Here is a 115,343-nt window from a genome sequence, read left to right on the forward strand (position 1 = left end):
TGCCGTTGGCGTCGAAGCGGCCGTCCGGCCCGATCACCTTCAGCGCCCCGCCGACGTCGATGCTGACCGGGTCGACGAAGCACTGGGGGGCATCGACGTTCAGCTCACCAGGCGCGCGTCGCTGATCCCGGGCCTGGTGCAGACCGTGCAGAGCTTCGCCGCCCACGAGAAGGCGATCCTGGACCACGTCGCCGACGCACAGACCGCGCTGGCCGCTGCAACCACGGGAAAGTCTGTGGCGCAACGGAGTTCGGCCGAGAAGGAATTCGACAGCGCGGTCGGTCAGGTCCTGGCGCTGGGCCAGACCTACCCGCAACTGAACTCCTCGAACAACTTCCTCAACCTGCAGCAGAACCTCGCCGACACCGAGGACAAGCTGGCGTTCGCCCGGCAGTACTACAACGACGCCGTGGCCACCTCGAACCGGCTGATCACCACGATTCCGACGATGTTCGTGGCGGGGATGGCCGGGGTGTCGCAGCGCGAGTTCTACCAGGTGCCAAAGTAGAGGCATGCGAATCGTTTTCGCCGGGACACCGGAACCGGCCCTGCCGTCGCTGCAGCGGCTGATCGACTCACCGCGCCACGACGTGATCGCCGTGCTCACCCGTCCGGACGCGGCCGCCGGACGCCGCGGCAAACCCGCGCCGTCACCGGTCGCGCGCCTCGCGGACGAGGCAGGGATCCCGGTGCTGCGCCCGGCGCGGCCCAACTCGCCGGAGTTCGTCGCCGAACTGGCCGCGCTGGCGCCGGAGTGCTGCGCGGTGGTGGCCTACGGCGCGCTGCTGTCCGAGGCATTGCTCGCGGTTCCCCCGCACGGCTGGATCAACCTGCACTTCTCGCTGCTGCCGGCCTGGCGCGGCGCGGCGCCCGTGCAGGCGGCTGTTGCAGCCGGCGACTCCGTCACCGGCGCAACGACTTTCCTGATCGAACCGAGCCTGGACTCCGGACCGGTCTATGGCGTGGTCACCGAGACGGTGCAGCCCACCGACACCTCCGGTGACCTGCTGGACCGGCTCGCCGTGTCCGGCGCCGGCCTGTTGGAAGCCACGCTGGACGGGATCGGCGACGGGTCCCTGACTCCGGTGCCGCAGCCCGCCGACGGCGTCAGTGTGGCGCCGAAGATCACCGTCGAGCAGGCCCGGATCTCCTGGGACCTGCCTGCTCACGTCGTCGACCGCCGGATCCGCGCGGTCACCCCCAATCCCGGTGCGTGGACGATGATCGGCGACCTTCGGGTCAAGGTCGGCCCGGTCACCGTCGACGAGGCGGCGCCGCCGCTGCCGCCGGGAGAAATGACTGTGGATCGCTCCGGGGTTCGGGTGGGTACCGGGTCGCAGCCGGTACTGCTCGGCCAGGTGCAGCCGCCAGGCAAGAAGCTCATGAACGCGGCGGACTGGGCACGCGGTGCCCGGCTCGACGAGACGGTGCGGGCGTCATGAGTGAGCGACCGGAGCGAGCGGGACGCGGTAAACCGCAGGGCGGCAAAGGGATTCACAAGCGTGGCAACACCGGGGCGCCTCCTGGACGGGACCGTGGCCAGCAGCGTCCACCGCGCAGGCCGCGGCGCACCCCGCTGGACCCGGCCCGTCAGGCGGCCTTCGACGTGTTGCGTGCGGTATCGGAGCGGGACGCCTACGCGAACCTGGTGTTGCCGTCGATGCTGGCCGAGCGCGGCATCCACGGCCGCGACGCGGCATTCGCCACCGAACTCGCCTACGGCAGCTGCCGCACCCTGGGTCTGCTGGACGCCGTGATCGCCGCGGCGGCCGGGCGTCCCATCGAGCAGATCGATCCGGTGCTGCTGAACCTGCTGCGCCTGGGCACCTACCAGTTGCTGCGCACCAACGTCGCCGGGCATGCCGCGGTGTCCACCACCGTCGAGCAGGCCGGCATTGAATTCGACAGTGTGCGAGCAGGTTTCGTCAACGGTGTGTTGCGCACCATCTCCGGCCGCGACGAGGCAGGCTGGGTGGCCGAACTGGCCCCGCCCAAGGAGACCGACCCGGTCGGTCACCTGGCGTTCGTCAACGCCCACCCGCGCTGGATCGCCCAGTCCTTCGCCGATGCGCTCGGCGCCCATGCAGGCGAGCTGGCCGCCGCCCTGGCCGCCGACAACACCCGCCCCGGTGTGCACCTGGCGGCGCGCCCCGGCGTGCTGACCGCCGACGAGCTGGCCACCGAGGTCGAGGGCACAGTCGGCCGCTATTCGCCGTACGCGGTGTACCTCGGTGGCGGTGACCCGGGCCGGCTGGCCGCGGTACGCGAGGACAAGGCGCTGGTGCAGGACGAGGGCAGCCAGCTGGTCGCCCGGGCGCTGACGCTGGCCCCGCTGGTCGGAGACGACGGTGGCCGCTGGCTGGACCTGTGCTCGGGCCCGGGCGGCAAGACCGCGCTGATCGCCGCGATCGCCGCGCAGCAGGGTGGCACCGTCACCGCGATCGAGCCGGCGCCGCGCCGGGCCGAACTGGTCGAGCAGAACACCCGAGGCCTTCCCGTCGAGGTGCTGCGCGTCGACGGCCGCGAGTCGTCGCTGCAGCCCGGCAGTTTCGACCGGGTACTGGTCGACGCGCCCTGCACCGGACTGGGCGCGCTGCGCCGCCGCCCGGAGGCCCGCTGGCGCCGCACCCCGGCCGACGTACCGGTGCTGGCCAAGCTGCAGCGCGAACTGCTGGCCGCCGCGATCGCGCTGGTCCGGCCTGGCGGGGTGGTGCTCTATGCCACCTGTTCCCCGCACCTGGCCGAGACCGTCGGCGTGGTCTCCGATGCGCTGCGCCGCCATCCGGTCACCGCGCTGGACACCCGGCCGCTGTTCGCCCCGGCCGACCAACTCGGTGACGGCCCGCACGTGCAACTGTGGCCGCACCGGCACGGCACCGACGCCATGTTCGCGGCCGCTCTGCAGAAGAATGCCTAAGGTGACTGACATGGCGACACCTTCTCGTCCGATGATCGCCCCGTCGATCCTGTCCGCCGACTTCGCCCGCCTGGCCGAGGAGGCCGCCGCGGTCGAGGGCGCCGACTGGCTGCACGTGGACGTGATGGACGGCCACTTCGTGCCCAACCTCACGTTGGGCCTGCCGGTGGTGGAGAGCCTGCTCAAGGCCACCGACATCCCGATGGACTGCCATCTGATGATCGACGACCCGGACCGGTGGGCGCCCGGCTACGCCGAGGCCGGCGCCTACAACGTGACGTTCCACGCCGAGGCGACCGACAACCCGGTCGCGGTGGCCCGTGACATCCGCGCCGCAGGCGCCAAGGCCGGCCTGTCGGTCAAGCCGGGCACCCCGCTGGAGCCGTACCTGGAGATCCTGCGCGACTTCGACACGCTGCTGGTGATGTCCGTCGAGCCTGGCTTCGGCGGCCAGAGCTTCATCGCCGAGGTGCTGTCCAAGGTCGCGACCGCCCGCCGTCTGGTCGACTCCGGTGAGCTGACGATCCTGGTGGAGATCGACGGCGGCATCAACGCGGACACGATCGAGCAGGCCGCCGAGGCCGGCGTCGACTGCTTCGTCGCCGGCTCGGCGGTGTACGGCGCCGGTGACCCGGCCGCTGCGGTCGAGGCGTTGCGCAAGCAGGCCGCGACCGCGTCGCAGCATCTGCGCATATGACCGCACCCACGCCGGCGGAGGTCGACGCCGCGATGCGGCTGGCCCTCGATCAGGCGCAGCGGGTCAAAGGGGCGACATACCCGAATCCGCCTGTGGGAGCAGTCATTCTGAGTGCGGAGGGCGAGGTCCTCGGCGTCGGAGGAACAGCGCCGACGGGCGGCCCGCACGCCGAGGTGGTCGCGCTTGGCGAAGCGGGGGAGCGGGCGGTCGGCGGCACTGCCGTCGTCACGCTCGAACCGTGCAATCACCACGGGCGCACCCCGCCGTGCGTCGATGCGCTGATCCAGGCCCGGGTGGCCACCGTGGTGTACGCCGTCGCCGATCCGAACCCGGTGGCCGCCGGAGGAGCTGATCGCCTGCGCGGCGCAGGAATCGACGTCGTCGCCGGGGTGTGCGCCGAGGAGGTGGCCGCCGGCCCACTGCGGGAGTGGCTGCACAAGCAGCGGGCCGGACGCCCGCACGTCACCTGGAAATTCGCCACCAGTGTGGACGGGCGCAGCGCGGCCGCGGACGGATCCTCGCAGTGGATCACCAGTGAGGCGGCCCGCGCCGACCTGCATGTGCGGCGCGCGGCGTGCGACGCAATCGTCGTCGGCACCGGCACGGTGGACATCGACGATCCGACGCTGACCGCCCGCCTGCCGGGCGGCGGCCTCGCCGAACGGCAGCCGCTACGTGTGGTGGTCGGTATGCGGGAGATCTCGCCGGAAGCCAATGTGCTGAACGAGGATTCGCACACGATGGTGATCCGCACCCACGATCCGCATGAGGTGATCCAGGCGCTCTCCGACCGCACCGACGTGCTTCTCGAAGGCGGGCCGACCCTGGCCGGTGCTTTCCTGCGGGCCGGAGTCATCGACCGGATCCTGGCCTATGTCGGCCCGATCCTGCTCGGTGGTCCGGTCACCGCCGTCGACGACGTCGGCGTCCCCAGCATTGCGCGGGCGCTGCGCTGGCGCTACGACGGCGTCGACCGGATCGGACCGGACCTGCTGCTGAGCCTGGTGCCCGGCTAGCCGGCGAACGTGTCGACCAGTTGTGCGCAGAACGCAGGCAGATCGTCGGGCTTGCGGCTGGAGATCAGGGTGTTCGGGCCGCCGGTGCACACCACGACCTCCTGATCGACCCACTCGGCCCCGGCGTTGCGCAGATCGGTCTGCACGCTGGGCCACGAGGTGATCTGACGGCCCTCGACCACGTCGGCCTCGATCAGGGTCCACGGCCCGTGGCAGATCACTCCCACCGGCTTGCCTGCGTCGAAGAAACTCTTGACGAAATCGACCGCCGAGGAGTTGGTCCGCAGCTGATCGGGGTTGGCCACCCCGCCGGGCAACACCAGACCGTCGTAGTCGGACGCCGTGACGGCGTCGGCCGCCTTGTCCGCCTCGAAGGTGTCGGCGGGCGTGAGGTGGTTGAACCCCTGCACCTTGCCGACCTCGGTCGAGACCAGTTCCGGGGTGCCGCCGGCTTGCTCGACGGCCTCCCACGGCTTGGTCAGCTCGACCTGCTCAGTGCCCTCGAGGGCGACCAGGAATGCGATCTTCTTACCGGAAAGTTCGTTGCTCATGATCAGTCGGGTACCCGCCGACCGCGCGGTCAATACCCCGGGTTGGTCAACGGCGCCACCGACCAGTTCGACAGCTCCGTCGGACCGAGAATGCGGTGACGGGTCTGGCCGGCGGTGTAGAACGTGAATTTCGTAGCGCGGTAGCACTGTTCGAAGCAGTCGAAGGCCCGTCCGTCGGCGTCGAAGCTGACCCCCCGCACCCGCACGATCGGGTCACCCTCCGGCATCTCGAGATGTTCGGCCTCCCAGCTGCTGGGGGTGTCGACCTCGAATGCCTGCTCGGTGTATTCATCGGTGAGTTGGTAGCGCTCCTCGATGAAGCGATACAGCGACCCTCCGTCGGCCAACAGATCGTGGTCGATCGCCGGTACCCGGTCCAGCGGTAGGACGGCACGTTCGAGGATCTTGTCTGTGCCGCCGATGACGCGTTTGCGCCAGATCTCCCACACCGGTTGGCCCGGGTCGACGCCGAGTGCGGTTGCGATCGTCATGCTGGGCAGGCCGACCCCTATCGAGATCAGAGCCGTTCTGACAGTGGGTAACCCGAGTTCGTTGTCCAGCAGAGTGTGGAGCAGCTCGCCCGGACGGGTCGGGTCGCTGGCGATGCGTGGCTCGGCGACGAAGGTACCCAGCCCTTGTCGGCGGGTGATCTTGCCGGCGCGCTCGAGCTCGTCGAGAGCGCGCCGGACGCTGATCCCACTGACGTTGGCGATCTCGGCAAGCTCGGTGGTGGACGGCAGCCGGTCACCGGGTTGCAGCCCACGCTCGGCCATGATTCCGAGCACCAGGTCGTAGACGTGCTGGTAGCGGAGTTTGCGTTCGGCGGACGCCCCGGTGGTGTCGGCTCGCTTCGTCGTCGGCATCCTCAGGTCCTCCCGTCCTGAACCCACGGGGTTCATGCACTCAGTATGCAGTTACCCGGTCCCTCGATAATCATGCGGCAGGAGCTGCGATTGTTCCCCGGGCATCGGAAAAGTTTCCGAAACATTTGCGCAATTATCCGGCAATGATCTTCACTCATACTACTCTGTATACAGAGTGGGATGCGAAGGGATTGTCATGGCTTCAACGATGGATCGTCGGAACTTCCTCCGGACGTCGGCGGTGGTGGCGGCCGCACTGGGCGGCGCGGCTGCACTCGCGTCGTGTGCACCGCAGACGGCCAGCAGCACCGTGCTGCGGGTCGGTTCCACCACCGACATCGACTCGCTGAACCCGTTCACCGCCGACTCGACCCAGTCCGACGACGTCCTTCAACTGGTCTACGACCGGTTGATGGGGTACGACGCGCAGCTCAACGTCCAACCGTCGCTGGCCACCGACATGCAGACGGCCGACGGTGGTAAGACCTTCACCTACACCCTGCGGTCCGGGGTGAAGTGGCACGACGGCAAGGATTTCAGCGCCGACGACGTCGTCTTCACCTTCCTGATGGTGCGCGACAACGACTATGGCACGTATGGGGCCTACCTCAAGGACCTCACCGATGTGGTCAAGGTCGGCGACAATCAGGTTCGGCTGACCTATTCGCAGCCGCAAACATTGCAGCCCGGCGTCATCATGCCGATCGCCCCCAAGCACCTGTGGGAAGGCGTGGCCAAGGACGATCTGCCCAAGTATGCCAACGACAAACCGGTAGGAACCGGACCGTTCAGCTTCGTATCGTGGGACAAGGGAAGCGTTGCCACCGTCATCCGAAACGAATCGTGGTGGGGCACCAAACCGGCGGCACAGAAAGTCACCTGGACCAAATTCGGCTCCGACGACGTGGTGACGCAGGCGCTGCGTACCGGAGATATCGACATCGTCCCCGAGGTCCCGCCGACAATCTACACCGGACTGCAGAACGCCGCGAACGTCAAAACCACCGCCATGGAATCGTTCTCGTTCCACATGATCGGTTTCAACTGTTCGACCGCCCCGGGGTCGAAGGGCAATCCCATCCTGAAGGATCAGGTGGTCCGTCAGGCGCTGGCCTGTGCTGTCAACCGGCAACAACTGGTGGAACTCGCGCTGGCCGGTTACGGAGAACCCGGCACCGATCTGCTGCCACCTGCCTTCGGCGATTTCCACTTCGTCCCCGCGCCCGACGCGGTCCTGGACAACAATCCCGCCAAGGCCAAAGAGCTGCTCGACAAGGCCGGCTACACCGACCGCAACGGCGACGGCATTCGCGAGTCCAAAGATGGCGCACCGCTTGAGTTCCGGCTGTTGGTGATCGCCGACACCACGGTCGACATGAAAGCCGCCGACCTGTTCATCACGGCCGCCAAGGCCGTCGGTGTGAACCTCAAGCTGTCCAGCACCGACGCAGACAGCATGGGCGCGACGGTGTACAACGCCGATTCGCCGGATTGGGATGTCATGATCTGGGGCTGGGATTCGTCGTTCTATGACCCGTCCTACCTGCTGGGCATCGCCACCACCGATCAGGTCGGCGGCAACAACGACACGTTCTGGACCGACCCCCGGTATGACGAGCTCTACCAACAACAGTCGACGACCATCGATCGCGGCGCCCGGGTCGCACTCGTGCAGGAGATGCAGGCGATTCACTATGCCGCCTGCCCGTACATCGTGATGTGGTACCAGAAGAAGCTGACCGGAACCCGGACCAACACCTGGACGGGCTGGCAGCCGATGAACGGCGGCATGATCCTCAACTTCCCGCGGGTGAACTACCTCGACGTGAAGCCGGCCTGAGCATCGATGCTTCGGTATCTGAGCCAAAAGATCTCGTACCTGGTGCTCACGCTCGTAGCGGTGGTCGCGACGAATTTCGTTCTCTTCCATCTGATGCCGGGAGACCCGGTGACCCACATCGCGCGTGGTCAACATCTGGACGCCGACGCGATCGCCCGGTTGCGCACGTACTACGGGCTGGACCAGCCGATGGCCTCGCAGTTCGTCACCTATCTGCAGAACCTGCTCAAGGGTGACCTCGGCTTCTCCTACACCTACCAGGCGTCGGTCGGCCCGATCGTGGTGAAAGCCCTTGCCAACACCCTGATCCTGGTCACCGTCTCGACGCTGCTGGTGATCCTCCTGGGGGTTCTGATCGGGGTGTTCGCCGCCTCCCGGCGCGGCTCGCGCACCGATTCCTGCCTGGTCATCGGTTCGCTGGTGTTCTGGAGTCTGCCCACGTTCTGGGTGGGCATGTTGCTGATCTTCGTCTTCGCCGTGTCGCTCGGCTGGTTTCCGATCGCGGGCATGTACACCGCCGACGCGCTGTATCCCACGGTGTTCACCCGAATCGCGGACCTGGCACGGCATCTCGTGCTTCCGACCGTCGCCATGGTGTTGGTCGACATCGCCCAGTTCGTCCTGATCACCCGCAGCTCACTGCTGGCGACACTGTCCGAGGATTACATGACCACTGCCCGCGCCAAGGGCCTGACCCCGCGGCGGGTGCTCTGGCGGCACGGCGTGCGTAATGCCCTGCTGCCCGTGGTGACCGCCACCACGCTCTACGCCAGCGCCACCGTCGGCGGCACCATCCAGGTGGAGACGGTGTTCTCCTGGCCCGGCATGGGGCAGCTGATCTACCTGTCGGTGATCCGGCGCGACTACCCCGTGATGGAAGCGTGCTTCCTGATCTTCGCGGTAGTGGTCGTGCTGGCCAACTTCGCCAGTGACCTGGTCTACCGGATGCTCGACCCACGGGTGCGGCTGACATGACCGGACCGCTGATGGACCCCACCCTTGACCCCGAGGAACCTGCCGCGGCGCACGTGCCGGGCGGCTGGCGCGGCGTGCTGCGCCAGCTTCTCGCCGACCGGATGGGACGTACCGGACTGCTGACCGTTCTCGCGGTTGTGGTCGTCGCGATCGCCGGTCCGCTGCTGGCGCCCTACGACCGCACCGACGTCGCCGACACCCGCGCCGGAATCCTGTTGCGGCCCAGCGCCGCCCACTGGCTGGGCACCGACGAACTCGGCCGCGACGTGCTGCGGCAGGTATTGGCCGGAACATCGGTGTCCCTTGAGATCGGGCTGATCGCCACTGTCATCACAGTGCTCATCGGAACCCTGGTCGGGGTGCTGGCGGGCTGGTTCACCGGATTCATAGACGCCCTGCTGATGCGGATCACCGACTTCTTCCTGGTGTTGCCCAACTTGCCGTTGATGATCGCGCTCGGTGCGATCATCGGGCAGAGCCTGCCGATGATCGTTCTGGTCATCGCGATCACCAGCTGGCCGAGTACGGCGCGCATCGTCCGCTCTCAGGCGCTGGCGTTGCGTGAACGCGAAGTGGTGGCCCGCGCCAGAACCGTCGGCCTGTCCTCGGCAGGCATCCTGTGGCGACTGATACTGCCCGGGGTGCTGGCGTTGGTGATCGCCAACGCCGTGCTGGTCATCGCCGGGTCGATCCTTGCCGAGGCCACGCTGTCCTTCCTCGGCCTTGGCGATCCGACCCGAACCTCGTGGGGCCAGATCCTGCACAACGCGTTCGCGGCCGGTGCTGTGGGCAACGGCTTCTGGTGGTACTTCCTGCCGCCCGGCGTCGGCATCGTGCTGGTGGTGCTGGCGTTCTCCCTCGTCGGGCAGAGTCTGGAACGCATCCTCAACCCTCGGCTGGCGGCGGCCGAATGAGCCTGTTGAGCGTTCGCAACCTCACTGTCACCTACCGCGGTGGCGTGCGCGCGGTGGACGGTGTCGATCTGGACGTGTCCGCCGGTGAGGTGGTCGGGTTGGCCGGTGAATCCGGCTGCGGGAAAAGCACACTGGCGCTCGCCGTAGCCCGCCTGCTGCCACCAGGTGCTGTTGCCGCCGCCGACGAGATGACCTTCGCCGGCACGGATCTGGGCGCCGTCGACGAGGCCGGGCTCCGGGCGCTGCGCTGGCGAAGGCTGTCGCTGGTGTTCCAGGGCGCGATGAACGGCTTCAACCCGGTGATGACGATCGGCGATCAGGTGCGCGAGGCGATCCGGGCGCACGAACCCGAGGCCGACCGCAAAGAGGTGCGGCGTCGTGTCGCCGAGCTGCTGACCCAGGTGGGGATCGCCTCGGGTCGGGCGGCCGATTATCCCCACCAGTTGTCCGGCGGCATGAAGCAGCGGGCGATGATCGCCATGGCGCTGGCCTGCCGCCCCGACCTGGTGATCGCCGATGAACCCACGACCGCACTCGACGTCATGACCCAGGCCCAGATCCTGGAGTTGATCCGCGGTCTGGCCGACGAACTGGGCTTGGCGATGCTGATCATCTCCCACGACCTGACCGTGTTGTCCGAACTGTGCGACCGGGTCGCGGTGATGTACGCCGGGCGCATCGTCGAACGTGGGCGTGCCGAGGAGATCCTGAGTTCGGACTCGAGGCCGGCGCATCCGTACACCCGCCGGTTGCTGGACTGCTATCCGCGGCTGGACTCCGGGCAGGCATCGATCAATGGAATCCCGGGCAGCCCACCCGATCTCGCGCACCCACCGCAGGGCTGCCGGTTCAATGACCGGTGTGTCGAGAAGCTGGCACGGTGCGCGACCGACGACCCGACGCTGCACCAGGTGCCCGGCGCTGCCGCTCACCTCGCGGCATGCCATCTGGTCGGAGCCCGCGCATGACCAAGCCGGTGGTCGCCGAGGTACGCGACCTGCATGTGCATTTCCCGGTCCGGCATGGTCGGCAACGCCTGACCGCACGTGCCGTCGACGGCGTCGATCTGTCCGTTCACGAAGGTGAGATCGTGGCGCTGGTCGGTGAATCCGGCTGCGGGAAAACCACTGTCGCGCGTACCCTCATGCGTCTGGTCGACCCGAGTTCGGGAACGGTGTCGGTCGGCGGTACCGACATCACCCACGCCCGTGGCGCGGCGTTGCGCAGACAGCGCCGCGAGTTCCAGATGATCTTCCAGGACCCGTTCGAAAGCCTGCCGGTCAATGCGACCGCGGTCGACGTCGTCAGCGAGGGACTGGCGATCCACCGCCGTGACCTGGATGCGGCGGCGCGGCGCGGGGTGGCGCTTGCGGCACTGGAGATGTGCGGGCTGACGCCGGCCGCAGCGGTCGCGCAGCGCCGTATCTTCCAGTTATCCGGTGGGCAGCGGCAGCGGGTCGCGATAGCCGCCGCACTCGCGCTGCAGCCCCGGCTTCTGGTGGCCGACGAGCCGGTGTCCATGCTCGATGTCTCGCTGCGCGCCGGGGTCATCCGAGTGCTCCTGGACATGCGCGAACGGCTGGATGTGGCAATCCTTTTCATCACCCACGATCTCGCGCTGGCCGGCGTTTTCGCGGATCGCGTTGCCGTCCTCTACCTGGGCCGGGTGGTCGAGCAGGGCCGCGCCGCCGATGTGATCGGCACACCCCGGCATCCGTACACCCGTGCGTTGGTGGACGTCATGCCCAAGGCAGGCGGCGGGAGGCGGGCGGCCCGCGCGCTGTTGACCGGTGAGCCGCCGAACGCCACCGCCACCGCGCCGGGTTGCCGATTCGCGCCGCGCTGTCCGCTCTACCGGCAGCTCGGCGAACCCGAACGCTGCCGTATCGACCAACCGCTGCTCACCGCCACCACACCGGAACATGCAGTGGCGTGCCATTTTTCAGACGTCGCAGAATCACCAACACCGAAGGAGAACACCACATGACCGTCACTCGTGAGGAAGCGATCGAGCTACTCGAGGCGATGGTTCGAATCGACTCCGTGACGCCCTGGCTGATCCCGGGAGGGGCCGGCGAGGGCGACGTCGCCCGCTTCATGTGCGATTGGCTGGCAGACCTCGGGTTGGAGGCGACGCTGGAGGAGGTGGAACCCGGCCGCCCCAACGTGCTGGCCTGGTTACGGGGCAGTGCACCGGGCCCGACGATCTGCCTGTCCGCACACAGCGACACCGTCGGCTACGCGAACTGGGCCGACAGTGCCCTGCACCCGGTGCTCGACGGTGACCGGATGATCGGACTCGGCGTGGCCGACGACAAGGGCGGCTGCGCCGCCGCAATGCTCGCGGTGCGCGAATTGGTGCGCTCGGGAACAGAATTGGCGGGCAACGTGCTGGTCGCCCTGGTGATCGACGAGGAGGGCATCAGCATCGGCACCGAACACCTGGTTGCCCATCATGCCGCCGAGATCGACCTGGCCATCAACCTCGAACCCGACGGTTCCCACACCATCTACGGCGAACACCAGGGGTTCGGCTGGGTCGACATCGTGGTGCACGGCGAGCCCGCGCACGGCTCGGCGCCCGACAAGGGCGTCGACGCCATCGTGCACATGGCCGAGGTGGTCACCCGCCTGCACCGGCTCGACGAGACACGCTGGAAGCCCAACCCCGATCCCAAGAACGGCCGCACCGTGTTCCACACCGGGACGATCCGCGGCGGCACCGACTACGCCACCTACCCGAACGAGGCCGTGCTGGGCATCGAGATCGGCACCCAGCCGGGCGAGACGCTGGCCGACCGAGTCGCCGAGATCGAGGCGATCTTCGCCGAGGTCACCGAATCCGAGCCGCGCTTTCGCGGTGAGGTCGTCGTCCGCCTGGACCGCGATCCTTTCACCGGTGCGGGCAACGAGGCGCTGCTGAGCGCACTCGGCGACGCGACGGAAGCCGTCAACGGGGTCCGCTCACCAGTGACCGGTCTCAACGCGTGGACCGACGCCGCGTTGTTCCAGAGTGCCGGCATCCCCACGGTCTTGTTCGGCCCGGAGGGCGGCAACTATCACGCCGCCGAGGAGTGGGTGTCCATTCCGGACATGATCGCGACGGCGGAGATCCTGCGCCAGACCCTGGTGACGCTGATAGGTCGCAAGGAGGGTGATTCCTGATGGCCCAGGACACCGCTGACCCGGCGGGGGGATTGCGGTCGGGTGCACTGCGCGCAGTGGACGTGGTGGTGATGGCGCTGGCGAGTTCGGGCCCCATTCAGAGCGTGGCTGTCTCGTTGGCCGCGATCCTGGCGACCGTCGCGTACGCCGGTTTCGTGCCGATCCTCATCTGCTTCGTCCCGATGCTGGGTATTGCGCTCGGTTACCAACGCCTGCACGCATGGCAACCGAGCGCGGGGGCGACGTATACCTGGGTGGGCCGGGTGCTCAACCCGCATGCCGGGTTCTTCGCCGGCTGGATCATGTTGCTGTACTACACAGTCGGTACCACGAGCCTGACCATCCCGCTCGGAAGCTACCTGCTCAGCTTCTTCTCCGATCATGCTGCCGACAGCCCGGTCGCGGTGGCTGCCGTGGGGACCGTGTTCGACCTGATCGTCACCGCAGTGGCCGCACTAGGCGTGGCCCTGTCAGCCCGGTTCCAATTGGGCTGGGCCATATTCGAATACGCGTTGCTCATCGGGTTCGCCGTATTGGCCGTGGTGTTCATCGCGCGCGGCAACGGTGACGTGGTCAAGCCCAGCATGTCGTGGTTCACGGTCGAGGGGGCGGGCGGCTTCAAGTCATTGATATCGGGCGTGCTGCTGGCGATCTTCCTGTATTCAGGCTGGGACACCGCTGCCTACGTCGGTGAGGAAGCCGCCGGCCGCACCGCCGGACGCGCCGCCGTGACCAGCGTTGTGCTGCTGTTCGTCATCTACTCGGTGTCGGTGCTGGCGTTCCAGGGCATCGCGCCGATGCAGGACATGCAAGATCACGCAGCCAACATCCTTGCGTTCGTAGGTGAACGGATCGGTGGCGGCTTCTGGGCGAACGTGATGATCGTCGCGGTACTCGGCGGCACCCTCGCGTCGTTGCTTGCGGCGATCGTCAGCGCTTCCCGCATCGGGTTCGCCATGGGACGGGACCGGGTCGTGCCGTCCTGGCTTGCGCAAGTGAGCGGCAAGTACGGCACACCGTTGAACGCGACGATCCTGTTCGGTCTGCTCAACATCGCATTCCTCTGGGGCTCAACGCTTATCGGCGCGGTGGGCGAGGCGCTGGCCAACATCGTGAGCACGCTCGGGTTGATGGCTGCGATCTTCTATCTGCTGACCGCGGTCACCGCGATCTGGTGTTACCGGCGCCAGATCGCCTCCTCGGCCAAGGATTTCGTCATCGGGGGATTGATGCCGGGCCTGGGTGCGGCGTTCATGGCGTTCGTCGTCGTCTACTCGATCACCTCGGGGTCGCTGAACGGAATCGAACTCGGCTTCGGCGTCGGCCTTGCGTTGGCCGGAATCGTGTTGTCCGTCATCTCGGCCAAAGTCGGCAAGGCGCCGTTCTACACCGCGCCGCGAACTCCGCACTGACCTGCCGGCATGAGCCGGCCACTGTACGTACCACGACATTCAATGATGAAAGAGATTTTCTGATGCACTTCACCGATGCTTACGCAGCCCGGACCCCTGTCACCAAGGCGCTGTACGAACGGGCCAAGCGAACGATCCCCGGCGGTGCGGGCTCGACGGCCCGGCTGCCCCGCAACGGGTGGAAGCCCTATCCGATCGTGATGGCGCACGGTAAGGGATCGCGCCTGACCGATGTGGACGGCAACACCTACATCGACTATCTGCTGGGGCTGGGTCCGATGATCCTCGGGCATCGCCATCCGGTGGTGACCAGCGCTGTCACCGACGCGGTCCGCGATCTCGGTACGTGTTTCGGGCTGCCGTATGAGCTGGAGATCGAAGCCGCCGAAAAGGTGGTGGCCGCCGTTCCGGGTATCGAACAGGTCCGATTCACCAATTCGGGATCCGAGGCGGTCGGCACGGCCGTGCGGCTGGCCAGGGCGACCACCGGGCGGCGAATCGTGGTCCGATTCGAGGGGCACTATCACGGCTGGCAGGACACCGTGTACTGGTCCAACCACGTCGACCCGGTGCTGGCCGGACCGGCCGACCATCCACGACCGGTTGCAATGGGACCCGGGGTCCCGGCCGAACTGGAAGACACCCTCGTGGTGCTGACGTGGAACGACGCCGACAGCTTCGTGGAGCTGATGAACCGGCGCGGCGACGAGATCGCCGCGGTGCTCACCGAACCCGCGGTCTTCAACACCGGGTGCATCCTGCCCGAACCGGGTTACCTGGAACTGCTACGCAGCGAAACCCGCAAGCACGGCGCGCTGTTGATCTTCGACGAGGTGATCACCGGCTTCCGGTTCGCCCGCGGCGGGGCCCAGGAATGGTTCGGTGTCACACCGGATCTCACCACCCTGGCCAAGGGTCTCGGCGGCGGTTTCCCGGTCGCCGCAGTCGGCGGCTCGACGGAGGCCATGCGCCTGGTGGCCGAAGGGATCTACTCCCACTCGGGTACCTACAACGCCAACGTCGTGCAATGCGCCGCGGTGGCGGCGACGATGGACCTGCTCGCCGAACCGGGGCTGTATGAGCGACAGCGGGCGCTCGGGCACCGCCTGGCCGCGGGTCTTGGCGAGCTGGCCGCCGAGCGCGGCCTGGACGCCTACTGTGAAGGACTGGGCACCGTGTTCCAGTTGTGGTTCGCCGACGGTCCGATCCACAATTGGCGCGACGCGGTGACGCGGGCCGACGAAGCTCTGTTCACCCGGTGGTACGAGGAGATGGTGATTCGCGGGGTGCTGTTCCATCCGCTGCAGTTCGAGAATCTGTTCGTGTCGCTGGTCCACGACGACCGCGACATCGACGAGACGCTCCAGGCCGCCGCCGACGCGCTGACCGTCGTGGCCCGCACCCGAACGCCCGCGTCCCGGTCGTGACCGCACCGGTAGTCATCGGCATCGACCTCGGTACCTCGGCGGTCAAGGTCGTCGCGGTCGATCACGACGGGGCGGTCGTCGCATCGGCGCGGTCGGAGTATCCGACCCGACGGCCGGAACATGAAGCGGCCGAGCAAGATCCGCACCATTGGTGGGAGGCGCTGGGAGCGGCCGGCGACACCGTGGCCGGTGTGGTGGAGCCGCGGCGATGGCGTGCGATCGGGCTGAGCGCGATGCTGCCTACGCTGGTCGAGCTGGACGCGTCGCTCCAATCGGTGGGGCCGGCAATCACCTGGGAGGACGGCCGGGCCGAGCGGCAGGCCGACCGGTTGCGTGCCACGGTCGGAGACGCGGTGCTCTATCGCATCACCGGACAACGGGTCGACGGGCGGTACCTGGCGCCGATGCACGCCCGGCTGCAGGGGCTCGGCCGCGTAGGGACAATCGTGGCGGGTGCGAAGGACGTGTTGTTCCACCAGCTGACCGGGGCGTTGCTCACCGACCCCAGCACCGCGGCAGGCAGCGCGGTCTTCGATCTCGAACGAGGCTGTTGGAGTGCAGAGTTGGTCGCCGCGTCGGGTCTGCCGGGCTTGCCCGAGGTGGCCTGTGCGGCAACGGCATTGCCGCTGACGCAACGATGGCGGCAGCGCTGGGGAGTGCCGGGCGAGCTGCCTGTGGTGCTGGGTGCGGCGGACTCGGTGCTCGGTGTGCTGGGAGTGGGGGCGCGGGCGCACGGGGAAGTGGGGGTGATCGCCGGTACCAGCGCCGTCGTGCTGGGTGTCTCCGATCGGCCGACCCGCGATCCCGACATGCGCTACCTGGTCACCCCGCTCGCCGGGCCCGGCTGGGGACTCGAAATGGACCTGCTGGCAATGGGTTCGGCGTTCGACGCCGTCGCCGCTCTCTTCGGGTTGGCCGGACCGGCCGATCTCCTCGAGGCGGCGGCCGCCGTGGCGCTCGCCGATGCGCCGTTGTTCCTGCCGTACCTGTCGCCAGGGGAGCAGGGCGCCTTATGGGATCCCAACCTGACCGGCATCCTGCAGGGGCTCCGGCTGGGGATGGGCATCGGGCACATCGGCCGGGCACTGCTGACCGGGATCGTGGTCGAACTGCGCCGGTGCATCGACGTGCTGGCCGCGGCGACGGGTGAGTCGGGTCCGGTTCGCCTCGGCGGCGGTAGCGCAGTGAGCCCGCTGATGTGGCAGGACATCGCGGATGCGACGGGACGAGAGGTGTGGGTGGACCCGGCGGTGACCGATCACTCTGCGATCGGTGCGGCTCTGTTCGCCGCCGGTGCGACCGGGAGTCCGATCGTCCGGGACGATGCCCCGCGGATTGTCGTGCCCCGACCCGAGCGGCACGGCTGGTGGACCGACTGCCTGGCCCGCCACGACGACGCCCGGCTGCGGGCGGGCGCGACGGTGAACCGATGAAAGTGACCGTCGTCGACGACGACATCTTCGCCACCACCGCAGCCACCGCCCTGCTGGCGGGGCTGCCGTCCGGCGCACCCACGCTCGGGGTGGCCACCGGCGGCACCCCGATGCGGGTCTACGCCGAGTTGGCATCGCGCAGCCGTCGCGGCGAGGTCGACCTCTCCGCTGCCACGGTGCTCGCACTCGACGAGTACGTCGGTCTCGACGACGCTGACCCCCGCAGCTACACGGCGTACGTGCGTTCGCGTGTCGCCGACCCACTCGGCATTCCTGTCGCCAATGTTCATGTGCCGCAGGGAGACAGCGCTGATCCAGCGGCCGCGGCGGTGGCGTTCGAGCAGCGGATCGCCGACGCGGGCGGTGTCGATGTCCAGATCGCCGGGATCGGCTCCAACGGGCACCTGGCGTTCAACGAGCCCGGCTCGGCGCTCGATTCGACCACGCGGGTGGTGGAGCTGTCCGAACAGACCCGGCACGACAACGCCCGGTTCTTCGGCGGCCGGGTCGAGGACGTGCCGCGGCGGGCGATCACCCAGGGGCTGGCGACGATCGGTCGGGCCCGCTCCATCCTGCTGCTGGCGGCCGGCCCGACCAAGGCCGACGCACTGGCGGCCGCACTCTGCGGACCCGTCGACGCGGCCGTCCCGGCGTCGGTGTTGCAGCGGCACGGCGATGTCACGGTGATCGCAGACCGCGCGGCGTGGAGCAGGATGGCGTGATGAACGATTTCGATGTGCTCGGTTTGTTCCCGCCCGGCTCCCGCGTGGCTGACGGCGTGCTGACCGTCGGGGGCTGCCGGGTCGATGCGCTGGCGGCCGAATTCGGCACCCCGGTCATGGTGGTCGCCGAGGACGCCGTGCGGCAGCGGGCCAGGGACTACCTCGAGGCGTTCCGTAGCAGGTGGGCCTCGGCGGACGTGGCGTTCGCGTCGAAAGCGTTCCCCTGCACCGCAATTCAGCGTCTGGCCAGCGAGGAGGGGCTGCTGCTCGACGTGGCCGGCGGGGGAGAGATCGTCACCGCAATGGCCGCAGGGGCCGACCCGGCGCGAATGCTGTTGCACGGCAACGCCAAGACCGACGAGGAAATCGGAATGGCCGTCAGCAACGGCGTCGGCCTGATCGTCGTCGACAACTTCGACGACATCGACCGGCTGGAGCGCATCGTCGAGCCGGGCCGGAGGCAAGCCTGTCTGGTGCGGGTCGTGCCGGGTATCGAGGCCGACACCCACGCCGCGGTGGCGACCGGGCACGCCGGCTCGAAATTCGGTCTGCTGCCCGCGGATGCCCGGGTGGCGATCGAGAGGATCCGCCGCAGCCGGGTATTGCGCTGCGACGGGGTGCACACCCACGTCGGCTCGCAGCTGCTCGACGCCGAACAGCTCGCCGCCGCCGTGGCTCCGGTCGCCGAGCTCGGCAGCTTCGATGTCTACGACTTCGGTGGCGGGCTGGGGGTGCGCTACACCTACGACGATCACCCGCCGACCGTGGACGCCTACGCGCAGGCCATGATCGAGAAGGCCCGCGGCCTGGTTCCCGCCGACGCCCGCATCATCGTCGAGCCGGGCCGGTCGATGACCGCGGCCGCGGCCTGCACGGTCTACCGGGTGACCACCGTCAAACACGGGGTGGTGACCCACGTCGCGGTCGACGGCGGGATGGGGGACAACCTGGAGGTGTCGCTGTACGGACAACGGTTCGAGGCGACCATCGTGGACCGGGTCGGCGGGGGAACGGACGTCACCGTCGTCGGCAGGCACTGCGAGTCCGGCGACCAGCTGATCGACGGTGTCCCCCTTGACAATCCGGTGGTCGGCGATCTGCTGGCCGTTCCGGTCACCGGGGCCTACTGCTACACGATGTCCAACCAGTACAACGGCGCGCGCCGCATCCCGGTGGTGTTCGCCGCCAACGCGGACGCCCGGCTCGTGGTGCGCCGCGACACCTGGGCCGACCTGCTGGCCCGCGACGTCTAGCTACGCGGCCACCGTCTCCTCGACCGCCTCGTCTGCGTGTGCCTGCCTACCGCCGACGAACAGTGCCAGCACAGCACCGACCAGGCACACGATCACGGTGACGAAGAAAATCGAGCCGTACTGCATGGCGAAGGCGGTGCGGTAGCGCTCAGCCTCGCCCGCGATCTTGGCGGCCAGGCTGTTGCCGCCCGGGCTCGGCAGGGTGGCCAGGATCTGGTTGAACCGGTACAGGCCCCACGCACTGAGTGCCGCGACGCCGATCAGCATGCCGGTCATCCGGGCCACCACGACGAGCGAGCAGGCGATGCCGTGCTGAGCCGCCGGCACCACCCGCAGCGCGGCCGAGGTCAGCGGGCCGATCACCAGACCCAGCCCGAAGCCGGCCAGCGCCAGGTCGGTGTCGATCACCGGCAGCGACACGAACCCGAGATCATGGCGGGCGCCGGCCACGTTCGTACCCCAGTGCGACACCAGCAGGTATGCGCCCGAGGCGATCAGCATGCCGACCACGGCGACGATCCGGTCGCCGATCCGGGTGGCGACCCAGCCGCCGATGAGCGCTCCGACCGGCAGCGCGATCAGGAAGTGCAGCAGCAGGAACGCGGCCTGCGTCTGGTCCTTGCCCAGCACGCCCTGGCCGAACAGTTCGACGTTGACCAGCGTGACCATCAGCGCCGCACCCGCGCACAGCGAGGTGCCCAGCGAGGCCAGGAACGGCACGAACCGGACCCCGGCAGGTTCGATCAACCGGGTGCGGGCGAACCGCTCCCAGACGAAGAATGCGATGGCGGCGACGACCGCGCCGATGACCAGGACCATGCCGTGCGGCGGTAGCAGCGTCTTGCCGTCGGGATTGGGGTTGTACAACCCGATCACGGCCAGGCCCAACGCGATCGCGAGCAGGATGCCGCCGACCAGGTCGACCTTCTCGGGGTTCTCGCTGCGGTCGTGGGAGGGCAGGCTGAAGTGGATCGCCAGCATCGCGATCAGCGTCAGCGGCACGTTGATCCAGAACACGTCCTGCCATTTGCCCAGCAGCAGCACCACACCGATGCCGTACAACGGGCCGAGCACGCTGCCCAGTTCCTGAGCGGCGCCGATACCGCCCAGCACCGCCGCCCGGCTGCGGGCAGCCCACAGGTCGGCCGCCAGCGCGAGCGTCACGGGCAGCAAGGCGCCTGCGGCGATGCCCTGGACGAGCCGACCGATCACCAGCATCGTCAGGTCGGTGGACAGCGCGGTGACCACCGAGCCGACCGCGAACGTGACCAGGGACAGCTGCAGCATCAGCTTGCGTCCGAACCGGTCGGACAGCCGGCCGAGCAGCGGCATGGCCGCGATGTAGCCCAGCATGTACCAGGTGATGATCGGCGTGACCTGCTGCAGCTTGTTCACCGGGATGCCGACCGTCGACATGATGTCGACCATGATCGTGACCACGACGTAGGTGTCGAGCGCCCCGAGCAGAACGGCGAGGCTGCCCGCGCTGATCACGATCCGGCGGCTGCGGCCGGAGGTCCCCGCCCGGTGGGCGGCGGTGTCCAGAGACTCAGCCATCACCGGGCCCGTCAGACGGCGGGCTTGGTGACGGTGACCGGCTTGTCCCATTCCGACAGGGTGATCTGGATGCTGCTCCCGTTACCCGTGTCGGCCTTGGCCTGGACCAGCTGATGCGGGTCGGCCTTCTGGATCCACACGGTGGCCGGCAGCGGGCTCGACGCCTTCAGCGGGATCAGCTTGTTCATCGCGTCGGCGCTGACCTTGCCGGTGATGCGGATGGTGTCCACACCGTTGATGGTCTCGCTGGCCTCCGACTTGGCATCACTGATGCTGGCGAGCCAGTTGGCCAGCCCGTTGTCCGGGTTGAGGACAACCGAGGGGTCGTAGATGTCCTTGGCCGGGCCCATGTCGAGCCAGTTGTTGGGGGTCAGTGCGGCGTAGAGGGTGCCGTCGAGCACGACCAGCTGAATGTCGACGTCCGAGCCGCCCATCGAGATGGTCGAGTTCCCGGACACCGCGGTGGCGGGCACGTTGGTCAGGTCACCGGACAGCTTCTTGACGGGCAGACCCTCGATCTTGCCGCCGACCGTGATCTCGAGATGGGCGCTCTTGAGGGCCTTGGTGACCTGAATGGACTGTTGCAGCAGTCCGGCGGCCTCCGGTAGTGGCTCGGAGGGCTTCGAGGAGGAGGAGCAGCCCGCGACGAACAGGGTTGCTGTTGCGAGAAGGGCGGTGAGGACGGCGAACATTCGGCGGCGCGTCGGCATAGGTGCATCGTAGAGGGTCGGGGTGACCGGACCTGCGCCGCCAGGTTGGACCGAGTCCGTGTTATGCGCTCTGAACTGCAGATTTAGTGCACCTAAGCGAGTGTCGTCACAGCCGGGCTAGATTGGGCGCGTGTTCACCGGAATCGTCGAAGAACTGGGTGAGATCGTCGGCAAGGATGAGCTGGCCGACTCGGCTCGGTTCGTGATCCGCGGCCCGGTCGTCACCGCCGATGCCCGCCATGGCGACTCGATCGCCGTCAACGGTGTCTGTCTGACAGTTGTCGAGGTGCTGCCCGGCGGGCAGTTCAGTGCCGACGTGATGGCCGAGACGCTCAACCGGTCCAGCCTGGCCGCGGTCGACGTCGGAAGTGCGGTGAACCTGGAACGCGCTGCGGCGGTCAACAGCCGGCTCGGCGGCCACATCGTTCAGGGCCACGTCGACGGGACCGGCCGCGTCATCTCCCGATCACCGTCCGAGCATTGGGAGATCGTGCGGATCGCGTTGCCGCCGGAGCTGTCGCGGTACGTGGTGGAGAAGGGCTCGATCACCGTCGACGGCATCTCCCTGACGGTGTCCGGCTTGGGTGACGACTGGTTCGAGGTGTCGCTGATTCCCACGACGCTGGCGCTCACCACGCTGGGTCGGGCAGCGGTCGACACGCCGGTGAATCTGGAAGTCGATGTCATCGCAAAATACGTGGAACGTTTGCTCACCGACCGCGAGCGCTGACGCCGTGGCGCGACTAATCAATTGATCAGTACGGAGCTTTGCTGCGTAATTAGACACAACTGAGGAAAAACCGCCTCTGATCTATCGAATTCGCTGATCAGAACCCATCTGATTGCGGCGCTGAAATTGTCCTTGGCGAAAATGCCGGGCGATGTTAGGTTGCGGACAGCGAATATCGCTGCGTCTCTCCCAAGCAAAGTGTGTGAGCCGCCTCACGCAAGTGTCGGCACGCCACGATCAGTCGGAGGATCGGTGAGTTCTCATAAGCGCGTCGGTCGCCACCGGAAGCGGGCGGCCCGCCACCGGAAACAGGTGGCTCGCAATCGGCAGCGCGCGGCTCGCAACGGAATCCTCGCAGCAGCGGTAGGCGTCGGGCTGGCGGTCGCGACGGGGCAGGGAGTGGCGTCGGCTGCCCCTGCTGGCGGTTCGCCGGACTCCGGATCCAAGGCCAGTTCAGCGAGTGACGCCGGAACTTCCTCGAAATCGACGCGCACAACCACTACTGCCGGGTCGGCGCGGAAGCGTCCGTCGGTCAAACAACCGTCAGCGGTTCCCAAGCCGTCGTCTGCCGCAAGCGGCGCGACCACCACAGCGACGACGACAGTTGCAACGAGCACCCCTGCGACCGGCGACCAAACAACCACCGACAGTTCGTCCACTTCGACCACCCCGACAGCGGGCGTGGTGAAAACCCCTGCGGCCGTCGAAACCGCTGCCGTCCCAGCGCGACTGGAGAAGTCCACAACGGCAGCCGTCAAACCGGCAGTCGCCGCCGCATCACCGTCAGACGCCGTCACGTCTTTCATGGCCGTTCTGAGCAGGGCAGTCAACCGGCTCGCCGGCTGGCCCGGGTTGCCGCACAACTTCGTGACGGTGACCAACTATCTGACCGACCAGACCCTCGACGCCATCGACAATCAGCTCGACGCCTTGGTCGCCACCGCGGTCCCAGGCAGTCCGGCGCGGTGGGTTCCCGATCTGGGCAGCATCTTGGGACTTTTCGTGAGGTCGGCCATCCCGAGTTACACCTTCAGCGACACCCTGAACGCCTGGGGCGACTTCCTGAACCGGATCGTGCCGCCGTTCAACATCAGCCCAGGTGCAGGCACCTTCGGCATCATCACGCAGTACAAGATCATGGGTGCCGCCGTGGTCGGCACAGCAACGGTCTTGACGGACATGCTCAACGGTGTCTACGACCCGGCACAGTGGGAAATCGATGTCATCAAGTCGACCACCGGCGCCACCGTCACCAGGGCTGACCTCACGAACTCGACCAGTCTCCAAACGAAAATCGCTGCGGCGCAGGCCGCGGCCATCGCGACGTTCGGCCTCAGCGACGGCGGCGCGTACTACGACCCAACCCGGGCCTGGAACATCACGCTGCCGACGTGGACTGCGGCCCAAGTCAATCCGTTCACCGTCGTCGCCTACGTGGCGTTGGTCGCCATGTACAAGCGGTTCCAGGAAATAGCGGCTCTGACACCGTTCACGACGAGCACGACGTACGACAGTTGGCTCTACACACTGAGTTTGGGCGGCGACAGCTCGCGCTCCGAATACGCGGCCGGCACGTTCCATGCGGTGGATCCCGACGGCAGATCGGTGGACTTCGGTACATCGCTCCTTGGCACGTTCACCTCGGCAGGTGGCGGGCTGGTCACCATCAACACCAGCGACGGTGGATTCACCTACACGAACACGCTTCCCGGTAAGGCGTTCTTCCACCGGGCAACGTCGGACAACTTGGCCGACAGATACGACACCGTGGACATCCCCGTGACGTCCGCGGACGGCGTCAAGTACACGCTGAGCTTCAAGATCCAGATCATCGACGGATCGAACAGCCCGCCGACATCGTCTCCGACGACGGGTGCCGCCGACGGCCTCGGCGTGGTGCGTGGCAGCGTCGGCGGTAGTGACTCTGACGGCGACACCTTGACGTACTCCCTGGTCGGCTCGTCGGTCAACGGGCTGAGCAACAATTCCGGCTACACCAAGAACGGCTCAGGGAACGGCGGCATCGTCACGCTGAACTCCACCACCGGCGCCTTCACTTACGTTTCTTCGGCGAATGCCGGTGCGACGCAAAGCTTCCAGGTGCAGATGACCGATGGCCACGGTGGCACCACCGTCTCTACGGTCACGGTGGCCAACACCACGACGATCACCCCGGGCAACCTCAACACCTCGACGCCGTACGTCGTGACGGGTTCGGTGCCCGTCCCGAGTGGTGATGCCGGCATCTTCACCAGCTACGCCCTTGGTGCCAGCCCGGCGAAGGGCACGGTGACGTCCTTCAATCCCACCACCGGCGCCTTCACCTACACCTCTGGCGCGGGCCGTACGACGGCGAACAGCGATGTGGTCACCGTGATCGCCACCGACGCCAGCGGCCGTACCGTCACCCTGAGTATGGCTGTCAAGCCGACGGTGACCAACACGGCCCCGACGCCCGGTGCGACCACGGTCGGGACCTCTAACCTGCAGGACAACCGCATCCTCGGTATCGGCACACTGAAGCAAACCACCACTGGCACACTGCATGCCAGCGACGCCGAGGGCGACCCTCTCACCTACACCGCGGGCACGTATACGACCGCCAATGGCGGCACGGTGGTCATCAGCGCCAACGGAACGTTCAGTTACAGCATCGACAAGGGGTATTCGTACTACCACGATGCAGCCAAGGTCGGGTCCACGGGCAACGCGGTCAATGACACCTTCACCGCGACGGTCAGCGATCCCTTCGGTGGCTCGACGACCTATACGGCGACCGTGCCGATCTACGCGGTCAACGCCGCGCCGGGTACCACCTCGGGCGGCACCCGGTGGGGCAATTACTGGACCGGGGTGGCTAATGCGAGCGACAGCGACAGCGACAGCCTGACGTACGTCGTCACCTCCACGCAGGGCACCGCGACCTACGATTCGTTCTGGCTGACCCTGGACACCAGCGGCGCCAATAGCGGCACGGTCGTCACGATCACGGTCTATGACGGCTACTACGTGGTGGCCGGTGGCGTCGTGACAGGCGTGCTGTCGAGTAACTCGAGGACCTACACGGTCGCCTGAGCGCTTCGTCGCCGACCCGCGGTGGCCAGCAGACCGCGTAGCCCCATTACCAAATCAGCACTTGCGTGTGTGCAAATTTGCTGAATTTCCTTTGCTGGGCGAACGCTCAGCGCGACACGCGAACACAACCTGAGAATATCCAGCCTAAAATCGCAGGTGAGCGGGTTCTGACCAAATTTGACTGAGACAACCTTTGGCAGAAGCCTGTAAGCAATGTTACGTTGCGGGCCAGTCAAAGTGGCGTACGTTGTCCACGCAGCAATGTGCGAGCGTCGTCACGTAGGACACGCGTCGGGAGATTTTTTGAGTTCCAAGAAGCACGCGGCTCGCCACCGGAAGCTGGCAGGGCGCCATCGCAAGCGTGCCGTCGGCAGCGGCAAGCGTGCGGCTCGCAATGGAATTCTGGCCGCCGCGGTAGGCCTGGGTCTGGCTGTGAGCGTCGGAAACGGTCTGGCCGCGGCGTCGACCGACGGCAGCTCAAATTCCGGATCCTCATCGGCGAGCAACTCCGGCAGCAACTCCGGTCACTCGTCGAACTCGACCCGTGGACCCAAGAACGCCGGCCCCGCGCGCACCCGTTCGACGGCCAAGCAGCCGACGTCGTCGGACTCCAACAGTGGCTCGTCGGTAGCCGTCCGGTCGTCGACCATGGGTCGCACCGCGTCCGCGGACAGCACCGTCGTGGCGACCACCACCACGATCACTGAGCCCGAATCGTCAACCACGACAACGACTGTCACCGACACCGTCGCCACGCCGGTGACGCCCACCGCCGCCACCGTCGACACCGCGACCGCCGCGCCGGCGCAAGACACCCCGGCCGCCGCCCCCGGGACGCCGACGCCGGGCCTCGTGCGCAAGTCGACCACCGCGAGGTCCGCCATCGCACCGTCGGCCGCCGCCTACTCCATGAACGGCGACCTGACCGCCGTCCAGGACGGCGCGGGCCCGATCACCACGCCGGCGCAGTATGACATCCAGACCACGCTCGATGCCTGGGCGGCGCAACTCGACGCGCTGATGGCGGCTCCGCTCACGTCCAACAACGGCTGGCTGAAGTTCCCCGTCACGTTCTTGAACCAGTTCTTCAAGCCGTCGATCGTGGTCGACCGGCTGTCCTACGGGCTCAACGGCCTGGCCACTCTGATGGACCAATTCGTGCCGCCGTTCAAGATGGTCGACGGCGCACCGTCCACCATTACGCAAGCATCGGTGACGGCTGCGGTCCTCGCGGGCGCCATCGTTCTGTTCAACACCTCGCAAACGGTCGACATCCAGCACTGGATAGAAGAAGCGGTGAGCCTGGCCGGTGCGTTGCAGGATATCGCTGCGAACCCGGTCATCAACGGGCTCACCGCGAACGACATGGATGGGGTCGTCGGGGCGGCGAGGGCGGCGTTCCTTGCGCCAAAAACCGTGTTGGACATGACAATCGACCTCGGGAAAGCCCCCAACCCGGTGTCGCTGGCCATGTACGTCGTCGTCGTCGCGATCTTCCGTCGCTTCGCCGACGTGGCGACCGACCACCAGCCCGTGGTGACGGACATGCAGCAGACCAGCCAGCATCTCCCCGGTGCCAGCGGAACCACGGTCTCGGGTTATGTCCAGTTCTACGACGCCGACGGCGACCCGATCACCTCGTACGGCTTCACCGAACCCAACGACAGCCGCTTCACCGTCACCGTTGTCGACGGCACCAATGGCCGGATGAACTGGACGGTGTGGGACTGGAATCCGCTGGGCCCCTCGACCCCCAAGACTCTGACGTTCACTCTGACCGTCCTCGCGCAGGGCGACGGTCAGATCAGCGTCTCGAAGCCGTACATGCCGAACGGCAACGAGACCCAGAAGACGGTCACCGTGACCGTCTACTACAACCAGGCCATCGGGACGATGACCAATACGGTCAACAGCACCTCGGGGCTCGGCGTCGTCCGCGGCGTGGTCTCATCACCGACCAACCCGGACAACCCGACCACCTACTCGCTCAACGGCGCCAGCGGGGGATCGGCGTACACCGCCAACGGCGGCATCGTCAAACTCAACTCGGCGACCGGTGCGTACGTCTACACCCCGAACCGGGCATCGAGCGCGACGACGGATTCCTTCCAGCTGACGAGCACCGACAGCTTCGGCCACACCTACACGACGAGCGTGACGGTGCCGGTGAGCTCCGCATCGCCGGTGACGACCTTCAACACCCGGACCGGCACCGTGACCGGCAGCCTGGCCATTCCCACGGGCGGCGCCGATGTCGGGCTGATGAACTACAGCCTGGGCACCGGCCCCGACCCTGCCAGGGGCGCGGTGACGGTGAATGCCGACGGCACGTTCGTCTACACCCGGTCGTCGACGGCCGGATCGCAGCCGACGACCGACTCGTTCACGATCCTGGGTACCGACAGCAGCGGGAAGACGGTGACCGTCGCTATGGTCAACGTCAACGCGACCCTGGGTAACAGCGCACCGGTAGGCACGGGTCTGACCACGGACTCTCCCGTCGGCGCGCCGACGTATAACGCGCTGGGTGGTCCTCGGGACGAGCAGCACACGACAGGCACGCTGCACGCGACGGACGCCGATGGCGATCCGGTGACGTTCGCCGCCGGCACGTACACCACTGCCCAGGGCGGGTCGGTCGCCGTCACCGCCAACGGCACGTTCACCTACGACAAGAACGTGTTCGCCCCCCTCGGTATTCACAACAGTTACTGGCATACCCATGCCGTCGATGGGGATCCTGGCGACACGTTCACCATCAATGTCACAGACAGCTACGGCGCCACCACGGCGGTGACGTACTCGGTCCCGATCGCGAAGCTCAACGCGCCGCCCACGGTGGACAGCGGAACGATCAACAACAAGACCACCTCGGGCATGGGTGTGGTCCGCGGCAACATCGCGGGTTCCGATGGCGACGGCGATGGCCTCACGTACAGCATGATCGGTGCGACGGGTGGGTCCGTCTACTCGGCCAACGGCGGCATCGTCAAGATCAATTCGAACGGTACGTTCACCTACACCCCGAAGGTCGGCGTGACGTCGGATTCCTTCCAGGTGCTGGTGAACGACGGCCATGGGGGCACCACGCAGGCGACCGTCAATCTCACTGGACTCACGACTCCGTCGCCGACGACGAATGTGAATACCGGCACCCCGGGCAAGGTCACCGGACAGCTTGGTGTCCCGGCCAGCGAAAGTGGCTTGTACACATACAGTTTGGGCACCGGACCGTCGAAGGGCGCCGTGACGGTCAATGCCGACGGCACCTACAGCTACACCCGGACGGCGGGTCTGGGTCACACGACCACGCCGAAAGATTCGTTCACCATCGTCGCGACGGAGATCGGTACCGGCAAGACGGTGACGATCGCGACGATCGCGGTTACACCGACAGTGTCCAATGTAGCGCCGGTGGGTAACGGTGTGACGACAGACTCTCCCGTTGGTGCGCCGACCTACAACGTATGGGGCGGTCCTTCCGACGAACAGCACACCACCGGCACGCTCCATGCGACGGATGCTGATGGCGATGCGGTGACGTTCACAGCTGGTACCTACGGGACCACCCAGGGCGGTTCGATCACGGTCAACGCGGACGGCACGTTCACCTACGACAACAGCAAGAGTGCGCTAGCCGGAATCCACCAAAGTTACTGGCACACCCATGCGGCCGACGGCGATCCTGGTGACACATTCACGATCAATGTCAGCGACGGCTTCGGCGGCACCACCGCAGTGACCTATGGGGTCCCGATCGCAAAGCTCAACGCGGCGCCGACGTTGAGCACGACGGTGGGTGGCAAGACCACATCGACGCTGGGTGTGGTGCGCGGCACCGTTTCCGGCGATGACGGTGACAATGACAGCCTGACCTACAGCCTGGTCGGTGCCACCGGTGGTTCGGTGTATTCGGCCAACGGCGGCATCGTCACCATGAGCGGTAACTCGTTCACCTACGTCCCGAAGGTCGGGGTGACCTCGGATACGTTCCAGGTCCAGGTCAACGACGGCCATGGCGGCACCGCGACGCAGACCATCAGCCTCGCCGGTCTGAGCACCCCGTCACCGACGACGAACATCGATACATCGGTCCTCGGTGTCGTGACCGGCAGGCTGAACGTTCCGTCGAGTGCCCCGACCAATGACGCCGGCCTCGGGCTGACGTACGGCGGCGGCGGCACCACCTCCAAGGGCAGCGTGGTGGTGAACTCTGACGGCACCTTCACCTACACACGCAACTCCGCTCTGGGGCACAGCCAGGCGCTAGCCGACACGTTCACCGTCACGGCGACCCTGGGTGGCAAGACGGTCACGATCGCGACGATCACCGTGACACCGACAATCGACAACGCCGTGCCGGTCGCCGGCACAGCGACGGTGACATCGTCGGCGCTGACGTCCTCGGGAAGCAACCGAACTCAGACCACGTCGGGCACCCTCACGGCAACCGACGCCAATGGCGACACGGTGACCTTCTCACCGGTGACAAACCAGGCCACCGCCGACGGCGGCACGATCACGATCAGCGCCAACGGCACCTACACGTACACGATCACCAAGCCTGTCTCGTACTTCCATGACGCCGCCGTCATCGGTGCCAGCGGGAGTGCGATAACGGATACGTTCACCGTGGTGGCCAACGATGGATTCAAGGGCACACCGACCCTGACGTACTCGATTTTGACCGAGAAGCAGAACGTGGTGCCGACGACAAGCAGTTCGATCAGCGGCGCCGACACTCTGGGTGTGGTGCGCGGCAGCGTCACGGGCATCGACGGCGACAGCGGCGAGACCTTCACCTACACCCTCGTCGGTGGCAGCCCCGCGAGCGGCAGCGCCGTCTCGTACATCACCACCAACGGCGGCCTCGTCATCATGACCGGCGCCAACACCTTCGCCTACGTCCCCAAGGTAGGTGTCACCTCTGATTCGTTCCAGATAAAGGTCGACGACGGCCACGGCGGCTCCGCGACCCAGACTGTCAGCCTGACCGGCCTGACCACCCCATCACCGACGACGGGCGTGGCCAAGCCGTCCAAGGGCATCCAGACCGGCACGATCAGCATCCCGGCCACCACCGACACTACCGACCTCGGACTGACCTACAGCATCGCCGGCAACGGGTCCATGGGCACCGCAACCCTGACCAACACCGGCGGTGTCTACACCTACACATACACGCGCACCGACAACGGCACCGATACGCTGTCGACAGTCACCACGGACTCGTTCACCATCCGGGCCACCGATGCCAGCGGCAAGACCGTCACTGTCGCCACGATCAACGTCGCCCCGACGAGCTACGCGAACAGCGCACCCGTTCTCGTCGTCAACGGTGTGACGGGCACCGGTACCACCGCGTCGACGACAATGTCTGCGCCAGGCTCCTATAACACGAGTACGTACACGCAGACCCTGACCGGCATCACGATCACCGCCTCCGACGCCGACGGTGACGCGCTCAAGGTCAACAACAAGTACGACGGCACCGGAACGGCGGTCGCCTTGACGGCCGGTGCCACCATCAGCACGCGCAACGGTGGCACTGTTACCGTCAACGCGAATGGCACGCTGTCGTATTCGATTACCAAGACCAGCGCTGAGGTTAAGACGTACTACCACGGCGCCGCCAAGTACGGTGCGTCCGGCGACGCGGTCGCGGACTGGTTCAACGTGATCGTCACCGACGGTAATGGCGGCACCAGCACCGTGAAGGTGACAGTGCCGATCTGGGCGATCAACAGTGCGCCAGTCATCACCTATGAGCGATACGATATCGCCACCGTTTACGGGGTCAGGGCCACCGATGCCGATACCGATAGCATCCCCAACACGGCTAATCCCGCGACTGGTAATGCAGGTTACGTCATCACCACCTCTACCGGTAGCACGCGTGACTTCACCGTCGGTAGTTTGTCCTCGGGAGGTAACATCACGCAGCTGTCGTCGGGCCCATGGCCGCACACCATCAAGGTCTACGATGGCTACTATTTCGTGGTCAATGGCGTCGTCACCGGCCAGTTGGCGTATGGCGGGATGAGATGGAACAAGAACTCGGCAGGCGTGGCGCTTGTGGTGGATCCCTTGACCGGATCGAGTTGACCTCGAACGCCACCAGGGTTTGGGTGCACGTGCACGCCGCGGCGTGCACGGCCGACGCGGGTTGATCTTATTTCCCAACGGTTTTCGCAACGCTGTCGTCGGCGTCGTTGACTCGGCCAGGCTATGCATTTCGCGTCTGGCGCAACCCCGTCCCCCTCTTGTGCAACTGGGCCGTCTGGCCCCGCGCCACCGAACAACATCCGCGGTCGCTGGAAGCCGCTCAAGATGCGCGTAAGTTACTGTCCCGCAATGATTTAGGTATACCGCTGAGCCGGGCCCGATGCCATCCCCGGGCTGCTCCGCTGCGGTCGGAACATATCTGTCGTAGGCGGTGGATGCGGCGCCGGCGAACAACTGCTGCCCACGGTGACCGTGATCTGCGGCCCGACCCCGAGCGAGACTGTCGACATTTCCTAGGCCAGAGCTGCTCGTGTTGTTCGAGGCCGAGGCCTACACCCGCACGGTGCTGTGCGCATTCGAGGACGAAATGGAGGCCGTCGTCCCACACAACTCGCCTGCGCCACAGCCGAAGGGGCGATGCCCAGAGGTACGACAGCTCGAGAGGTTCGGGGCCGCACTGTCGCGGGTCGCCTTGGTCTCGATGATGTCGGCCGCTGCGTCGGCGGTCAGCCCGCTCAGCAGCCGGCGTTGATCGTCGACCACCGGCAGCGCGGCCAGCTCGCAGTCGACCAGCGCCTAGGCGGCCTGCTCGGCGTCAATCAGGGGCGAACCCAGACCGGTTCCGCGCTGCTCAGGTCGGCGACCGGCTGGTCGGGCTGGGACTGCTCCAGGTCCTGGAATCAGGAACCAATCAGCTTGCGGTCGGCGTCGGTGACCGTGATCGTGTCCGGAATCGTGAACACGTCGGGGAGTACGTTGCGGCGACCGACTCCGCTGGCCACCGCAGCGAGTCGCGCAGAGTCCGCGGGTCCGTCCTGTCACGTACGTCACACCGCCCCGGCTGGCCTGCGGATACTTGCCGCTGAGCAGGACGGGCAATAGTTGAGCCCCCGAGGTGGTTCATACTGTCTGGTAGTACAACAGCGGAAGTGAGCGGGCAAGGATGACGAGGCTGGACACCGTCGAACGGGCGGTCGCCGATATCGCGGCCGGCAAGGCCGTCGTCGTCATCGATGACGAGGACCGCGAGAACGAGGGTGACCTGATCTTCGCCGCCGAGAAGGCGACGCCGGAGTTGGTCGCGTTCATGGTTCGCTACACCTCGGGCTACCTGTGTGTGCCGCTGTCCGGCGAGATCTGCGACAAGCTGGGCCTGCTGCCCATGTACGCGGTCAACCAAGACAAGCACGGCACGGCCTACACCGTCACTGTCGACGCCAAACATGGTGTGGGAACCGGTATTTCGGCTGCAGACCGGGCAACGACGATGCGGTTGCTTGCCGATCCGGGCAGCGTTGCGGAGGACTTCACCAAGCCCGGTCACGTCGTGCCGTTGCGCGCCAAGGACGGCGGCGTGCTGCGCCGTCCCGGCCACACCGAAGCCGCTGTCGACCTGGCCCGGTTGGCGGGTCTGCAGCCTGCGGGCGCGATCTGCGAGATCGTCAGCCAGAAGGACGACGGCTCGATGGCCCAGACCGACGAGCTGCGGGTGTTCGCCGACGAGCACGACCTGGCCCTGATCTCCATCGCCGATCTGATCGAGTGGCGGCGCAAGCACGAGAAGCACATCGAGCGCATCGCCGAGGCCCGCATCCCCACCCGTCATGGCGAGTTCCGCGCCGTCGGCTACTCCAGCATGTACGAAGAGGTGGAGCACGTCGCCCTGGTCAAGGGTGATATCAGCGGCCCGGAGAACGACGGCCACGACGTGCTGGTGCGAGTCCACTCCGAGTGCCTGACCGGTGACGTGTTCGGCTCGCGGCGCTGTGACTGCGGGCCCCAGCTGGACGCCGCGCTGGCGATGGTCGCGCGCGAGGGCCGCGGAATCGTGCTCTACATGCGCGGCCACGAGGGGCGGGGCATCGGCCTGATGCACAAGCTGCAGGCCTACCAGCTGCAGGACGCCGGCGCCGACACCGTCGACGCCAACCTCGAGCTCGGCCTGCCTGCCGACGCACGCGACTACGGGATCGGCGCGCAGATCCTCGTCGACCTCGGAGTGCGCTCGATGCGGCTGCTGACCAACAATCCGGCCAAGCGGGTCGGCCTGGACGGCTACGGGCTGCACATCATCGAGCGGGTACCGCTGCCGGTGCGTGCCAACGCCGAGAACATCCGTTACCTGATGACCAAGCGCGACCGCATGGGTCATGACCTGACCGGCCTCGACGACTACGACGAGGTCGTTCCCGGCGACATCGGCGGGGCTCTCTAGATATGAGCGGAGGCGCCGGCGTCCCGGAACTTCCGGAGATGGACGCCTCGGAGTTGTCGCTGGCGATCGTGGCCAGCACCTGGCACACGAAGATCTGCAACGCGCTGCTCGACGGTGCCCGCAAGGTGGCCGACGACTCCGGGGTCCCCAGTCCGACCGTCGTCCGCGTCCTCGGCGCCATCGAAATCCCGGTCGTCGCACAGGAACTCGCGCGTACCCATGACGCCGTCGTCGCGCTGGGTGTCGTCATCCGGGGGCAGACACCGCATTTCGACTACGTCTGCGATGCGGTCACCCAGGGCCTGACCCGGGTGTCGCTGGACGAGTCGACCCCGGTGGCCAACGGGGTGCTGACCACCAACACCGAGGAGCAGGCGCTCGACCGCGCCGGTCTGCCTGATTCGGCCGAGGACAAGGGCGCTCAGGCCGCCGCCGCCGCGTTGTCGACCGCGTTGACGCTTCGTCACCTCCGCGGGGCATGACCGACACCACCAGCCGCTGGGATGTCGTGCTGCGGCCGCGCGTGACGCCGTATGTCGCGTACGCCGCGGCGTTCGTGGTCGCGACCTCCGGGATCGTCGTCGGTTTCCTGTTGAAGATCCGCTACACCGGGGCGATCCTGCAGACCGCCGACCAGGTGGCGATGGGTGCGCTCGGGGTGATCCTGGCCGCCGCGATCCTGCTGCTGGCCACGCCGCGGCTGCGGATCGGCCCGGCCGGTCTCGGTGTGCGCAACATCCTGCTCGAGCGGGTGATCCCGTGGAGTGACGTGGTGGGGGTGTCGTTCCCGGCGGGCGCCCGCTGGGCCCGGGTCGACCTGGACGACTATGAATACACCGCGGTGCTGGCCATCCAGGCGATAGACGGCGAACGCGCGGTGCACGCGATGGACACCCTCCGGACTCAGTTGGCCCATTACCGGCCCGATCTCACGGCATCGTGAGTCTCATCACCACTTCGCCCGTTGCGCCACAATTCGGCACCTCGGTAAACCCCAGGCTCTCGTAGACCCTTCGCGCCGCGGCGTTGTCAGGCGCCATCCGCAGCGTGACGGTGCGCACTCCGCGCCTGCGGGCCCAATCCACCGCGGCGGCGACCAGCCTGCGGGCCAGCCCGCGTCCGCGTGCCGCCGGCTCGAGCCACAGGGAGTACACGTACGCCGCCTGAGCGCTCTCCTGATAGGCGGCGACCATCCCGACGAGGTTGCCGTCCAGCATCGCCACGAACTGCGCGTGGTCGCGCAGCCGCCGGCGCCAGTCGGTCGCGGTGAACCGGGCTTCGGCGAGGTATTGCTTGTCGGTCGTCCCGAACGTCTCGGTGAGCGCGCGCAGCCTCAGTTCGGCGAACTGTTCCCAGTCCGACTCGGTGAGTCGAGTGATGCGCGCTGCTGGCACGCCCACGACGGTAGTGCCTGTCGGCGCTCGGACTAACCTTGTGGACGTGCCCGACCCGTCGACATACCGCCCGGCGCCCGGGTCCATTCCGGTGGAGCCGGGGGTTTACCGATTCCGCGATCCGCATGGCCGGGTGATCTACGTCGGGAAGGCGAAAAGCCTGCGCCCGCGGCTGACGTCGTACTTCCAGGACATCTCCGCCCTGCACCCGCGCACCCGCCAGATGGTGACCACCGCGGCCAAGGTCGAGTGGACGGTGGTCAACACCGAGGTCGAAGCCCTGCAGCTGGAATACAACTGGATCAAGGAGTTCGACCCGCGGTTCAACGTCCGGTACCGCGACGACAAGTCTTACCCGGTGCTGGCGGTGACGCTCAACGAGGAGTACCCGCGACTGTTCGTTTACCGCGGTCCGCGCCGCAAGGGCGTGCGGTACTTCGGTCCGTATTCGCATGCCTGGGCCATCCGGGAGACCCTTGACCTGCTCACCCGGGTCTTTCCCGCCCGCACCTGTTCGGCCGGAGTGTTCAAGCGGCACAGCCAGATCGAGCGCCCGTGCCTGCTGGGCTACATCGACAAGTGTTCGGCGCCGTGCGTCGGGCGGGTCAGCGCGGAGGAGCACCGCAAGATCGTGCTGGACTTCTGTGACTTCCTGTCCGGCAAGACCGACCGCTTCGCCCGTGAACTCGAACTCGAGATGAACGCGGCGTCCGCCGAATTGAACTTCGAGCGGGCTGCCCGGTTGCGCGACGACATCGGCGCGCTCAAGCGGGCGCTGGAGAAGCAGGCTGTGGTGCTCGGGGACGGGACCGACGCCGACGTCGTGGCGTTTGCCGACGACGATCTGGAGGCCGCCGTCCAGGTCTTCCACGTCCGGGGCGGCCGGGTGCGTGGCCAGCGCGGCTGGGTCGTCGAAAAGCCTTCGGATCCCGGCGAATCGGCCGAAGGGCGGCTGGTCGAACAATTCCTCACCCAGTTCTACGGTGACCAGGCCGAGTTGGGCTTCGAAACCAACCAAGCCGCAGACGAATCCACCAATCCGGTGCCGCGCGAAGTGCTGGTGCCCTGCCTGCCGCCCAACGCCGACGAGCTGGCTGACTGGCTTTCCGGGTTACGCGGGTCGCGGGTGGCGCTACGAGTGCCGCGGCGCGGTGACAAGAAAGCGCTGGCCGATACCGTGCAGCGCAACGCGAAAGAGGCGTTGCAGCAGCACAAGCTCAAGCGCGCAGGCGACTTCACCGCCAGATCGGCTGCGCTGCAGAACATTCAGGAATCGCTCGGCCTGGCCGATGCGCCGCTGCGCATCGAATGCGTCGACATCAGCCATGTGCAGGGCACCGATGTGGTGGCCTCCATGGTGGTGTTCGAGGACGGTCTGCCGCGCAAGTCGGACTACCGGCACTTCGCCATCCGGGAGGCCGCGGGCGAGGGCCGCTCCGACGACGTCGCCTCGATCGCCGAGGTGACTCGGCGGCGGTTCGCCCGACACGTCCACGAACAGCAGCAGCCCCTCGACGAGCTGGCCCCCGAGGGCAAATCGCGCAAGTTCGCATACCCGCCGAACCTGTACGTCGTCGACGGGGGCGCTCCCCAGGTCAACGCCGCCCAAGCCGTGCTCGACGACCTCGGTGTCGCCGATGTCGCCGTGATCGGTCTGGCGAAGCGCCTCGAGGAGGTGTGGGTGCCTGCCGAACCGGAGCCGCTGATACTCCCACGCAACAGTGAAGGGCTCTATCTGTTGCAGCGGGTCCGCGACGAAGCCCACCGCTTCGCCATCGCGTACCACCGGAGCAAGCGTTCGAAGCGGATGACGGCCTCGGCGCTGGACTCCGTGCCCGGGCTCGGGGAGATCCGGCGCAAGGCGCTGGTGAGCCACTTCGGGTCGCTGGCCCGACTGCGTCAGGCCAGTGTCGAAGAAATCACCACCGTGCCGGGCATCGGCACCGCGACCGCCGCCGCGGTGCTGGAAGCGCTAGGCGTGACGGTGGATTCACCGGTATCGGCTGCACCGGGAGAGCCGGTCGGCGAGGATCAGTCTGCTGAACAGGCGACGCGATGACAGATCACAGCACAGACGAAGAGATGCACACCGCCCACACCGGCGAGGATTCCGGTATCGACGTGGTGTTGGTGACGGGCCTGTCCGGGGCCGGCCGAGGAACCGCGGCCAAGGTGCTCGAAGACCTGGGCTGGTACGTCGCCGACAATCTGCCGCCCGAACTCATCGCCCGGATGGTGGACTTCGGCCTCACCGCCGGATCGCGGATCACCCAGCTGGCAGTGGTGATGGACGTCCGGTCCCGAGGGTTCACCGGGGATCTGGACTGGGTACGCAACGAGCTGGTGACCCGCGGAATCCATCCGCGGGTGTTGTTCATGGAGGCCTCCGACGACATCCTGGTCCGCCGCTACGAGAACAACCGGCGCAGTCATCCGCTGCAGGGCAACCAAACGCTGGCCGAAGGGATTGCGGCCGAGCGGGCCATGCTTGCCCCGGTGCGGGCGTCGGCGGATCTGGTCATCGACACCTCGACCCTGTCCGTGCACGGCCTGCGCGAGAGCATCGAACGCGCCTTCGCGGGACAGACCGTCGCGCAGACCAGCGTCACGGTCGAGTCATTCGGGTTCAAGTACGGCCTGCCGATGGACTCCGACATGGTGATGGACGTCCGCTTCCTGCCCAACCCGCACTGGGTGGACGAGCTGCGGTCGCACTCGGGCCAGCACCCGGCGGTTCGGGATTACGTCCTTGGCCAACCCGGTGCCGCAGAGTTCCTGCAGACCTACCATCAGCTGCTGAGGCTGGTCGTCGAGGGCTACAGCCGGGAGGGGAAGCGCTACATGACCGTGGCCATCGGCTGCACCGGCGGCAAGCACCGCAGTGTGGCGATGGCCGAGGCGCTCGCCGGACTGCTGGAGAACCACGAGCACCTCACTGTTCGCGTCCTGCACCGCGATCTGGGTCGCGAATGACACGCATCGTCGCCCTCGGCGGTGGCCATGGTCTGTACGCGACGCTGTCCGCGGCACGCCGGTTGACGCCGCACGTCACTGCGGTGGTCACGGTCGCCGACGACGGTGGTTCCTCTGGACGGTTGCGTAGCGAGCTCGACATCATCCCGCCAGGCGACCTGCGAATGGCCTTGGCGGCGTTGGCATCTGATAGTCCGCACGGGCGGTTGTGGGCCACCATCATCCAGCACAGGTTCGGTGGCAGCGGCGCACTGGCCGGACATCCGATCGGCAACCTGATGCTGGCGGGCCTCAACGAATTGCTGGCCGATCCGGTGGCCGCGCTCGACGAGTTGGGCCGCATCCTCGGCGTCAAGGGCCGGGTGCTGCCGATGTGCCCGATCGCGCTGCAGATCGAAGCCGACGTCGCCGGACTGGAAGGTGATCCCCGGATGAGCCGGGTGATCCGCGGTCAGGTGGCCGTCGCGACGACGCCGGGCAAGGTCCGCCGGGTGCGTCTGCTGCCCGGCGACCCGCCGGCCACCCGCCAGGCCGTCGACGCGATCATGAACGCCGACCTGGTGGTGCTCGGACCGGGCTCCTGGTTCACCAGCGTGATCCCGCACGTGCTGGTGCCGGAACTGGCCGCCGCGTTGACAGCGACCACCGCCCGTCGTGCCCTTGTGCTCAATCTGGCCGCCGAGCCGGGGGAGACCGCGGGCTTCTCCGCCGAACGGCATCTGCACGTTCTCGCACAGCATGCGCCGGGCTTCTCGGTCCATGAGATCGTGGTCGACGCCACCCGCGTCCCGTCTGACCGGGAGCGTGACCAACTGCGCCGTACCGCAAGCCTGCTGGAAGCTTCAGTTCAGTTTGCCGACGTGACCAGACCTGGTACACCTTTACATGACCCGGCCAAGCTGGCTGCAGCGCTTGACGGTGTGCGCACCCGAAATTCGGAGACCGCGCCGCCTTCCCCTCCACCTGCTGCATCCGTGCAGGCCGGCGGAGGGCGACAGGGGGATGGGGTGCAGGACCCGACTGGCAACGGACCGAGAGGTGACGACCTGTGGCGATGACTGCCGAGGTGAAGGACGAACTCAGCCGGCTGGCCGTCAATTCCGTGAGCGCACGCCGGGCCGAGGTGGCCTCGCTGTTGCGATTCGCCGGTGGCCTGCACATCGTGTCGGGCCGAGTCGTGGTCGAAGCCGAGGTGGACCTGGGCATCATCGCCCGGCGGCTGCGCAAGGACATCTACGACCTGTACGGCTACAACGCGGTGGTGCACGTGCTGTCGGCCAGCGGCATCCGCAAGAGCACCCGGTATCTGGTGCGGGTCGCCAAGGACGGTGAGGCGCTGGCGCGTCAGACAGGTCTGCTGGACATGCGTGGCCGGCCGGTGCGCGGCCTGCCCGCGCAGGTGGTCGGCGGCAGCGTCGGCGACGCCGAGGCGGCGTGGCGGGGTGCGTTCCTCGCGCATGGCTCGCTGACCGAGCCGGGGCGGTCGTCGGCGCTCGAAGTCAGTTGTCCCGGACCGGAAGCCGCGCTGGCTCTGGTGGGTGCGGCCCGGCGGCTCGGAGTCAGCGCGAAGGCGCGGGAGGTGCGGGGCACCGACCGGGTCGTGGTGCGCGACGGCGAGGCCATCGGTGCGTTGTTGACCCGGATGGGCGCCCAGGACACCCGGCTCACGTGGGAGGAACGGCGGATGCGCCGCGAGGTGCGCGCCACCGCGAACCGGCTGGCCAATTTCGATGACGCGAACCTGCGCCGCTCGGCGCGCGCCGCGGTCGCCGCAGCGGCTCGCGTGGAGCGGGCGTTGGAGATCCTCGCCGACACGGTGCCCGACCACCTGGCGGCGGCGGGCAAGCTCCGGGTCGAACACCGGCAGGCGTCGCTGGAGGAACTGGGCCGGCTCGCCGACCCGCCGATGACCAAAGATGCTGTGGCCGGGCGTATTCGGCGTCTGTTGTCGATGGCCGACCGCAAAGCCAAGCAGGACGGTATCCCGGACACCGAGTCGGCTGTGACGCCCGATCTGCTGGAAGACGCTTAAATCGACTTGGCCGCTCTTTTAGCCGCGTAGGCCTTGAGTTCGTCGGACAGCGCGTCGGCGGCCCGCAGTCGGGGGAGCAGGCTGGGGTCGGTCATCCGGGCGCGGAACACCAGGGCGATCGTCACGTCGTGATCGGGTTTGTCCTCGACGACGATCGCGTCTCCCGCACGCACGGTCCCCGGGGAGATCACCCGTAGGTAGGCCCCGGGCTTGCCGGCGTCGGTGAATGTCTTGATCCAGCCGCCGATGTCGAGGAATGCCGAGAACGTGCGACACGGGGTGCGCGGCGCCGAGACTTCGAGCAGCAGTCCGTCGGTCCCGATCCGCCAGCGTTCGCCGATGAGTGCATTCGTGACATCGACTCCGGACGTGGTCAGGTTTTCGCCGAACATCCCGTCGGTCAGCGGGCGCTCGAGGCGGGCAGCCCAGTCGTCGAGGTCCTCGCGGGCATAGACGTAGACGGCTTGGTCGTCGCCCCCGTGCAGCTTCTGGTTGCCGATCGTGTCCCCGACCAGGCCGCTGCCCAGGCCGCCGCGCATCGGCCCCGGCGCGCGGACCATCACCGCGTCAGACGTCGCCGCCTTGTCGATGCCGGTCCGCCTCGCCGGCTTGTCGGGATTCGCGCGGACGCGGGCCAGATTGACCGACAACACACTTGCCACCACCACAGGGTAATGGCGGGGCGGCATTCCAGCGGGGCGGGTAGTCGAACCGACTCGAACGCAACGCCGTTCGTCTGACCGGGTAGTCAGAATTCTCATTCGGTCCGACGAGATCCTGATCGCCGACGACGGGTCGACCGATGCCACCGCCGAAAGGCTCTGTCCCGATTATGGTTTCGCGACGCTACGGAGAACGGTACCGGGTTGGGCGGCCGTCGTCGGCGGCGAACACCGGTGGGCGCGACACGCCAGGGACTAGCGTTCATGTCATGAGCGAGGTGTTGCGCGTCGGGGCGGCATTTCCCGACCCACCGTTCAACGACGCCGGGCCGACAAGGTCCGGTCTGGACGTCGAACTCATGACCGCCATCGGCGAGCGGCTCGGCGCGTCGATCGAGTTCATCCGCTACCAGGGCCACGACTTCAACGGCATCTTCGACGCGCTGGACTCCGGCGAGTTCGACTGCGTCGCCGCCGGCACCACCATCACCGGGTCCCGCGCACTGAAGGCCGCGTTCTGCGACCCGTACCTGATCTCCGGTCAGGCGCTCGCCGTCGACGCCACCCGGCTGCCCGATGTCACATCGATCGACGATCTCGACGGCCTGACCCTCGGCGTGCAGCAGGGCAATACCAGCCAGCCGATCGCCAACCGGCTGCTGGCCGACGGCAAGGTCGCCCGGGTCCGGGTCTACGACTACGGAAGCATCCGCGCCGCGCTGCGGGATCTGTCCACCGGGCGGTGCGACGCATTCATGAAACTGGACCCGGTACTGACCCGGCTGGCCGAGGCGACACCGGGCGTGGCCGTCATCCAGCGCGGCATCACCACCGAGAAGATCGCGATCGCGGTACCGACCACCGACACCGCGTTGCTGGGCCGGATCAACGTCGCGCAGGCCGCTCTCGAGGAAGACGGGACGTTGCCGACGATCCGGGAGCGGTGGACCGGCTCACCGCGCGCCGACCAGAGCGGGCCCGGATCTCCTGAGGTTCCAGGCGGTCGCGCACGGCGGTGAGCAGGCCACTAGGCTGGGCGGGTACTGAGAAGCTACTAGAGGAGACAACGTGACCATCCGGGTTGGCGTTAACGGCTTCGGCCGCATCGGACGCAACTTCTTCCGGGCTCTCGACGCGCAGAAGGCGCAGGGCAAGAACGCGGATATCGAGATCATCGCGGTCAACGATCTGACCGACAACGCGACGCTCGCGCACCTGCTGAAATTCGACTCGATCCTGGGCCGGCTGCCCTACGACGTGAGCCTCGAGGGCGAGGACACCATCGTCGTCGGCGACACCAAGATCAAGGCCCTCGAGGTCAAGGCCGGCCCGGCTGAACTGCCGTGGGGCGACCTCGGCGTCGACATCGTCGTCGAGTCCACCGGCATCTTCACCAAGCGTGACAAGGCGCAGGGCCACCTCGATGCGGGCGCCAAGAAGGTCATCATCTCCGCGCCGGCCACCGACGAGGACATCACGATCGTGCTGGGCGTCAACGACGACAAGTACGACGGTAGCCAGAACATCATCTCCAACGCGTCGTGCACCACGAACTGCCTCGGCCCGCTGGCCAAGGTCCTCAACGATGAGTTCGGCATCGTCAAGGGCCTGATGACGACGATCCACGCCTACACCCAGGATCAGAACCTGCAGGACGGCCCGCACAGCGACCTGCGCCGTGCTCGGGCGGCCGCGCTGAACATCGTGCCGACCTCGACCGGTGCCGCCAAGGCGATCGGCCTGGTTCTGCCGGAGCTCAAGGGCAAGCTGGACGGCTACGCGCTGCGGGTGCCGATCCCCACCGGGTCGGTGACCGACCTGACGGCTGAGCTGAGCAAGTCGGCGAGTGCTGCCGATATCAACGCCGCGATGAAGGCTGCCGCCGACGGCAAGCTCAAGGGCATTCTCAAGTACTACGACGCGCCGATCGTGTCCAGCGACATCGTCACCGACCCGCACAGCTCGATCTTCGACTCGGGTCTGACCAAGGTGATCGACAATCAGGCCAAGGTCGTGTCGTGGTACGACAACGAGTGGGGTTACTCCAACCGCCTGGTCGACCTGGTCGCGCTGGTCGGCAAGTCGCTGTAACGCACCATGGCTGTCCAAACACTCGACGACCTGCTGGCCGAGGGTGTTTCGGGTCGGGGCGTTCTCGTGCGCTCCGACCTGAACGTCCCGCTCGACGGTGGGAAGATCACTGATCCCGGTCGCATCATCGCGTCGGTCCCGACGCTGAAGGCGCTGGCCGACGCCGGGGCGAAGGTCATCGTGACCGCTCACCTCGGCCGACCCAAAGGTGGTGTGGATCCGGCGTTCTCGCTGGCGCCGGTGGCCACCGCGCTGTCGGAGCGGCTGGGCAGGCACGTCCAGCTGGCCGGCGACGTGGTCGGCACCGATGCCCTCGCCCGCGCCGAGGGACTCACCGACGGCGATGTCCTGCTGCTGGAGAACATCCGGTTCGATCCGCGTGAGACCAGCAAGGACGACAGCGAACGGCTGGCGCTGGCCAAGGCGCTCGTCGAATTGGTCGGCGAGGACGGCGCTTTCGTCTCCGACGGCTTCGGTGTCGTGCACCGCAAGCAGGCGTCGGTGTACGACGTGGCCACGCTGCTGCCGCACTATGCGGGCACGCTGGTGGCCGCCGAGGTCAAGGTGCTGGAGCAGCTGACCAGCTCGAGCGAGCGGCCGTATGCCGTGGTGCTCGGCGGGTCGAAGGTGTCGGACAAGCTCGCCGTCATCGAGAACCTGGCGACCAAGGCGGACAGCATCGTCATCGGCGGCGGTATGTGCTTCACCTTCCTTGCCGCGCAAGGTGTTTCGGTGGGTACCTCGCTGCTGCAAGAGGAGATGATCGAGACCTGCCGCCAGCTGCTGGAGACCTACGGTGACGTGATCCACCTGCCGGTGGACATCGTGGTCGCGGAGAAGTTCGCGGCCGACTCGCCTGCGGAAACCGTGTGGGCGGACAGCATCCCGGCCGACAAGATGGGCCTGGACATCGGACCGGAGTCGGTCAAGCGGTTCACCAAGCTGCTGTCGAACGCCCGCACCATCTTCTGGAACGGACCGATGGGCGTGTTCGAGTTCCCGGCGTTCGCCGCGGGGACCAAGGGTGTGGCCGAGGCCATCGTCGCCGCCACCGGCAAGGGCGCGTTCAGCGTCGTCGGCGGTGGTGATTCGGCGGCCGCGGTGCGCCAACTCGGTCTGCCGGAGGACGGTTTCTCGCACATTTCGACCGGCGGCGGCGCATCGCTGGAATACCTTGAGGGCAAAACACTGCCCGGCATCGAAGTTTTGAACTAGGAGTCCTGTGTCCCGTAAACCGCTGATCGCGGGCAACTGGAAGATGAACCTCAACCACTTCGAGGCCATCGCTCTGGTCCAGAAGATCGCGTTCTCGTTGCCCGACAAGTACTTCGACAAGGTCGACGTGACGGTGATCCCGCCGTTCACCGATCTGCGCAGCGTGCAGACCTTGGTCGACGGCGACAAGCTGCGGCTGACCTACGGTGCGCAGGACGTGTCGCAGCACGACTCGGGCGCCTACACCGGCGACATCAGCGGTGCGTTCCTGGCCAAGCTCGGGTGCACGTTCGTGGTGGTCGGGCATTCCGAGCGACGTACCTATCACCACGAGGACGACGCGGTGGTCGCCGAAAAGGCGGCCGCGGCGTTCCGGCACGGACTGACGCCGATCGTGTGCATCGGCGAGCAGCTCGAGGTCCGCGAGGGTGGCGGCCACGTCGACTTCTGCGTGAACTCGCTGCGCGGCTCGCTGGCCGGGCTCTCCAAGGAGCAGCTGGCCGGCGTCGTCATCGCCTACGAACCGGTGTGGGCGATCGGCACCGGCCGGGTGGCCAGCGCGGCCGACGCGCAGGAGGTGTGCGCCGCGATCCGGGCCGAGTTGGGAAACCTGGCTTCGCCGGAGGCGGCCGGAGGTGTCCGGGTGCTCTACGGCGGCTCGGTGAACGCCAAGAACGTCGGTGAGATCGTCGCTCAGCAGGACGTCGACGGTGCGCTGGTCGGTGGGGCGTCGCTGGATGGAGAACAGTTCGCCACCCTGTCGGCGATCGCCGCGGGCGGGCCCCTCCCGTGACCGATGCCGTGATGACGGCCCCGACCAGGTAGTCTGGTCGCCATGGTTTTGACTCTGCAGATCATCCTGGTCACCACCAGCGTCCTGGTGGTGCTCCTGGTGCTCCTGCACCGCGCCAAGGGTGGCGGCCTGTCGACGCTGTTCGGCGGTGGTGTGCAGTCCAGCCTGTCCGGGTCGACCGTCGTGGAGAAGAACCTCGACCGCCTCACGCTGTTCGTCACCGGTATCTGGGTGGTGTCCATCATCGGTATGGCGCTGCAGATCAAGTACAGCTAGTCCGTTCAGGGCGTGACGCGTCAGGTTGTAAAGACGAGCCGCTGACCGTTCTCGGGCTGCGGCCACACCTGTTCGACCTCCGCAAGCGGGACCGCGCGCGCCTGCGTTCGCAGGGTGCCTGTGCAGATCAATTCCGCCAGTTGCGGTAACTCCGAAATGATGTCGGCGACCGGCACTGAGCCGATACCGCTGCCGACGATCTGCAGCGGCATGGATCGCAGGGCGGCCGACTGGATGTCGGCTCCTGCGCCGGCCATCGAACCGATCTGAACCCACGTCAGCGGCTGTGCCGTGTCGTGGCGGCTGCGTGCGAAACCGGCCATCAGCTCGGCGGCGGGCGGACCCCAGATGTAATCGAGCACGATGTCTGCGCCGGCCACCCGGTCGAGATTGCCGGCCAACTCGTCCAGTGCGATCACATCGTCGGCACCCAGGTCGGGCAGCGTCGCCAGCTGTCGGCGGTCCCGGCCGACGCCGATCACCGCGTCCGCCCCAAGATGTTTGGCGGCCTGGACCGCCAGGCGCCCGGCGGTTCCGGCCGCGCCCAGGATCACGACGGTCTGGCCCGGCTGCATCCGGGCGCGGCGGCGCAGCGCCACCCAGGACGACATGGCCGGGTTCATGGCCGCGGCAATCGCGACCGGATCGGCGTCGTCGGGCAGTACGACACTGCGCCGTGCGTCGATGACAGTCTGCTCGGCCATCGCGCCGAGCTCGGTGGCCACCACGAAGTAGCGCAACGTGCCATCGGAGCCGCGGCCGACACCGTCGACCCCGGGCACCACAGGCAGCGCACCGGTGCTGGTGTAATGCGCCCCGCTGGCCCGGGATCGCACCAATGGATGCAAGCCCGCCGCGAGGACATCGACGACGATATCGGTATCTGCGCTCGCAGTCGCCTGCGGAAACTCTTGATAGACAGGTGGTTTCGCGAAGTCTGTGACAACCGCTGCGTACACGGCATCCTCCAAAATAGTTGGTATTACGAACTAAAATTAGATGGTAATACGAACTAATGCGGTACGCTAGGGCAATGCCGGGCGATATCTCAGAAACGTTGCTCGAAGACCTGGTGCGCACCTCGTTCGCGGTGACTGCGGTGCTGAACCGGGTTGCCGCCGACAATGACCTGTCGCTGACCCAGCTGCGGGCGCTCGCCATCCTGCGCGACCGGGAGCCGACCATGGCGCAGCTCGCCGAGTACCTGGGCCTGGAACGATCGTCGGTCAGCGGGCTGATCGACCGTGCCGTGCGCCGGGGTCTGGCCAAGCGGATGACCAGCCGCCAGGACGGACGCTCCGTGCATGTCACCCTGACCGCCACCGGGCAGCGACTCGGCGAGGCGCTCGCCGGCACGGTCGCTGACATGCTGGCGCCGATGACCAGCCGGCTCACCGCCGCCGAGCAAAAGCGGTTGGCCGACCTGCTGTCGGGGATGTTGGACCCGGCTCCGCCCGTCATTCCGACCCCCCGTCGTCCTCGCGCAGCAACCGTTCCGGGTGGTGCGCGTCGTTGACACGCGGGGGGCCGGTGCCATCGCTCCACGCGATCCGGCCGTCCTCGGTGACACGGGTCGTGTATGTTCCGTCGGTTGCCATCGCGTGGTCGCACGGGCAGCCGAAATACAAGTTGTCGGCGTCGGTCGGGCCGCCGGCGCTCCACTCCAGCGCGTGATGTACCTCGCAGTGGTATCCCGGCTCGAAACAGTCCGGTTTGGTGCACCCGCGGTCGCGGGCGTGGCAGATGATCCGATGGTCCGCAGTCGCAAGGCGTTTGGCTCGGCCGAGGTACAGCGGCCGCGCCGAGTGATCCTCGAACACCGCCAGGTAGTGCACCGCTTCGCCGGCCATCCGGATGACATCGCGCATCGGGAGTCGGCCAGTTCCGCCGGTCCGGGCCCAGCCTGCCGCCTGTTCCAACTCGCCCAGCGTGGTCGTCACGATCACGGTCACCGGCAGTCCGCGATGCTGCCCCAACGCCCCTGATGACACAGCCGCCTTGAGGCCGAGCGTGATTCCGTCGTGGCAGCGCTGCTCCGGGCTTCGGTTGTCGCGTCCGTCGGCGCCGTCGGGGAGATGGCGACCCGGCCGGACCGCGGCAGCCACCGCTTCGATGTAGGCGCGGCCCTCCGGGTCCACCCAGCCGGAGAGTCGGCTCATCCCATCGGGGCCCTGCCGGCCCAGCCGCAGCCCGCGGCGTCGGGCCCGATCCTCGTCGGTGAACGTGCCGTCGGGATTCAGGCAATCGGCGATCTCGACTCCGATCGCCGCGACGAACTTCGAATCCTGTTCTCGCGCGCGGCGAACCAGTGCACGTTCCGCGGCGTCCCGATCGGCGGGCCTGACGAACGACGGCAGCCGGTCGAGCGCATGGCACACCGCCGAGATGTGGTCGTCGCCGAGGTTGCCGGCCTCGACCGCGGCAGCCAACACCGGCAACTCCGGCGGTAGCGTCGGACCGGTCAGCGATCGACGCGGCCGCAACCGACCTGCCAGCGCGAACCGCCGCTTGACCTCCCCGGCCGTCAGGCGCAGCCGACTGGCCAGAACGTCGCGGACTTTCACTCCGGCAGGCAACGACGAGCCGTCAACCGGTTCGGCGATCTCACCGAACATCCGGTAGGACAGCCCGCGGTTCACTCGGTTCTGGCCCTCCAGGCGCTCGGCCACCTCGATGCGAAAGGCGTTGCCCGCCAGATCGGTACAGATCGACCGGAGCCGGCCATACGCGGCGTCGACGGCATCGAGCTCGGCGCGAACCCGGTCATGCACCGCGTGGGCGGTCAGGGGCTCGGCGGACATGAAACCACGCTATCGAACAATTGTTCGACAGCGAGATGTGAAACGGCAACCTGTGGATGAAGTCGGGTCTGTGGACAACGCCACGACCCCACGCCCTGCACGGCCTAGCGGACACCGGAATACTGAGGAGATGGCTGAAGCTTCCGACGTGTCCCTGGAACCGATCGGCGCAGTACAGCGCACCCAGGTCGGGCGGGAGGCCACCGAGCCGATGCGCGAAGACATCCGCCTGCTCGGTGCCATCCTCGGGGATACCGTGCGCGAGCAGAACGGCGACGAGGTGTTCGACCTCGTCGAGAAAGCCCGCGTCGAGTCCTTCCGGGTGCGCCGCTCAGAGATCGACCGGTCCGAGCTGGCCCAGCTGTTCGACGGCATCGACGTCCACCGGGCCATTCCGGTGATCCGCGCGTTCAGCCACTTCGCCCTGCTGGCCAACGTCGCCGAGGACATCCACCGCGAACGGCGCCGCGCGATCCACGTCGCCGCCGGAGAAGCGCCGCAGAACAGCACTCTGGCGGCCACGTACGAGAAGCTCGACGCCGCGCAGCTGGACGCCGAAACCGTGCAGAAGGCGCTCACCGGCGCATTGGTGGCGCCGGTCATCACCGCCCACCCGACTGAGACCCGCAGGCGCACAGTCTTCGACACCCAGCACCGCATTACTCAGCTGATGCGGACGCGGCTACACGGTCAGGACGAGACCGAAGACGGCCAACCTGTCGAAACCGAACTGCGCAGGCAGATCCTCACGCTGTGGCAGACCGCACTGATCCGGTTGTCTCGCTTGAAGATTCAGGATGAGATTGAAGTCGGCCTGCGGTACTACCCGGCGGCGTTCTTCGAGGTGATCCCGAAGGTGAATGCCGGGGTTCGCGAGGCGCTGCGCACCCGCTGGCCCGACGCCGACCTGCTGCCCGAGCCGATCCTGCGGCCGGGCTCCTGGATCGGTGGCGATCGCGACGGAAACCCGAACGTCACGGCCGATGTGGTTCGGCTGGCCACCGGCAGCGCCGCCTTCACCGCGCTGGGCCATTATTTCGCCGAGCTCAACAAGCTCGAGCAGGAATTGTCGATGTCCGCGCGGCTGGTGAAGACCACCGACGCTCTCGTCGCTCTGGCCGACGCCTGCGACGAGCCGGCCCGGATGGACGAGCCCTACCGGCGGGCGCTGCGGGTGGTGCATGCCCGACTCACCGCGACCGGCCAGAGCATCCTCGATCGCGAGCCCGCACATACCCTCGATCTGGGGCTCGAGCCGTACGAGACACCCGACGAGCTGCTCGCCGACCTGAACACCATCGACGCATCACTGCGCGCCAACGGCAGCACACTGCTGGCCGACGACCGGCTGGCCAGGTTGCGAGAAGCAGTGGATGTCTTCGGGTTTCACTTGTCCAGCCTGGACATGCGGCAGAACTCAGAGGTGCACGAAGAGGTCATCGCCGAACTGCTGTCCTGGGCCGGGGTGCATCCGGACTACGCGTCGCTGTCCGAGCCGGAGCGAGTCGAGGTGCTGGCCGCCGAGCTCGCAACCCGCCGCCCGCTGGTCCGTGACGACTCCGAGGTCTCCGAGCTGGCCCGCAAGGAACTCGACATCGTCTTCGCCGCCGCCCGCGCGGTCCGCGTGTTCGGCCCCGAAGCCGTACCCAACTACATCATCTCGATGTGCCAATCGGTCTCCGACATGCTGGAAGCCGCGATCCTGCTCAAAGAGGCTGGGCTGCTCGATGTTTCGGGCGACGACGTGTACGCGCCGGTCGGGATCGTGCCGTTGTTCGAGACGATCGACGACCTGCAGCGCGGCGCGTCGATCCTGGAGTCGGTGCTGGACCTGCCGCTCTACCGCGCGATGGTGCACGCTCGCGGCGAGAGCCAGGAGGTGATGCTGGGCTACTCCGACTCCAACAAGGACGGCGGGTATTTGGCCGCGAACTGGGCGCTCTACCGGGCCGAACTGGATCTGGTGGAATCGGCCCGCAAGACCGGAATTCGGTTGCGGCTCTTCCACGGTCGCGGTGGCACCGTCGGCCGTGGTGGCGGCCCGAGCTACGATGCGATCCTGGCCCAGCCGCCGGGTGCGGTGAACGGCTCGCTGCGGCTGACGGAGCAGGGCGAGGTGATCGCGGCCAAGTACGCCGAGCCGCGGATCGCGCACCGCAACCTGGAGACGCTGCTGGCCGCCACACTGGAGTCGACGCTGCTCGACACCGAGGGACTCGGCGACCTCGCCGAGCAGGCGTATGCGGTGCTCGATGATCTCGCTGCCCGGGCTCAGCGTGCCTACGCCGAATTAGTCCACGAGACACCGGGTTTCGTCGAGTACTTCAAAGCCTCGACACCGGTCGGCGAGATTGGCTCACTCAATATCGGGAGCAGGCCGACCTCGCGCAAACCCACCACGTCGATCTCGGACCTGCGGGCAATCCCGTGGGTGCTGGCCTGGAGCCAGTCCCGGGTGATGCTGCCCGGTTGGTATGGCACGGGCACCGCAGTCGAGGAGTGGATCGCCGAAAACGACGGCGGACTCGAGGTGCTGCAGGAGCTCTATAAGAAGTGGCCGTTCTTCGCCACCGTGCTTTCCAATATGGCGCAGGTGCTGGCCAAGGCCGACATGGGCCTGGCCGCGCGGTATTCCGAGCTGGTCGACGACGAGGAACTCCGTGCCCGGGTGTTCGACAAGATCGTCGCCGAGCACGGCCGCACGCTGCGGATCCATCAGCTGATCACCGGCCACGACGACCTGCTCGCCGACAACCCGGCGCTGGCGCGGTCGGTGTTCAACCGCTTCCCCTACCTGGAGCCGCTCAACCACCTACAGGTCGAGCTGTTACGCCGCTACCGGTCCGGAGACGAGGACGAGCTGATCCAGCGCGGGATCCTGCTCACCATGAGTGGGTTGGCGTCGGCGCTGCGCAACAGCGGTTAGCCGATGGATCGCGACCGCGACGAGTCCGGCCGGCCCCGCAATGCCAGGGCCCGCGACGCGCTCGGCCGACCACTGCCGCCGGGTGTGCAGGGGGAACCCCGCATTCCCGACGACCTCAGTCTCCCTCTCCCGCCTGCCGAAACCGTCGCCTACGCGCAGGATCTGCTCAGCCGAGGGCAGGCGTTCCACGCCCACGAAGTCTTCGAGGCGGCCTGGAAGAACGGCCCCGATCACGAGCGGCCGCTGTGGCAGGGGTTGGCCCAGTTTGCCGTCGGTGTCACCCACATCCAACGCGGCAATCGCGCGGGTGCCGCCGCCCTGCTGCGCCGGGCATCAGCGTTGCTGGCCGACGTTCCTGGCGCGCCCTACGGCATCGACATCGCCGGTCTGACCGCAACCGGTGCCGCGCTCGCAGACGATCTCACGGCAGGCGTCGAGATCGGTCCGGAGCGGCTGCGGCCGCAGTTGACCTCGTGATGGAACCAACAGCTGGTCGATGGCGTCAAAACCGGTATGACACAACCCGACTGCTCTCTGGAGAACACCGCCGAACTACTCGGACCGCTACCGCAGACCGCGGCGCAGGTGCTGGGCGATTGGTCGGGGACCGATCCCGGCGAGCCCTGGTGGTGACGCACTGACGGCTAGCGCCTCGCTGCGACACCCAGGCTGACGGGTAGGCGTTTCACGCCGCGTAGCAACGTGCTGTCGTTGAGCGTCGGTTCGCCGTCCAGCGCGAGTGCTGGGAAGCGCCGAAGGAGGGCTTCCAAGCCGATGTTCAGTTCCAGGCGGGCAAGTGCTGCGCCGATGCAGACGTGAATGCCGGAACTGAAGCTGAGGTGTTCGCGGGCGTTGGCGCGGGTGGTGTCGAATTCGTGAGGACGCTCGAACAGCGCCGGATCGCGGTTGGCTCCGGCGATGAGCACGAACACTGCCTGCCCTTCGTCGATGGCGCAGCCCTCGATCTGCAGCCGCTTTGTCGCCACCCGCAACCCGATCTGGGCGACGGAATCGTAGCGAAGCGTCTCCTCAACTGCATTGGGCCAGCCTTCGGGATGCGCTTGCAGATGCGCCAGCTGTTCCGGATGCCGCAGGAGCGCGAGCACCGCGTTGCCGAATGCGTGTGTGGTGGTGATGAATCCGGCGCCGAGGAGCAGGCCGGCGAACATCCTGACCTCGTCTTCGGTGAGGTCACTGTCGTGGAGGACGGCGGACAAGATGCTGTTGTCCGCGTCGCACAGCCGGAGTCGCTCGATATGTGCGGCGATGTAGCTTTCGAATTCGCGCAAGGCTACCGACGCGGTGTGGAAGTCGCTCCAGGCGGGGACGGTCGTGGTCAGTAGTTTGGCGGCCGGGTCGGCGAAGGCGTGCAGCGCCGGTATCTCCTCGCGGGGGACTCCCAGCATCTCGGCAATGACCTCGATGGGGATTCGGGCCGCGAAGGCGGCGACCAGATCGCAGTGCGACTGGCCGTCGAGATCGTCGAGCACCCGGTTGGTGATCTCGTGGATGCGGTCGTGAAGTCCGTCGATCGCTCGGGGCGTGAAGGCACGCGATACCAGGCGACGTAACCGGGTGTGGACAGGTGGATCCACTACCAAGAGCGACGGCGGCTCGACGGGATTCATCATGTCCGGAGCCGTCTTGGCGGCCAGCCACCGGACCGCACGAAGAGGAAACCGATCCTGAGGTTTGACGGTGCGGAATCGGTCGTCGCGCAGAACTGTTCGGACGATGTGCGCATCCGCGGTGACCCAACCGCTTCCGATCCCGGTAGACATCCGACCCCGCTGACGGATCTCCTCGATGAGGCGATAGGTGTTCTCGTGTCTACCGCTGTCGACGACAAGCCGGGCGAACGGGTCTCCGCGACGAGCGAGCAGTTTGAGCGCCGAACGAGCCAGTCCGTAATCCAACAACCAGTGCACCCGGGTTTTGACGTGCAGGCCCATGGTGACGCGCTAGCGGCCCTGGCGACGTATCGCGCTGACCACCCCGCGGATGGCCGACTCGGTGGCGGCCAGCGGTGAGATCACGGCTTCCCCGACGCCCACGATGCGTTCGACGCGCTCGACGATCACTTCCATGCGTGCGACCACCGCGTCGAGCCGGGGCGCCAGCTCGTCGATGCGGCCCAGCGTGGAGTTGAACACGACGAGGGTCTCCTCGAAATACTCGAGGGTGCCGTTCATTCCGCTCATCGTCTTGTTCAGGTCGGTGAGCGCCTCGCTCATCCCGGACAGGATGGTGTCGAGTTGGTCGACGGTCACGTCGGCGTTGAGCGCCGCCTGGGCCAGGGTCTTGATCCGGTCCCGGCCAGACCGTGGCGGGGGCGGCTTGTCAACCATGGGCTCAGTCTTGCAGCTTGCTGGCCGCCTCGGTGTCGAGAAGCCAAACCGTGGCCTCCCGGCCTTTCGCGCCGGCCGCCGGCCAGTCGGCGGGCTTGGCGCCCCCGACGGCTTCGGCCACCGCCTCGGCCTTGCCCTCACCCGATACCACCAGCCACACCTCCCGTGACCGATTCACGGCGGGCAGGGTCAGCGTGATCCGCCGGGGCGGCGGCTTGGGGGAGTCCTCCACGCCGACCACCAGCCGCTTGGTCTCCGCGACCGCCGAGGTGTGCGGGAACAGTGAGTTGATGTGGCCCTCCGGCCCCATTCCGAGCAGGTGCACGTCGAACACCGGTGTGGGTTCGCCCGGTCCGGCGTTGGCGGCAAGCACACTCTCATAGGCCAGCGCCGCGGCGTCGAGGTCGTCGCCGAATTCGCCGTCGCTGGCGGCCATCGGGTGCACGTTGCTGTCCGGGATGTCGATGTGGTCGAGCAGCGCCTCGCGGGCCTGCTTGTCGTTGCGCTCGTCGTCGTCGGCGGGGACGTAGCGTTCGTCGCCCCAGAAGACGTGCACCTTCGACCAGTCGATTGCCTCGTCGTGCGCGCCGACATGCTTCAGCAGGTTGATTCCCGTTCCGCCGCCCGTCAATACGACGAACGCCTGCCCGCGCGCGGCGACGGCGGCGGTGATCGCGAGGACCAGGCGGTCGCCGACCGCAGCCACCAAAGCGGCGGTATCGGGATAGGTCTCGATTATTTCGGTCATACCGCGACCTTTCGCATCGACTGGGCTAGACGTATTGCACCTTCTCAATACCCGCCAATGCCTCGTGGTAAATCTCGTCGGCGTCCAGCCGGCGGAGATCCTCGGCGAGGCACTCCCGAGTCTCCCGCCGCGGCAGCGGCAGCAGTGCTTCCGGGCGGTCGGTGCGGGTCAGGGTGGCGGTCACCCCGTCCTGCGGGCGTGCCAGTGTCACGGTCTCGGAGGCGCGCACCAACTCGACCTTCAAATCGCCGACGGCGCGTGTCACGGTGCCGTCGATCCGGCTGGCCAGCCAGCCCGCCAGGATGTCGAGGGCCGGCTCGTCCTTCAACCCGGACACCAACGCCGACGTCAGCGGCTCGTATGGCGCCTGGTCCACCGCCGACGCGAGCAGCGCGCGCCAGTAGGTGATCCGGCTCCACGCCAGGTCGGTGTCGCCGTCGGTGTAGCCCTTCAGCCTGCTCTTGATCGCAGCCAGCGGATCTTCCGTCCCGGTGGCATCGGTGATACGGCGAATCGCCAAGCGGCCCAACGGATCTTCGGCGGGATTGGCAGGCGCGACGCCCGGCCACCACGCTACTACCGGGGTGTCGGGCAGCAAGAAGGGCAGCACCACACTGCTGGCGTGGTTGGACAGCGGACCGGAGATGCGCAGCACCACCACCTCGCCCGCACCGGCGTCGGCGCCCACCCGGAGCTGACCGTCCAGCCGCGCATCGCTGGCCAGCCGGTCCGCGGGGACCACCACGATGATGCGGCAGGGATGTTCCCGGCTCGCCGCCACCGCCGCCTCGATGGAGTCCTCCACCCGGGCCTCGGTGTCGGGTGCAACCACCAACGTCAGCACCCGGCCCAGCGTGATCGCCCCGCCCTCTTCACGCAGCGAGGTGATCTTCTTGTTGAGCGCGTTCGTCGTCGTATCGGGCAGGTCGACAATCACTAGGGACGCCTCCATTCGCGACCGGACCGCTGCAGCATCTCGAATGCCGAGTCGGGCCCCCAGGTGCCCGACTCGTAGGGATCCGGCTTACCGTGGGACGCCCAGTAATCCAGCACGGGATCCAGGATCTCCCAGGACAATTCGACCTCGGCATTGCCTGGGAACAACGACGGCTCGCCGAGCAGGACGTCGAGGATGAGCCGCTCGTAGGCCTCCGGTGAATCCTCGGCGAAGGCTGAGCCGTAGGAGAAGTCCATGTTGACGTCGCGGACCTCCATGGCACTGCCGGGCACCTTCGACCCGAAGCGCAGTGTGATGCCCTCGTCCGGCTGGACGCGGATCACCAACGCGTTCTTGCCCAGTTCCTCGGTCATCGTCGCGTCGAACGGCAGGTGGGGGGCCCGGCGGAACACCAGCGCCACCTCGGTTACCCTGCGGCCCAACCGTTTTCCCGTCCTCAGATAGAACGGCACGCCAGCCCAGCGCCGGGTGTCGACATCGAGGGTGATCGCGGCGAAGGTCTCGGTGGTGGACGTCTTGGAGAAGCCCTCCTCGTCGAGCAGTCCGACGACCTTCTCGCCACCCTGCCACCCCGCGGTGTATTGGCCGCGTGAGGACGTGGCGTCCAGCGGTCGAGCCAGCGAGGTCGCCGAAAGCACCTTGATCTTCTCGGCTTTCACCTCGTCCGGGTGGAAGCTGACCGGCTCTTCCATCGCGGTGAGCGCCAGCAGCTGCAGCAGGTGGTTCTGGATGACGTCGCGGGCCGCTCCGATTCCGTCATAGTAGCCGCCGCGACCGCCAAGGCCGATGTCCTCGGCCATCGTGATCTGCACACTGTCGACGTAATGGTTGTTCCAGATCGGCTCGAACAATTCGTTGGCGAAGCGCAGCGCCAGAATGTTCTGCACCGTCTCCTTGCCCAGGTAGTGGTCGATGCGGAACACCGACTCTTCGGGGAAGACGCTGTTGACCACCTGGTTGAGCTCGATCGCGCTCTGCAGGTCATGGCCGAACGGCTTCTCGATGACCACCCGGCTCCAGCGGCCCTCCTGCTGGCGGGCCAGCCCGGACTTCTTCAGCTGCTCGCACACCACCGGGAAGGCTTTCGGCGGAATCGACAGGTAGAAGGCGTGATTGCCGCCGGTGCCGCGTTCCACATCGAGCTTCTCCAGCGTTTCGGCCAGCCGCCCGAATGACGCCTCATCGTCGAAGGAGCCCTGGACGAACCGGAAGCCCTCGGCCAGCCGGTCCCACACCTCTTGACGAAACGGGGTGCGGGCGTGCTGGCAGACCGCGTCGTGCACGATCGCGCCGAAATCCTCGTCCGCCCAGTCCCGCCGAGCGAAACCGACCAGCGAGAACGACGGCGGCAACAGGCCGCGGTTGGCCAGGTCGTAGATCGCCGGCATCAGCTTCTTGCGGGCCAGATCTCCGGTCACACCGAAGATCACCACCCCGCAGGGGCCGGCGATCATCGGCATCCGCTTGTCCCGCTTGTCGCGCAGCGGGTTGTGCCAGCTGGTCGGGGCGGGCGCTACCACCCCAGGTACCGGACGGTCCGTCATTTGGCCGCGGCGTTGAGCTGTTCCTGCGTGGCGTCGATCAGTTCCTGCCAAGACTTCTCGAACTTGTCGACGCCCTCGTCCTCCAGGACCAGGAACACGTCACGCAGGTCGATGCCGATGGCGTCGAGTTTGTCGAACACCTCCTGCGACGCGGCCGCGGTGCCGGTGATCGTGTCGCCGGTGACGACGCCGTGGTCGGCCACTGCGTCCATCGTCTTCTCCGGCATGGTGTTCACCGTGTTCGGGGCGACCAGCTCGGTGACGTAGAGGGTGTCGGAGTAGTCGGGATTCTTGACACCGGTGGACGCCCACAACGGACGCTGGACCCGGGCGCCGGCATCGGCCAGGGCGCTGAAGCGGTCGCCGCCGAGGAACACCTCTTCGTAGGCGGCGTACGCCAGCCGCGCGTTGGCAACCCCGGCCTGGCCGCGCAACGCCAGTGCCTCATCGGAGCCGATCTTCTCGAGCCGCTTGTCGATCTCGGTGTCCACCCGGGAGACGAAGAACGAGGCGACAGAGTGGATCTTGGACAGGTCATGGCCGGCTTCCTTGGCCTTCTCCAGGCCCTGCAGGTAGGCGTCCATCACCAGCCGGTAGCGCTCCACGGAGAAGATCAAGGTCACGTTGACCGAGATGCCTTCGGCCAGAACCGATGCGATGGCAGGCACGCCAGCTTCGGTGGCCGGGATCTTGATCAGCAGATTGGGCCGGTCGACGATCTTCCACAATTCGATGGCCTGCAGGATCGTCTTGTCGGTGTCGTGGGCCAGGCGCGGGTCGACCTCGATCGAGACCCGGCCGTCGACGCCGTCGGAGGCCTCCCATTGCGGCCGCAGCACGTCGCACGCTTCCCGGACGTCGTCGGTGGTGACGGTGCGGATCGTGGCGTCGACGTCGGCGCCACGCTCGGCGAGCTCGGAAACCTGTGCGTCGTAAGCGTTTCCGTGCGACAACGCAGCCTGGAAGATCGACGGGTTGGTGGTGACCCCGACCACGCTGCGGGTGTCGATCAGCTCCTGCAGGTTGCCCGACCGCAGCCGGTCCCGGGACAGATCGTCGAGCCAGACGGACACACCGGCCGCGGAGAGTGCTGCGAGGTTGGGATTCTGTGCCATGACGTTCCCTTCAGTTGGTCGTGCGGGTTAGTTGTCGATCACGCGTTCCGCGGCGTCGGCGACGGCTTCGGCGGTGAACCCGAACTCGCGGAACAGGGTCTTGTCGTCGGCGGATTCGCCGTAGTGCTCGATGGAGATGATCTCGCCGGTGTCGCCGACGAACCGGTACCAGCTCTGCGCAACCCCGGCTTCCACCGCGACCCGGGCCGACACGTCGGGCGGGAGGACGCTGTCGCGGTATTCCTGCGGTTGCGAGTTGAACCATTCGACACACGGCATCGACACCACGTAGGCGTTGATGTCCTTGGCGGCCAACAGCTTCTGGGCCTCCACCGCCAGCTGAAGTTCAGAGCCCGTCGCGATGATGATCACGTCGGCGTCATCGGCCGGATTGCCACCGCCCAGGACGTAGCCACCTTTCTGGACACCCTCGGCGCTGGCGCCCTCCAGTACCGGAATGCCCTGGCGGGTCAGGATGAAACCGACCGGCCCGGCGCCGTTGCCCCGGGCGATGATGCTGCGCCAGGCGTATGCGGTCTCGTTCGGATCGCCGGGACGCACCACCGACAGCTTCGGGATCGCCCGCAGCGCGGCCAGATGCTCGATCGGCTGGTGGGTGGGGCCGTCCTCACCCAGGCCGATCGAGTCGTGCGTCCAGATGTAGATGGTGTCGATGTCCATCAGCGAGGCCAGTCGCACCGAGGCCCGCATGTAGTCGGAGAACTGCAGGAACGTGCCGCCGAAGGCGCGGGTCGGCCCGTGCAGCACGATGCCGGACAGGATCGCACCCATCGCGTGCTCGCGGATCCCGAAGTGCAGCACCCGGCCGTACCAGTCCGCGGTGAAGTCCTCGGTGGAGATCGACGGCGGCCCGAACGACTTGGCGCCCTTGATCGTGGTGTTGTTGCTGCCCGCCAGATCGGCTGAGCCACCCCACAATTCGGGCAGCTTCGGCGCGACGTCGTTGAGCACCTGGCCGAAGGCGGCGCGGGTGGCGACCGCTTTGGAGCCCGGCTCCCAGTAGGTGATGTCGGAATCCCAGCCGTCGGGCAGCTCTTCGGCGGTCAGCCGGTCCAGCAGCGCTTTGCGCTCCGGTTCGCGCTGCGCCCAGGCGTCGAAGTCGCCCTGCCACTTCTGGTGCGCCTCGCGTCCGCGGTCGACGAGCTTGCGGGTGTGCGCGATGACCTCGTCGTGCACCTCGAACTTCTTGTCGGGGTCGAAACCGAGGACCTTCTTGGTGGCGGCCACCTCGTCGTCGCCGAGCGCGGAGCCGTGCACGCCACCGGTGTTCATCTTGGTCGGAGCCGGATAGCCGATGATGGTCCGGACCGCGATGAACGACGGCTTGTCGGTGACCTTCTTGGCCTCGGCGATGGCGGCTTCGATCCCGACGACGTTCTCGCCGCCCTCGACCTCTTGCACGTGCCAGCCGTAGGCGCGGTAGCGGGCCGGGACATCCTCGCTCAATGCGATGTCGGTGTTGTGCTCGATCGAGATCTTGTTGTGGTCGTAGAACACGATGAGGTTGCCCAGCTGCTGGGTGCCCGCCAGCGACGACGCCTCGCTGGTGATGCCCTCTTCGATGTCACCGTCGGAGGCGATGACGTAGATGTAGTGGTCGAACGGGCTGGTGCCGGCCGGCGCGTCGGGGTCGAACAGGCCGCGCTCGTACCGTGCGGCCATCGCCATGCCCACCGCGGAGGCAAGCCCCTGACCCAGCGGGCCGGTGGTGATCTCCACCCCGGGGGTGTGGCGGAACTCCGGGTGGCCCGGGGTTTTCGAGCCCCAGGTGCGCAGCGACTCGATGTCGGAGAGCTCCAGGCCGAACCCGCCCATGTACAGCTGCAGGTACAGCGTCAGGCTGCTGTGCCCGCAGGACAGGATGAACCGGTCGCGACCCAGCCAGTGGGTGTCGCTCGGATCGTGCCGCATCACCCGCTGGAACAGCGTGTACGCCAGCGGAGCCAGGCTCATGGCGGTTCCCGGGTGGCCGTTGCCGACCTTCTGCACCGCGTCGGCAGCCAGGACCCGGACCGTATCGACGGCCTTGGAATCGATTGGCGTCCAATCGTCCGGGTGGTGGGGCTCGGTCAGCGTGGCGATCTCTTCGACAGTGGTCACAAACTCGCTCCTGGCTTAGTCAAAACGCGGCAAGCTGGGGTGGTCCTCTTCACCCTAGTGCTGCAAGGTAGGTGGCTGCATAGTGCTGCTACCAGCGTTACCCGCAGGTGAAGCTCTACACATGGAACTGTGTCATCACGGTGGAATCGCCGTGAATCGACCCGTCGGTGTCGTGAGCCGTTCGCGGCCGACTACCATCGCTTGTAGTAGATCGTCGGGTCAGGAGTCAGTTGCGTGAGAGTTCGCGAAGTGCACCTCGTTGACGGGGCGCCCATTCGGTTCCGCGACAGGCTGCTGGGATACCTGGCACTGACCAAGCCGCGGGTCATAGAGCTGCTGCTCGTCACCACCATTCCGGCCATGCTGTTGGCCGGCCGCGGCACCGTCGACCTGCCCCTGATCCTCAACACCCTGTTCGGCGGTCTGCTCGCGGCGGCCGGTGCGAACACGCTGAACTGTGTGGCCGATGCCGACATCGACAAGGTGATGAAGCGCACCGAACGGCGGCCGCTGGCCCGGGCCACCGTGCCCCGCAGCCACGCCCTGGTGTTCGGGCTGACGCTGTCGGTCGGGTCGTTCTTCTGGCTGTGGTGGACCACCAACCTGCTCTCGGCGCACCTGGCCGCCGCGACGATCGCGTTCTACGTGCTCGTCTACACCCTGCTGTTGAAGCGTCGGACCTCGCAGAACGTGGTGTGGGGTGGGGCGGCCGGCTGCATGCCGGTGATGATCGGATGGTCGGCCGTCACCGACACGATCGGCTGGCAGGCGCTGGTGATGTTCGCGATCATCTTCTTCTGGACGCCGCCGCACACCTGGGCGCTGGCCATGAAGTACAAGGACGATTACCGCGCCGCGGGCGTGCCCATGCTGCCGGTGGTGGCCACCGAATTGCAGGTCACCAAGCAGATCCTGATCTACACCTGGCTGACCGTGATCGCCACGCTGGCGCTTGCGCCTGCCGCAGGCTGGCTGTACGGCTCGGTGGCCGCACTGGCCGGGGCCTGGTTCCTGATCATGGCGCACCGGCTGCACGCCGGCGTGCGCCGCGGCAACCCGGTCAAGCCGCTGCGCCTGTTCCTGCAGTCGAACAACTACCTGGCGCTGGTGTTCGTCGCGCTGGCCGTCGACTCGGCGCTGGCGCTGCCGACACTGTTCAGCTAGTTCTCCGGCAGCAGCACGATAGAGCCGGTCGTCTTGCGGCCCTGCAGATCCCGGTGTGCCTGCGCGGCTTCGGCCAGCGGGTAATGGCCGCCGACCGTGATCGTGATCGCACCGGACGCGATCGCGTCCAGTAGTTCACCCGCACGCCACGCGAATTCGTCCGGTGTACGGGTGAAGTGGGCGAGGTTGGGCCGGGTCAAAAACACCGACCCGGCGGCGTTGAGCCGCTGCGGGTCGACGGGAGGAACGGGTCCGCTGGACGCGCCGAACAGTGCCAGGGTGCCGCGGATCGCCAGGCTCGCCAAGCTGGCGTCGAACGTGGTCTTGCCGACACCGTCGTAGACGGCGGCGACACCGTGCCCGTTGGTGAGGTCGCGGATCGCGGCGGCGAAGTCGGCGGGGTCCTCAGGGTAGTCGAGCACCTCGACAGCGCCGGCCTGCCGGGACAGCTCCGCCTTCTGCGGGCTGGAGGCGGTGGTGATCACCCGCGCGCCCAGGCTGGTGGCCCACTGGGTCAGGATCAGTCCGACGCCGCCGGCCCCGGCGTGCACGAGCACGAAATCGCGGGCCTGGACCGCATACACCGACTTGATCAGGTAGTGCGCGGTCATCCCCTTGAGCAGCGCCGAGGCGATGGCGTCGGACGGCACCGAATCAGGCACGTAGGCAACGAAATCGGCTGGAGCGGTGCAGAAGTCGGCATAGGCGCCGGATGCCACCGCCGTCACAACGCGGTCGCCGGGTGCGATGGCCGCGACGTCGTCGCCGACCGCGACGATCGTTCCGCAGACCTCGGTGCCCACTACGAACGGCAGCTCCCGCGGATAGAGACCGGACCGGAAATAGGTGTCGATGTAGTTGACGCCGATCGCGTCCGCCGCGATGAGCACCTCGGCCGGGCCGGGTGTGGGCTGCGGCTTCTCGACGTAGTTCAGGACCTCGGGACCGCCCGTCTCGGCGACTTCGATTGCGTGCATGTCACTATCATCCCTGCTGTGAGCGCCCGCCCGAATCTGGCACGTCCCGACGTCTTTCATCCGAGCATCGTGCTGGCCGGCTGCCCGCAACTCGTGACCGGTGACGGCGACGACGACGGTCTGATCGCCGCCCTGCGGACCCGCGGGCTGCACGCCCGCTGGCTGTCCTGGGACGACCCGCAGACCGAGACCGCCGACCTGGTGATCCTGCGTGCCGCCTGGGATTACGCCGAACGTCGCGACGAGTTCCTGGCCTGGACCCGGCGGGTGCCTCACCTGCTCAACGCCCCGGACGTGGTGGCGTGGAACAGCGACAAGCATTATCTGCAGGATCTGGCCGACGCGGGCGTGCCCACCGTCCCGTCGTACTTCTTCGGACCGGGGGACACGGTGCGCCTTCCGAAGGGCGAGGTGGTGGTGAAGCCCGCGATCGGCGCGGGCTCGATCGACACCGGCCGCTTCGTCGACCGGGCCGCGGCACGCGCGCATATCGCCGCGCTGCAGGACAGCGGCCGCACGGCGCTCGTTCAGCCCTACGACGCCCGCGTGGAGCAGGGGGAGACCGCGCTGGTGTTCCTCGGCGGCCGGCAGTCGCATGCGTTCACCAAGGGCCCGATGCTTCCGCCGGAAGGGCAGCCGGCAGCGCTGCACGAGTCCGGCACCTACGTGGAGGAGTCGCTGGCCCCGGCTGATCCGGACTTCGAGATGTGGGACGCCGGGCTGGCCGCACTGGCCGCCGCTGGTCGTCACCTCGGTATCGAGACCAGTGAATTGCTGTATGCCCGAGTCGATCTCATCGGCGGTGCCGTCGATCCGCTGGTGCTGGAACTCGAGGTGGTCGAGCCCGGGCTCGGCTGGCGCCAACTCGACGAGCAGACCCGCGACCTGCAGCAGCGTGCGTTCGCACTTGAGGTCGAGTCAGCGTGTGAGCGTCTTGGGCTCGGCCCGCTGTCGCATCGACGCCCATAGCGCCGCGGTGGCCGCGGTGCAGGCCGCCGCGCCCGCGACGTGCACGGCCACCAACGCGGCAGGCACACCGGTGAAGAACTGCACCGCGCCGACCAGCCCTTGGGCCAGCACCAAGACGACGAGCACCGCCAATCGCTTCATGATGAACCGCGGCGCGAACACCGCCTGCAAACCGGCTGCCAGCCCGATCAGCAGCGCCAGGTAGGCGATCAGCAAGGTCGCGTGCATGTGCACCAGCGTGAGGATCTCGACCTCGAGCCGCGGCACCGGGCGCTGCGGACTCTTGTCACCCGCGTGCGGGCCCGCGCCGGTCACCAGGGTCCCGGTGGTCAGCGTCGCGGCCAGCGTCAATGCGGTGAGCACGGTCAGATGCCGCAACGGTTTGGGCACCAGCGCGGTCGAGATACCGTCGTCGGGTTCGCCGATCTTCACGTAGAGCAGGGTGGCCAGCCACACCATTGCCATCGATGCCAGCAGGTGGATCGCGACCGTCCACCACGCGAGCCCGGCCAGCACGGTGATCCCGCCGAGCACCGCCTGCACCACTGTCGACGCCGGCATCAGCCAGGCGTAGATCAGCACCTCCCGGCGGCGGCGGGCGCGGGTGACGGCCAGGACGGCCAGGATCGCGGTGATCACGACGAGGAAGGTGATCATCCGGTTGCCGAACTCGACGGCCTGGTGGATGCCCGGTACCTCGGCGTGCGGGACAGGAACGAAGCTGCCGGGGAAGCATTGCGGCCAGGTCGGGCAACCCAACCCGGATGCGGTGACCCGCACGATCGCACCGGTGACGGCGATGCCGCCCTGGGTCAGGATGACCGCGGCGGCGATGATGCGCTGGACGCGCAGGCTCGGCAGTGGCAGCAGGTCCACCAGCCGTAGGAAAAACCGTCCGACGGGCACGGCCTGATCGTAGAGGACGTCTAACTACGCCCTGTAGTAGGGACCGGCTTGCAGGCCTAGGTGAAGCGGAACCAGCGCAGCGCGGCCACCGCGGACACCGCGCCCCACGCGGCGAGCACCGCGATGCCGAACCAGTCGACCGACAGCGACATCGCCCGGGTCAGTGCCTCGGTGAGCGCACCGGACGGCGTCAGCCGCGCCACCCAGGCGACCCCGCGCGGAATCGCGCCGGTCTCCAGGGTCAGCGCGCCCAATCCGGCGAACACGAACCACAGCAGGTTGGCGACGGCCAGCACGATCTCGGCGCGCAGTGTTCCGCCCAGCAGCAGACCCATCGCCGCGAACCCGGCGGTGCCCAGTGCGATCACCAGCGCGCCGAGCAGTAGCCCGACCGGATGCGGACGCCAGCCCAGCGCGAGACCGATACCGCCCAGCAGCAACGCCTGCAGGAACACCACGGTCACCACGGCCAGCGATTTGCCCGCGATGATGCCCCACACCGGAAGTGCGGTGGCGCCCAACCGTTTCAGTGCGCCGTAACGGCGGTCGAACGCGACGGCGATCGCCTGCCCGGTGAACGCCGTGGAGATCACCGCCAGCGCCATGATCGCCGGAACGAACACCGCGACCCGGTGCGCGCCGAACGAACCGAGCGGCAACAGCGTGAGCCCGATCAACAGGGTGATCGGAATGAACATCGTCAGCAGCAGCTGTTCGCCGTTGCGCAGCAACAGCTTCAGCTCGAGGCCGTACTGCGCGGTCAGCATCCGCGGAACGGTGCTCGGCCGCGGGTCGGGGGCGAAGGTGCCCGGCGGGAAGAGCTCGCTCGTCATGACCGCAACTCCCTACCGGTCAACTCCAGGAACACGTCTTCGAGGCTGCGCTGCTCGACCCGCACATCGGTGGCCAGCACGTCGAGCCGCGCGCACCACGCCGTCACCGTCGCCAGCACCTGCGGGTCGATCTTGCCCTCCACCAGGTATTCACCGGGCGAAACCTCTTTGGCCGCATAGCCTTCCGGTAACGCCGCGATCAACAGCGACAGGTCGAGCTGCCGGGGCGCGGAGAATCGCAACTGCCCCTCGGCGCCGGAGTTCATCAAGTCCGCGGGCGTGCCCGACGCGACGGCCGAGCCGTGGTCGATGATCACGATCCGGTCGGCGAGCTCCTCGGCCTCCTTGAGCTGGTGGGTGGTCAGCACCACGGTCACGCCGTCGCGGCGCAGCGCGTCGATGAGCTCCCACACCACCAGCCGTGCGTGGGCGTCCATGCCGGCGGTCGGTTCGTCGAGGAACACCAGCTCGGGCCTGCCGACCAGCGCGCATGCCAGCGCCAGCCGCTGCTGCTGGCCGCCGGAGAGCCTGCGGTAGGTGGTGCGGGCGGCATCGGTCAGCCCCAATGTGTCCAGCAGCCAGGCCGGGTCGAGCGGGTTGGCGGCGTAGGAGGCCACCAGGTTAAGCATCTCGCCGGCCCGCGCCGCGGGGTAACCGCCACCGCCCTGCAGCATGACGCCGATCCGCTCGCGCACCCGCGCGTTGTCAGCGACCGGATCCAGGCCCAGCACCTCGATGGTGCCGCCGTCGGGCCGGGTGAAGCCCTCGCACATCTCGACCGTCGTGGTCTTGCCTGCCCCGTTCGGGCCCAGCAGGGCCAGCACCTCGGCGGCGTGTACTTCGAGATCGAGATTCGCCACGGCCGTCGTCGACCCGTAGTGCTTGGACACCCCGCGCAGTCGCACGGGGATTTCGCGGCCGGAACTCACGGTGACTCAGCGTATGCGCCGGGCACCGGACGCGGCGCCGGTGGTTCTTGTAATGGATCCGGATCCTGACCGCTGAACGTCTCGTTGGTTCCCGGCACCGTGCGCCAGGGCAGCCGGTGGAAGGTCACGGCGATCAGCATCAGCACGATCACCGTGCTGGCCAGGGTGGCGTCGACGATCTGGAACAACGCGAAGCGGTCGCCGTTCGCCGTGGGCCCGAAGATCCCGACGACGAGCGAGACTGCGATGGTCGCGATGCGGAAGCCCGGGCGGGTGGCCCAGGCGGCCAGCGGGATGATCGCCCACAGCAGGTACCAGGGCTGCACCACCGGGAACAACAACACCGTCGCACCCAGCGCCACACCCAGACCGCCCACCGGATGCAACTTGCCCCGCAGCACGGCCAGCAGCAGCCACGTGACGGTGATCATGATGATCAGCACGCCGATGGCGCGGGTCAGCGACAGCACGGCGGTGGTGTGGTCACCGAGCCCGAGCAGAATTCCGACCTGACCGGTGCCCAGCGCCAACAGCGTCGGCGGGGACATCCAGCTGCGCACCACGTTGGCAGTGCCGAGCGTGAACACCCAGCCGAAGCCGAGCCCGCTGGCCCAACCGATGATCGCCATCACCACCAGCGACAACGACGCCATGAATGCGCTCGCCAGCAGGAACGCCCTCACGGTCGACCCCCAGCGATACGCCAGGGCCATGCCCACGAAGCCCAACGCCAACAGCCCGGGAAGCTTCACCTGCGACGACATCGTGATCAGCACGGAGCCCAGGACCAGCATCGCGGGCGGCATCCACTGCGCCCACTGGTCGCGCCCGTGCGGCCAGTGCATCGGCCGGGGCCACAACGGCTTGGCGGAGTCGATCCCGCGCAGGGCGAACTCGGTACCGGTGAGCATGAGGCCAAGCATCAGCGCCTCGTTGTGGATGCCCGCCACCAAGTGCATCAGCAGCAGCGGGTTGGCTGCACCCAGCCACAGCGCGCTGACCTCGGCGACGCCGCAGCGGCGGGCCAGCCGCGGCACCGCCCACACGATCATCCCGACGCCGAGCAGCACCACCACGCGGTGACTGAGCACGGCGGCGACGATGTTCTCGCCGGTCAGCGCAGAGATCCCACGTCCCACCCACAGGAACAGCGGCCCGTACGGCGCGGGCGTCTCACGCCACAGGCTGGGCACCGAGAGGGTGAAGACGTGGTCCAAACCCAGGCCCGGGGCGGGCCCGACCTTGTACGGATTGAGTCCGTTGGCCGAGATCTGGCTCTGCGCCAGGTAGGAGTAGACGTCCTTGCTGTACATCGGCGGAGCGATCAGCAGCGGAATGATCCACAGCAGCAGGGTGTGATCAAGTTGACTGCGCGACATCCGGCGATTGCCCAGCGCGAAGCGGCCCAGCATCAGCCACGCCAACGCCATCATCACCGCACCCGTGGTGGTCATCGTCAAGGACACGGTCTGGATGCGCGACGGCAGGTTCAGCAGCCGCACGCCGAAGGTGGGGTCCTGCACGACCGGGCGGGCACCGGCGCCGAGCGCACCGATCGCCATCAGCACCGTTCCGGTGGCACCGAACAGGCGGGTCCGGCGCATGGCGCGAAATTCGGCGTCGTTGAGAGGCGCGCCAACAGTGCGTTCATCGCCGTGCAAACGGGCGATTGACGAACTCAGCGAAAGCTGGCGGGCTGCCACCACAGCACTGTAACCGGAGGATTTTTCGCCCTCAGCTTGCTAAGGGTGCCCTTGCTGGACCTGTTCGGGCAATTGCGTAACACTGGTGTTGTGAAATTCCCGTCCGTTCCTGACGCTGTGCCCGTGGTGGGCACCGTGGTGCACGACGGACAGACCCGCCGGGCAATTGTGCAGCTTCTGCTCGAGTCGGGATCGATCACCGCCGCCGAGATCGGCCAGCGGCTGGGCATCTCCGCCGCCGGTGTGCGCAGGCACCTCGACGCGCTGATCGAGGCGGGCGACGCCCAGGCCAACGCCGCGGCGGCGTGGCAGCAGGCAGGCCGGGGCCGGCCCGCCAAGCGCTACCGGCTCACCGCAGCCGGGCGCGCCAAGCTGGAGCACACCTACGACGACCTGGCCTCCGCCGCGATCCGCCAACTCCGCGAAATCGGCGGCGACCAGGCGGTGCAGACGTTCGCCCGGCGCCGTATCGACGCCATCCTCGCGGGAGTGGCGCAAGGCCCGGACGACGTCGAGTCCACGGCCGAGCGGGTCGCCGACGCGATGACCAAGGCCGGTTACGCGGCGACGACGACGCGGGTCGGCGGACCCATGCAGGGCATTCAGATCTGCCAGCACCACTGCCCGGTCTCGCATGTCGCCGAAGAGTTCCCGGAACTGTGCGAAGCCGAGAAGGAGGCGATGTCGGAGATCCTCGGCACCCACGTCCAGCGATTGGCAACCATCGCCAACGGCGACTGCGCCTGCACCACCCACGTGCCGCTCACACCGGTACACCACTAGACCAGAAGGAGCGTCGCCATGACACTCACCCCGGAAGCCAAGCCGGCAGAGCCGATGACCCAGGAAGAGGCCATCGCCTCGCTGGGCCGTTACGGCTACGGCTGGTCGGACTCCGACGCCGCGGGCGCCAGCGCGCAGCGCGGCCTGTCCGAAGCGGTGGTGCGCGACATCTCGGCCAAGAAGAGCGAGCCGGAGTGGATGCTCGACATCCGGCTCAAGGCGCTGCGCACGTTCGACAAGAAGCCGATGCCGAACTGGGGATCCAACCTCGAGGGCATCGACTTCGACAACATCAAGTACTTCGTGCGTTCCAGCGAGAAGCAGGCTGCCACGTGGGACGACCTGCCCGCCGACATCAAGAACACCTACGACCGGCTCGGTATCCCCGAAGCCGAGAAGCAGCGCCTGGTCTCCGGTGTGGCCGCACAGTACGAGTCCGAGGTGGTCTACCACTCGATCCGGGAGGACCTCGAAGCCCAGGGTGTGATCTTCCTGGACACCGACTCGGGCCTGCGCGAACACCCGGAGCTCTTCAAGCAGTACTTCGGCACCGTGATCCCGGCCGGCGACAACAAGTTCTCGGCGCTCAACACCGCGGTGTGGTCGGGTGGTTCGTTCATCTACGTCCCGAAGGGCGTGCACGTCGACATCCCGCTGCAGGCCTACTTCCGGATCAACACCGAGAACATGGGCCAGTTCGAGCGGACGCTGATCATCGTCGACGAGGACGCCTACGTGCACTACGTCGAGGGCTGTACCGCGCCGATCTACAAGAGCGACTCGCTGCACTCGGCGGTCGTCGAGATCATCGTGAAGCCCGGTGGCCGTTGCCGGTACACGACCATCCAGAACTGGTCGAACAACGTCTACAACCTGGTGACCAAGCGTGCGCGTGCCGAGGCGGGCGCGACCATGGAGTGGGTCGACGGCAACATCGGCTCGAAGGTCACGATGAAGTACCCGGCGGTGTGGATGACCGGTGAGCACGCCAAGGGTGAGGTGCTGTCGGTGGCGTTCGCCGGCGAAGGTCAGCATCAGGACACCGGCGCCAAGATGCTGCACCTGGCCCCGTACACCTCGAGCAACATCGTGTCGAAGTCGGTCGCTCGCGGCGGCGGCCGGGCGTCCTACCGCGGCCTGGTCCAGGTCAACAAGGGTGCGCACGGATCGCGTTCGAGCGTGAAATGCGATGCGCTGCTTGTCGATACGGTCAGCCGCAGTGACACCTACCCCTACGTCGACATCCGCGAGGACGACGTCACGATGGGCCACGAGGCCACCGTGTCGAAGGTCAGCGAAGATCAACTGTTCTACCTGATGAGCCGCGGCATGACCGAGGACGAGGCAATGGCGATGGTCGTGCGCGGCTTCGTCGAGCCGATCGCCAAGGAACTGCCCATGGAATACGCCCTCGAGCTGAACCGGCTGATCGAGCTCCAGATGGAAGGTGCTGTCGGCTAGTGAGCAACGTGACCAAGGCAGTGGAGGGTTCGCGACTCGCTGCCATCAACAAGGGCGAGCAATTCAGTTCGTTCGACGTCGACGCCTTCGAGGTGCCCGGCGGCCGCGACGAGCTGTGGCGGTTCACCCCGCTCAAGCGGCTGCGCGGTCTGCACGACGGCTCGGCCGTCGCCAACGGCACCGCGGCGATCACGGTGACCGAGCGCCCCGGTGTCACGGTCGAGACCGTGCGACGCGGTGACGAGCGACTCGGCCAGGGCGGGGTTCCCAGCGATCGGGTTGCTGCGCAGGCCTTCTCGTCGTTCAACTCGGCGACGGTGGTGACCGTCGCGCGGGACACCGAGGTCGCCGAGCCCATCGAGATCACCGTCGAGGGCCCGGGTGAGGGCGGGGTGGCCTACGGTCACCTGCAGATCCGGGTAGAAGAGTTGTCCCGCGCGATCGTCGTCGTCGACCTGCGGGGCAGCGGCACCTACGCCGACAACGTCGAGATCATCGTCGGTGACTCGGCCGGCCTTGGCGTCATCTGGATCGCCGACTTCGCCGACGACATGGTGCATGTCAGCGCGCACCACGCCAAGCTCGGCAAGGACTCGGTACTCGGGCACGTCAACGTCACCCTCGGCGGCGACGTGGTGCGGACCTCGACCACCGTGCGGTTCACCGGCCCGGGCGGGGACGCCAAGCTGCTCGGCACCTACTTCGCCGACGCCGGACAGTTCTTCGAATCCCGGCTGCTCGTCGACCACGCGCAACCGAACTGCAAGTCGGATGTGCTGTACAAGGGTGCGCTGCAAGGGGATCCGGATTCGGCGAAGCCCGACGCGCACACCGTCTGGGTGGGCGACGTGCTGATCCGGGCCGAGGCAACCGGCACCGACACCTTCGAGGTCAACCGCAACCTGGTGCTGACCGACGGCGCACGCGCCGACTCGGTGCCCAACCTGGAGATCGAGACCGGCGAGATCGTCGGCGCCGGGCACGCCAGTGCCACCGGCCGTTTCGACGACGAGCAGCTGTTCTATTTGCGTGCCCGCGGCATTCCGGAGGCGCAAGCCCGCCGGCTGGTGGTGCGCGGATTCTTCAACGAGATCATCGCCAAAATCGCGGTCCCCGAGGTGCGCGAGCGCCTGACCGATGCCATCGAACGAGAACTTGCCATCACTGAGTCGAAAGCCACACAGCCATGAGCACTTTGGAAATCAAGGATCTGCACGTCAGCGTCGCCAACGAGGACGGCACCGAGAAGGAGATCCTCAAGGGCGTCAACCTGACCGTGAAGTCGGGGGAGACCCACGCGGTCATGGGCCCCAACGGCTCGGGCAAGTCCACGCTGTCGTATTCGATTGCCGGCCATCCGAAGTACCACGTCACCTCGGGCTCGATCACCCTCGATGGTGAGGATGTGCTGGCGATGAGCGTCGACGAACGCGCCCGCGCGGGTCTTTTCCTGGCCATGCAGTACCCGGTCGAGGTGCCCGGTGTGTCGATGTCGAACTTCCTGCGCACCGCGGCGACCGCGGTCCGCGGCGAGGCGCCGAAGCTGCGGCACTGGGTCAAGGAAGTCAAGTCGGCGATGTCCGACCTGGAGATCGATCCGCAGTTCGCCGAACGCAGTGTGAACGAAGGCTTTTCCGGTGGCGAGAAGAAGCGTCACGAGATTCTGCAGCTGGGTCTGCTGAAGCCGAAGATCGCGATCCTCGACGAGACGGACTCCGGCCTGGACGTCGACGCCCTGCGGGTGGTCTCCGAAGGCGTCAACCGCTACGCCGAGGCCGAGCATGCCGGTGTCCTGCTGATCACCCACTACACCCGGATCCTGCGCTACATCCGCCCACAGTTCGTCCACGTCTTCGTCGACGGCCGGATCGTCGAGTCGGGCGGTGCCGAACTGGCCGACGAGCTCGAAGAGAACGGGTACGTGCGCTTCACCCAGGCGGCGGCAGGAGCCTGACATGACCGCCTCCGTGGATCTGGATGTCGTGGGGATCCGCGCGGATTTCCCGATCCTCGATCGGGTGATGCGAGGCGGACATCGGCTGGCCTACCTGGATTCCGGGGCGACATCGCAGAAGCCGCTACAGGTTCTCGATGCCGAGCGCGATTTCCTGACCACCTCCAACGGCGCGGTGCATCGCGGTGCGCACCAACTGATGGAGGAGTCGACCGACGCCTACGAGCAGGGGCGTGCCGATATCGCGTCCTTCGTCGGTGCCGACGCCGACGAGCTGGTGTTCACCAAGAACGCCACCGAGTCGCTGAACCTGGTGTCGTACGTGTTGGGTGACACGCGGTTCGAGAAGGCCCTCGGCCCCGGCGACGTCATCGTCACCACCGAGTTGGAACACCACGCCAACCTGATTCCCTGGCAGGAACTCGCCCGGCGGACCGGGGCGACTCTGCGCTGGTACGGCGTGACTGATGACGGCCGCATCGACCTGGATTCGTTGCAGCTCGACGAGCGGGTGAAAGTCGTTGCCTTCAGCCATCATTCGAACGTCACCGGCGCCGTGGCGCCCGTCGCCGATATCGTGCGGCGGGCCCGGTCTGTCGGCGCGCTGACCGTGCTGGATGCCTGCCAGTCGGTGCCGCATCAGCCGGTGGACTTCCACGGCCTCGACGTCGACTACGCCGCGTTCTCCGGGCACAAGATGCTCGGCCCGACCGGTATCGGCGTGCTGTATGGGCGACGCGAGCGGCTCGCGGCGATGCCGCCGTTCCTGACCGGCGGGTCGATGATCGAGACCGTCACCATGGAGGCCGCCACCTATGCGCCGGCGCCGCAGCGGTTCGAGGCGGGCACGCCGATGACCTCGCAGGTGGTCGGATTGGGTGCGGCCGCACGGTATTTGGACAAGATCGGGATGGCAGCGGTCGAGGCACACGAGAACGAACTGGTCGCCGCTGCGCTGGACGGCCTGGCCGGCCTGCCACAGGTTCGCATCATCGGGCCTGCCGGCATGGAACACCGGGGTTCGCCGGTGAGCTTCGTCGTCGACGGTGTGCATGCGCACGACGTCGGGCAAGTGCTCGACGACGACGGGGTGGCCGTCCGCGTCGGGCACCACTGCGCGTGGCCGCTGCACCGACGGTTCGGCATCGCCGCGACCGCCCGGGCATCGTTCGCGGTGTACAACACACTCGACGAGGTGGATCGACTGGTGGCGGGCGTGAAGCGCGCCATCGACTTCTTCGGGCGGGATTGAGTGAAACTCGAGCAGATGTACCAGGAAGTGATCCTGGACCACTACAAGCACCCACACCACCGGGGGTTGCGCGAGCCGTTCGGTGCCGAGGTGCATCACGTCAATCCGACCTGCGGCGACGAGGTGACGCTGCGGGTGGCGCTGTCCGACGACGGTGAACAGGTCACCGACATCTCTTACGACGGCCAGGGCTGCTCGATCAGCCAGGCGGCCACCTCGGTGCTCACCGATCAGGTGATCGGGTTGACCGTCGGAGACGCCCTGAAGACCGTGGCGGCATTCACCGAGATGGTGTCGTCACGCGGCACCGTCGAGGGCGACGAGGACGTAATCGGCGACGGAGTGGCCTTCGCCGGTGTGGCGAAATATCCGGCCCGGGTGAAATGCGCGCTGCTGGGCTGGCTGGCGTTCAAGGACGCGGTAGCCCAGGCGTCACATCGAAAAGACTTGGAGGACAAGCGATGACTGAGCCCAACCCCTTGCTGGACGACATCGAGGAAGCCATGCGCGACGTGGTCGATCCCGAACTGGGGATCAACGTCGTCGACCTCGGTCTGGTCTACGACCTCAACGTGGAGAAAGGCGATGCCGGAACGGTGGCGCTCATCGACATGACGCTGACCTCGGCGGCCTGCCCGCTGACCGACGTGATCGAAGATCAGACGCTCACCGCGCTGGTCGGCGCCGGGCTGGTCAACGAAGCCAAGATCAACTGGGTGTGGAACCCGCCGTGGGGTCCGGACAAGATCACCGAGGACGGCCGCGAACAGCTCCGCGCGTTGGGGTTCACTGTCTAATCTGAGCTGATGCTCACCGTCCCCGCTTTCGTGTGGCGCGGCGGTGCGGTCATGCGGGCCGTCATCGTCGGCGTGAGCACCGGCGTCTTCCTCGGCCTGCTGGCCTGGCTGGACTCCGGACTGTGGTTCGCCGCCTTGGCGGCCGCCGCCTTCGTCACGGTGATCTACGGGATCTGGCTGGGCCTGCGGATGGTGAAGTACTGGCCCGGCGCCTCAGCGTTGACCGGTGAACAGCGTGTGCGCGTCGCCGCGGTCACCCGCTGGGGCGGCCGCATCGGCGACCCCGCCCTGGCACAGCCGGTGGTGGACTACGCAGACGGCCTGCGCACGTCCGCCGAGACCGGGCGGCCGTTGCGGTGGGTGCTGCCCCTGATTCTTGTCGTCGCGATCGGAACCGCGGGCTGGGATGCGATATTCGGCTCTTCCCGCGACATCATCGCGTCCTGCGTGTACCTGGTGTTGCTCGGCTTCGAGCTGTTCTGGTGGCCGGGTCGCCGAGATCAGTTGTTGGCCAATGCCGATCGCGCTCGGGAGCGTGCAGTGGCACTCATCGAGAAGAATCGGGGAATGGCGCAGTGAGCGCAGACGTGGTGGCCACCCGCCGCCAGTTGCACGGCATCGCCGAGAGCTTCCTTGCCGGGCCGCAGTACCGCGCGACGGGGACGATCAGGCTGGCCGTTCGGCCGGACGGCTTCACCGCAACCACACTGGCGATCTCGGTTCACGGGGACACGCTGGTATGGCCGGACGGCAGCCTCCCGCTGGCCGGACGGGTGCGGGACCTGGCCGCGGCCACCGGGCTCGATGTGGGTCCGCCGCCGGCCACGGTGTACCACTCGGTCGCAGCATTGCAGCCCGACACCGTTCTCGACATCGACGCCGGCGCCGCCGACGCCATTTACCGCAGCCTGTACGCAGGCGGATTTGCGATCAAAGCCGTTCTGCCAGAGGCGCATCCGGTGCTCTGGCCAGAGCACCTCGATGTCGCGGCCACGGTCGAGGAGGTCAACTACGGGGTTTCGGCGGGCGACGACTTCCACGAACTGCCGTACGCCTACGTCGGCCCGTGGGACTTCGCCACCGCGCCGCGCACCGGGGCATTGTGGAACGCGCCCTTCGGCGCCGTGTGGCCACTCGATCTCACCGTCGACGTCGACGCCCTGGCCACCGACATCGCCGACTTCTTCCGGCGCGGAATCAACGCGGTCGACGGCGGTGTTGCAACACGTCATGGATGATGCACGCCTGGAGGAGCTGTTCACTCCGTTGACCGTCGGGTCGCTGACCGTCCCCAACCGGTTCGCGATGGCGCCGATGACGCGCGCGGCCTCGCCGGACGGTGTCCCAGGAGCCGACGTGGCCGCCTACTACAGCCGCCGTGCGGCCGGCGGCACCGGCCTGATCATCACTGAGGGCGTTCGGATTCCGCATCCCGCCGCAGGCTGGCCGGAACGCATCCCCAACCTCGACGGCGACGATGTGCTGGCAGGCTGGCGCGCAGTCACCGACGCCGTGCACGCCGAGGGCGCGACAATCGCCGCCCAGCTCTGGCATCAGGGCGTCGCGCGCGGTGTCCACGACGGTGACCGCGCCGACCAGACGCCGGTCAGCCCGTCGGGCATCGATATCGCCGGCGGTACTACGGGCCGGGCCCTGGACACCGAGGAGTTGCCCGAGCTCGCACACGCGTATGCGCTGGCGGCCGCCAACGCCCGGGCGGCCGGCTTCGACGCCGTCGAGATCCACGGCGCACACGGCTACCTGTTGGACCAATTCCTTTGGGAGCACACCAATCACCGCACCGACGGCTACGGCGGTTCGCTGGCGGCGCGCACCCGGTTCCCGGCCGAGGTGGTCGCCGCGGTGCGTGCGGCCGTCGGCCCCGGCTTCCCGATCATCTACCGCTTTTCGCAGTGGAAGATGAACCGCTACGACGCGCAGGTGGCAGGCAGCGCAGCAGAACTCGAGCAGCTGCTGGCCCCGCTGGTCGAGGCCGGTGTGGACGTACTGCACCCGTCGACGCGGCGGCACTACCTGCCTGGCTTCCCCGGCGAGGACCCGCAACTGAGTCTGGCCGGCTGGACCAAGAAGATGACCGGTCTGCCCGTCATCGCCGTCGGCATGGTCGGCCTGCAATCCGAATTCAACCCCGGGCAGGGGGACGGGCCCACTGCGGCGGCGTCCCTCGACCGCCTCCTCGACCAGTTCGAGGCAGGTGAATTCGACATCGTCGCCGTCGGTCGGGCCCTGCTCGCCGACCCCGCGTGGGTGAATCGCGTGCGCGACGGCAAGCTCGACGAGTTCGACGGTTTCGATGCGGCCGGCGCACTGGCCCGTTTGTATTAGCAGCTAGAGGGAACACACAGCGACAACCAGACGTTAGGACTGACGTGGCTACCCAAGACCTGACCGCACAGAACTTCAACGACACCATCACCGGCAACGACATCGTGCTGGTCGACTTCTGGGCGTCGTGGTGCGGACCGTGTCGCGCCTTCGCGCCAACCTTCACCAAGTCGTCCGAACAGCACCCGGACGTCGTCTACGGCAAGGTCGACACCGAGGCCGAGCAGGAGCTCGCGGCCGCCGCCGAGATCCGCTCGATCCCGACGCTGATGGCGTTCAAGAAGGGCAAGCTGATCTTCAACCAGGCCGGCGCCCTGCCGCCCGCCGCGCTCGAGGACCTGATCCGCCAGGTCAAGGAGTTCGACGTCGACGCGGCCATCGCGTCTCAGTCCAAAGACGCATAAGCGCCCGCGCGGGTTACCGTGCAACGGTGATTCGTGACTCTGGTTTCGTCCTCGTCGAAAAACCGCAGGCAGGCGTCGCCCTGGTAACCCTGAACCGGCCCGAGCGGATGAACTCCATGGCGTTCGACGTCATGCTGCCGCTCCGGGAAGTCCTCGCCGAACTCGCCCACGAGAACGACGTGCGCGCGGTCGTGCTGACCGGCGCCGGCCGGGGCTTCTCCTCCGGAGCCGACCACAAGTCCGCCGGTTCGGTGCCGCACGTCGCCGGGCTGACCCGGCCGTCGTTCGGTCTGCGCTCGATGCAGGTCCTCGACGATGTGATCCTCGCCATGCGCAAGCTGCCCCAACCGATCATCGCCGCGGTCAACGGCGCGGCGATCGGCGGCGGCCTCTGCCTGGCGCTGGCCGCCGATATTCGGGTCGCGGCCGGTGGCGCTTACTTTCGCGCCGCCGGCATCAACAACGGGCTGACCGCCAGTGAGCTGGGCCTGAGCTACCTGCTGCCCCGGGCGATCGGCTCGTCGCGCGCGTTCGAGATCATGCTGACCGGTCGCGACGTCGACGCCCAGGAGGCCGAACGGATCGGGTTGGTGTCCCGCCAGGTGCCTGAAGACGAGCTGTTGCCGGCCTGTTTCGAGATCGCCGCGCGCATCGCGGCGTTCTCCCGGCCCGGAACCGAGTTGACCAAGCGGACGCTGTGGAGTGGACTGGACGCCGGTAGCCTAGAAGGGCATATGCAGGCCGAGGGCCTCGGGCAGCTTTATGTGCGCCTGCTCACCGCCAACTTTGAAGAGGCGGTCGCTGCGCGCGCCGAGAATCGCGCCCCGGTCTTCACCGACGACAAGTAGCTGAGGAGTAGTGCGCGCGTGATTACCGCAACGGACCTGGAGGTCCGCGCCGGCGCGCGCACACTGCTCCTCGCCGAGGGCCCCGCGCTGCGCATCCAGCCGGGCGACCGCATCGGTCTGGTCGGCCGCAACGGCGCGGGTAAGACGACGACCATGCGGATCCTGGCGGGTGAAGGCGAGCCCTACGCGGGCACCGTCGTGCGCACCGGCGACATCGGGTACCTGCCCCAGGATCCTCGCGAAGGTGACCTCGACGTGCTGGCCCGGGACCGGGTGCTGTCGGCGCGCGGTCTGGACACCCTGCTCTCGGATCTGGAGAAGCAGCAGGTGTTGATGGCCGAGGTGGTCGACGAGGCCGCCCGCGACAAGGCGGTGCGCCGCTACGGCCAACTCGAGGAACGCTTCTCCGCGCTCGGCGGATACGCCGCCGAGAGCGAAGCGGGACGCATCTGCGCGAGTCTCGGTCTGCCTGACCGGGTGCTCACCCAGCCGCTGCGCACCCTGTCCGGCGGTCAGCGCAGGCGCGTCGAGCTGTCCCGGATCCTGTTCGCCGCCAGCGATACTGGATCCGGCTCGGCTACCACTCTCTTGCTCGATGAGCCCACCAACCACCTCGATGCCGACTCGATCGGCTGGCTGCGGGGCTTCCTGCAGAACCACACCGGCGGCCTCGTGGTGATCAGTCACGACGTCGACCTGCTCGCCGATGTGGTCAACCGGGTGTGGTTCCTCGACGCCGTGCGCGGTGAGGCGGACGTCTACAACATGGGCTGGCAAAAGTACCTCGACGCCCGCGCCACCGACGAGCAGCGCCGTCGCCGGGAGCGCGCCAATGCCGAGAAGAAAGCCGGCGCGCTGCGTGCCCAGGCCGCCAAGATGGGCGCCAAGGCCACCAAAGCCGTTGCCGCACAGAACATGTTGCGCCGTGCCGAGCGGATGATGGCCGAATTGGACGCGGAGCGGGTGGCCGACAAGGTGGCCAGGATCAAGTTCCCGACGCCGGCGCCGTGCGGAAAGACACCGCTGGTGGTCAAAGGTCTGACCAAGAATTACGGCTCACTCGAGGTGTTCACCGGCGTCGACCTGGCCATCGACCGCGGCTCGCGCGTCGTGGTTCTCGGCCTCAACGGCGCAGGCAAGACCACGCTGCTCCGGTTGATCGCAGGCACCGAAACTCCCGACGCCGGCGGACTGGAACCGGGGCACGGGCTCAAGATCGGTTATTTCGCACAGGAACACGACACTCTCGACAACAACGCGACGGTGTGGGAGAACATCCGGCACGCCGCCCCGGACACCGGCGAACAGGACCTGCGCGGCCTGCTCGGCGCGTTCATGTTCACCGGTCCACAACTCGAGCAGCCCGCAGGCACGCTGTCCGGCGGTGAGAAGACCCGGCTCGCGCTGGCGGGTCTGGTGGCCTCGACGGCGAACGTGCTGCTGCTCGACGAGCCGACCAACAACCTCGATCCCGCGTCCCGCGAACAGGTTCTGGACGCGCTGCGCAGTTATCAGGGTGCAGTCGTGCTGGTGACCCACGATCCGGGTGCCGCCGAAGCGCTCGACCCGCAACGGGTGGTGCTGCTCCCGGACGGCACCGAGGACTTCTGGTCCGACGAGTACCGGGACCTCATCGAGCTCGCCTGACAACTGCCATAGACGATTTCGGTCATTCCCCCCAACGCGTCGACCCACGCTTCTACGCTCATGCCTATCGGCGCGGATCTACCGGGGAGGGTGATCATGAGGAAGCCCAACGAAGCTCGAGACCAGTTGCTGGATACTCTGCGAAACGCCTACGAGGGCGGCGCGAGCATTCGCACCTTGGTGGCGTCGACGGGTCGTTCGTACGGCTCGATCCACGCGCTGTTACGCGAGTCCGGGACCACCATGCGCAGCCGCGGTGGCCCCAACCACGTCACGCGTCGGTAGCCCGCACGGAATCCTCCACCAGATCCAGCACTGCTGAAAGTCGCTGGGGATCCTCGCCCGTCGCGAGCCGCGCGACCAGTCCGTCGAGCACCAGGTCCAGGTAGCACTGCAAAACATCGGGCGGCACGTCGTCGCGCAGCCGGCCCGCCTGCTTCTGCTGGCGCAACCGCGCCGAGGTCGCCGAGGCCAATTCCGCCGAGCGCTCCACCCAACCCTGATGAAACACCGGGTCGTTGCGTAGCTTGCGGGCGATCTCCAATCGCGTGGCCAGCCAATCGAATTGATCGGGCGCGGCCAGCATGTCGCGCATCACCTGGATGAGACCCTCGCGCGCCGCCACCTCCGCCATCCGCGCCGCATCCTCGCGGGCGAGCGCGAAGAACAAGGTGTCCTTGTCGCGGTAGTGATGGAAGATCGCGCCGCGCGACAGACCGATGGTCTGCTCCAGCCGGCGCACGGTCGCCTGCTCGTAGCCGTACTCGGCGAAGCAGCGCCGTGCGCCGTCGAGGATCTGGCGGCGGCGGGCCGCCAGATGATCCTCGCTGACCCTGGGCACGTCGGAGCTAGCCGGTCCGCAGCATGTTGCGCAACACGTACTGCAGGATGCCGCCGTTGCGGTAGTAGTCGGCCTCGCCGGGGGTGTCGATGCGCACCACGGCGTCGAACTCGACCTTCGACCCGTCCTCCTTGGTGGCCGTGACGTGAACCGTCTTCGGGGTCTTGCCGTTGTTGAGCTCCTCGATCCCGGTGATGTCGAAGACCTCAGTGCCGTCCAGCTTCAGCGACGCGGCCGATTCACCGGCCGGGAACTGCAGCGGGATCACGCCCATGCCGATCAGGTTCGACCGGTGGATGCGCTCGAAGGACTCGGTGATCACCGCACGCACACCCAGCAGGCTGGTGCCCTTGGCCGCCCAGTCGCGCGACGAGCCGGAGCCGTACTCCTTGCCGCCCAGCACCACCAGCGGAATGTTCTGCGCCGCATAGTTTTGCGCGGCGTCGTAGATGAAGGCTTGCGGTCCACCATCCTGGGTGAAGTCCCGCGTGTAGCCACCGGACACGTCGTCGAGCAGCTGGTTGCGCAGCCGGATGTTCGCGAACGTGCCGCGGATCATCACCTCGTGGTTACCGCGGCGGGACCCGTAGGAGTTGTAGTCCTTTTTGTCGACACCGTTGCTGTCCAGGTATTGCGCGGCCGGGGTGCCCGCCTTGATGTTGCCGGCGGGGCTGATGTGGTCGGTGGTGACCGAATCGCCCAGCAGAGCAAGCACTCTGGCTCCGGTGATGTCACTTACCGGCTGCGGCTCGGCGGGCATGCCGTCGAAGTACGGAGGCTTGCGGACGTAGGTCGAGTCGGCATCCCACTCGAATGTCTTGCCGGACGGCGTCGGCAGGTTCTGCCAGCGCTCGTCGCCCTTGAACACGTCGGCGTAGTTCTTCTTGAACATCTCCTGGTTGATCGCCGAGGCGATGGTGTCGGAGATGTCCTTCGACGACGGCCAGATGTCCTTGAGGAACACGTCGTTGCCGTCGGTGTCCTTCCCGAGCGGGTCGGTCTCGAAGTCGAAGTCCATCGTCCCGGCCAACGCATAGGCGATCACCAGCGGCGGGGATGCCAGGTAGTTCATCTTCACGTCGGGGGAGATGCGACCCTCGAAGTTGCGGTTGCCGGACAGCACCGCGGTAACCGTCAGGTCGTTGTCGTTGATGGCCTTGGAGATCTCCTCGGGCAGCGGGCCGCTGTTGCCGATGCAGGTGGTGCAGCCGTAGCCGACGAGATAGAAGCCCAGCTTCTCCAGGTACGGCCACAGGCCGGCCTTGTCGTAGTAGTCGCTGACCACCTGGGAACCGGGAGCCATCGACGTCTTGACCCATGGCTTGGCGGTCAGGCCCTTGTCGACGGCGTTCTTGGCGAGCAGCGCCGCGCCCAGCATCACCGACGGGTTGGAGGTGTTGGTGCACGAGGTGATCGACGCGATCGCGACCGCACCGTGGTCGAGCACGAATTCGCCACGATCCTCGACGCTGACCTTGACCGGCTTGGTGGGCCTGCCTTCGGCGCCGGTGGCCGCGGAGTGCAGCGGCTCGGAACCGTTGTCGGCGAACGACAGCACTGCCGGGTCGCTGGCGGGGAACGACTCTTCGACGGCCTCGTCCAGCTTGGTCTGCGGTGCGGGGTTGCCGTTTTCGACGTAGTTGTGAATGTCCTTGCGGAACGCCGACTTCGCGTCGGAGAGCTCGATGCGGTCCTGCGGGCGCTTGGGCCCGGCGATCGACGGCACGACGGTGGACAGGTCGAGCTCGAGGTACTCGGAGTAGGCGGCCTCGTGCTCGGGGTCGTGCCACATGCCCTGCGCCTTGGCGTATGCCTCGACCAGCGCCAGTTCCTCGTCGCTGCGCCCGGTCAGCCGGAGGTAGTCGATGGTCACGTCGTCGATCGGGAAAATGGCTGCCGTCGAACCGAATTCGGGGCTCATGTTGCCCAGGGTGGCGCGGTTGGCCAGCGGCACCTCGGCAACACCGTTGCCGTAGAACTCGACGAACTTGCCAACCACGCCGTGCTTGCGGAGCATCTCGGTGACGGTGAGGACCACGTCGGTCGCGGTCACGCCGGGCTGGATCTCGCCGCTGAGCTTGAAGCCGACGACCCGGGGGATCAGCATCGAGACCGGCTGGCCGAGCATCGCGGCCTCGGCCTCGATGCCACCGACGCCCCAGCCCAGGACGCCGAGGCCGTTGACCATGGTGGTGTGGCTGTCGGTGCCCACGCAGGTATCCGGGTAGGCGACCCCGTCGCGCACCATGGTGACGCGGGCCAGGTATTCGATGTTGACCTGGTGGACGATTCCGGTGCCCGGCGGCACCACCTTGAAGTCGTCGAAGGCGCCCTGGCCCCAGCGCAGGAACTGGTAACGCTCGCCGTTGCGCGAGTACTCGATCTCGACGTTGCGCTCGAAGGCGTCGGCGCTGCCGAAGACGTCGATGATCACCGAGTGGTCGATCACCAGCTCGGCGGGGGCCAGCGGGTTCACCTGATCGGGATTGCCGCCGAGATCGCCGACGGCCTCGCGCATGGTCGCGAGGTCGACGATGCAGGGAACACCGGTGAAGTCCTGCATGATCACGCGCGCCGGGGTGAACTGGATCTCGATGCTCGGGTCGGCTGACGGATCCCAGTTCGCGATCGCGTTGATGTGGTCTGTGGTGATGTTGGCGCCGTCCTCGGTGCGCAACAGGTTCTCGGCCAGCACCTTGAGGCTGTAGGGCAGCTTCTCGGTTCCGGGAACCGCGTCGAGGCGGTAGATCTCGTAGCTGTTGTCGCCGACCTTCAACGTGTCGCGCGCTTCGAAAGTGTTCAGGGACGAATTCGACGAATTTTCGCTGCTCACATCAACTCCCGGCGTTGTCCTCGATGCCGACGGGCTGTGTCGGCACCGGCCTCCATACTAACAGTACGGTTGTCCTGCTAAGCGGGTGGATGGGTTTCCACCACGGCCAGCGGGCCAACCCCCAGTCTTGTCTTCTCCGGCGCGTGGTGCCACCCCGGGGTTGGGGCGCACGGTACCGTTTCGGATCGTGACGATTCCGCACGCGCCGACCTTCATCCCGGTGGAGGTGTGCAGCAGTGCCGGGCTTGCCCCGTCGACTCCGGTCGACCAGTGCCTCGCCGCGGTCAAAGCAGATGTGGCCGCCGACGGTGTCGCAGCGCCGGCGGCCGATGTCGCCGCCCTTCAGAAGGTGGTGGCCTCCGCCAAGGAGCACGGCATCGATCTGAAGGTCGTCGTGATGGACAAGAGCCCGGCGATCGACACCCCTCTGCGCGATATCGCCACCGAGATCGGGCAGGACAGCCCCGACTCGACGGTGCTCGTCCTCAGTCCCGGGTGGGCGGGGACCTACAGCACCACGTACGACCGTGTCATCCTCGAGGCGGGTCAGGACGTGGCCAAGACGGCACCCAATCCGGTGGTCGGTACGCAGGCATTTGTCGACCAATTGCAAACCCCCGACTTTCCCTGGATGGGATTAACGATCACGCTTGTGATCGGGGTGGCTGTAGCGGCTGTTTTGACCCGAGTTCTGCAGCTTCGGGCTCGCCGTTCGCAACCTAGCGATATGGCATCTGAGCAGGGAAAATAGCCATCCCTGGCAAATCAATAAGATTACTTTTCGGCAACATCCCGTAAATGACAAACATGTAATTCTTGCCGGAAGTTTCCTCTGCGACAAATGTGACGTACGGTGCAACTGTCGCCATTGTTAATGATGTGACTCATGTGACATCTGTTGCTGGCGTGACTGCACGTGTGAAGCAGAGGAGACCAGGGTCGAATGAGACGTTCCCTTCGCGGCTCTCTTGTCCGGCCGGCCATTCGGATCGCCAAGCCGGTGGGCCCGCTGGCGCTCAGCGTCGCCATGACGTTCACGATGCCCGGACTGGCCCAGGCCGAGCCCGGTGCCGCACCCACCACGATCGCGGGACTGATCGCCGATGTCGCCGACGCCAACCAGCGACTGCAGGACATCGGCGCCAAGGTGCAGGCCGAGCAGGAAAGCGTCAACAAAGCACTCGTCGACGTCCAGACCGCGCGTGACGCGGCGGCCGCCGCGAGCGCGAAGGTGGACGCCAGCGCGCAAGGCGTCAAGGACGCCAACGCGGCAATTGCCGACGCCCAGAAGCGGTTTGACACGTTCGCCGCCGCGACCTACATCAACGGTCCGTCCGCGTCGCTGGTGATGGCGACCAACCCCGAGGACATCCTGTCCACCGCGTCGGCCGGGCAGACCTTGGCGGTCAGCTCGCAGCAGGTGATGACCGATCTGCAGCGGGCCCGCACCGAGCAGATCAACCAGGAGTCCGCTGCCCGACTGGCCAAGGACAACGCCGACAAGGCCCTTGCCGACGCTGAGGCCAGCCAGCAATCCGCGGTCGACGCGCTGACCGCGGCCAAGCAGACGTTCTCCGACCAGCAGGCTGAGATCAACCGGCTGGCCGCCGAACGAAAAACGGCCCAGGAGAAGCTCGACGCCGCCCGCCAGTGGTCGGCGCCGGCGAATTCGCCTGCGGCCGTGCCGCAGTCGGCGGCGACCGGCCCGGCGACCCCGGGGGATCGCTGGGATCCGGCCGCCCCCGGCTCGCCGAAGGCCCCGAACGCGGGCGTGGTCCCGCCCTATGGCAGCGCCTCGGAATGGGATACCACCCTGCCGATGGTGCCCAGCGCCTTCGTCTCCGGCGACCCGATCCAGATCATCAACGCCGTCCTGCAGATCTCGTCGTCCTCGCTGAACGCGACCAAACAGATGGGCAAGAGCTTCCTGCAGAAGCTCGGCATCCTGAAGCCCGACGACACCGGCATCACCAACGGCGCCATCCCGTACGTGTACGGGGCGCAGGCCTCCGAATACGTGATCAAACGGGCCATGTCCCAGATGGGCGTGCCGTATTCGTGGGGCGGTGGAACCGCCACCGGGCCCAGCAACGGAATCGACAGCGGGGCAGGCACCGTCGGCTTCGACTGCTCCGGTCTGATCCTCTACGCATTCGCCGGCGTCGGCATCAAGCTGCCGCACTACTCGGGGTCGCAGTACAACATGGGCCGCAAGATCCCGTCGTCACAGATGCGTCGCGGCGACGTGATCTTCTACGGACCCGGCGGCAGCCAGCACGTCACCCTCTACTTGGGCCAGGGCCAGATGCTCGAGGCTCCTTACACCGGATCGAGCGTCAAGATCTCACCGGTGCGCACCAGCGGCATGACACCGTTCGTCGTCCGCTACATCGAATACTGACGAAAGTTTCACCCATGTCTCGCAACACTTCTCGACGGCTCTTCGTCGGGACGATCCTGACGGCACTCACGCTGGGGTTAGCCATCGCCAGCCCGGCCAATGCCGATCCGGGCGAGTGGGATCCGACGCTGCCCAAGATCCTGAGCGCGGGCGCTCCCGGTGATCCGGTCGCGATGGCCAACGCCTCGCTGCAGGTGACTCAGCAGGCCGCTCAGGCGACCATGGACCTGGGTCGCAAGTTCCTGTCCGGTCTGGGCTTCGGCGGCGGCGGCCCGTCCGCGCTGCCCGGCGGCCGGGTGCGCGGACCGCAGGCCATCGAATACGTCATCGCCCGCGGTGCCTCGCAGCGGGGTGTGCCGTACTCCTGGGGTGGTGGCGCGATCAACGGGCCCAGTGCCGGCGTGGAGGAAGACGCCGGCAAGGTGGGTTACGACTGCTCGGGCTTCACCCGGTACGCCTTCGCCGGCGTAGGGGTGCAGATTCCCAAGTACTCCGGCGACCAGTACAACGCCGGCAGGCACATCCCGCCGTCGCAGGCCAAGCGCGGGGATCTGATCTTCTACGGACCCGGCGGTACTCAGCACGTCACCATCTATCTGGGCAACGGACAGATGCTCGAGGCCTCGTCGGCGGCCGGACAGGTGACCGTCAGCCCGGTGCGCACGGCGGGTATGACTCCGTACCTGACGCGCATCATCGAGACCTGACGCGCTCGCCGGCCGGCTCCGTACTCGACGCGCCAGCGAATGGGGCACGTCGACGGATCTCAGAACGCCTGGAATAGTTGTGGCAGGGCACGGCGTGCCCGCCAAAACCAACAGCTCGTGGAGGAAGTCGATGACGTCACCAGGTGGGTCGCCCGCAGGCCCCGGATCGTTTGCCGGGCCGAGCGGAGCCCCGGCCGCCCCGCCGTCGGGCGGTAACGGTCTGGCCGGCGAGGTGAACACCCTGGAACGGGCGATCTTCGAGGTCAAGCGCATCATCGTCGGCCAGGATCAATTGGTCGAGCGCATCCTGGTCGGCCTGTTGGCCAAGGGGCACGTGCTACTCGAAGGTGTGCCGGGCGTCGCCAAGACCCTGGCGGTCGAGACCTTCGCCAAGGTGGTCGGCGGCACCTTCGCCCGCATCCAGTTCACCCCCGACCTGGTGCCCACCGACATCATCGGTACCCGCATCTACCGCCAGGGCCGCGAGGAATTCGACATCGAACTCGGCCCCGTCGTGGTGAATTTCCTGCTGGCCGACGAGATCAACCGCGCCCCGGCAAAGGTGCAGTCGGCGCTGCTGGAAGTCATGGCCGAGCGCAAGATCTCCATCGGCGGAAAAACCTACGAACTTCCCAAGCCGTTCCTGGTGATGGCGACCCAGAACCCGATCGAGAACGAGGGTGTCTACCCGCTGCCGGAAGCCCAGCGCGACCGCTTCCTGTTCAAGATCAACGTGGACTACCCCTCGCCGGAAGAAGAGCGCGAGATCATCTACCGGATGGGTGTCACCCCGCCGGAGCCCAAGCAGATCCTCGAAACCGGTGACCTGCTGCGCCTGCAGAACGTCGCGGCCAACAATTTCGTCCATCACGCGTTGGTCGACTATGTGGTCCGGGTCGTCACGGCGACGCGGCGACCCGAGCAGTTCGGTCTGCCCGACGTCAAGGCCTGGGTGGCGTTCGGCGCCTCGCCGCGCGCCTCGCTGGGCATCATCGCCGCGTCCCGCGCGCTGGCGCTGGTCCGCGGCCGTGACTACGTCATCCCGCAGGACGTCATCGACGTCATCCCCGACGTGTTGCGCCACCGCCTGGTGCTGACCTACGACGCGCTGGCCGACGACATCAAGGCCGAGACGGTGATCAACCGGATCCTGCAAACCGTCGCGCTGCCTCAGGTCAATGCCGTTCCGCAGCAAGGGCATTCGGCGCCGCCGGTGGTTCCCGCCGGGGCGGGTGCCAACGGTCGGTGAGCGACTCCGAAACCGTCCACCCGCCGTCCTTTCAGCGCGGTGAGATCGGTGACGCCAAGCTGTCGGCGGCGCTGCGGACCCTCGAGCTCACGGTCAAACGCAAGCTCGACGGGGTGCTGCACGGTGACCATCTCGGTTTGATCCCCGGCCCGGGCTCCGAGCCCGGTGAGTCGCGGATGTACCAGCCCGGTGACGATGTGCGCCGGATGGACTGGTCGGTCACCGCCCGCACCACCCACCCGCACGTCCGGCAGATGATCGCCGACCGCGAGCTGGAGACCTGGCTGGTGGTGGACATGTCGGCCAGCCTGGACTTCGGCACAACCGGTTGCGAGAAACGCGACCTGGCGGTGGCCGCCGCGGCGGCGATCACCTACCTCAACAGCGGCGGCGGAAACCGGATCGGCGCGATCATCGCCAACGGCGACAAGATCACCCGGGTGCCTGCGCTGTCCGGCCGGATGCACGAGCAGACTCTGCTGCGCACGATCGCCACGATGCCGCAGGCCCCGGCCGGCGTCCGCGGCGATCTGGCCGCGGCCATCGATGCCCTGCGCAGGCCCGAACGCCGGCGGGGGATGGCCGTGGTGGTCAGTGACTTCCTCGGGCCGATCACCTGGATGCGGCCGCTGCGCGCGATCGCTGCGCGCCACGAGGTGCTCGGCATCGAGGTGCTCGACCCGCGTGACGTCGAACTGCCCCCGGTCGGGGATGTGATCCTGCAGGACACCGAGTCCGGGGTCACCCGTGAATTCACCATCGACGAGCAGTTGCGTGACGACTTCGCCCGCGCCGCCGCGGTGCATCGCGAGGAAGTGGCGCGCACCCTTCGCCGCTGCGGCGCGCCGTTGATGACCCTGCGCACCGACCGCGACTGGATCGCCGACATCGTTCGGTTCGTCGCGTCCCGTCGCCGCGGTGCACTGGCGGGCAGCCAATGACCTTGCCGTTGCTCGGGCCGATGACGCTTGGCGGCTTCGAACACCCGTGGTTCTTCTTGTTCCTGCTCGTCATCGCCGGACTGGTCGGGCTCTACGTCGTCGTGCAGTTCGCCCGCCAGAAGCGATTCCTGCGCTTCGCCAACATGGAGCTGCTGGAAAGTGTTGCGCCCAAACGGCCCAACAAGTGGCGGCACCTGTCGGCGATCCTGCTGATCGCCTCGCTGGTGTTGCTCACGATCGCGATGGCCGGACCGACGCACGACGTGCGGATCCCGCGTAACCGCGCGGTGGTGATGCTGACCATCGACGTCTCGCAGTCGATGCGCGCCACCGACGTCGAGCCGAGCCGGCTGGCCGCGGCGCAGGAGGCCGCAAAGCAGTTCGCCGACCAGCTGACCCCGGGCATCAACCTGGGCCTGATCGCCTACGCAGGCACCGCCACCGTGCTGGTGTCGCCGACCACCAACCGGGAAGCCACCAAGAACGCCATCGACAAGTTGCAGCTGGCCGACCGCACGGCCACCGGCGAGGCGATTTTCACCTCGCTGCAGGCGATCGCCACCGTCGGCGCCGTCATCGGCGGCGGTGACACCCCGCCGCCGGCGCGCATCGTGCTGATGTCCGACGGCAAGGAGACCGTGCCGTCCAACCCGGACAACCCCAAGGGCGCGTTCACCGCCGCCCGCACCGCCAAAGATCAGGGCGTGCCGATCTCCACGGTGTCGTTCGGCACCCCGTACGGCTACGTGGAGATCAACGATCAGCGCCAACCGGTCCCGGTCGACGACGACATGCTCAAGAAGATCGCCGAGCTCTCCGGCGGCAACGCCTACACCGCATCGAGCCTGCAGCAGCTCAAGGAGGTCTTCACCTCGCTGCAGGATCAGATCGGCTACGAGACCACCAAGGGTGACGCCAGCACCGGCTGGTTGCGGCTGGGCGCGTTGGTCCTGGCGCTCGCGGCGCTGACCGCACTGCTGGTCAACCGTCGCCTGCCGGGCTGATTTCGGTGAAATCGCCGGTGGCGGATTTCGGTCCGGCCGACGGCAGGCATTAAGTTGACTCCCATGTCCGAAACCGCTGCCGCAGAATCGGCTGACGCCGCACCGGCCGTCAAACCGCCGTTTGTCTCACGTTCCGTCCTGGTCACCGGTGGAAACCGGGGTATCGGCCTGGCGATTGCGAAGCGGCTGGCCGCCGACGGGCACAAGGTCGCCGTCACCCACCGCGGCTCCGGGGTGCCAGAGGGGTTGTTCGGCGTCGAGTGTGACGTCACCGACACCGCGGCCATCGACCGGGCGTTCACCGAGGTCGAGGAACACCAGGGACCCGTGGAGGTGCTGGTGTCCAACGCGGGCATCTCCAAAGACGCGTTCCTGATGCGGATGACCGAAGAACGGTTCCAAGAGGTCATCAATGCCAACCTCACCGGAGCGTTCCGGGTGACGCAACGGGCGTCGCGCAGCATGCAGCGCAAGCGTTTTGGCCGGATCATCTACATCGGTTCGGTGTCCGGCATGTGGGGGATCGGAAACCAGGCCAACTATGCGGCCGCCAAGGCCGGCCTGATCGGCATGGCCCGGTCGATCTCCCGCGAACTGTCCAAGGCCGGCGTGACCGCCAACGTGGTGGCGCCGGGCTACATCGACACCGAGATGACCCGCGCGCTCGACGAGCGCATCCAGGCCGGCGCGCTGGACTTCATCCCGGCCAAGCGGGTCGGCACCGCCGAGGATGTGGCCGGAGCGGTCAGTTTCCTGGCGTCGGAGGACGCCGGGTACATCGCCGGCGCGGTCATCCCCGTCGACGGCGGTATGGGTATGGGCCACTAGGCCCCAGGGCGCACGCCATTAGGCCCCAGGGCGCACAGCGGCACTAGGAGATAAGGACTTTCGCATGACACTTCTGCAGGGCAAGCGCATCCTCGTCACGGGGATCATCACCGACTCATCCATCGCATTCCACATCGCCAAGGTGGCGCAGGAAGCCGGCGCCGAGCTGGTGCTCACCGGCTTCGACCGGATGAAGCTGATCCAGCGGATCGCCGACCGGCTGCCGAACCCGGCGCCGCTGCTCGAACTCGACGTGCAGAACCAGGAGCACCTGGATTCGCTGGCAGGCCGGATCACCGAGGTGATCGGCGAAGGCAACAAGATCGACGGCGTGGTGCACTCCATCGGGTTCATGCCGCAGACCGGCATGGGTATCAACCCGTTCTTCGACGCCCCGTACGAGGACGTCGCCAAGGGCATTCACATCTCGGCGTACTCCTACGCTTCCCTGGCCAAAGCCGTTCTGCCGATTATGAATCCGGGCGGCGGGATCGTCGGCATGGACTTCGACCCCACCCGCGCGATGCCGGCCTACAACTGGATGACGGTCGCCAAGAGCGCGTTGGAGTCGGTCAACCGGTTCGTCGCCCGTGAAGCAGGCAAGGTCGGGGTGCGCTCCAATCTCGTTGCGGCAGGCCCGATCCGCACCCTGGCGATGAGCGCCATCGTCGGCGGTGCGCTCGGCGAGGAGGCCGGGGCGCAGATGCAGCTGCTGGAGGAGGGCTGGGATCAGCGTGCCCCGCTCGGCTGGAACATGAAGGACCCGACGCCGGTCGCCAAGACCGTGTGCGCACTGCTGTCCGACTGGCTGCCCGCGACCACCGGAACCATCATCTTCGCCGACGGCGGCGCCAGCACCCAGCTGCTCTAGTTCCGCCATCGTGCCCACCACATTCGATGCGCTGCTGATCCTGTCGTTCGGTGGCCCGGAGGGGCCCGAACAGGTGATGCCGTTCCTGGAGAACGTCACCCGCGGCCGGGGGATACCGCCCGAGCGGCTTACCGCAGTGGCCGAGCACTACCTGCATTTCGGCGGCGTCTCGCCGATCAACGGGATCAATCGCGCCCTGATCGAGGAGATCCGCGCCGAACTCGCCGAGCGTGGTGAACAGCTGCCGGTGTACTTCGGCAACCGCAACTGGCATCCCATGATCGAAGACACCGTCGCCGCAATGACTTCCGACGGTGTGCGGCGAGCCGCAGTGTTCTCCACCTCGGCGTGGGGCGGATACTCGGGGTGCACGCAATATCAGGAGGACATCGCCCGAGCCCGTGCGGCGGTCGGTGACGATGCTCCGGAACTGGTGAAAATGCGCCAGTTCTTCGACCACCCGTTGCTGGTGGCGATGTTCGCCGACGCCATCGCGGAGGCGGCCGCGACGCTGCCCGACCCGGTGCGGGCCGACGCCCGGCTGGTGTTCACCGCGCATTCGATACCGGTGCGGGCCGCCGATCGGTGCGGCCCGGACCTGTATGCCCGCCAGGTCCGGTACGCCGCCTCGCTGGTGGCCGCCGCGGCAGGCTACGACGACTATGACGTGGTCTGGCAGTCCCGGTCCGGCCCGCCGCAGGTGCCATGGCTGGAACCCGATGTGGGAGATCACCTCTCGGCGCTGGCCGAAGCGGGTACCAAAGCCGTGGTGGTCTGCCCGGTGGGCTTCGTCGCCGACCACATCGAGGTGGTGTGGGATCTGGACAGCGAACTGCGCGAGCAGGCCGAGGGCCTCGGTGTCGCGTTGGCGCGGGCCTCGACACCCAATGCCCAGCGCCGGTTCGCGAAGCTGGTCCTCGACCTCGTCGACGAAGTGCGCGACGACCGCGAACCGACCAGAGTGGCCGGAGCTCAACCTGTTCCGGGGTACGGCTGCAGCGTCAACGGAGCGTTCTGCACGCCCGCATGTGAGGTCAGTGCCAGGCCGAGTGCAGGATCGCGGTGACCGCGGCGATCCGTGCCGAGCGCACGACCGCGGCCAGTGGCCGCAGCGCATCGTTGGCGATCTGAGCCTCCGACGCGCTCTGCGTGCCGATCGGCATGAGTCCCGAACTGACCGTGATGATCGCGTCGACGTGCGCGGCGTTCTCGAGCACCCGCAGCGCCCGCGTCGGAGCGTGATCGGGGGCCCGGTGGTGGCGACCGGTCTCCAGCACCTGCTCGACCAGACCGCGCGGATCGTCGATGCCGCCCGCGGCACCGAGTTGCAGCGCGCCCAGCGCCTCGGCGGCCGACCGGACCGCCGACCGCAGACCATATTCCGCCTCACCGAGGTCGAGGTGATCCACGACGGGGCGCGACGGCAGTGAGTACACCGTCCAGGACAACGAGCACAGTTCGGGATGCCGATCGCAGTCCGGCAGTTCGTCGTCGGTGTCGTCGTACTCGAAATCGGGGACCAGACCGATGGTGTCGCCGATCGGACTGGTGACGATGATCGCCTCACCGGCGGACAGCGCGTCGCGCTGGAACTGGGTTCCCGCCGCCAGGCCGCGGACGTCGCCGGGCACCGGCAGCGCCACGCTGATCGCCGGCGGCCCGGCATCCAGCGCGCGGCCGGCGACCGTGCGCAGCGTCTGCAGCAGCGACACCGCACCCGCATCGTCGACATCAGGCCACGGCAGACCGGTATGGCCAGCCGCCACCGAATCGTAGGCGATCACCGAATGCGTTGGCGCCCAGGCTGATAGCGCGTCAAGGACGTCGTCGGGTGCGGCCTTGCCGGCGAGCCAGGCATTGGCCCAGACGGAGAGCGAAACACTAGGGCACCACATGATGCTCGCAGTGTAGTGGTTCGGCACCGAACCGGCTTTCCGCAACCGCGGGATCGGCGTCCGCGTACCCTGGCACTATGCCCGCGGCGCTGATCTGGCTCGTGTTCGCGCTGGGCCTTGCCGGTGCCGAAGCACTGACCGGCGATATGTTCCTGCTGATGCTCTCCGGCGGCGCATTGGCCGCAGCCGGGTCCAGCTGGTTGCTCGACTGGCCGGTGTGGGCGGACGGTGCGGTGTTCCTAGTGGTCTCGGTCGTACTTCTGGCCCTCGTCCGCCCGGCGCTACGACGAAAGTTCACGGCCGGCAAAGGCCTGCCCGAACCGGTCAAGGCGCTGGAAGGCAAGAGCGCGCTGGTGCTCGACCGGGTCGCGCGCCATGAAGGTCAGGTGAAACTCGACGGCGAAATCTGGACGGCGCGACCCTTCAACGACAACGATGTCTACGAGCCGGGCGACCACGTCACTGTCATGCACATCGACGGTGCTACCGCGGTCGTCTGGCGCAACGAGTAAGGAGAACTCGTCATGGACGGTGCCATAGCCGGTCTGGTTCTGTTGGCGGTGCTGGTGGTGTTCGCCATCATCGTCGTCGCCAAGTCGGTCGCCCTGATCCCGCAGGCCGAGGCGGCCGTCATCGAGCGGCTCGGGCGCTACAGCAAGACGGTCTCCGGGCAGCTCACGCTGTTGATTCCGTTCATCGACAAGGTCCGTGCCCGCGTCGATCTGCGCGAGCGGGTGGTGTCCTTCCCCCCGCAGCCGGTGATCACCGAGGACAACCTGACCGTCAACATCGACACCGTCGTCTACTTCCAGGTCACCAACCCGCAGGCGGCGGTGTACCAGATCAGCAACTACATCGTCGGTGTCGAGCAGCTGACCACCACCACGCTGCGCAACGTCGTCGGCGGCATGACCCTCGAGCAGACCCTGACATCACGTGACCAGATCAACGGGCAGCTCCGCGGGGTTCTCGACGAAGCCACCGGACGCTGGGGCCTCCGGGTGGCCCGGGTCGAACTGCGCAGCATCGACCCGCCGCCCTCCATCCAGGACTCGATGGAGAAGCAGATGCGCGCCGATCGCGAGAAGCGCGCGATGATCCTCACCGCGGAAGGAAGCCGGGAGGCGTCGATCAAGCAGGCCGAGGGTCAGAAGCAGGCGCAAATCCTGGCGGCCGAAGGTGCCAAGCAAGCCGCGATCCTGGCTGCCGAGGCCGAGCGGCAGTCCCGCATCCTGCGGGCCCAGGGTGAGCGGGCGGCGTCCTACCTGCAGGCGCAGGGCCAGGCCAAGGCGATCGAGAAGACGTTCGCCGCGATCAAAGCAGGCCGGCCCACCCCGGAGATGCTGGCCTACCAGTACCTGCAGACGCTGCCGCAGATGGCCAAGGGCGAGGCCAACAAGGTTTGGCTGGTGCCCAGCGACTTCGGCTCGGCGCTGCAGGGGTTCACCAAGATGCTCGGCGCACCCGGCGAGGACGGGGTGTTCCGGTACACGCCGTCGCCGGTCGACGACCATCCGGCCAAGGCCGACGACGATTCCGACGAGGTCGCCGACTGGTTCGACACCAAGACCGACCCCGCGATCGCGCAGGCGGTGGCCAAGGCCGAGGCCGAGGCGCGCACCTCGGTGCCGGCCGTCGGCGCGGCTCCGGTGTATCCACCGCTGTCCGAGCAACAGGCACCGCCGGCCGATCCGCAATACGCCCCCCGGCACGGCTCCGAGCCGCAGTAGGTCTGAGCCCCCGGCGCGACGCTGTCCGGTCTACCGAGAGACACAGCGTGAAATCAACCGGACGATGGCCGGCGCCGGCGTTACAGGGATGCTTGTCCTGGAACTCGCTGATGATTTGGGCACCGTCCGGAGTCTGTGCCGTTCCGAGATCACAACAACAACCGACGAGACGCTCATCGCCCAGTTGACGGTGACCGCAATGCGCGATTCACCGTCCAATCTGGAAGATATCTGGCTGAGCATGGGTGTGGTGGATCGCCAAGGGGGTGGCACCCCGACAAGCGCACCAATAGGTGGTGGCCGAGATGGAACGTAGTGGGATGGCTGGTCGCTGGAGGACGGCGTCCAGGTACTGCATTGGGGGCCTGATCGGTGTAGCCACGGTGGTTCTCGTGCTTAAGGGAGCGCCCTGGTTTTTGTCGCTGCTGTGGGGCTTCGCAGCGATCGCTGTGGCGATCGGCAAGCGCCGAATCGTCCGCCCGGGTGTGACACGTTCACCTGATGCCATCATCTGTCGTTATATTCCGTGGTACGAGGGGAATGCGTTTCTGCTCAATATCGGTCTGCCATTGGGTGGGTTCGTTGGCATTGTCGCGAGTTTTTCTCGGGGATATCCAGTGTGGCTTCGATTCGTCGGCATACTCCTTCTCCTCTCGACGCTCCTCGCGACCTATGCCACTTTCCGCATGTGGAACAGATGCTCGCTGCGTTTCACGCCGTCGACGTTGACCATCAGGGTTGCCGACCCCAAGATCCGTCCCGGGGAGCTCACGCGAGATCAGATCGAGGCAATCACGCCCAAGTGGATTGCGAACTCGGTCAGCGGAGCCAAAGCTCTGCAGGTCGAGATCGCCTACCGCTCTGACGATTCGACTACCGACGCTCCGCAGACAGTGATGCTCGGCTTGCAATTGACGGTCGAGCCGATCAACTTGTACGGCGCTCTCGTGACGTGGCACGACGGCGCCAACGCTGAGCCGACCCAACTGTTGGATCGGATCGAAGACATTCTTCGCGGTCGGTCAACTGCGATAGCGCACACCTAGCACTCGGCAGCAGTTACCGCGCACTACTCGGCGTGCGCCCTCCGATGGGTGCGTACCTCGTAGACCAGGCCCGCGATGCCGACGGCCGCGGTGCATACCGACACCAGAATCAGCAGCGGGCTGACGTTGCCGGTGAGGGCATCACCGAGGAAGACCACGGCGGTGGTGCCGGGGATCAAACCGGCCAGTGTCGCCCACAGGTATGGCATCACCCGCACGGCCGACGCGCCGGCGGCGTAGTTAAGCACCGAGAACGGCACGGCGGGGATCATCCGCAGCGAGAAGATCGCCTGCCAGCCGCGCGCGCGCAGCCGGGCATCCACCGACTCGAGGGCCGGATGGCTGACCAGCTTGCTGAACTGCCAGCCGAGGGCACGCACCAGCAGCAGCGCGAGCAGCGCGCTGAGGGCACTGGCCACCACCGCGATCCCCACGCCCAACGCGGGACCGAACAACAGGCCGGCGGCCAGGGTGAACGCTGTGCGCGGGAACGGGAACACCGTGACGACGATGTGGGCGGCGAAAAAGGCCAGCGGGAACCAGACGCCGAGCGACGTCGCCCAGTCCCGCAGCTGGACCGCGGTCGGCAGCGGCACCAGCACCACCACTGCGACGAGAATCACAGCGGCGACCGCGGTGACGACCATCCGCGTCCGGGAGACCTGGCGCGCCGTTGCGATCACCGCTGAGCGCACGCTGCGCCACGTGCTGCGGGTCTTCGACGTCACGTTCACCAAGGTTACGGCCCTCGTGTCAGAACGCGCCGAGTGCGACGCCGGTTACCGACGGGTAGCCATAGTCGGCCACGTCACGGCTGAAGTGATCATTTAGCCTGATGGTCTGATGGCTGGTCCCGCGACGGGCTGCCCCATGCTGCGACAACAGGAGTTGCCGGTGTCAGTAGAGGTTGAGGAAGGCCGCGCCCGCTGGCGCACCGCGGTCGCCGGCGTGCTGGCCAAGAGCAGCCGGAAGGACCCGGCGGATCTGCCCGCCGAGCCCGAAAAGCTGCTGGACTCAGCCACTTACGAGGGCTTCGCGATCCGGCCGCTCTACACCGCACTCGACGCGCTGCCCGAACCGCCGTTGCCCGGCAACTGGCCGTTCGTCCGCGGCGGCGACGCCCACCGTGACGTCATCGCCGGGTGGAAAGTCGCCGAGATATTTGGAGCCTCCGGCCAGATCGCCGACGGCAACGCCGCAGTATTGGGTGCCCTCGGTGACGGAGTGAGCGCGTTGGTGCTGCGCGTCGGTGACTCCGGCGTCGCCCCCGCCGACCTGGACCGGCTGCTGGAGGGGGTCTTCCTCGAGCTGGCGCCGGTGATCCTCGATGCCGGAGCGCAGTTCGCCGCCGCCGCCGATGCGGTGCTGACCCTGATCGCCGGCGCAGACGACGTCCAGCGCGCGACGATGTCGATCGACCTTGGTGCCGACCCGCTCACCGCGGCGCTCAGCGGCGCACCCGCACCGGCCCTTGATGAGGTCACTCGCGTCGCCGCGGGCGTGGCAGGTAACACGGGCGTGCGCGCGATCACCGTCGACGGACCGGCGTTCCACAACCGCGGCGCCAACGCCGCCTGGGAACTCGCCGGTGCGCTGGGGGCGGCGGTCGAGTACGTGCGGGCTCTGGCCGACGCGGGCGTCGAGGTATCGGATGCGTTGCGCCAGATCAGCTTCCGGCTGGTGGCCGACGACGACCAGTTCCTGACGATCGCGAAATTCCGTGCGGCCCGCCAACTCTGGGCCCGAATCGCCGATGTGCTCGGCCACCCCGACAGTGGCGCCGCGACCGTGCATGCGGTCACCTCGCTGCCGATGATGACCCAGCGCGACCCGTGGGTGAACATGCTCCGTACCACGCTGGCGGCCTTCGGCGCCGGGGTCGGGGGAGCGGACACCGTGGCAGTGCTGCCGTTCGACGTGGCAATCCCGAGCGGTTTCCCCGGGATCAGCGCCGGGTTTGCCCGTCGCATCGCCCGCAACACCCAGCTTCTGCTGCTGGAGGAGTCGCATGTCGGGCGGGTGCTCGATCCGGCGGGCGGTTCGTGGTACGTCGAGGACCTCACCGGAAATCTTGCCGCGCAAGCTTGGTCGCACTTCCAGGACATCGAGTCCCGGGGCGGGTTTGGCGCTGCCGTCGACCATGTCGCCGAGCAGATAGAGCAGGTGCGGGCACGCCGAGCCGACGACATCGCCCACCGCCGCACCTCGGTCACCGGGGTCAACGAATTCCCGAACCTCGCCGAACCGCCTCTGCCGCACTACAGTTCATCGGACGCCGTCCGGCGCTACGCGGCCGGGTTCGAAGAACTGCGGGACCGCTCCGATGCCTTCCTCGACCGCACCGGTGCGCGCCCGCAGGTGCTGTTGCTGCCGCTCGGCCCGCTGGCCGAGAACAACATCCGTGCGACGTTCGCCGCCAACCTGCTGGCGTCCGGCGGGATCGAAGCCGTCAACCCGGGAACCGTCGACGCCGCAACTGTTGCCGCCGCCGTCGCCGACAGTGGCGCCTCGGTCGCGGTGCTCTGTGGCACCGACGCGCGCTACGGCACCGACGTCTCGGATGTGGTGGCGGCAGCGCGGGCTGCGGGCCTGGACCAGATCTACCTGGCCGGTCCGGAGAAGGCGGTCGCGGATGCGACCGACAAACCCGACGGCTATCTGACCGCAAAAATCGATGCGGTCGAAGCACTTTCGTCCCTGCTCACCCGATTGGGGGCCTGATATGACTGCCTCTACCACCGGCACGGTACCCAGCTTCGCCGATGTCCCGCTGCACGGCGACCAGCCCGCACCGGCGCCCACCGAGGCCGCGGTCGCCGAGCACGTCGCCGCCGCCGCGTCGGCGCACGGTTACACCGCTGAGCAGCTGGAGTGGCAGACCCCGGAAGGCATCGCCGTCAAGCCGGTCTACGTCGGCGCCGACCGCGACGCCGTCGTCGCGGCGGGATACCCGTTGGACAGCTTCCCCGGGGAACCGCCGTTCATCCGCGGGCCGTACCCGACCATGTACGTCAACCAGCCGTGGACCATCCGGCAGTACGCCGGATTCTCCACGGCAGCAGAGTCGAATGCCTTCTACCGGCGCAATCTGGCCGCCGGTCAGAAAGGTCTGTCGGTGGCCTTCGACCTGGCCACACACCGCGGCTACGACTCCGACCATCCCCGCGTCGCCGGTGACGTCGGAATGGCCGGCGTGGCGATCGACTCGATCCTCGACATGCGCCAGTTGTTCGACGGCATCGACTTGTCGACGGTGAGCGTGTCGATGACCATGAACGGCGCGGTGCTGCCGATCCTGGCGCTCTACGTGGTCGCCGCCGAGGAACAAGGCGTGCCGCCGGAGAAGCTGGCGGGGACCATTCAGAACGACATCCTCAAAGAGTTCATGGTCCGCAACACCTACATCTACCCGCCGAAGCCCTCGATGCGGATCATCTCCGACATCTTCGGCTACACCAGCGCCAAGATGCCGAAGTTCAACTCGATCTCGATCTCCGGCTATCACATCCAAGAAGCCGGGGCCACAGCCGATCTCGAGCTGGCCTACACCCTGGCCGACGGTGTGGAGTATCTCAAGGCCGGCCGGGACGCCGGGCTGGACGTCGATAAGTTCGCGCCGCGCCTGTCGTTCTTCTGGGGTATCGGGATGAACTTCTTCATGGAGGTCGCCAAGCTACGGGCGGGCCGGCTGCTGTGGAGTGAGCTGGTCGCCGAGTTCGGCGCCAAGAATCCCAAATCGCTGTCGCTGCGCACACATTCGCAGACCTCGGGTTGGTCGCTGACCGCTCAGGACGTGTTCAACAATGTGGCACGCACGTGCATCGAGGCCATGGCCGCGACGCAGGGACATACCCAGTCGCTGCACACCAACGCTCTCGACGAGGCGCTGGCGTTGCCCACCGACTTCTCGGCGCGGATCGCGCGTAACACCCAGCTGCTGTTGCAGCAGGAGTCGGGCACCACCAGGCCCATCGACCCGTGGGCGGGCTCCTACTACGTGGAGTGGCTGACCTACCAGCTGGCCGAGAAGGCCCGGGCGCACATCGCCGAGGTCGCCGAGCACGGCGGCATGGCGCAGGCGATCAACGAGGGCATCCCGAAGTTGCGCATCGAGGAAGCCGCTGCGCGCACGCAGGCGCGCATCGACTCCGGTGCCCAGCCGCTGATCGGGGTCAACAAGTACCAGGTCGATGAGGACCAGGACATCGAGGTCCTCAAGGTCGAGAACAGCCGGGTGCGCGCCGAGCAGCTGGCCAAACTCCAGCAGCTGCGCAGTGAGCGGGACGAGCACGCCACCCAGGCCGCGCTGGACGAACTGTCCCGCGCCGCAGCCGCCTCCGGCCCGGCGGGTGACGACGGCCTGGGCAACAACCTGCTGGCCCTGGCGATCAATGCCGCCCGGGCCAAGGCCACCCTCGGTGAGATCTCCGATGCACTGGAAAAGGTGTACGGCCGCCATCAGGCCGAGATCCGCACCATCGCCGGGGTGTACCGCGACGAGGTCGGGAAGGCCCAGAACGTGAGCACCGCAACGGAATTGGTGGAGAAGTTCGCCGAGGCCGACGGCCGCCGGCCGCGCATCCTGGTCGCCAAGATGGGCCAGGACGGCCACGACCGCGGCCAGAAGGTCATCGCCACGGCGTTCGCCGACATCGGTTTCGACGTCGACGTCGGCTCGCTGTTCTCCACTCCCGAGGAAGTCGCGCGTCAGGCCGCCGACAACGACGTGCACGTCGTCGGGGTGTCGTCGCTGGCGGCAGGCCACCTGACGCTGGTGCCTGCGCTGCGCGATGCGCTGGCCGAGGTGGGGCGACCCGACATCATGGTGGTGGTCGGCGGTGTCATCCCGCCCGGCGACTTCGACGAGCTCTATGCCGCCGGCGCCACCGCGATCTTCCCGCCCGGCACGGTGATCGCCGACGCCGCGGTCGATCTGCTGCACAAACTCGCCGAGCGGCTCGGCTACAGCCTGTCCTGATGCCCGACAACCCCGGACTGGCCGAGGCGATCCGCGGCGGCGATCGCGCGGCGCTGTCGCGGGCCATCACGCTGGTCGAGTCGACCCGCGCCGATCACCGCGATCAGGCTCAGCAGCTGCTCCTCGAGCTGATGCCCGACGCCGGGAAGGCGCTTCACGTCGGGATCACCGGCGTCCCCGGGGTGGGCAAGTCGACCACCATCGAGGCGCTGGGCATGTACCTCATCGAGCAGGGGCACCGAGTCGCGGTGCTGGCCGTCGACCCGTCGTCCACCCGCACCGGTGGCTCGATTCTGGGCGACAAGACCCGGATGGCGAGGCTCGCCGTACACCCAGACGCCTACATCCGTCCGTCGCCGACGTCGGGAACTCTGGGTGGGGTGGCGAAGGCGACCCGGGAGTCGATCGTGCTGGTCGAGGCTGCCGGGTTCGACGTGATCCTGGTCGAAACCGTCGGTGTCGGGCAGTCCGAGGTAGCCGTCGCCAACATGGTGGACACCTTCGTCTTCCTCACCCTGGCCCGCACCGGCGACCAGCTTCAGGGCATCAAGAAAGGTGTGCTGGAACTCGCCGACATCGTCGTGGTCAACAAGGCCGACGGGAAGCACGCGATCGAGGCCAAGGCCGCGGCTCGTGAGCTGACCGCCGCCATCCGGCTGATCTACCCGCGCGAAACCCTCTGGCGCCCACCGGTTTTGACGATGAGTGCGGTGGAGGGCACCGGACTGCGGGAGATGTGGGACACGGTGTGTCAGCACCGCGACGTGTTGACCAAGGCGGGCGAGTTCGACGCCCGCAGACGCGCGCAGCAGGTGGACTGGACGTGGTCGATGGTGCGCGACGCGGTCCTCGATCGGGTGCTGAACCATCCGGCCGTCCGGGCCGAACGCGCCGAGATCGAGCGGCAGGTGCGAGACGGCGAGCTGACTCCCGCGCTGGCCGCGCAGCGAATCCTCGACGCGGCCGACCAGTCAATCTGACGCCCCGCGCGTCAAGCTAACGAAATGGCAACAATTTGTTACAGGTGTGCTTAGACCGATTAAATTCTCAGCTGTGACTCAGGCGACTCTCGGACACGACGCACTGCCCCACGGGCTGCAGGGCGCCGCGGATCCGCACTTCGCCTGCGCGTTGCGCAATTTTTCGGCGATGTTCCCGCATCCCCGGTTCGGAGGCGGCGCGCTGGCGGTCTACCTCGATGGGCAGCCGGTGGTCGACGTCTGGACCGGCTGGTCGGACCGGCGGGGACGGCAGCGCTGGTCGGCGGATACCGGCGCGATGGTGTTCTCGGCAACGAAGGGCGTGGCCTCGACCGTCATCCATCGGCTCGTCGACCGCGGCCTGATCGACTACGACGCACCTGTGGCCGAGTACTGGCCGGAGTTCGGCGCCAACGGCAAGGCCGCCATCACCGTGCGCGAGATGATGCAGCACCGCGCCGGTCTGGCGCATCTGCGGGGAGTGCGCAGGCGCGACCTGCTCAATCATGTGGTGATGGAGGAGCGCATCGCGGCGGCTCCGGTCGGCCGCAACTTCGGTAAGCCCGCGTATCACGCGCTCACCTACGGCTGGCTGCTGTCCGGGCTGGCACGTGCGGTCACCGGGATCGGGATGCGTGAGCTGATCCGCACCGAGGTGGCCGCGCCGCTCGACACCGACGGGATCCACCTGGGCCGGCCTCCGGCGGGCGCGCCGACGAAGGCGGCCTCGATCATCGGGCCGCAGATGAACATCCCGAACCCGTTCTTCAACAGCCTCGCGCCCAGGATCGCGGCCTTCGAGCTGTCGGCCATCTTCGGCTCCATGTACTTCCCCGGCATGCGATCGACGGTGCAGGGTGCCATGCCGTTGCTGGACAGCGAACTGCCCGCGGCCAACGGCGTTGCCACGGCACGCGGCCTGGCCCGCATGTACGGCGCCATCGCCAACGGCGGTGAGATCGACGGCAAGCGGTACCTGTCCGCGGAATTGGTCGCAGGCCTGACCGGTCGGCGCAATCTGACCCCGGACCGCAATTTGATCCTGCCGCTGGCATTCCACCTCGGCTATCACGCGCTACCCATTCCGGGCGTGCTGCCCGGCTTCGGTCATGTGGGACTCGGCGGGTCGCTCGGCTGGGCAATTCCGGAGGCGGGGCTGTCGTTCAGCTTCGTGCACAACCGGCTGCTGACCCCGTTTGTGCTGGCCGACCAGGCCGGCTTCGTCACCACCGCGGCGCTGATCCGGCGCGGCGCCGCCTCGGCTCGCAAGCACGGCTTCTCGCCAGTCACCGAGTTCGGTGCCCGGTTCCCGTTGCCCATGTCGGGAGTCGTCGCGGGTTAGCTCCGCGTCATATCACCGTTCTGAGCCCTTGCTGTGGAACCCCGATGTGCGGGAAGTTCCCTGGTCGGAGGGTGCCAGGACACCGAGGCCGGCCTCGCCAAACGTCCCTCGCGGGGGCTCCAGCTAACTTTCACAGGGACTTCACAAGACGCCCTTAAGCGGGTGATAAATGTCACGGGGCATCGTTTGAACCGCGCTGAAGAACCCTTTCCGGCAAAAGTTCGCCAAATATCTGCGAATAGCGGGTCATTTATCCAGAACCGTTTGCTGCCTCAAGCTGTGAAATATCAGTGAACCGAGAATCAGCATCTATGGCGCCAAGTAAATGTGGCCTGAATCACGTTTCCCTGGGTTCTGATATCGAAATCTCAGCCTACTCTCAGGTTAGTAGCCATCTCCTGTGTAACAGAACGGTAGCTGCAGGCTAGAGGGTTTTCTGATGCTGAGGCGGGGTAGCGGAAACTCTCAGGGACGCCACGCTATCACGCAGGTGCGGTGCGCGGTCCGACACGACATCGGGCATTATCGAATGGTGGCTGGCAAGCAATTCGGAACCGAGGTCTGAGCTTTTCCGGAGACCCCATATCCCAAATTTGCTATAACGCCGTAGATGCTAAATTGAGGCCCAATTGCGATAGTAAACACCCTGCAACTTCGTACTTGGCCCCCAGAACAGGGTTGTCGGCGGTGTCCGGTGGTTTGCCCAGGTAGCGTTGAGTTTACAAAACCCCAGCTAGAAGCGATTTTTAGATTCTCTTGATAAAGCGCTGCAGGCGTCTTGTCGGGTCCTGTGTCGGAAACGGCAGCAATCAGATATGCGCCAGGCCAGCCAACCACTTAGGGGCCAAAGGTCACTTTGTCCAAACCCTAATCAAAAACTCGAAACATTTGTCGCGCACTTAACGAAAAACAGCTAGGCTACCGAGGACATTGGCAACTTTGACGTGGCGCGCGGAGCTACAAGGTCGGGTTGGGTTGCCTTGGCAAGTGCCAAGAGAGGTGTGAGCGGACGTGCGTCAGACATCTGTCACCCCCATCGCCGTAGTCGGCATGGCGTGCCGGTTGCCCGGTGGTATCGACTCTCCTCACAAGCTGTGGGAAGCGTTGCTCGACGGCGCCGATCTGGTCACTGAAGTTCCGGCCGACCGGTGGGATGCTGACGACCTCTACGACCCGGAACCCGGCGTGCCCGGCCGCTCGGTGTCGAAGTGGGGTGCCTTCATCGATGACGTGACCGGTTTCGATCCCGACTTCTTCGGCATCAACGAGCGCGAGGCCACCGCGATGGACCCGCAGCACCGCGTGCTGCTGGAGACCAGCTGGGAAGCCGTCGAGCAGGCTGGCTTCACCCCGTCTTCACTTTCCGGCACGTCGACCGGTGTCTTCATCGGAATGTCCCACGACGACTACGCCATGGTCACCAGCGACGCCGGCGCTTTCGACCAGGCCTATGCCTTCACCGGCAACCCGTTCAGCATGGCCTCCGGCCGCATCTCACACGCGCTCGGTCTACATGGCCCGGCGCTGACCACCGACACCGCCTGCTCCTCGAGTCTGGTCGCGGTGCATCAGGCCTGCCGCAGCCTGCACGAGGGCGAAAGCGACATGGCGTTGGCCGGCGGTGTGATGCTGATGCTGGACCAGCGCCTCTACGCCTCGTCGTCGGGGCAGGGCATGCTGTCGCCGACCGGACGCTGCCACTCCTTCGACGTCGCCGCCGACGGCTTCGTCCGCTCGGAGGGCTGCGGGATCGTCGTCCTCAAGCGGCTCGACGACGCCCAGCGTGACGGCGATCGGGTGCTCGCCGTCATCAAGAGCACCGCCTCCAATCAGGACGGCCGCACCGAGAACATCCTTACCCCGTCGCGCGACGCCCAGGTCTCCGTCTTCCAGGCCGCGCTCGACGCGGCCGGCGTCGACCCCGCCACCGTGGGCATGGTCGAGGCGCACGGCACCGGCACCCCGGTCGGCGACACCATCGAGTTCAACAGCGTCTCCACCGTCTACGGCACCGACGGACCCTGCGCGCTGACGTCGGTCAAGAGCAACTTCGGCCACGCCGAGTCCGCGGCGGGCGTATTGGGCCTGATGAAAGCCGTCCTGGCCGTGCATCACGGCGTGGTGCCGCGCAACGTGCACTTCACCCAGCTGTCCGAGAAGAACGCCAAGGTCAAGACGGGCATGTTCGTCCCGACCGAGAACATCCCGTGGCCCAAGGAGAGCGGACCGCGCCGCGCGGGCGTCTCGTCCTACGGCATGTCGGGCACCAACGTGCACGCGATCCTCGAGCAGGCTCCCGAAGCACCCGTGGTTGTCGAGTCCGCCAAGCCGGACGCCGCGAAGGAACTGCTGGTTTTCCCGGTGTGCTCGAGCTCGGTCGAGGAGCTGCGCAACACCGCCGCGCGCCTGGCCGACTGGGTCGAGACCGCCGGCGAGGAACTGTCGCTGCGGGACCTGGGCTACACGCTGGCCCGACGTCGCGGACACCGCCCGCTGCGCACCTCTGTCATCGCCGACGACCGCGCCGAACTGATCGCAGGCCTGCGCCAGGTCGCAGAGGGCGACGACCCGTTCCAGCCCGCCGTGGGTCACGACGACCGCGGTCCGGTGTGGATCTTCTCCGGCCAGGGCTCGCAATGGGCGTCGATGGGCACGGGTCTGCTGGCCACCGAGCCGGTCTTCGCCGCGAAGATCGCCGAGATCGAGCCGCTGATCGCCGCCGAGTCCGACTTCTCGGTCACCGAGGCGATGACCGCTCCCGAAACCGTCGAGGGCATCCATCGCGTTCAGCCCACGATCTTCGCCGTCCAGGTTGCGATGGCCGCCACGATGCGCTCCTACGGAGTCCAGCCCGGAGCGGTCATCGGCCACTCGCTGGGTGAGGTCGCCGCCGCCGTCGTCTCCGGTGCGCTGTCCCTGGAGGATGGCGTCAAGGTCATCTGCCGTCGTTCGCTGCTGTGCCTGCGGCTGGCCGGCGGGGGAGCGATGGCGTCGGTCGAAATGCCCGCGCAGCAGGTCCGTGAAGAACTCGAACAACAAGGCATCGAGGACGTGGTCGTCGCCGTCGTGGCGTCGCCCAAGTCGACGGTGATCGGTGGCGACACCGAGACCGTGCGCCGGATCGTGGCGGGCTGGGAAGCGCGCGAGATCATGGCCCGTGAGGTCAACGTCGACGTGGCGTCGCACTCGCCGCAGGTCGACCCGATCCTCGACGAACTGTCCGAGATGCTCGACGACATCAGCCCGATGGCCCCCGAGGTGCCCTACTACTCGGCCACCTCGTTCGACCCGCGTGAGCAGCCGTACTGCGACGCCGACTACTGGGTCGACAACCTGCGCCACACGGTCCGGTTCTCGGCCGCCGTGCAGACCGCGCTGGAAGACGGCTTCCGGGTGTTCGGCGAGCTGTCCCCGCACCCGCTGCTGATCCGCGCGATCGACCAGACCGCCGCCACGCTGGACATCTCCGTCGCCGCGCTGGCCGGGATGCGGCGCGGCCAGGACGTGCCGCACGGCATGGGCGAATTCCTCGGTGACCTGTACTCCGCCGGTGCGCAGGTCGACTTCTCGGTGCTGTACCCGGTCGGCCGCCTGGTCGACGCCCCGCTGCCCACCTGGGCCCACCGCAACCTGGTGCTGATTCCGGACGGTGCGGAGAACCAGACCCGCGGCACCCACCTCGTCGCGGCCCACCCGCTGCTGGGGTCGCACGTCCGCCTGCTGGAGGAGCCCGAGCGGCACGCCTGGGCGGCCGAGGTCGGCACCAGCGCGCACCCGTGGCTGGTCGATCACCAGATCAACAATGTCGCTGCGCTGCCCGGCGCGGCCTACTGCGAGATGGCGTTGGCCGCCGCGCGCACCATTTTCGGTGACGACGCCGAGGTCCGCGACGTCACGTTCGACGCGATGCTGCTGCTCAAGGATCTGACCCCGGTCAGCGCGACCGCCTCGGCGGACGGCCCCGGCGTCCTGCAGTTCATGGTCGAAACCGATATCGACGGCGAGCGGGAGCAACGCGCCAGCGCGGTGCTCACCGCGCGCGAGGCCGGCGAGCAGCCGCAGCCGTACGACATGGACGCGCTGCAGAGCGCTCATCCCACCCGCGCCGACGGCGACGGTGTGCGGCAGTGGTTCGACGGGCGCGGTGTCCAGTTCGGTCCCGCGTTCACCGCGCTGCAGGCCGTCAACGCCGCCGACGAGAACGCCAACACCGTGCTGGCCGAGATCGGCCTGCCGACCTCGATTCGCAACCAGCAGACCTCGTACGGCGTTCACCCGGCGCTGCTGGACGCCTGCTTCCAGTCGGTCGCCGCCCACCCGGGCGTGCAGGCCTCCGGCACCGGCGCGCTGCTGCTGCCGCTCGGCGTCGACCGGCTGCGTGTCCACGGCCCGGTGCGCAACGCCCGCTACTGCCTGACCAAGGTCACCTCGCTGGACGGCTCGACTGTTCAGGCCGACATCGATCTGCTCGACGACTACGGGACGGTGTTGTTCACCGTCGAGGGTCTGCGTATGGGCAGCGGCATGTCGGAGAGCAACGAAGGCGACCGGGTGCTCAACGAGCGGTTGCTCGGCATCGAGTGGCGCCAGCATCAGCTCGCCGAGGTCACCCAGAACAACTCGGCGACCTGGCTGCTGGTCAGCACCTCCGACAACGTCGACCTGTTGGCCTCGGCGCTCACCGATGCGCTCAAGCTGAACGACGCCGACGTCACCACCATGTCCTGGCCGCAGCAGGCCGACCATGCCGCCAACGCCGAGCGGCTGGCGTCCTACTTCTCCGAAGGCGGGTTCGACAACGTCGTCGTGGTGTCCCCGGCGCTCATTGCCGGCTGCCCGGAAGAGCAGATGCCGCTGCGCGGCGGAGAACAGGTTCGTCACCTGGTCCGGATCGCCCGCGAGCTCGCAGATACCGCAGGCGAGCCGCCGCGGTTGCACGTCGTCACCCGCAACGCCCAGACGGTGCTGGCCGACGACCGCCCGAACCTCGAGCAGGCCGGCCTGCGGGGTCTGCTGCGCGTGATCGGTGCGGAGTACCCGCAGCTGCGGCCCAGCCAGATCGACGTCGACGACGACGTCGACGCCAAGCTGGTGGCCCGTGCACTGCTGACCGGTTCGGAGGAGGACGAGACCGCCCTCCGCGCCGGCGAGTGGTACACCGCGCATCTGTTCCCGAGCCCGCTGCGCCCGGACGAGCGCTACACCACCGTCGTCGACCACTCCCGTGACGGCATGCGCCTGGAGATCCGCGTCCCCGGTGACATGCAGACCCTGGAGCTGGCGGCGTTCGACCGGATCCCGCCGGGACCGGGCCAGATCGAAGTCGCGGTCACCGCGTCCAGCCTGAACTTCGCCGACGTGCTGCTGGCCTTCGGCCGCTACCCGAGCTTCGAGGGTTTGCACCCGCAGCTGGGCATCGACTTCGCCGGCGTCGTGACCGCGGTCGGTCCCGACGTCACCTCGCACCGGGTCGGCGATCACGTGGGTGGCATGTCGCCCAACGGTTGCTGGGGCACGTTCGTGACCTGCGACGCCGACGTGGCCGTCACGCTGCCCTCGGGCCTGCGCGACGATCAGGCCGCAGCGGTGTCCACCGCGTCGGCGACCGCCTGGTACAGCCTGGTCGACCTGGCCAAGATCAAGGCCGGGGACAAGGTGCTGATCCACTCCGCGACCGGCGGTGTGGGCCAGGCCGCGATCGCGATAGCCCGCCATTTCGGTGCGGAGATCTTCGCCACCGCAGGCACCGAGGAGCGCCGCGACATCCTGCGCGGCATGGGCATCACTCACGTGTACGACTCGCGCAGCGCCGCCTTCGGGGAGGAGATCCGCCGGGACACCGACGGCTACGGCGTGGACATCGTGCTGAACTCGCTTACCGGTGCCTCCCAGCGGGCCGGCGTAGACCTGCTGGCCTTCGGCGGACGCTTCGTCGAGATCGGCAAGAAGGACATCTACGGTGACACCCGCCTCGGGCTGTTCCCGTTCCGCAAGAACCTGTCCTTCTACGGCGTCGACTTGGCGCTGATGGCCACCACGCATCCCGCGCAGATCCGCGAGCTCCTGAACTCCGTCTACCGGATGACCGCCGAAGGCGTGCTGCCGCAGCCGGAGACCACGCACTATCCGCTGGCCGACGCTGCCACCGCCATCCGCGTGATGGGCGCCGCAGAGCACACCGGCAAGCTGCTGCTGTCGGTGCCGAAGGTGGGCCACAGCAGCGTAGTGGTGCCCCCGGAGCAGGCCAAGGTGTTCCGCCGCGACGGCTCGTACATCATCACCGGCGGCCTCGGCGGACTGGGCTTGTACCTCGCATCGAAGATGGCCGATGCCGGCTGCGGGCGGATCGTGCTGAATTCGCGGTCGGAGCCGAAGCCGGAGGCGCTGGTCGAGATCGAGCGCATGCGGGCCGCCGGAACGCAGGTCGAGGTGGTCAGCGGCGACATCGCGCTGTCGGAGACAGTCGACCGCCTGGTGACGGTGGCCACCGAGACCGGTATGGCGGTGCGTGGGGTTCTGCACGCGGCCGCCGTCGTCGAGGACGCCATCCTGCCCAACATCACCGACGAGCTGATCGACCGGGACTGGGCTCCCAAGGTCTACGGCGCATGGCACCTGCATCGGGCCACCACGGCGCAGCCGCTCGACTGGTTCTGCTCGTTCTCCTCGGCGGCCGCCCTGATGGGCTCGCCGGGACAGGGTGCCTACGCGGCGGCCAACAGCTGGCTCGACGGGTTCACCCACTGGCGTCGTTCGCAGGGCCTGCCCGCCACGGCGATCGCGTGGGCGGCCTGGGACCAGATCGGTGCGGGCAAGCATCTGGCCGCCTCCGGCGACACCACGATGATCAGCCCGGATGAGGGTGCTCGCGCCTTCGAGGCGCTGCTGCGTCACGACCGCGCCTACAGCGGTTACGCGCCGATGATCGGAACGCCGTGGCTGACCGATCTGGCCGCTCGCAGCCCGTTCGCCGAGGCCTTCAAGGCCAGCGGCGACCGTCCTGCGGACACCAGCACGTTCCGGGCGGAGTTGCACGAGCTGCCGGTCGAGGAATGGCCGACTCGAGTGCGTCGTCTGGTATCTGAGCAGCTCAGCCTGATTTTGCGTCGCTCGATTGATCCGGACCGGCCGATTTCTGAATACGGTCTGGACTCACTGGGCAACCTAGAACTGAGAACGCGTATTGAAACTGAAACGGGAATACGCGTTCGATCGATGGATATAACGACTGTCCGGTCGTTGGCCGAGAGCCTGTGCGAAACACTGGCCGGCGTCATTACGTCAGCTGCATCCCGCTAACTGGGTCGAAGGGGTTTTTAGGGTGGTTGCACTTACCGCAATCCATGACTGGGTGGACGCGCCAGGCAAGGTCGTGTCGTGGAGCCCGTCGCCGGCGTGCCTGAAGAAGGTTCAGGACGCACCGGTTAGCGATGTTCCTGCGAGCTACCAGCAGGGTCAGCACATACGCAGCTACCGCAATCACACGGCCAACGGCCTGGAGATGGCGCGGCTGCTGATCCCGGCGTGGAACATGCCTGGCAAGTGCGACGTGCGCGCGATGACGTTCGTCATCAACGCCTACCTTCGCCGGCATGACACCTTCCACAGCTGGTTCGAGTTCGTCGCCGACGACAGCGGCACCGACCGGCTGGTCCGCCACACGGTGGAGAACCCGAACGACATCCAGTTCGTGGCCACCAAGCACGGCGAGATGAACTCCGCGCAGTGGAAGAAGCACGTGCTCGACACCCCGAGCCCGCTGGAGTGGGACTGCTTCCGGTTCGGCGTGATCCAGCGTGACGACCACTTCACGTTCTACGTCAGCGTTGATCATCTGCATGCCGACGCGATGCTGATGATGGCGCTGTTCGTGGAAATGCACATGAACTACGAGGCCCTGGCCGGCGGAGGCGCACCGCTGCGCCTGCCCGAGGCCGGCAGCTACCAGGACTACTGCGCGCGTCAGCATGACTACACCGAGCAGCTGACCATGGATTCGCCTGATGTCCGCGGTTGGCTGGACTTCCTGGAGAGCAACGGCGGCACCATGCCGACGTTCCCGCTGCCGTTGGGCGATCCGTCGGTGCACTGCAGCGGAGACCTGCTCACAGTGCAGCTGATGGACGAGCACGAGACAGACCGCTTCGAGTCGGCCTGCACCTCGGCCGGTGTGCGGTTCATCGGTGGCGTGTTCGCCGCCGCGGCCCTTGCCCACCGGCAGCTGACCGGCGACGACGACTACTACGTCATCACCCCGACCACCACCCGCAGCACGCCCGCAGAATTCATGACCACGGGCTGGTTCACCGGCGTTGTTCCGCTGTCGGTGCCGGTCGCCGCCCGCAACTTCGCCGAGGTTGCCCGCGCCGCCCAGGAGTCGTTCGACTCCGGGATGCCGCTGGCCAACGTTCCGATCGAGCGGGTCTACGAGCTCGCCGACACCGAGGACACACCGCGCATCCGGCCGGCCGGACCCGGCGTCCCGATGCTGTCCTACCTCGACGTGGGTCTGCCGCCGCTGAACCCGGTGATCATGTCCCAGTGGTATGCGCGGGGCGGTCACATCTACACGGATCTGGGTGCGGCCAACCAGGTCGGCATGTGGGTGAATCGTCGCGCGAACGGCACGATCATCACCGTCGCCTACCCGGACAACCCGATCGCCCGCGAATCGGTCGCCGAGTTCGTCGAGCTGATGAAGTGCATTTATCTCCGGGTGGCCGACGGCCGTTCCGAGCTGGTCTCGTCGTCTCGCGTGTCCACCGCGACGGTCTGACCCGGTGGGGAAGCCCAGACCTGACAACGTAGTGCCCTACGCCGATCAGGCGTTGTTGTTGGCGTTGCGTGGCGCCGGCCAAGAGGCCGTCATGCAGCTCATCTGGATCTACGAGCACCCGCTTGACCTGGACGGTGTTCGGCGATTTCACCAGAACTTCGGCCGCGGTCTCGTCGGCCGGTTGGTCGAGACCTCACCGCTGCCGTTCGGTCGGCACCGCTGGGTCTCGGTCGCCGGTCCGCAGACGCCGCTGGAGATCGCCGAGGAGCCGCGGCCCCGAGAGGAGCTGTGGGACTGGGCGCACGAGCAGGTGGAGTTGCCGCTCGACCCCGAGTATTCGCCGGCCTGGCGGATCGGCGTCCAGTCGTTCACCGACGGAACCAGCGCGGTGAGCCTGGTCGTGTCGCACACCGTCGTCGACGGCGGCGGGGTGGTGGCGTCGGTCGTCGCCGCGGTGCACGGCGCAGGCAAGGATCTCGGTTACCCACCCCGGAATTCCCGCACCCGCTCACGGGCTGTGTTGCAGGATCTGCGTCAGCTGGGGTCGGATCTGCCGGAGATCGGGCGGACGCTGGTCAAGGCGGCCAAGGTCGCAGCCCGCCGTAAGGATGAGCTGGTGCGTCCCGGCGAGCCGGTGTCGGCGCCCACTCACGGTGGCGGCCTCCCGGTCATGATTGCGTTCACGACCGCGGTCATCGACAAAGAATTGTGGGATCAGCGCGCGAAAGATCTTGGCGGGAACCATTTTTCGCTGGTGGCCGGGTTCGCGGGCAAGCTCGCGCAGAACCTCGGCCGAACTCGTTCGAGCGATGGTGCGGCGACGCTGATGATCCCGGTCAGTGAGCGCGACAGCCCCGGCGACACCGGCGGCAACGTGGTGACGATCGCCAACGTGACGTTCGACCCGGGTCCGGTCGCCAAGGATCTCTCCGGCGCTCGTTCGGCGATCAAGAAGGGTTTGATCACCGCGCGCGAGAAACCCGACGAGATGGTCGAGCTGCTCCCGCTGATCCCGTTCCTGCCCAAGCGGGCGATGGGTCGGATGGCCGACATGGCCTTCAACTTCTCCGCCGATGTGCCGGTGTCGTGTTCGAACATGGGTGACGTCCCGGACGACCTGCTGCGGCTCGACGGCACGCCGTCCGAGCGCTTCTACTTCGGCGGCGTCGACCGAAACCTCACCCTCGATGTGCTCGAACGACGGCGCGGCCTGATGACGGTGGCGTCGGCGCGCGTCGGCGGTATGGTCATCGTTCCCGTGATGAGTTACCAACCGGGCGCCGACAACTCACGTCATCGCCTGCGTGAGGTGATCGCCCAGACCCTGGCAGAGTTCGACCTGTCCGGCATCGTCGAGTGAGGTTGCGCAGTGAGTGCTGAGTCGCAAGAACATCTGCTCGAGTTCTTCGATCAGACCGCCTTCGAGCTGATGCGTGCCACCGGTCGCGGGCAGCTCATGCAGGCCGTGTGGGTGTACGAACATCCCGTCGACTTCGAGGGGCTGCGACGATTCCACCGCAACATCGCCGACTCGCTCGGCGGCCGGCGCATCGAGCGTTCGCCGCTGCCGTTCGGCAGGCCACGGTGGGTCCAACCGCGCGAGGCGCCGTCGGAGATAAAGTTCAACGAGACGCCGCGTCCGCGTGACGAACTGATGGACTGGGCCGACGAGCTCGCGACGCTCCCGATCGACCCCGAACACGGCCCCACCTGGTACCTGGTGGTCCAGCCGCTGACCGACGGCGCCACCGCTATCAGCATGGTGGCGTCGCATGTGATCGGCGACGGCACCGCCGCGGGGCTGGCGATCTTCGAGGCGGTCACCGGCAACGTCCGCGACGGTGGATATGGCCGCCCCGGCTCGCGGCCCCGGCGCCAGGCGCTGGCCGCCGACGCACGCCAGGCGCTGCGGGACCTGCCCGAGACGCGTCGGGCGCTGGCCATCGGCGCGAAGCTGCTGTGGAGCAAGCGGCGGGACCTGGTCCGGTCCCGCGGGAAGCGCGTCGACCAGCCCGGCCTGGACGAGATCGTCCACGTGCCCTCGGTGGCCGCCTTCGTCGACAGCGCCGAGTGGGATGCCCGTGCGGAAAGCCTTGGCGGCAACGGCTATTCGCTGCTCGTCGGCGTCACCGCGAAGGTCGCCGAGCGGCTGGGCCGGCGCCGTAAGTCGGACGGCGCGGTGACGCTGGTGATCGCGATCAACCTGCGCGAGAGCCTCGAGGACGACCGTGCACTGGCAATGGCCTTCGCCAACGCCACCGTCGACCCGGAGAAGGTAACCGTCGACCTGACCGAGTCGCGTGCCGTCGTGCGTGAGTCACGGAAGATGGCCAAGGAACAGACCGACCCGGCGATGCAACTCTTCCCGTTGATGCCATGGCTGCCTCAGGTCGCCGTCAAGGGAGTGGCCGAGCTGTTGTTTTCCTACTCCGAGGACCTCCCGGTGTCCTGCTCGAACCTCGGGGACCTGCCTCCGCAGATCGCTCAGGTCGACGGCACGACCGCGGAGAAGGTCGTCCTGAGGGCCCTCGACCAGAACGTGACGCGGCGCGAGATCGAACGCTCGCACGGTCAGCTTGTCGTGGTGTCCGCGCGGGTCAACGGCAAGGTCGTGATCTCGATCGAGGCCTACGAGATCGGCGCGGAGAACACCAAGCAGCGACTGCGGGGCCTGGTGGATCAGACCCTGACCGAATTCGGGCTCAACGCCGTCATCGAGTGACTCGAGGGGTCACAGGCCGTGCAGGCCGACCCCGATCAGAATCACACCGACCACCGCGACGAACATGCCCGCATGCCGGCGGGTGCGGGTGCGGATCCAGTCGTTGAACCGCTCCACCCACACTCGGGTCTTGGCCGGTGCCACCATGAAGCTGAGCAGCGGGATGACCGCCGCCCAGCTCGCCAGCAGCAGGAACGTGATCAGGGCCGCGGCTTGTTCGGCAGGCGGGGTCTTGGACGCGATGATCAGCGCCAGCAGGGCCATGTAGTCGACGCTCGGCATCGCGAGGGCGGCGCCGATGGACCCGGAGAACCAGGACGATTCCCCCTGCACGAAGGCGCGCACCTTGGTGGTCAGTCGCTTGAACCGGCCCGGCGCCAGTTCTTGCTCGACCTCCAGGACGGTCTCGTTGGAGCCCCCGGCAGGCACTTCGGCCATCTCCTTGCGGGAGAACTGGCGCAGCGGGATCTTCGACATCAACAGCGCACCGAGGAGCACGGCGACGACACCGATGCCGATCTGGATGAGGGCCGGGTTGAGGTCAGCCTTGCCCAGGAAGCTGTGATGGAAGATGAACAGCACCGTGAAGCCCACGCTGAGGCTCATCGCCAGGCCGGTGCAGAGGAAGACCGTCAGGTGCCGAGCGGGACGAGGCCGGGTCAGCAGCAGTGCGATCAATGCGATGCGTGCGGGCTCGATGCTCACCGCGAGGCCGAGCAGCACCACGGTTGTCCACACAACGCCGAATCCTACCTTGCCGGGATGCGGTGGGCAGCGTGGCCGTCACCCCGCGTGGCGGTTGCGGGCGGCCTTCTCCAGGAGGTCGGCCGCCGTCTCGACGCTCTCTGACGGCGTGCTCATTCGCGTGGCGAGCAAACGAGCCCGGTGTGCCATTTCGGGAGCCAGTACGGCTCGCAGGTCGGTTAGTAGCGAACCGCGTGTGGTTGCGGCGAATCGCCGGGTCGCGCCGATGCCGAGCCGTGCGACCTGTTTGCCCCAGAGTGGTTGTTCGGCCGCTACCCACAGCACCAGGGTGGGGACTCCGGCGCGAATGCCTGCTGCGGTGGTGCCGGCGCCGCCGTGATGGACCACCGCGCGGCAGGCCGGGAACACCGCGGCATGGTTCACCGACGGCACGATCTTGACGTGCGGCGCCGTGCCGGTGGTGTCGAAGTCGGAGAACCCGGCGCAGATCAGCGCGCGCTCGCCGAGTTCGTCGCACACGTCGGTGATCAGCCGTACCGCGTCGGCAGGGGAGTCCAGCGGCATGCTGCCGAAGCCGAAGTAGACGGGCGGGGTGCCCGCAGCGATCCAGGAGCTGGTCTCGTCGTCGACCTCGGTGGGCATCTGCAGCGTGAGGGAACCGATGAGCGGTCGCCGGTCACCCCACTCGCCGGCCAGCCCGGGAAAGAACACCGGGTCGTAGGCCTGGATCTCCAGGCTGCCCGCGGCCACGATGCGGCCGACCGGTCGGGTTCTGCTCGCAGGAAGGCCCAGGGTGCGGCGCTGCCTGGTTTCGGCCGGTCTCAGCA

The 115,343-nt window shown here is 67.3% G+C and carries 99 protein-coding genes (1 of these 99 running past the window's edge); 71 read left to right on the forward strand and 28 right to left on the reverse strand.

The genetic code is table 11. The annotated features are described in order from the left end of the window. From BST42_RS15990 to ribD, 5 genes are all read left to right on the forward strand, one after another. On the forward strand, positions 1–508 hold a 508-nt coding region (locus BST42_RS15990), incomplete at its 5' end, for a LemA family protein (RefSeq protein WP_110918635.1). Between the two features lie 4 nt (positions 509–512). Further along, positions 513–1,442, forward strand: a complete 930-nt coding sequence (fmt, locus tag BST42_RS15995; RefSeq protein WP_083120309.1) for a methionyl-tRNA formyltransferase — start codon at positions 513–515, stop codon at positions 1,440–1,442. Beyond that, complete coding sequence (locus BST42_RS16000) at positions 1,439–2,917, forward strand: RsmB/NOP family class I SAM-dependent RNA methyltransferase (protein WP_237159467.1); 1,479 nt, start codon at positions 1,439–1,441, stop codon at positions 2,915–2,917. The genes fmt and BST42_RS16000 overlap by 4 nt, the downstream gene beginning before the upstream one ends. Positions 2,918–2,927: 10 nt before the next feature. After that, complete coding sequence (rpe, locus tag BST42_RS16005) at positions 2,928–3,614, forward strand: ribulose-phosphate 3-epimerase (protein WP_110918636.1); 687 nt, start codon at positions 2,928–2,930, stop codon at positions 3,612–3,614. Further along, a complete protein-coding gene (gene ribD / locus BST42_RS16010; protein WP_083120311.1) occupies positions 3,611–4,630 on the forward strand; it encodes a bifunctional diaminohydroxyphosphoribosylaminopyrimidine deaminase/5-amino-6-(5-phosphoribosylamino)uracil reductase RibD in 1,020 nt (339 codons plus the stop codon). Before rpe ends, ribD begins: the two co-directional genes overlap by 4 nt. Here the strand turns inward: ribD and BST42_RS16015 are convergent. Next, complete coding sequence (locus BST42_RS16015; protein WP_083120312.1) at positions 4,627–5,181, reverse strand: type 1 glutamine amidotransferase domain-containing protein; 555 nt, start codon at positions 5,179–5,181, stop codon at positions 4,627–4,629. The genes ribD and BST42_RS16015 overlap by 4 nt on opposite strands. Positions 5,182–5,210: 29 nt before the next feature. Then, a complete protein-coding gene (locus BST42_RS16020; protein ID WP_165760865.1) occupies positions 5,211–6,044 on the reverse strand; it encodes a GntR family transcriptional regulator in 834 nt (277 codons plus the stop codon). A gap of 196 nt (positions 6,045–6,240) precedes the next feature. On the opposite strand from BST42_RS16020, the gene BST42_RS16025 reads away from it, so the two are divergent. The 11 genes from BST42_RS16025 (at position 6,241) to lysA (ending at position 19,185) form a co-directional block, all read left to right on the forward strand. Further along, complete coding sequence (locus tag BST42_RS16025; RefSeq protein ID WP_083120314.1) at positions 6,241–7,884, forward strand: ABC transporter substrate-binding protein; 1,644 nt, start codon at positions 6,241–6,243, stop codon at positions 7,882–7,884. A 6-nt stretch (positions 7,885–7,890) separates the two neighbouring features. Continuing rightward, a complete protein-coding gene (locus BST42_RS16030) occupies positions 7,891–8,859 on the forward strand; it encodes an ABC transporter permease (RefSeq protein WP_083120315.1) in 969 nt (322 codons plus the stop codon). Then, positions 8,856–9,773, forward strand: coding sequence for an ABC transporter permease (locus BST42_RS16035; RefSeq protein WP_207569517.1), 918 nt, complete (start codon positions 8,856–8,858; stop codon positions 9,771–9,773). The genes BST42_RS16030 and BST42_RS16035 overlap by 4 nt, the downstream gene beginning before the upstream one ends. Beyond that, entirely contained in the window at positions 9,770–10,741 is a 972-nt protein-coding gene (locus tag BST42_RS16040) for an ABC transporter ATP-binding protein (protein ID WP_083120316.1), read from the forward strand. Before BST42_RS16035 ends, BST42_RS16040 begins: the two co-directional genes overlap by 4 nt. Next, positions 10,738–11,760: an ABC transporter ATP-binding protein gene (locus BST42_RS16045; protein WP_165760867.1), complete on the forward strand. Its 1,023-nt coding sequence runs from the start codon at positions 10,738–10,740 to the stop codon at positions 11,758–11,760. The genes BST42_RS16040 and BST42_RS16045 overlap by 4 nt, the downstream gene beginning before the upstream one ends. Then, on the forward strand, positions 11,757–12,938 hold the full coding sequence (locus BST42_RS16050; protein WP_083120318.1) for a M20 family metallopeptidase: 1,182 nt from the start codon (positions 11,757–11,759) through the stop codon (positions 12,936–12,938). The genes BST42_RS16045 and BST42_RS16050 overlap by 4 nt, the downstream gene beginning before the upstream one ends. Beyond that, positions 12,938–14,350: an APC family permease gene (locus BST42_RS16055; RefSeq protein ID WP_083120319.1), complete on the forward strand. Its 1,413-nt coding sequence runs from the start codon at positions 12,938–12,940 to the stop codon at positions 14,348–14,350. The genes BST42_RS16050 and BST42_RS16055 overlap by 1 nt, the downstream gene beginning before the upstream one ends. Before the next feature lie 62 nt (positions 14,351–14,412). Then, positions 14,413–15,777, forward strand: a complete 1,365-nt coding sequence (locus BST42_RS16060; RefSeq protein WP_083120320.1) for an aspartate aminotransferase family protein — start codon at positions 14,413–14,415, stop codon at positions 15,775–15,777. Beyond that, complete coding sequence (locus BST42_RS16065) at positions 15,774–17,210, forward strand: xylulokinase (protein WP_083120321.1); 1,437 nt, start codon at positions 15,774–15,776, stop codon at positions 17,208–17,210. The genes BST42_RS16060 and BST42_RS16065 overlap by 4 nt, the downstream gene beginning before the upstream one ends. Beyond that, positions 17,207–17,932: a glucosamine-6-phosphate deaminase gene (locus BST42_RS16070; protein ID WP_083120322.1), complete on the forward strand. Its 726-nt coding sequence runs from the start codon at positions 17,207–17,209 to the stop codon at positions 17,930–17,932. Before BST42_RS16065 ends, BST42_RS16070 begins: the two co-directional genes overlap by 4 nt. Beyond that, the gene (lysA, locus tag BST42_RS16075) at positions 17,932–19,185 is read left to right on the forward strand and encodes a diaminopimelate decarboxylase (RefSeq protein ID WP_083120512.1); all 1,254 of its coding nucleotides are present in this window, start codon (positions 17,932–17,934) and stop codon (positions 19,183–19,185) included. The genes BST42_RS16070 and lysA overlap by 1 nt, the downstream gene beginning before the upstream one ends. Here the strand turns inward: lysA and BST42_RS16080 are convergent, their stop codons facing one another. Then, positions 19,186–20,742, reverse strand: coding sequence for an MFS transporter (locus tag BST42_RS16080; RefSeq protein WP_083120323.1), 1,557 nt, complete (start codon positions 20,740–20,742; stop codon positions 19,186–19,188). It abuts the gene before it with no gap. An 11-nt stretch (positions 20,743–20,753) separates the two neighbouring features. Beyond that, the gene (locus BST42_RS16085) at positions 20,754–21,452 is read right to left on the reverse strand and encodes an LppX_LprAFG lipoprotein (RefSeq protein WP_083120324.1); all 699 of its coding nucleotides are present in this window, start codon (positions 21,450–21,452) and stop codon (positions 20,754–20,756) included. A 130-nt stretch (positions 21,453–21,582) separates the two neighbouring features. Here BST42_RS16085 and BST42_RS16090 point away from each other — a divergent pair, with 130 nt between their 5' ends. Further along, the gene (locus BST42_RS16090) at positions 21,583–22,182 is read left to right on the forward strand and encodes a riboflavin synthase (RefSeq protein ID WP_083120325.1); all 600 of its coding nucleotides are present in this window, start codon (positions 21,583–21,585) and stop codon (positions 22,180–22,182) included. Positions 22,183–22,442: 260 nt separating this feature from the next. On the opposite strand, the gene BST42_RS29660 is transcribed toward BST42_RS16090, so the two are convergent. Continuing rightward, entirely contained in the window at positions 22,443–22,979 is a 537-nt protein-coding gene (locus BST42_RS29660) for a hypothetical protein (protein WP_165760868.1), read from the reverse strand. A gap of 7 nt (positions 22,980–22,986) precedes the next feature. Here BST42_RS29660 and BST42_RS16095 point away from each other — a divergent pair, with 7 nt between their 5' ends. Beyond that, complete coding sequence (locus BST42_RS16095) at positions 22,987–25,257, forward strand: beta strand repeat-containing protein (protein WP_165760869.1); 2,271 nt, start codon at positions 22,987–22,989, stop codon at positions 25,255–25,257. Between the two features lie 524 nt (positions 25,258–25,781). Here BST42_RS16095 and BST42_RS29090 read toward each other — a convergent pair. After that, positions 25,782–26,027, reverse strand: coding sequence for a hypothetical protein (locus BST42_RS29090; RefSeq protein WP_110918638.1), 246 nt, complete (start codon positions 26,025–26,027; stop codon positions 25,782–25,784). Between BST42_RS29090 and BST42_RS16100 the strand changes: the two genes are divergently transcribed. From BST42_RS16100 to BST42_RS16120, 5 genes are all read left to right on the forward strand, one after another. Then, positions 26,017–31,362 (forward strand): beta strand repeat-containing protein, encoded by a 5,346-nt coding sequence (locus BST42_RS16100; protein ID WP_110918639.1) that lies wholly within the window; start codon positions 26,017–26,019, stop codon positions 31,360–31,362. The two genes, BST42_RS29090 and BST42_RS16100, sit on opposite strands and share 11 nt — an antisense overlap. A 430-nt stretch (positions 31,363–31,792) precedes the next feature. Beyond that, positions 31,793–32,014, forward strand: coding sequence for a hypothetical protein (locus BST42_RS16105; RefSeq protein ID WP_083120328.1), 222 nt, complete (start codon positions 31,793–31,795; stop codon positions 32,012–32,014). A 411-nt stretch (positions 32,015–32,425) separates the two neighbouring features. Next, entirely contained in the window at positions 32,426–33,697 is a 1,272-nt protein-coding gene (locus BST42_RS16110; RefSeq protein ID WP_083120329.1) for a bifunctional 3,4-dihydroxy-2-butanone-4-phosphate synthase/GTP cyclohydrolase II, read from the forward strand. A 2-nt stretch (positions 33,698–33,699) separates the two neighbouring features. Then, a complete protein-coding gene (ribH, locus tag BST42_RS16115) occupies positions 33,700–34,179 on the forward strand; it encodes a 6,7-dimethyl-8-ribityllumazine synthase (protein WP_083120330.1) in 480 nt (159 codons plus the stop codon). Beyond that, on the forward strand, positions 34,176–34,640 hold the full coding sequence (locus tag BST42_RS16120) for a PH domain-containing protein (RefSeq protein ID WP_083120331.1): 465 nt from the start codon (positions 34,176–34,178) through the stop codon (positions 34,638–34,640). The genes ribH and BST42_RS16120 overlap by 4 nt, the downstream gene beginning before the upstream one ends. On the opposite strand, the gene BST42_RS16125 is transcribed toward BST42_RS16120, so the two are convergent. Next, complete coding sequence (locus tag BST42_RS16125) at positions 34,627–35,091, reverse strand: GNAT family N-acetyltransferase (RefSeq protein WP_083120513.1); 465 nt, start codon at positions 35,089–35,091, stop codon at positions 34,627–34,629. The genes BST42_RS16120 and BST42_RS16125 overlap by 14 nt on opposite strands. A 46-nt stretch (positions 35,092–35,137) precedes the next feature. On the opposite strand from BST42_RS16125, the gene uvrC reads away from it, so the two are divergent. From uvrC to whiA, 4 genes are read left to right on the forward strand one after another with little or no spacing between them, the layout of a single operon-like run. Beyond that, entirely contained in the window at positions 35,138–37,150 is a 2,013-nt protein-coding gene (gene uvrC / locus BST42_RS16130) for an excinuclease ABC subunit UvrC (protein ID WP_083120514.1), read from the forward strand. Beyond that, positions 37,147–38,064: an RNase adapter RapZ gene (rapZ, locus tag BST42_RS16135; protein WP_083120332.1), complete on the forward strand. Its 918-nt coding sequence runs from the start codon at positions 37,147–37,149 to the stop codon at positions 38,062–38,064. Before uvrC ends, rapZ begins: the two co-directional genes overlap by 4 nt. Then, on the forward strand, positions 38,061–39,122 hold the full coding sequence (yvcK, locus tag BST42_RS16140) for a uridine diphosphate-N-acetylglucosamine-binding protein YvcK (RefSeq protein WP_083120333.1): 1,062 nt from the start codon (positions 38,061–38,063) through the stop codon (positions 39,120–39,122). The genes rapZ and yvcK overlap by 4 nt, the downstream gene beginning before the upstream one ends. Continuing rightward, positions 39,119–40,096 carry a DNA-binding protein WhiA gene (gene whiA, locus BST42_RS16145; RefSeq protein WP_102808025.1) on the forward strand — a complete coding sequence of 326 codons (978 nt, stop codon included), beginning with the start codon at positions 39,119–39,121 and terminating at the stop codon, positions 40,094–40,096. The genes yvcK and whiA overlap by 4 nt, the downstream gene beginning before the upstream one ends. Here the strand turns inward: whiA and BST42_RS16150 are convergent. Then, the gene (locus tag BST42_RS16150) at positions 40,093–40,758 is read right to left on the reverse strand and encodes an MOSC domain-containing protein (RefSeq protein ID WP_083120515.1); all 666 of its coding nucleotides are present in this window, start codon (positions 40,756–40,758) and stop codon (positions 40,093–40,095) included. The two genes, whiA and BST42_RS16150, sit on opposite strands and share 4 nt — an antisense overlap. A gap of 269 nt (positions 40,759–41,027) precedes the next feature. Between BST42_RS16150 and BST42_RS16155 the strand changes: the two genes are divergently transcribed. The 5 genes from BST42_RS16155 to secG are packed head-to-tail and all read left to right on the forward strand — an operon-like array spanning position 41,028 to position 45,133. After that, positions 41,028–41,777 (forward strand): ABC transporter substrate-binding protein, encoded by a 750-nt coding sequence (locus BST42_RS16155; RefSeq protein ID WP_083120334.1) that lies wholly within the window; start codon positions 41,028–41,030, stop codon positions 41,775–41,777. A gap of 49 nt (positions 41,778–41,826) precedes the next feature. Further along, entirely contained in the window at positions 41,827–42,849 is a 1,023-nt protein-coding gene (gene gap / locus BST42_RS16160; protein ID WP_036337908.1) for a type I glyceraldehyde-3-phosphate dehydrogenase, read from the forward strand. Between the two features lie 6 nt (positions 42,850–42,855). Further along, positions 42,856–44,064: a phosphoglycerate kinase gene (locus tag BST42_RS16165; protein WP_083120335.1), complete on the forward strand. Its 1,209-nt coding sequence runs from the start codon at positions 42,856–42,858 to the stop codon at positions 44,062–44,064. A 7-nt stretch (positions 44,065–44,071) separates the two neighbouring features. Beyond that, the gene (tpiA, locus tag BST42_RS16170) at positions 44,072–44,857 is read left to right on the forward strand and encodes a triose-phosphate isomerase (RefSeq protein WP_083120336.1); all 786 of its coding nucleotides are present in this window, start codon (positions 44,072–44,074) and stop codon (positions 44,855–44,857) included. Between the two features lie 42 nt (positions 44,858–44,899). Then, a complete protein-coding gene (gene secG, locus BST42_RS16175) occupies positions 44,900–45,133 on the forward strand; it encodes a preprotein translocase subunit SecG (RefSeq protein WP_036337899.1) in 234 nt (77 codons plus the stop codon). A 20-nt stretch (positions 45,134–45,153) separates the two neighbouring features. Here secG and BST42_RS16180 read toward each other — a convergent pair whose 3' ends face one another. Continuing rightward, positions 45,154–45,969 carry a quinone oxidoreductase family protein gene (locus BST42_RS16180; RefSeq protein WP_237159468.1) on the reverse strand — a complete coding sequence of 272 codons (816 nt, stop codon included), beginning with the start codon at positions 45,967–45,969 and terminating at the stop codon, positions 45,154–45,156. A 197-nt stretch (positions 45,970–46,166) separates the two neighbouring features. On the opposite strand from BST42_RS16180, the gene BST42_RS16185 reads away from it, so the two are divergent. Then, positions 46,167–46,649 (forward strand): MarR family winged helix-turn-helix transcriptional regulator, encoded by a 483-nt coding sequence (locus BST42_RS16185; RefSeq protein WP_083120338.1) that lies wholly within the window; start codon positions 46,167–46,169, stop codon positions 46,647–46,649. Here the strand turns inward: BST42_RS16185 and BST42_RS16190 are convergent. After that, positions 46,591–47,934, reverse strand: coding sequence for an HNH endonuclease signature motif containing protein (locus BST42_RS16190; RefSeq protein WP_083120339.1), 1,344 nt, complete (start codon positions 47,932–47,934; stop codon positions 46,591–46,593). The two genes, BST42_RS16185 and BST42_RS16190, sit on opposite strands and share 59 nt — an antisense overlap. 130 nt (positions 47,935–48,064) lie before the next feature. Here BST42_RS16190 and ppc point away from each other — a divergent pair, with 130 nt between their 5' ends. Both ppc and BST42_RS16200 read left to right on the forward strand, forming a co-directional pair. Continuing rightward, positions 48,065–50,860 (forward strand): phosphoenolpyruvate carboxylase, encoded by a 2,796-nt coding sequence (gene ppc / locus BST42_RS16195; protein ID WP_083120340.1) that lies wholly within the window; start codon positions 48,065–48,067, stop codon positions 50,858–50,860. A gap of 3 nt (positions 50,861–50,863) precedes the next feature. Continuing rightward, a complete protein-coding gene (locus tag BST42_RS16200; protein WP_083120341.1) occupies positions 50,864–51,337 on the forward strand; it encodes a DUF309 domain-containing protein in 474 nt (157 codons plus the stop codon). A 167-nt stretch (positions 51,338–51,504) separates the two neighbouring features. On the opposite strand, the gene BST42_RS16205 is transcribed toward BST42_RS16200, so the two are convergent. The 7 genes from BST42_RS16205 to tkt are packed head-to-tail and all read right to left on the reverse strand — an operon-like array spanning position 51,505 to position 59,694. Continuing rightward, positions 51,505–52,812 (reverse strand): cytochrome P450, encoded by a 1,308-nt coding sequence (locus BST42_RS16205; protein ID WP_083120342.1) that lies wholly within the window; start codon positions 52,810–52,812, stop codon positions 51,505–51,507. A 9-nt stretch (positions 52,813–52,821) separates the two neighbouring features. Beyond that, the gene (locus BST42_RS16210; protein WP_083120343.1) at positions 52,822–53,208 is read right to left on the reverse strand and encodes an ATPase; all 387 of its coding nucleotides are present in this window, start codon (positions 53,206–53,208) and stop codon (positions 52,822–52,824) included. 4 nt (positions 53,209–53,212) lie between these two features. After that, positions 53,213–53,956 (reverse strand): 6-phosphogluconolactonase, encoded by a 744-nt coding sequence (gene pgl, locus BST42_RS16215; RefSeq protein WP_083120344.1) that lies wholly within the window; start codon positions 53,954–53,956, stop codon positions 53,213–53,215. A 25-nt stretch (positions 53,957–53,981) separates the two neighbouring features. Beyond that, entirely contained in the window at positions 53,982–54,893 is a 912-nt protein-coding gene (gene opcA, locus BST42_RS16220; RefSeq protein ID WP_083120516.1) for a glucose-6-phosphate dehydrogenase assembly protein OpcA, read from the reverse strand. Then, complete coding sequence (zwf, locus tag BST42_RS16225; RefSeq protein WP_083120345.1) at positions 54,893–56,458, reverse strand: glucose-6-phosphate dehydrogenase; 1,566 nt, start codon at positions 56,456–56,458, stop codon at positions 54,893–54,895. Before zwf ends, opcA begins: the two co-directional genes overlap by 1 nt. Continuing rightward, positions 56,455–57,573 (reverse strand): transaldolase, encoded by a 1,119-nt coding sequence (tal, locus tag BST42_RS16230; protein WP_083120346.1) that lies wholly within the window; start codon positions 57,571–57,573, stop codon positions 56,455–56,457. Before tal ends, zwf begins: the two co-directional genes overlap by 4 nt. Before the next feature lie 27 nt (positions 57,574–57,600). Further along, entirely contained in the window at positions 57,601–59,694 is a 2,094-nt protein-coding gene (tkt, locus tag BST42_RS16235) for a transketolase (RefSeq protein WP_083120347.1), read from the reverse strand. A 234-nt stretch (positions 59,695–59,928) separates the two neighbouring features. Between tkt and BST42_RS16240 the strand changes: the two genes are divergently transcribed. Further along, on the forward strand, positions 59,929–60,858 hold the full coding sequence (locus BST42_RS16240) for a heme o synthase (protein WP_036337872.1): 930 nt from the start codon (positions 59,929–59,931) through the stop codon (positions 60,856–60,858). Here the strand turns inward: BST42_RS16240 and BST42_RS16245 are convergent. Next, positions 60,855–61,835 carry a quinone oxidoreductase family protein gene (locus BST42_RS16245; protein ID WP_083120348.1) on the reverse strand — a complete coding sequence of 327 codons (981 nt, stop codon included), beginning with the start codon at positions 61,833–61,835 and terminating at the stop codon, positions 60,855–60,857. The two genes, BST42_RS16240 and BST42_RS16245, sit on opposite strands and share 4 nt — an antisense overlap. Before the next feature lie 18 nt (positions 61,836–61,853). Here BST42_RS16245 and BST42_RS16250 point away from each other — a divergent pair, with 18 nt between their 5' ends. Then, positions 61,854–62,804, forward strand: coding sequence for an ATP-grasp domain-containing protein (locus tag BST42_RS16250; RefSeq protein ID WP_083120349.1), 951 nt, complete (start codon positions 61,854–61,856; stop codon positions 62,802–62,804). Here BST42_RS16250 and BST42_RS16255 read toward each other — a convergent pair. Genes BST42_RS16255 through mptB form a run of 4 tightly spaced genes read right to left on the reverse strand, consistent with a single transcriptional unit; the run spans position 62,754 to position 67,175 of the window. Beyond that, the gene (locus tag BST42_RS16255) at positions 62,754–63,710 is read right to left on the reverse strand and encodes a COX15/CtaA family protein (RefSeq protein WP_083120350.1); all 957 of its coding nucleotides are present in this window, start codon (positions 63,708–63,710) and stop codon (positions 62,754–62,756) included. The genes BST42_RS16250 and BST42_RS16255 overlap by 51 nt on opposite strands. Positions 63,711–63,766: 56 nt before the next feature. Continuing rightward, positions 63,767–64,543 carry an ABC transporter permease gene (locus BST42_RS16260; protein ID WP_083120351.1) on the reverse strand — a complete coding sequence of 259 codons (777 nt, stop codon included), beginning with the start codon at positions 64,541–64,543 and terminating at the stop codon, positions 63,767–63,769. Then, entirely contained in the window at positions 64,540–65,448 is a 909-nt protein-coding gene (locus BST42_RS16265; RefSeq protein WP_110918646.1) for an ABC transporter ATP-binding protein, read from the reverse strand. Before BST42_RS16265 ends, BST42_RS16260 begins: the two co-directional genes overlap by 4 nt. A gap of 20 nt (positions 65,449–65,468) precedes the next feature. After that, positions 65,469–67,175, reverse strand: a complete 1,707-nt coding sequence (gene mptB, locus BST42_RS16270; protein ID WP_083120518.1) for a polyprenol phosphomannose-dependent alpha 1,6 mannosyltransferase MptB — start codon at positions 67,173–67,175, stop codon at positions 65,469–65,471. Between the two features lie 36 nt (positions 67,176–67,211). On the opposite strand from mptB, the gene BST42_RS16275 reads away from it, so the two are divergent. The 14 genes from BST42_RS16275 to BST42_RS16340 all read left to right on the forward strand — a co-directional run bounded on the left by BST42_RS16275 (position 67,212) and on the right by BST42_RS16340 (position 78,952). Then, complete coding sequence (locus BST42_RS16275; RefSeq protein WP_110918642.1) at positions 67,212–67,958, forward strand: helix-turn-helix transcriptional regulator; 747 nt, start codon at positions 67,212–67,214, stop codon at positions 67,956–67,958. Between the two features lie 18 nt (positions 67,959–67,976). Further along, positions 67,977–69,419, forward strand: a complete 1,443-nt coding sequence (gene sufB / locus BST42_RS16280; protein ID WP_083120353.1) for a Fe-S cluster assembly protein SufB — start codon at positions 67,977–67,979, stop codon at positions 69,417–69,419. After that, a complete protein-coding gene (sufD, locus tag BST42_RS16285; RefSeq protein WP_083120354.1) occupies positions 69,419–70,609 on the forward strand; it encodes a Fe-S cluster assembly protein SufD in 1,191 nt (396 codons plus the stop codon). The genes sufB and sufD overlap by 1 nt, the downstream gene beginning before the upstream one ends. Next, a complete protein-coding gene (gene sufC / locus BST42_RS16290; protein ID WP_083120355.1) occupies positions 70,606–71,373 on the forward strand; it encodes a Fe-S cluster assembly ATPase SufC in 768 nt (255 codons plus the stop codon). The genes sufD and sufC overlap by 4 nt, the downstream gene beginning before the upstream one ends. A 1-nt stretch (position 71,374) precedes the next feature. Further along, positions 71,375–72,625, forward strand: a complete 1,251-nt coding sequence (locus BST42_RS16295; protein ID WP_083120356.1) for a cysteine desulfurase — start codon at positions 71,375–71,377, stop codon at positions 72,623–72,625. After that, complete coding sequence (gene sufU, locus BST42_RS16300) at positions 72,626–73,090, forward strand: Fe-S cluster assembly sulfur transfer protein SufU (protein WP_083120357.1); 465 nt, start codon at positions 72,626–72,628, stop codon at positions 73,088–73,090. It abuts the gene before it with no gap. Further along, entirely contained in the window at positions 73,087–73,422 is a 336-nt protein-coding gene (locus tag BST42_RS16305) for a metal-sulfur cluster assembly factor (protein WP_083120358.1), read from the forward strand. The genes sufU and BST42_RS16305 overlap by 4 nt, the downstream gene beginning before the upstream one ends. A 9-nt stretch (positions 73,423–73,431) precedes the next feature. Then, positions 73,432–74,001, forward strand: coding sequence for a hypothetical protein (locus tag BST42_RS16310; protein WP_083120359.1), 570 nt, complete (start codon positions 73,432–73,434; stop codon positions 73,999–74,001). Beyond that, positions 73,998–74,660, forward strand: a complete 663-nt coding sequence (locus BST42_RS16315; protein WP_083120360.1) for a hypothetical protein — start codon at positions 73,998–74,000, stop codon at positions 74,658–74,660. Before BST42_RS16310 ends, BST42_RS16315 begins: the two co-directional genes overlap by 4 nt. Further along, positions 74,653–75,768 (forward strand): oxidoreductase, encoded by a 1,116-nt coding sequence (locus tag BST42_RS16320; protein WP_083120361.1) that lies wholly within the window; start codon positions 74,653–74,655, stop codon positions 75,766–75,768. The genes BST42_RS16315 and BST42_RS16320 overlap by 8 nt, the downstream gene beginning before the upstream one ends. A gap of 44 nt (positions 75,769–75,812) precedes the next feature. Further along, the gene (gene trxA, locus BST42_RS16325) at positions 75,813–76,172 is read left to right on the forward strand and encodes a thioredoxin (protein WP_083120362.1); all 360 of its coding nucleotides are present in this window, start codon (positions 75,813–75,815) and stop codon (positions 76,170–76,172) included. A 26-nt stretch (positions 76,173–76,198) separates the two neighbouring features. Beyond that, positions 76,199–77,020, forward strand: coding sequence for an enoyl-CoA hydratase (locus BST42_RS16330; RefSeq protein WP_083120363.1), 822 nt, complete (start codon positions 76,199–76,201; stop codon positions 77,018–77,020). Between the two features lie 18 nt (positions 77,021–77,038). Then, a complete protein-coding gene (locus BST42_RS16335) occupies positions 77,039–78,667 on the forward strand; it encodes an ABC-F family ATP-binding cassette domain-containing protein (protein WP_083120364.1) in 1,629 nt (542 codons plus the stop codon). A gap of 96 nt (positions 78,668–78,763) precedes the next feature. Next, the gene (locus BST42_RS16340) at positions 78,764–78,952 is read left to right on the forward strand and encodes a helix-turn-helix domain-containing protein (protein WP_036345465.1); all 189 of its coding nucleotides are present in this window, start codon (positions 78,764–78,766) and stop codon (positions 78,950–78,952) included. Here the strand turns inward: BST42_RS16340 and BST42_RS16345 are convergent. Beyond that, entirely contained in the window at positions 78,939–79,508 is a 570-nt protein-coding gene (locus tag BST42_RS16345; RefSeq protein ID WP_083120365.1) for a TetR/AcrR family transcriptional regulator, read from the reverse strand. The genes BST42_RS16340 and BST42_RS16345 overlap by 14 nt on opposite strands. A gap of 7 nt (positions 79,509–79,515) precedes the next feature. Continuing rightward, positions 79,516–82,341, reverse strand: a complete 2,826-nt coding sequence (gene acnA, locus BST42_RS16350) for an aconitate hydratase AcnA (protein ID WP_083120366.1) — start codon at positions 82,339–82,341, stop codon at positions 79,516–79,518. A 187-nt stretch (positions 82,342–82,528) separates the two neighbouring features. Between acnA and BST42_RS16355 the strand changes: the two genes are divergently transcribed. The 9 genes from BST42_RS16355 (at position 82,529) to BST42_RS16395 (ending at position 91,408) form a co-directional block, all read left to right on the forward strand. Continuing rightward, positions 82,529–83,092, forward strand: coding sequence for an Rv1476 family membrane protein (locus BST42_RS16355; RefSeq protein ID WP_083120367.1), 564 nt, complete (start codon positions 82,529–82,531; stop codon positions 83,090–83,092). A gap of 192 nt (positions 83,093–83,284) precedes the next feature. Then, positions 83,285–84,742, forward strand: coding sequence for an NlpC/P60 family peptidoglycan endopeptidase RipA (gene ripA / locus BST42_RS16360; protein ID WP_083120368.1), 1,458 nt, complete (start codon positions 83,285–83,287; stop codon positions 84,740–84,742). A gap of 14 nt (positions 84,743–84,756) precedes the next feature. Beyond that, positions 84,757–85,449, forward strand: a complete 693-nt coding sequence (ripB, locus tag BST42_RS16365) for an NlpC/P60 family peptidoglycan endopeptidase RipB (RefSeq protein ID WP_083120369.1) — start codon at positions 84,757–84,759, stop codon at positions 85,447–85,449. Positions 85,450–85,579: 130 nt separating this feature from the next. After that, positions 85,580–86,698, forward strand: coding sequence for a chaperone MoxR1 (gene moxR1 / locus BST42_RS16370; protein ID WP_083120519.1), 1,119 nt, complete (start codon positions 85,580–85,582; stop codon positions 86,696–86,698). Beyond that, the gene (locus BST42_RS16375) at positions 86,695–87,639 is read left to right on the forward strand and encodes a DUF58 domain-containing protein (protein WP_083120370.1); all 945 of its coding nucleotides are present in this window, start codon (positions 86,695–86,697) and stop codon (positions 87,637–87,639) included. The genes moxR1 and BST42_RS16375 overlap by 4 nt, the downstream gene beginning before the upstream one ends. Next, positions 87,636–88,643 carry a VWA domain-containing protein gene (locus BST42_RS16380; protein WP_083120371.1) on the forward strand — a complete coding sequence of 336 codons (1,008 nt, stop codon included), beginning with the start codon at positions 87,636–87,638 and terminating at the stop codon, positions 88,641–88,643. The genes BST42_RS16375 and BST42_RS16380 overlap by 4 nt, the downstream gene beginning before the upstream one ends. Positions 88,644–88,706: 63 nt before the next feature. Beyond that, on the forward strand, positions 88,707–89,471 hold the full coding sequence (fabG1, locus tag BST42_RS16385) for a 3-oxoacyl-ACP reductase FabG1 (RefSeq protein ID WP_083120372.1): 765 nt from the start codon (positions 88,707–88,709) through the stop codon (positions 89,469–89,471). Positions 89,472–89,535: 64 nt separating this feature from the next. Beyond that, a complete protein-coding gene (gene inhA / locus BST42_RS16390) occupies positions 89,536–90,342 on the forward strand; it encodes an NADH-dependent enoyl-ACP reductase InhA (RefSeq protein WP_083120373.1) in 807 nt (268 codons plus the stop codon). A gap of 10 nt (positions 90,343–90,352) precedes the next feature. Beyond that, on the forward strand, positions 90,353–91,408 hold the full coding sequence (locus BST42_RS16395) for a ferrochelatase (RefSeq protein ID WP_083120374.1): 1,056 nt from the start codon (positions 90,353–90,355) through the stop codon (positions 91,406–91,408). Here BST42_RS16395 and BST42_RS16400 read toward each other — a convergent pair. Continuing rightward, positions 91,377–92,237, reverse strand: coding sequence for an Rv1486c family protein (locus tag BST42_RS16400; RefSeq protein ID WP_083120520.1), 861 nt, complete (start codon positions 92,235–92,237; stop codon positions 91,377–91,379). The genes BST42_RS16395 and BST42_RS16400 overlap by 32 nt on opposite strands. 77 nt (positions 92,238–92,314) lie before the next feature. Here BST42_RS16400 and BST42_RS16405 point away from each other — a divergent pair, with 77 nt between their 5' ends. From BST42_RS16405 to BST42_RS29095, 3 genes are all read left to right on the forward strand, one after another. Then, positions 92,315–92,749 carry an NfeD family protein gene (locus tag BST42_RS16405; protein WP_083120375.1) on the forward strand — a complete coding sequence of 145 codons (435 nt, stop codon included), beginning with the start codon at positions 92,315–92,317 and terminating at the stop codon, positions 92,747–92,749. A gap of 12 nt (positions 92,750–92,761) precedes the next feature. Continuing rightward, positions 92,762–93,967, forward strand: a complete 1,206-nt coding sequence (locus BST42_RS16410; RefSeq protein WP_083120376.1) for an SPFH domain-containing protein — start codon at positions 92,762–92,764, stop codon at positions 93,965–93,967. 392 nt (positions 93,968–94,359) lie between these two features. After that, positions 94,360–95,013, forward strand: a complete 654-nt coding sequence (locus BST42_RS29095) for a hypothetical protein (protein WP_237159469.1) — start codon at positions 94,360–94,362, stop codon at positions 95,011–95,013. Positions 95,014–95,036: 23 nt separating this feature from the next. Here BST42_RS29095 and BST42_RS16420 read toward each other — a convergent pair whose 3' ends face one another. Next, on the reverse strand, positions 95,037–95,741 hold the full coding sequence (locus BST42_RS16420) for a TVP38/TMEM64 family protein (RefSeq protein ID WP_083120521.1): 705 nt from the start codon (positions 95,739–95,741) through the stop codon (positions 95,037–95,039). Between the two features lie 142 nt (positions 95,742–95,883). On the opposite strand from BST42_RS16420, the gene mutA reads away from it, so the two are divergent. The 8 genes from mutA (at position 95,884) to BST42_RS16460 (ending at position 113,811) form a co-directional block, all read left to right on the forward strand. Beyond that, on the forward strand, positions 95,884–97,734 hold the full coding sequence (gene mutA, locus BST42_RS16425) for a methylmalonyl-CoA mutase small subunit (protein ID WP_083120378.1): 1,851 nt from the start codon (positions 95,884–95,886) through the stop codon (positions 97,732–97,734). A gap of 1 nt (position 97,735) precedes the next feature. Then, entirely contained in the window at positions 97,736–99,991 is a 2,256-nt protein-coding gene (scpA, locus tag BST42_RS16430) for a methylmalonyl-CoA mutase (RefSeq protein WP_083120379.1), read from the forward strand. Next, positions 99,991–100,971 (forward strand): methylmalonyl Co-A mutase-associated GTPase MeaB, encoded by a 981-nt coding sequence (meaB, locus tag BST42_RS16435; protein ID WP_083120380.1) that lies wholly within the window; start codon positions 99,991–99,993, stop codon positions 100,969–100,971. The genes scpA and meaB overlap by 1 nt, the downstream gene beginning before the upstream one ends. A gap of 73 nt (positions 100,972–101,044) precedes the next feature. Then, complete coding sequence (gene lipL, locus BST42_RS16440; protein WP_207569519.1) at positions 101,045–102,313, forward strand: esterase/beta-lactamase LipL; 1,269 nt, start codon at positions 101,045–101,047, stop codon at positions 102,311–102,313. Between the two features lie 1,011 nt (positions 102,314–103,324). After that, on the forward strand, positions 103,325–109,612 hold the full coding sequence (gene pks2 / locus BST42_RS16445) for a sulfolipid-1 biosynthesis phthioceranic/hydroxyphthioceranic acid synthase (RefSeq protein WP_083120382.1): 6,288 nt from the start codon (positions 103,325–103,327) through the stop codon (positions 109,610–109,612). Positions 109,613–109,634: 22 nt separating this feature from the next. Further along, positions 109,635–111,089 (forward strand): condensation domain-containing protein, encoded by a 1,455-nt coding sequence (locus BST42_RS16450; protein WP_083120383.1) that lies wholly within the window; start codon positions 109,635–109,637, stop codon positions 111,087–111,089. 4 nt (positions 111,090–111,093) lie between these two features. Continuing rightward, positions 111,094–112,449 carry a hypothetical protein gene (locus BST42_RS16455; protein WP_083120384.1) on the forward strand — a complete coding sequence of 452 codons (1,356 nt, stop codon included), beginning with the start codon at positions 111,094–111,096 and terminating at the stop codon, positions 112,447–112,449. Positions 112,450–112,458: 9 nt separating this feature from the next. Continuing rightward, positions 112,459–113,811, forward strand: coding sequence for a hypothetical protein (locus BST42_RS16460; protein WP_083120385.1), 1,353 nt, complete (start codon positions 112,459–112,461; stop codon positions 113,809–113,811). Between the two features lie 9 nt (positions 113,812–113,820). Here the strand turns inward: BST42_RS16460 and BST42_RS16465 are convergent, their stop codons facing one another. Further along, positions 113,821–114,549 (reverse strand): GAP family protein, encoded by a 729-nt coding sequence (locus tag BST42_RS16465; RefSeq protein WP_207569520.1) that lies wholly within the window; start codon positions 114,547–114,549, stop codon positions 113,821–113,823. Between the two features lie 45 nt (positions 114,550–114,594). After that, positions 114,595–115,343: the 3' portion of a glycosyltransferase gene (locus BST42_RS16470; protein ID WP_083120387.1), read on the reverse strand. Its footprint extends 529 nt past the window's final position; only the last 749 of its 1,278 coding nucleotides appear in the window; its start codon lies beyond the right edge, outside the window; it ends in the stop codon at positions 114,595–114,597.

Source organism: Mycolicibacterium rhodesiae, assembly GCF_002086695.1.
In the GTDB taxonomy this organism is placed as follows: Bacteria; Actinomycetota; Actinomycetes; order Mycobacteriales; family Mycobacteriaceae; genus Mycobacterium; species Mycobacterium rhodesiae.

Bases quoted from the DNA above. Each gene is read 5' to 3' on its own strand.
- fmt (WP_083120309.1), top strand. From the start codon at position 513: ATGCGAATCGTTTTCGCCGGGACACCGGAACCGGCCCTGCCGTCGCTG.
- BST42_RS16000 (WP_237159467.1), top strand. From the start codon at position 1,439: ATGAGTGAGCGACCGGAGCGAGCGGGACGCGGTAAACCGCAGGGCGGC.
- rpe (WP_110918636.1), top strand. From the start codon at position 2,928: ATGGCGACACCTTCTCGTCCGATGATCGCCCCGTCGATCCTGTCCGCC.
- ribD (WP_083120311.1), top strand. From the start codon at position 3,611: ATGACCGCACCCACGCCGGCGGAGGTCGACGCCGCGATGCGGCTGGCC.
- BST42_RS16015 (WP_083120312.1), bottom strand. From the start codon at position 5,181: ATGAGCAACGAACTTTCCGGTAAGAAGATCGCATTCCTGGTCGCCCTC.
- BST42_RS16020 (WP_165760865.1), bottom strand. From the start codon at position 6,044: ATGCCGACGACGAAGCGAGCCGACACCACCGGGGCGTCCGCCGAACGC.
- BST42_RS16025 (WP_083120314.1), top strand. From the start codon at position 6,241: ATGGCTTCAACGATGGATCGTCGGAACTTCCTCCGGACGTCGGCGGTG.
- BST42_RS16030 (WP_083120315.1), top strand. From the start codon at position 7,891: ATGCTTCGGTATCTGAGCCAAAAGATCTCGTACCTGGTGCTCACGCTC.
- BST42_RS16035 (WP_207569517.1), top strand. From the start codon at position 8,856: ATGACCGGACCGCTGATGGACCCCACCCTTGACCCCGAGGAACCTGCC.
- BST42_RS16040 (WP_083120316.1), top strand. From the start codon at position 9,770: ATGAGCCTGTTGAGCGTTCGCAACCTCACTGTCACCTACCGCGGTGGC.
- BST42_RS16045 (WP_165760867.1), top strand. From the start codon at position 10,738: ATGACCAAGCCGGTGGTCGCCGAGGTACGCGACCTGCATGTGCATTTC.
- BST42_RS16050 (WP_083120318.1), top strand. From the start codon at position 11,757: ATGACCGTCACTCGTGAGGAAGCGATCGAGCTACTCGAGGCGATGGTT.
- BST42_RS16055 (WP_083120319.1), top strand. From the start codon at position 12,938: ATGGCCCAGGACACCGCTGACCCGGCGGGGGGATTGCGGTCGGGTGCA.
- BST42_RS16060 (WP_083120320.1), top strand. From the start codon at position 14,413: ATGCACTTCACCGATGCTTACGCAGCCCGGACCCCTGTCACCAAGGCG.
- BST42_RS16070 (WP_083120322.1), top strand. From the start codon at position 17,207: ATGAAAGTGACCGTCGTCGACGACGACATCTTCGCCACCACCGCAGCC.
- lysA (WP_083120512.1), top strand. From the start codon at position 17,932: ATGAACGATTTCGATGTGCTCGGTTTGTTCCCGCCCGGCTCCCGCGTG.
- BST42_RS16080 (WP_083120323.1), bottom strand. From the start codon at position 20,742: ATGGCTGAGTCTCTGGACACCGCCGCCCACCGGGCGGGGACCTCCGGC.
- BST42_RS16085 (WP_083120324.1), bottom strand. From the start codon at position 21,452: ATGCCGACGCGCCGCCGAATGTTCGCCGTCCTCACCGCCCTTCTCGCA.
- BST42_RS16095 (WP_165760869.1), top strand. From the start codon at position 22,987: ATGGCCGTTCTGAGCAGGGCAGTCAACCGGCTCGCCGGCTGGCCCGGG.
- BST42_RS16110 (WP_083120329.1), top strand. From the start codon at position 32,426: ATGACGAGGCTGGACACCGTCGAACGGGCGGTCGCCGATATCGCGGCC.
- ribH (WP_083120330.1), top strand. From the start codon at position 33,700: ATGAGCGGAGGCGCCGGCGTCCCGGAACTTCCGGAGATGGACGCCTCG.
- BST42_RS16120 (WP_083120331.1), top strand. From the start codon at position 34,176: ATGACCGACACCACCAGCCGCTGGGATGTCGTGCTGCGGCCGCGCGTG.
- rapZ (WP_083120332.1), top strand. From the start codon at position 37,147: ATGACAGATCACAGCACAGACGAAGAGATGCACACCGCCCACACCGGC.
- yvcK (WP_083120333.1), top strand. From the start codon at position 38,061: ATGACACGCATCGTCGCCCTCGGCGGTGGCCATGGTCTGTACGCGACG.
- whiA (WP_102808025.1), top strand. From the start codon at position 39,119: ATGACTGCCGAGGTGAAGGACGAACTCAGCCGGCTGGCCGTCAATTCC.
- BST42_RS16155 (WP_083120334.1), top strand. From the start codon at position 41,028: ATGAGCGAGGTGTTGCGCGTCGGGGCGGCATTTCCCGACCCACCGTTC.
- BST42_RS16165 (WP_083120335.1), top strand. From the start codon at position 42,856: ATGGCTGTCCAAACACTCGACGACCTGCTGGCCGAGGGTGTTTCGGGT.
- secG (WP_036337899.1), top strand. From the start codon at position 44,900: ATGGTTTTGACTCTGCAGATCATCCTGGTCACCACCAGCGTCCTGGTG.
- BST42_RS16185 (WP_083120338.1), top strand. From the start codon at position 46,167: ATGCCGGGCGATATCTCAGAAACGTTGCTCGAAGACCTGGTGCGCACC.
- BST42_RS16190 (WP_083120339.1), bottom strand. From the start codon at position 47,934: ATGTCCGCCGAGCCCCTGACCGCCCACGCGGTGCATGACCGGGTTCGC.
- ppc (WP_083120340.1), top strand. From the start codon at position 48,065: ATGGCTGAAGCTTCCGACGTGTCCCTGGAACCGATCGGCGCAGTACAG.
- BST42_RS16200 (WP_083120341.1), top strand. From the start codon at position 50,864: ATGGATCGCGACCGCGACGAGTCCGGCCGGCCCCGCAATGCCAGGGCC.
- BST42_RS16205 (WP_083120342.1), bottom strand. From the start codon at position 52,812: ATGGGCCTGCACGTCAAAACCCGGGTGCACTGGTTGTTGGATTACGGA.
- BST42_RS16210 (WP_083120343.1), bottom strand. From the start codon at position 53,208: ATGGTTGACAAGCCGCCCCCGCCACGGTCTGGCCGGGACCGGATCAAG.
- pgl (WP_083120344.1), bottom strand. From the start codon at position 53,956: ATGACCGAAATAATCGAGACCTATCCCGATACCGCCGCTTTGGTGGCT.
- zwf (WP_083120345.1), bottom strand. From the start codon at position 56,458: ATGACGGACCGTCCGGTACCTGGGGTGGTAGCGCCCGCCCCGACCAGC.
- tal (WP_083120346.1), bottom strand. From the start codon at position 57,573: ATGGCACAGAATCCCAACCTCGCAGCACTCTCCGCGGCCGGTGTGTCC.
- BST42_RS16245 (WP_083120348.1), bottom strand. From the start codon at position 61,835: ATGCACGCAATCGAAGTCGCCGAGACGGGCGGTCCCGAGGTCCTGAAC.
- BST42_RS16260 (WP_083120351.1), bottom strand. From the start codon at position 64,543: ATGACGAGCGAGCTCTTCCCGCCGGGCACCTTCGCCCCCGACCCGCGG.
- sufB (WP_083120353.1), top strand. From the start codon at position 67,977: ATGACACTCACCCCGGAAGCCAAGCCGGCAGAGCCGATGACCCAGGAA.
- sufC (WP_083120355.1), top strand. From the start codon at position 70,606: ATGAGCACTTTGGAAATCAAGGATCTGCACGTCAGCGTCGCCAACGAG.
- BST42_RS16295 (WP_083120356.1), top strand. From the start codon at position 71,375: ATGACCGCCTCCGTGGATCTGGATGTCGTGGGGATCCGCGCGGATTTC.
- BST42_RS16305 (WP_083120358.1), top strand. From the start codon at position 73,087: ATGACTGAGCCCAACCCCTTGCTGGACGACATCGAGGAAGCCATGCGC.
- BST42_RS16310 (WP_083120359.1), top strand. From the start codon at position 73,432: ATGCTCACCGTCCCCGCTTTCGTGTGGCGCGGCGGTGCGGTCATGCGG.
- BST42_RS16320 (WP_083120361.1), top strand. From the start codon at position 74,653: ATGGATGATGCACGCCTGGAGGAGCTGTTCACTCCGTTGACCGTCGGG.
- BST42_RS16340 (WP_036345465.1), top strand. From the start codon at position 78,764: ATGAGGAAGCCCAACGAAGCTCGAGACCAGTTGCTGGATACTCTGCGA.
- ripA (WP_083120368.1), top strand. From the start codon at position 83,285: ATGAGACGTTCCCTTCGCGGCTCTCTTGTCCGGCCGGCCATTCGGATC.
- ripB (WP_083120369.1), top strand. From the start codon at position 84,757: ATGTCTCGCAACACTTCTCGACGGCTCTTCGTCGGGACGATCCTGACG.
- moxR1 (WP_083120519.1), top strand. From the start codon at position 85,580: ATGACGTCACCAGGTGGGTCGCCCGCAGGCCCCGGATCGTTTGCCGGG.
- BST42_RS16380 (WP_083120371.1), top strand. From the start codon at position 87,636: ATGACCTTGCCGTTGCTCGGGCCGATGACGCTTGGCGGCTTCGAACAC.
- fabG1 (WP_083120372.1), top strand. From the start codon at position 88,707: ATGTCCGAAACCGCTGCCGCAGAATCGGCTGACGCCGCACCGGCCGTC.
- inhA (WP_083120373.1), top strand. From the start codon at position 89,536: ATGACACTTCTGCAGGGCAAGCGCATCCTCGTCACGGGGATCATCACC.
- BST42_RS16400 (WP_083120520.1), bottom strand. From the start codon at position 92,237: ATGTGGTGCCCTAGTGTTTCGCTCTCCGTCTGGGCCAATGCCTGGCTC.
- BST42_RS16405 (WP_083120375.1), top strand. From the start codon at position 92,315: ATGCCCGCGGCGCTGATCTGGCTCGTGTTCGCGCTGGGCCTTGCCGGT.
- BST42_RS16410 (WP_083120376.1), top strand. From the start codon at position 92,762: ATGGACGGTGCCATAGCCGGTCTGGTTCTGTTGGCGGTGCTGGTGGTG.
- mutA (WP_083120378.1), top strand. From the start codon at position 95,884: ATGCTGCGACAACAGGAGTTGCCGGTGTCAGTAGAGGTTGAGGAAGGC.
- scpA (WP_083120379.1), top strand. From the start codon at position 97,736: ATGACTGCCTCTACCACCGGCACGGTACCCAGCTTCGCCGATGTCCCG.
- meaB (WP_083120380.1), top strand. From the start codon at position 99,991: ATGCCCGACAACCCCGGACTGGCCGAGGCGATCCGCGGCGGCGATCGC.